The organism is Caballeronia arvi (assembly GCF_001544695.2).
Taxonomy (GTDB): domain Bacteria; phylum Pseudomonadota; class Gammaproteobacteria; order Burkholderiales; family Burkholderiaceae; genus Caballeronia; species Caballeronia arvi.
In genome coordinates this window covers 1-112,913 of sequence record NZ_FCOM02000003.1, presented here as the reverse complement: position 1 = coordinate 112,913, position 112,913 = coordinate 1, and the positions used below count along the sequence as shown (strand labels likewise).

The 112,913-nt window shown below is 62.6% G+C and carries 109 protein-coding genes (1 of these 109 running past the window's edge); 62 read left to right on the top strand and 47 right to left on the bottom strand.

Annotation, left to right across the window (positions count from 1 at the left end; genetic code table 11):
- The 11 genes from AWB74_RS05285 to AWB74_RS05235 form a co-directional block, all read left to right on the top strand.
- Positions 1-500: the 3' portion of an AAA family ATPase gene (locus tag AWB74_RS05285; RefSeq protein ID WP_061145728.1), read on the top strand. It extends 460 nt beyond the left edge of the window; the window shows 500 of its 960 coding nt (coding positions 461-960); its start codon lies off the left edge, out of view; its stop codon occupies positions 498-500.
- A gap of 18 nt (positions 501-518) precedes the next feature.
- Positions 519-1,481, top strand: coding sequence for a DUF58 domain-containing protein (locus tag AWB74_RS05280; protein WP_061145727.1), 963 nt, complete (start codon positions 519-521; stop codon positions 1,479-1,481).
- The gene (locus AWB74_RS05275; RefSeq protein WP_061145726.1) at positions 1,478-1,966 is read left to right on the top strand and encodes a DUF4381 domain-containing protein; all 489 of its coding nucleotides are present in this window, start codon (positions 1,478-1,480) and stop codon (positions 1,964-1,966) included. The genes AWB74_RS05280 and AWB74_RS05275 overlap by 4 nt, the downstream gene beginning before the upstream one ends.
- Positions 1,953-2,972 carry a vWA domain-containing protein gene (locus AWB74_RS05270; RefSeq protein ID WP_061145725.1) on the top strand — a complete coding sequence of 340 codons (1,020 nt, stop codon included), beginning with the start codon at positions 1,953-1,955 and terminating at the stop codon, positions 2,970-2,972. Before AWB74_RS05275 ends, AWB74_RS05270 begins: the two co-directional genes overlap by 14 nt.
- A gap of 1 nt (position 2,973) precedes the next feature.
- Positions 2,974-4,554, top strand: a complete 1,581-nt coding sequence (locus AWB74_RS05265; RefSeq protein WP_061145724.1) for a vWA domain-containing protein — start codon at positions 2,974-2,976, stop codon at positions 4,552-4,554.
- Complete coding sequence (locus tag AWB74_RS05260; RefSeq protein ID WP_061145723.1) at positions 4,551-5,864, top strand: BatD family protein; 1,314 nt, start codon at positions 4,551-4,553, stop codon at positions 5,862-5,864. The genes AWB74_RS05265 and AWB74_RS05260 overlap by 4 nt, the downstream gene beginning before the upstream one ends.
- 22 nt (positions 5,865-5,886) lie before the next feature.
- Positions 5,887-6,972, top strand: coding sequence for a linear amide C-N hydrolase (locus AWB74_RS05255; protein ID WP_061145722.1), 1,086 nt, complete (start codon positions 5,887-5,889; stop codon positions 6,970-6,972).
- 76 nt (positions 6,973-7,048) lie between these two features.
- A complete protein-coding gene (locus AWB74_RS05250) occupies positions 7,049-7,744 on the top strand; it encodes a DUF3348 domain-containing protein (protein WP_061145721.1) in 696 nt (231 codons plus the stop codon).
- A gap of 10 nt (positions 7,745-7,754) precedes the next feature.
- Positions 7,755-9,968 (top strand): DUF802 domain-containing protein, encoded by a 2,214-nt coding sequence (locus tag AWB74_RS05245; RefSeq protein ID WP_061145720.1) that lies wholly within the window; start codon positions 7,755-7,757, stop codon positions 9,966-9,968.
- On the top strand, positions 9,965-10,612 hold the full coding sequence (locus AWB74_RS05240) for an OmpA family protein (protein WP_061145719.1): 648 nt from the start codon (positions 9,965-9,967) through the stop codon (positions 10,610-10,612). The genes AWB74_RS05245 and AWB74_RS05240 overlap by 4 nt, the downstream gene beginning before the upstream one ends.
- The gene (locus tag AWB74_RS05235; RefSeq protein WP_061145718.1) at positions 10,605-11,171 is read left to right on the top strand and encodes a DUF2894 domain-containing protein; all 567 of its coding nucleotides are present in this window, start codon (positions 10,605-10,607) and stop codon (positions 11,169-11,171) included. The genes AWB74_RS05240 and AWB74_RS05235 overlap by 8 nt, the downstream gene beginning before the upstream one ends.
- A gap of 42 nt (positions 11,172-11,213) precedes the next feature.
- On the opposite strand, the gene AWB74_RS05230 is transcribed toward AWB74_RS05235, so the two are convergent.
- The 8 genes from AWB74_RS05230 to AWB74_RS05195 form a co-directional block, all read right to left on the bottom strand.
- Entirely contained in the window at positions 11,214-12,215 is a 1,002-nt protein-coding gene (locus tag AWB74_RS05230) for a transketolase family protein (RefSeq protein ID WP_061145717.1), read from the bottom strand.
- Positions 12,212-13,054, bottom strand: a complete 843-nt coding sequence (locus AWB74_RS05225; RefSeq protein ID WP_061145716.1) for a transketolase — start codon at positions 13,052-13,054, stop codon at positions 12,212-12,214. The genes AWB74_RS05230 and AWB74_RS05225 overlap by 4 nt, the downstream gene beginning before the upstream one ends.
- A gap of 26 nt (positions 13,055-13,080) precedes the next feature.
- Positions 13,081-14,409: an MFS transporter gene (locus AWB74_RS05220; protein WP_061145896.1), complete on the bottom strand. Its 1,329-nt coding sequence runs from the start codon at positions 14,407-14,409 to the stop codon at positions 13,081-13,083.
- Positions 14,410-14,465: 56 nt separating this feature from the next.
- The gene (locus AWB74_RS05215) at positions 14,466-15,215 is read right to left on the bottom strand and encodes an SDR family NAD(P)-dependent oxidoreductase (RefSeq protein WP_061145715.1); all 750 of its coding nucleotides are present in this window, start codon (positions 15,213-15,215) and stop codon (positions 14,466-14,468) included.
- A gap of 93 nt (positions 15,216-15,308) precedes the next feature.
- Positions 15,309-16,202, bottom strand: coding sequence for a LysR substrate-binding domain-containing protein (locus AWB74_RS05210; RefSeq protein WP_061145714.1), 894 nt, complete (start codon positions 16,200-16,202; stop codon positions 15,309-15,311).
- Positions 16,203-16,208: 6 nt separating this feature from the next.
- Positions 16,209-16,796, bottom strand: a complete 588-nt coding sequence (locus AWB74_RS05205; RefSeq protein ID WP_061145713.1) for a peroxidase-related enzyme — start codon at positions 16,794-16,796, stop codon at positions 16,209-16,211.
- Between the two features lie 64 nt (positions 16,797-16,860).
- Positions 16,861-19,470, bottom strand: coding sequence for a PAS domain-containing hybrid sensor histidine kinase/response regulator (locus AWB74_RS05200; RefSeq protein WP_061145712.1), 2,610 nt, complete (start codon positions 19,468-19,470; stop codon positions 16,861-16,863).
- Between the two features lie 194 nt (positions 19,471-19,664).
- Positions 19,665-19,850: a hypothetical protein gene (locus AWB74_RS05195; RefSeq protein ID WP_061145895.1), complete on the bottom strand. Its 186-nt coding sequence runs from the start codon at positions 19,848-19,850 to the stop codon at positions 19,665-19,667.
- Positions 19,851-19,963: 113 nt separating this feature from the next.
- Between AWB74_RS05195 and AWB74_RS05190 the strand changes: the two genes are divergently transcribed.
- Positions 19,964-21,118, top strand: coding sequence for an aldose epimerase family protein (locus tag AWB74_RS05190; RefSeq protein ID WP_061145711.1), 1,155 nt, complete (start codon positions 19,964-19,966; stop codon positions 21,116-21,118).
- Between the two features lie 259 nt (positions 21,119-21,377).
- On the opposite strand, the gene AWB74_RS05185 is transcribed toward AWB74_RS05190, so the two are convergent.
- Positions 21,378-21,677 (bottom strand): hypothetical protein, encoded by a 300-nt coding sequence (locus tag AWB74_RS05185; protein ID WP_061145710.1) that lies wholly within the window; start codon positions 21,675-21,677, stop codon positions 21,378-21,380.
- A 274-nt stretch (positions 21,678-21,951) separates the two neighbouring features.
- Here AWB74_RS05185 and AWB74_RS05180 point away from each other — a divergent pair, with 274 nt between their 5' ends.
- Entirely contained in the window at positions 21,952-23,004 is a 1,053-nt protein-coding gene (locus AWB74_RS05180; RefSeq protein ID WP_061145709.1) for a helix-turn-helix domain-containing protein, read from the top strand.
- Here AWB74_RS05180 and AWB74_RS05175 read toward each other — a convergent pair.
- Positions 22,955-24,244 (bottom strand): MFS transporter, encoded by a 1,290-nt coding sequence (locus AWB74_RS05175; RefSeq protein ID WP_061145708.1) that lies wholly within the window; start codon positions 24,242-24,244, stop codon positions 22,955-22,957. The two genes, AWB74_RS05180 and AWB74_RS05175, sit on opposite strands and share 50 nt — an antisense overlap.
- On the bottom strand, positions 24,231-24,434 hold the full coding sequence (locus AWB74_RS05170; RefSeq protein WP_061145707.1) for a hypothetical protein: 204 nt from the start codon (positions 24,432-24,434) through the stop codon (positions 24,231-24,233). The genes AWB74_RS05175 and AWB74_RS05170 overlap by 14 nt, the downstream gene beginning before the upstream one ends.
- Here AWB74_RS05170 and AWB74_RS05165 point away from each other — a divergent pair.
- The 6 genes from AWB74_RS05165 (at position 24,433) to AWB74_RS05140 (ending at position 28,875) form a co-directional block, all read left to right on the top strand.
- Positions 24,433-25,314, top strand: a complete 882-nt coding sequence (locus tag AWB74_RS05165) for an RNA polymerase sigma-70 factor (RefSeq protein WP_061145706.1) — start codon at positions 24,433-24,435, stop codon at positions 25,312-25,314. The genes AWB74_RS05170 and AWB74_RS05165 overlap by 2 nt on opposite strands.
- 122 nt (positions 25,315-25,436) lie before the next feature.
- A complete protein-coding gene (locus AWB74_RS05160) occupies positions 25,437-25,916 on the top strand; it encodes a carboxymuconolactone decarboxylase family protein (RefSeq protein WP_061145705.1) in 480 nt (159 codons plus the stop codon).
- Between the two features lie 39 nt (positions 25,917-25,955).
- A complete protein-coding gene (locus tag AWB74_RS05155; RefSeq protein WP_061145704.1) occupies positions 25,956-26,363 on the top strand; it encodes a cupin domain-containing protein in 408 nt (135 codons plus the stop codon).
- 99 nt (positions 26,364-26,462) lie between these two features.
- Positions 26,463-27,470, top strand: coding sequence for a LysR family transcriptional regulator (locus tag AWB74_RS05150; RefSeq protein WP_061145703.1), 1,008 nt, complete (start codon positions 26,463-26,465; stop codon positions 27,468-27,470).
- Between the two features lie 102 nt (positions 27,471-27,572).
- The gene (locus AWB74_RS05145; protein WP_061145702.1) at positions 27,573-28,340 is read left to right on the top strand and encodes an SDR family oxidoreductase; all 768 of its coding nucleotides are present in this window, start codon (positions 27,573-27,575) and stop codon (positions 28,338-28,340) included.
- Between the two features lie 37 nt (positions 28,341-28,377).
- Positions 28,378-28,875: an Ohr family peroxiredoxin gene (locus AWB74_RS05140; protein ID WP_061145701.1), complete on the top strand. Its 498-nt coding sequence runs from the start codon at positions 28,378-28,380 to the stop codon at positions 28,873-28,875.
- Here AWB74_RS05140 and AWB74_RS05135 read toward each other — a convergent pair whose 3' ends face one another.
- The 4 genes from AWB74_RS05135 to AWB74_RS05120 all read right to left on the bottom strand — a co-directional run bounded on the left by AWB74_RS05135 (position 28,876) and on the right by AWB74_RS05120 (position 33,302).
- A complete protein-coding gene (locus AWB74_RS05135) occupies positions 28,876-30,258 on the bottom strand; it encodes an MFS transporter (protein ID WP_061145700.1) in 1,383 nt (460 codons plus the stop codon). It lies immediately after the preceding gene.
- A 79-nt stretch (positions 30,259-30,337) separates the two neighbouring features.
- A complete protein-coding gene (locus tag AWB74_RS05130) occupies positions 30,338-30,673 on the bottom strand; it encodes an NIPSNAP family protein (protein WP_061122847.1) in 336 nt (111 codons plus the stop codon).
- Positions 30,670-32,415, bottom strand: a complete 1,746-nt coding sequence (locus AWB74_RS05125; RefSeq protein WP_061145699.1) for an FAD-dependent oxidoreductase — start codon at positions 32,413-32,415, stop codon at positions 30,670-30,672. Before AWB74_RS05125 ends, AWB74_RS05130 begins: the two co-directional genes overlap by 4 nt.
- Positions 32,416-32,462: 47 nt before the next feature.
- Positions 32,463-33,302: an SDR family NAD(P)-dependent oxidoreductase gene (locus AWB74_RS05120; protein ID WP_061145698.1), complete on the bottom strand. Its 840-nt coding sequence runs from the start codon at positions 33,300-33,302 to the stop codon at positions 32,463-32,465.
- Positions 33,303-33,438: 136 nt separating this feature from the next.
- On the opposite strand from AWB74_RS05120, the gene AWB74_RS05115 reads away from it, so the two are divergent.
- On the top strand, positions 33,439-34,332 hold the full coding sequence (locus AWB74_RS05115) for a helix-turn-helix domain-containing protein (protein ID WP_061145894.1): 894 nt from the start codon (positions 33,439-33,441) through the stop codon (positions 34,330-34,332).
- A 134-nt stretch (positions 34,333-34,466) separates the two neighbouring features.
- Positions 34,467-36,116, top strand: a complete 1,650-nt coding sequence (gene treA, locus AWB74_RS05110; RefSeq protein ID WP_061145697.1) for an alpha,alpha-trehalase TreA — start codon at positions 34,467-34,469, stop codon at positions 36,114-36,116.
- 67 nt (positions 36,117-36,183) lie between these two features.
- Here treA and AWB74_RS05105 read toward each other — a convergent pair whose 3' ends face one another.
- A complete protein-coding gene (locus AWB74_RS05105; RefSeq protein WP_061145696.1) occupies positions 36,184-36,420 on the bottom strand; it encodes a tautomerase family protein in 237 nt (78 codons plus the stop codon).
- Between the two features lie 69 nt (positions 36,421-36,489).
- Positions 36,490-37,200, bottom strand: a complete 711-nt coding sequence (locus AWB74_RS05100; protein ID WP_061145695.1) for an SDR family NAD(P)-dependent oxidoreductase — start codon at positions 37,198-37,200, stop codon at positions 36,490-36,492.
- A gap of 191 nt (positions 37,201-37,391) precedes the next feature.
- On the opposite strand from AWB74_RS05100, the gene AWB74_RS05095 reads away from it, so the two are divergent.
- The gene (locus AWB74_RS05095) at positions 37,392-38,114 is read left to right on the top strand and encodes a haloacid dehalogenase type II (protein WP_061145694.1); all 723 of its coding nucleotides are present in this window, start codon (positions 37,392-37,394) and stop codon (positions 38,112-38,114) included.
- A 37-nt stretch (positions 38,115-38,151) separates the two neighbouring features.
- Here the strand turns inward: AWB74_RS05095 and AWB74_RS05090 are convergent, their stop codons facing one another.
- Entirely contained in the window at positions 38,152-38,445 is a 294-nt protein-coding gene (locus AWB74_RS05090; RefSeq protein ID WP_061145893.1) for a DUF1330 domain-containing protein, read from the bottom strand.
- A 224-nt stretch (positions 38,446-38,669) separates the two neighbouring features.
- Between AWB74_RS05090 and AWB74_RS05085 the strand changes: the two genes are divergently transcribed.
- On the top strand, positions 38,670-38,969 hold the full coding sequence (locus AWB74_RS05085) for a DUF4148 domain-containing protein (RefSeq protein ID WP_061145693.1): 300 nt from the start codon (positions 38,670-38,672) through the stop codon (positions 38,967-38,969).
- Positions 38,970-38,976: 7 nt separating this feature from the next.
- Here AWB74_RS05085 and AWB74_RS05080 read toward each other — a convergent pair whose 3' ends face one another.
- Positions 38,977-39,858: an isocitrate lyase/PEP mutase family protein gene (locus AWB74_RS05080; protein ID WP_061145892.1), complete on the bottom strand. Its 882-nt coding sequence runs from the start codon at positions 39,856-39,858 to the stop codon at positions 38,977-38,979.
- Positions 39,859-40,010: 152 nt separating this feature from the next.
- Here AWB74_RS05080 and AWB74_RS05075 point away from each other — a divergent pair, with 152 nt between their 5' ends.
- Together AWB74_RS05075 and AWB74_RS05070 are read left to right on the top strand one after the other, a co-directional pair.
- Positions 40,011-41,186, top strand: coding sequence for an alpha/beta hydrolase (locus AWB74_RS05075; RefSeq protein ID WP_061145692.1), 1,176 nt, complete (start codon positions 40,011-40,013; stop codon positions 41,184-41,186).
- Between the two features lie 130 nt (positions 41,187-41,316).
- Complete coding sequence (locus AWB74_RS05070; protein WP_061145691.1) at positions 41,317-42,513, top strand: acyltransferase family protein; 1,197 nt, start codon at positions 41,317-41,319, stop codon at positions 42,511-42,513.
- Between the two features lie 2 nt (positions 42,514-42,515).
- Here AWB74_RS05070 and AWB74_RS05065 read toward each other — a convergent pair whose 3' ends face one another.
- Positions 42,516-43,817, bottom strand: a complete 1,302-nt coding sequence (locus AWB74_RS05065; RefSeq protein ID WP_235024485.1) for an MATE family efflux transporter — start codon at positions 43,815-43,817, stop codon at positions 42,516-42,518.
- Between the two features lie 412 nt (positions 43,818-44,229).
- On the bottom strand, positions 44,230-45,603 hold the full coding sequence (locus AWB74_RS05060; protein ID WP_061145689.1) for a sigma-54 dependent transcriptional regulator: 1,374 nt from the start codon (positions 45,601-45,603) through the stop codon (positions 44,230-44,232).
- Positions 45,604-45,993: 390 nt separating this feature from the next.
- Here AWB74_RS05060 and AWB74_RS05055 point away from each other — a divergent pair, with 390 nt between their 5' ends.
- A complete protein-coding gene (locus AWB74_RS05055; RefSeq protein WP_268811187.1) occupies positions 45,994-46,899 on the top strand; it encodes a response regulator in 906 nt (301 codons plus the stop codon).
- Between the two features lie 7 nt (positions 46,900-46,906).
- Here AWB74_RS05055 and AWB74_RS05050 read toward each other — a convergent pair whose 3' ends face one another.
- A complete protein-coding gene (locus tag AWB74_RS05050) occupies positions 46,907-50,872 on the bottom strand; it encodes a response regulator (protein ID WP_235024483.1) in 3,966 nt (1,321 codons plus the stop codon).
- Positions 50,873-51,325: 453 nt separating this feature from the next.
- Here AWB74_RS05050 and AWB74_RS05045 point away from each other — a divergent pair, with 453 nt between their 5' ends.
- Both AWB74_RS05045 and AWB74_RS05040 read left to right on the top strand, forming a co-directional pair.
- Positions 51,326-51,499 carry a DUF3563 family protein gene (locus AWB74_RS05045; protein ID WP_143749145.1) on the top strand — a complete coding sequence of 58 codons (174 nt, stop codon included), beginning with the start codon at positions 51,326-51,328 and terminating at the stop codon, positions 51,497-51,499.
- Positions 51,500-51,523: 24 nt separating this feature from the next.
- Positions 51,524-52,357, top strand: a complete 834-nt coding sequence (locus tag AWB74_RS05040) for an alpha/beta fold hydrolase (protein ID WP_061145686.1) — start codon at positions 51,524-51,526, stop codon at positions 52,355-52,357.
- Here AWB74_RS05040 and AWB74_RS05035 read toward each other — a convergent pair.
- Together AWB74_RS05035 and AWB74_RS05030 are read right to left on the bottom strand one after the other, a co-directional pair.
- Positions 52,346-52,993, bottom strand: coding sequence for a VC0807 family protein (locus AWB74_RS05035; protein ID WP_061145685.1), 648 nt, complete (start codon positions 52,991-52,993; stop codon positions 52,346-52,348). The genes AWB74_RS05040 and AWB74_RS05035 overlap by 12 nt on opposite strands.
- 162 nt (positions 52,994-53,155) lie before the next feature.
- Positions 53,156-53,512, bottom strand: coding sequence for a hypothetical protein (locus AWB74_RS05030; RefSeq protein WP_061145684.1), 357 nt, complete (start codon positions 53,510-53,512; stop codon positions 53,156-53,158).
- A 216-nt stretch (positions 53,513-53,728) separates the two neighbouring features.
- On the opposite strand from AWB74_RS05030, the gene AWB74_RS05025 reads away from it, so the two are divergent.
- Together AWB74_RS05025 and ppk2 are read left to right on the top strand one after the other, a co-directional pair.
- A complete protein-coding gene (locus AWB74_RS05025; RefSeq protein WP_061145683.1) occupies positions 53,729-53,950 on the top strand; it encodes a YdcH family protein in 222 nt (73 codons plus the stop codon).
- A 53-nt stretch (positions 53,951-54,003) separates the two neighbouring features.
- Positions 54,004-55,095, top strand: a complete 1,092-nt coding sequence (gene ppk2 / locus AWB74_RS05020) for a polyphosphate kinase 2 (protein ID WP_061145682.1) — start codon at positions 54,004-54,006, stop codon at positions 55,093-55,095.
- Here the strand turns inward: ppk2 and AWB74_RS05015 are convergent.
- Positions 55,092-55,982 (bottom strand): LysR substrate-binding domain-containing protein, encoded by an 891-nt coding sequence (locus AWB74_RS05015; protein ID WP_061145890.1) that lies wholly within the window; start codon positions 55,980-55,982, stop codon positions 55,092-55,094. The two genes, ppk2 and AWB74_RS05015, sit on opposite strands and share 4 nt — an antisense overlap.
- Positions 55,983-56,064: 82 nt before the next feature.
- On the opposite strand from AWB74_RS05015, the gene AWB74_RS05010 reads away from it, so the two are divergent.
- Entirely contained in the window at positions 56,065-56,832 is a 768-nt protein-coding gene (locus tag AWB74_RS05010; RefSeq protein WP_061145681.1) for a sulfite exporter TauE/SafE family protein, read from the top strand.
- A gap of 222 nt (positions 56,833-57,054) precedes the next feature.
- Here AWB74_RS05010 and AWB74_RS05005 read toward each other — a convergent pair whose 3' ends face one another.
- Complete coding sequence (locus tag AWB74_RS05005; protein WP_235024482.1) at positions 57,055-57,405, bottom strand: hypothetical protein; 351 nt, start codon at positions 57,403-57,405, stop codon at positions 57,055-57,057.
- A gap of 360 nt (positions 57,406-57,765) precedes the next feature.
- Positions 57,766-57,969: a cold-shock protein gene (locus tag AWB74_RS05000; RefSeq protein ID WP_008347993.1), complete on the bottom strand. Its 204-nt coding sequence runs from the start codon at positions 57,967-57,969 to the stop codon at positions 57,766-57,768.
- A 245-nt stretch (positions 57,970-58,214) separates the two neighbouring features.
- Between AWB74_RS05000 and AWB74_RS04995 the strand changes: the two genes are divergently transcribed.
- Positions 58,215-59,003, top strand: coding sequence for an aldolase (locus AWB74_RS04995; protein ID WP_061145679.1), 789 nt, complete (start codon positions 58,215-58,217; stop codon positions 59,001-59,003).
- Here AWB74_RS04995 and AWB74_RS04990 read toward each other — a convergent pair whose 3' ends face one another.
- From AWB74_RS04990 to AWB74_RS04970, 5 genes are all read right to left on the bottom strand, one after another.
- Positions 59,004-60,278 carry an ABC transporter permease gene (locus AWB74_RS04990; RefSeq protein WP_061145678.1) on the bottom strand — a complete coding sequence of 425 codons (1,275 nt, stop codon included), beginning with the start codon at positions 60,276-60,278 and terminating at the stop codon, positions 59,004-59,006.
- Between the two features lie 23 nt (positions 60,279-60,301).
- Positions 60,302-61,819, bottom strand: coding sequence for a sugar ABC transporter ATP-binding protein (locus AWB74_RS04985; RefSeq protein WP_061145677.1), 1,518 nt, complete (start codon positions 61,817-61,819; stop codon positions 60,302-60,304).
- Positions 61,819-62,793 (bottom strand): substrate-binding domain-containing protein, encoded by a 975-nt coding sequence (locus AWB74_RS04980; RefSeq protein ID WP_061145676.1) that lies wholly within the window; start codon positions 62,791-62,793, stop codon positions 61,819-61,821. Before AWB74_RS04980 ends, AWB74_RS04985 begins: the two co-directional genes overlap by 1 nt.
- 68 nt (positions 62,794-62,861) lie before the next feature.
- The gene (locus AWB74_RS04975; RefSeq protein ID WP_061145675.1) at positions 62,862-63,971 is read right to left on the bottom strand and encodes a LacI family DNA-binding transcriptional regulator; all 1,110 of its coding nucleotides are present in this window, start codon (positions 63,969-63,971) and stop codon (positions 62,862-62,864) included.
- Between the two features lie 96 nt (positions 63,972-64,067).
- Entirely contained in the window at positions 64,068-64,652 is a 585-nt protein-coding gene (locus tag AWB74_RS04970) for a DUF1349 domain-containing protein (protein WP_061145674.1), read from the bottom strand.
- Positions 64,653-64,779: 127 nt separating this feature from the next.
- Between AWB74_RS04970 and AWB74_RS04965 the strand changes: the two genes are divergently transcribed.
- On the top strand, positions 64,780-66,192 hold the full coding sequence (locus AWB74_RS04965; protein WP_061145673.1) for an HdeD family acid-resistance protein: 1,413 nt from the start codon (positions 64,780-64,782) through the stop codon (positions 66,190-66,192).
- A 15-nt stretch (positions 66,193-66,207) separates the two neighbouring features.
- Here the strand turns inward: AWB74_RS04965 and AWB74_RS04960 are convergent, their stop codons facing one another.
- Together AWB74_RS04960 and AWB74_RS04955 are read right to left on the bottom strand one after the other, a co-directional pair.
- Entirely contained in the window at positions 66,208-66,465 is a 258-nt protein-coding gene (locus tag AWB74_RS04960) for a hypothetical protein (RefSeq protein WP_061122822.1), read from the bottom strand.
- Between the two features lie 41 nt (positions 66,466-66,506).
- On the bottom strand, positions 66,507-67,346 hold the full coding sequence (locus AWB74_RS04955) for an NAD(P)H-binding protein (RefSeq protein WP_061145672.1): 840 nt from the start codon (positions 67,344-67,346) through the stop codon (positions 66,507-66,509).
- A 113-nt stretch (positions 67,347-67,459) separates the two neighbouring features.
- On the opposite strand from AWB74_RS04955, the gene AWB74_RS04950 reads away from it, so the two are divergent.
- Positions 67,460-68,095, top strand: coding sequence for a TetR/AcrR family transcriptional regulator (locus tag AWB74_RS04950; RefSeq protein ID WP_061145671.1), 636 nt, complete (start codon positions 67,460-67,462; stop codon positions 68,093-68,095).
- 13 nt (positions 68,096-68,108) lie between these two features.
- Here the strand turns inward: AWB74_RS04950 and AWB74_RS04945 are convergent, their stop codons facing one another.
- The 3 genes from AWB74_RS04945 to AWB74_RS04935 all read right to left on the bottom strand — a co-directional run bounded on the left by AWB74_RS04945 (position 68,109) and on the right by AWB74_RS04935 (position 70,889).
- Positions 68,109-69,191 (bottom strand): glycosyltransferase family 2 protein, encoded by a 1,083-nt coding sequence (locus tag AWB74_RS04945; protein WP_061145670.1) that lies wholly within the window; start codon positions 69,189-69,191, stop codon positions 68,109-68,111.
- Positions 69,192-69,522: 331 nt separating this feature from the next.
- A complete protein-coding gene (locus AWB74_RS04940) occupies positions 69,523-69,756 on the bottom strand; it encodes a hypothetical protein (RefSeq protein ID WP_061145669.1) in 234 nt (77 codons plus the stop codon).
- 80 nt (positions 69,757-69,836) lie between these two features.
- Entirely contained in the window at positions 69,837-70,889 is a 1,053-nt protein-coding gene (locus AWB74_RS04935) for a LacI family DNA-binding transcriptional regulator (RefSeq protein ID WP_061145668.1), read from the bottom strand.
- A gap of 148 nt (positions 70,890-71,037) precedes the next feature.
- Here AWB74_RS04935 and AWB74_RS04930 point away from each other — a divergent pair, with 148 nt between their 5' ends.
- Positions 71,038-72,114 (top strand): fatty acid desaturase family protein, encoded by a 1,077-nt coding sequence (locus AWB74_RS04930; protein ID WP_061145667.1) that lies wholly within the window; start codon positions 71,038-71,040, stop codon positions 72,112-72,114.
- A 10-nt stretch (positions 72,115-72,124) separates the two neighbouring features.
- Positions 72,125-72,433, top strand: a complete 309-nt coding sequence (locus AWB74_RS04925) for a non-heme iron oxygenase ferredoxin subunit (protein ID WP_061145666.1) — start codon at positions 72,125-72,127, stop codon at positions 72,431-72,433.
- 16 nt (positions 72,434-72,449) lie between these two features.
- Here AWB74_RS04925 and AWB74_RS04920 read toward each other — a convergent pair whose 3' ends face one another.
- A complete protein-coding gene (locus AWB74_RS04920; RefSeq protein WP_061145665.1) occupies positions 72,450-74,405 on the bottom strand; it encodes a methyl-accepting chemotaxis protein in 1,956 nt (651 codons plus the stop codon).
- 85 nt (positions 74,406-74,490) lie between these two features.
- On the bottom strand, positions 74,491-75,363 hold the full coding sequence (locus AWB74_RS04915; protein WP_061145889.1) for a DMT family transporter: 873 nt from the start codon (positions 75,361-75,363) through the stop codon (positions 74,491-74,493).
- Positions 75,364-75,785: 422 nt separating this feature from the next.
- Here AWB74_RS04915 and AWB74_RS04910 point away from each other — a divergent pair, with 422 nt between their 5' ends.
- Positions 75,786-77,075: an MFS transporter gene (locus tag AWB74_RS04910; RefSeq protein ID WP_061145664.1), complete on the top strand. Its 1,290-nt coding sequence runs from the start codon at positions 75,786-75,788 to the stop codon at positions 77,073-77,075.
- Positions 77,076-77,147: 72 nt separating this feature from the next.
- On the opposite strand, the gene AWB74_RS04905 is transcribed toward AWB74_RS04910, so the two are convergent.
- Positions 77,148-78,137 (bottom strand): LacI family DNA-binding transcriptional regulator, encoded by a 990-nt coding sequence (locus AWB74_RS04905; RefSeq protein WP_061145663.1) that lies wholly within the window; start codon positions 78,135-78,137, stop codon positions 77,148-77,150.
- Between the two features lie 200 nt (positions 78,138-78,337).
- Here AWB74_RS04905 and AWB74_RS04900 point away from each other — a divergent pair, with 200 nt between their 5' ends.
- From AWB74_RS04900 to AWB74_RS04890, 3 genes are all read left to right on the top strand, one after another.
- Positions 78,338-79,168 (top strand): NAD-dependent epimerase/dehydratase family protein, encoded by an 831-nt coding sequence (locus tag AWB74_RS04900; RefSeq protein ID WP_061145662.1) that lies wholly within the window; start codon positions 78,338-78,340, stop codon positions 79,166-79,168.
- Complete coding sequence (locus AWB74_RS04895; protein ID WP_061145661.1) at positions 79,165-80,073, top strand: SMP-30/gluconolactonase/LRE family protein; 909 nt, start codon at positions 79,165-79,167, stop codon at positions 80,071-80,073. The genes AWB74_RS04900 and AWB74_RS04895 overlap by 4 nt, the downstream gene beginning before the upstream one ends.
- Before the next feature lie 223 nt (positions 80,074-80,296).
- Positions 80,297-81,646 carry an MFS transporter gene (locus tag AWB74_RS04890; protein WP_061145660.1) on the top strand — a complete coding sequence of 450 codons (1,350 nt, stop codon included), beginning with the start codon at positions 80,297-80,299 and terminating at the stop codon, positions 81,644-81,646.
- 39 nt (positions 81,647-81,685) lie between these two features.
- Here the strand turns inward: AWB74_RS04890 and AWB74_RS04885 are convergent, their stop codons facing one another.
- On the bottom strand, positions 81,686-82,438 hold the full coding sequence (locus tag AWB74_RS04885; RefSeq protein ID WP_061145659.1) for a FadR/GntR family transcriptional regulator: 753 nt from the start codon (positions 82,436-82,438) through the stop codon (positions 81,686-81,688).
- A 149-nt stretch (positions 82,439-82,587) separates the two neighbouring features.
- Here AWB74_RS04885 and AWB74_RS04880 point away from each other — a divergent pair, with 149 nt between their 5' ends.
- The 6 genes from AWB74_RS04880 (at position 82,588) to poxB (ending at position 88,543) form a co-directional block, all read left to right on the top strand.
- Positions 82,588-83,433, top strand: a complete 846-nt coding sequence (locus tag AWB74_RS04880; protein ID WP_061145658.1) for an NAD-dependent epimerase/dehydratase family protein — start codon at positions 82,588-82,590, stop codon at positions 83,431-83,433.
- 103 nt (positions 83,434-83,536) lie between these two features.
- Positions 83,537-84,283 (top strand): amino acid ABC transporter permease, encoded by a 747-nt coding sequence (locus AWB74_RS04875; RefSeq protein WP_061145657.1) that lies wholly within the window; start codon positions 83,537-83,539, stop codon positions 84,281-84,283.
- Complete coding sequence (locus AWB74_RS04870) at positions 84,280-84,933, top strand: amino acid ABC transporter permease (protein WP_061145656.1); 654 nt, start codon at positions 84,280-84,282, stop codon at positions 84,931-84,933. The genes AWB74_RS04875 and AWB74_RS04870 overlap by 4 nt, the downstream gene beginning before the upstream one ends.
- Positions 84,917-85,645: an amino acid ABC transporter ATP-binding protein gene (locus AWB74_RS04865; RefSeq protein WP_061145655.1), complete on the top strand. Its 729-nt coding sequence runs from the start codon at positions 84,917-84,919 to the stop codon at positions 85,643-85,645. The genes AWB74_RS04870 and AWB74_RS04865 overlap by 17 nt, the downstream gene beginning before the upstream one ends.
- 38 nt (positions 85,646-85,683) lie before the next feature.
- The gene (locus tag AWB74_RS04860; RefSeq protein WP_061145654.1) at positions 85,684-86,481 is read left to right on the top strand and encodes a transporter substrate-binding domain-containing protein; all 798 of its coding nucleotides are present in this window, start codon (positions 85,684-85,686) and stop codon (positions 86,479-86,481) included.
- A gap of 340 nt (positions 86,482-86,821) precedes the next feature.
- The gene (poxB, locus tag AWB74_RS04855) at positions 86,822-88,543 is read left to right on the top strand and encodes a ubiquinone-dependent pyruvate dehydrogenase (RefSeq protein WP_061145653.1); all 1,722 of its coding nucleotides are present in this window, start codon (positions 86,822-86,824) and stop codon (positions 88,541-88,543) included.
- 35 nt (positions 88,544-88,578) lie between these two features.
- Here the strand turns inward: poxB and AWB74_RS04850 are convergent, their stop codons facing one another.
- Positions 88,579-89,091, bottom strand: coding sequence for an SRPBCC family protein (locus AWB74_RS04850; protein ID WP_061145652.1), 513 nt, complete (start codon positions 89,089-89,091; stop codon positions 88,579-88,581).
- Positions 89,078-89,440 carry an ArsR/SmtB family transcription factor gene (locus AWB74_RS04845; RefSeq protein ID WP_061145651.1) on the bottom strand — a complete coding sequence of 121 codons (363 nt, stop codon included), beginning with the start codon at positions 89,438-89,440 and terminating at the stop codon, positions 89,078-89,080. Before AWB74_RS04845 ends, AWB74_RS04850 begins: the two co-directional genes overlap by 14 nt.
- Positions 89,441-89,562: 122 nt before the next feature.
- On the opposite strand from AWB74_RS04845, the gene AWB74_RS04840 reads away from it, so the two are divergent.
- Positions 89,563-90,426 (top strand): alpha/beta fold hydrolase, encoded by an 864-nt coding sequence (locus AWB74_RS04840; RefSeq protein ID WP_061145650.1) that lies wholly within the window; start codon positions 89,563-89,565, stop codon positions 90,424-90,426.
- Positions 90,427-90,474: 48 nt separating this feature from the next.
- On the opposite strand, the gene AWB74_RS04835 is transcribed toward AWB74_RS04840, so the two are convergent.
- Both AWB74_RS04835 and AWB74_RS04830 read right to left on the bottom strand, forming a co-directional pair.
- Positions 90,475-91,269, bottom strand: coding sequence for a DUF899 domain-containing protein (locus AWB74_RS04835; RefSeq protein WP_061145649.1), 795 nt, complete (start codon positions 91,267-91,269; stop codon positions 90,475-90,477).
- Positions 91,270-91,389: 120 nt separating this feature from the next.
- Complete coding sequence (locus AWB74_RS04830; protein ID WP_061145888.1) at positions 91,390-91,899, bottom strand: DUF6622 family protein; 510 nt, start codon at positions 91,897-91,899, stop codon at positions 91,390-91,392.
- Positions 91,900-92,223: 324 nt separating this feature from the next.
- Between AWB74_RS04830 and panS the strand changes: the two genes are divergently transcribed.
- The gene (gene panS, locus AWB74_RS04825; protein WP_061145648.1) at positions 92,224-93,183 is read left to right on the top strand and encodes a ketopantoate/pantoate/pantothenate transporter PanS; all 960 of its coding nucleotides are present in this window, start codon (positions 92,224-92,226) and stop codon (positions 93,181-93,183) included.
- Between the two features lie 71 nt (positions 93,184-93,254).
- On the opposite strand, the gene AWB74_RS04820 is transcribed toward panS, so the two are convergent.
- Positions 93,255-93,830 carry a thioredoxin family protein gene (locus AWB74_RS04820; protein WP_061145647.1) on the bottom strand — a complete coding sequence of 192 codons (576 nt, stop codon included), beginning with the start codon at positions 93,828-93,830 and terminating at the stop codon, positions 93,255-93,257.
- Positions 93,831-94,130: 300 nt separating this feature from the next.
- Here AWB74_RS04820 and AWB74_RS04815 point away from each other — a divergent pair, with 300 nt between their 5' ends.
- The 12 genes from AWB74_RS04815 to AWB74_RS04760 all read left to right on the top strand — a co-directional run bounded on the left by AWB74_RS04815 (position 94,131) and on the right by AWB74_RS04760 (position 108,706).
- Positions 94,131-95,885 (top strand): cytochrome c biogenesis protein DipZ, encoded by a 1,755-nt coding sequence (locus tag AWB74_RS04815; protein WP_061145646.1) that lies wholly within the window; start codon positions 94,131-94,133, stop codon positions 95,883-95,885.
- 414 nt (positions 95,886-96,299) lie between these two features.
- Positions 96,300-97,586, top strand: coding sequence for a quaternary amine ABC transporter ATP-binding protein (locus tag AWB74_RS04810; protein WP_061145645.1), 1,287 nt, complete (start codon positions 96,300-96,302; stop codon positions 97,584-97,586).
- Positions 97,583-98,470, top strand: coding sequence for an ABC transporter permease (locus AWB74_RS04805; protein ID WP_061145644.1), 888 nt, complete (start codon positions 97,583-97,585; stop codon positions 98,468-98,470). Before AWB74_RS04810 ends, AWB74_RS04805 begins: the two co-directional genes overlap by 4 nt.
- A 56-nt stretch (positions 98,471-98,526) precedes the next feature.
- A complete protein-coding gene (locus AWB74_RS04800) occupies positions 98,527-99,408 on the top strand; it encodes a glycine betaine ABC transporter substrate-binding protein (protein WP_061145643.1) in 882 nt (293 codons plus the stop codon).
- Positions 99,409-99,463: 55 nt separating this feature from the next.
- A complete protein-coding gene (glyA, locus tag AWB74_RS04795; protein WP_061145642.1) occupies positions 99,464-100,759 on the top strand; it encodes a serine hydroxymethyltransferase in 1,296 nt (431 codons plus the stop codon).
- A 48-nt stretch (positions 100,760-100,807) separates the two neighbouring features.
- Positions 100,808-101,695 (top strand): dihydrodipicolinate synthase family protein, encoded by an 888-nt coding sequence (locus tag AWB74_RS04790; RefSeq protein WP_061145641.1) that lies wholly within the window; start codon positions 100,808-100,810, stop codon positions 101,693-101,695.
- 9 nt (positions 101,696-101,704) lie between these two features.
- On the top strand, positions 101,705-103,036 hold the full coding sequence (locus AWB74_RS04785; RefSeq protein ID WP_061145640.1) for an NAD(P)/FAD-dependent oxidoreductase: 1,332 nt from the start codon (positions 101,705-101,707) through the stop codon (positions 103,034-103,036).
- 17 nt (positions 103,037-103,053) lie between these two features.
- Positions 103,054-104,547: an aldehyde dehydrogenase gene (locus tag AWB74_RS04780; protein WP_061145639.1), complete on the top strand. Its 1,494-nt coding sequence runs from the start codon at positions 103,054-103,056 to the stop codon at positions 104,545-104,547.
- A gap of 16 nt (positions 104,548-104,563) precedes the next feature.
- A complete protein-coding gene (locus AWB74_RS04775) occupies positions 104,564-105,334 on the top strand; it encodes a pyrroline-5-carboxylate reductase (RefSeq protein ID WP_061145638.1) in 771 nt (256 codons plus the stop codon).
- Positions 105,335-105,389: 55 nt separating this feature from the next.
- Positions 105,390-106,391: a LysR family transcriptional regulator gene (locus AWB74_RS04770; RefSeq protein WP_061145637.1), complete on the top strand. Its 1,002-nt coding sequence runs from the start codon at positions 105,390-105,392 to the stop codon at positions 106,389-106,391.
- 7 nt (positions 106,392-106,398) lie between these two features.
- Complete coding sequence (locus AWB74_RS04765) at positions 106,399-107,325, top strand: LysR substrate-binding domain-containing protein (RefSeq protein ID WP_061145636.1); 927 nt, start codon at positions 106,399-106,401, stop codon at positions 107,323-107,325.
- Between the two features lie 118 nt (positions 107,326-107,443).
- Complete coding sequence (locus tag AWB74_RS04760) at positions 107,444-108,706, top strand: aromatic ring-hydroxylating oxygenase subunit alpha (RefSeq protein WP_061145635.1); 1,263 nt, start codon at positions 107,444-107,446, stop codon at positions 108,704-108,706.
- 20 nt (positions 108,707-108,726) lie between these two features.
- Here AWB74_RS04760 and AWB74_RS04755 read toward each other — a convergent pair whose 3' ends face one another.
- Positions 108,727-109,431, bottom strand: coding sequence for a GntR family transcriptional regulator (locus AWB74_RS04755; protein WP_061145634.1), 705 nt, complete (start codon positions 109,429-109,431; stop codon positions 108,727-108,729).
- Between the two features lie 156 nt (positions 109,432-109,587).
- Between AWB74_RS04755 and AWB74_RS04750 the strand changes: the two genes are divergently transcribed.
- Complete coding sequence (locus AWB74_RS04750; RefSeq protein ID WP_061145633.1) at positions 109,588-110,862, top strand: glucarate dehydratase family protein; 1,275 nt, start codon at positions 109,588-109,590, stop codon at positions 110,860-110,862.
- A gap of 43 nt (positions 110,863-110,905) precedes the next feature.
- Positions 110,906-112,222 carry an MFS transporter gene (locus AWB74_RS04745; protein WP_061145632.1) on the top strand — a complete coding sequence of 439 codons (1,317 nt, stop codon included), beginning with the start codon at positions 110,906-110,908 and terminating at the stop codon, positions 112,220-112,222.
- Positions 112,223-112,913: the final 691 nt, after the last annotated feature.

Sequence of the window (112,913 nt, the reverse complement as noted above, 5' to 3'; positions counted from 1 at the left end):
CGTATCCGTTGCCCGAGGCGCAAATGGACCGCTTTCTGCTGAAGGTGCTGATCACGTATCCGTCGCCGCAAAGCGAGTGCGAGATGTTGCGTCTGTTGCGGCGTGAGAACGAAGGCGAGAAGGCGCACTTCGACACGCTCTCGCAGGAAGATATCTTTGCCGCGCGCGAGGCGGCGCGTCGCGTGAGCGTGGCGCCCGCCATCGACGAATACATCGTGTCGATCGTCGATGCCACGCGGCATGGTGCCGGCATCGATGCCGATCTCGGCAAATGGATCGAAGTGGGTGCGAGTCCGCGCGGCGCGATCGGGCTGGATCGCGCGAGCCGCGTGCATGCGTGGCTCGACGAGCGCGAATTCGTTACGCCCGATGACGTGCGCGCGGTGATTCATCCCGTGCTGCGTCATCGTCTGCTGCTGTCGTATGAGGCGAACGCGGACAACATCGGCGCGGACGAAGTGATCGACCGGCTGGTCGAGAAGGTGGCCGTGCCTGCGTAGACCCAGAGGAACGTTTCGATGGCGACGAACGCGGAGGACCCGATCGGAAGCGTCTATGTCGATGCCGCGCATCTAGCGCGGCTCGAATTCCGCGCGCGCGGTCTGAGCTTTCTCGCCCCCGCACCGGTGTCGAGCATTCTGTCGGGCCGGCACGCGTCACGCATGCGCGGGCGCGGACTGAACTTCGAGGAATTGCGCGGCTATCTGCCAGGCGACGATATCCGTCATCTCGACTGGCGCGTGAGCCTGCGCACCGGCAAGCCGCATGTGCGCGTGTACACCGAGGAACGCGATCGCCCGTTGCTCGTGGTGGTCGATCAACGCATGAGCATGTTCTTCGGATCGAGCCGCGCATTCAAGTCGGTCGTCGCGGCTGAAGCGGCCGCGCTTGCGATATGGATGGGCTTCGCGGCAGGCGATCGCGTCGGCGGCGTGGTGTTCGGAGACGATGACATCGTGCGCGTGCGGCCCTTGCGCAGCAGAACGCGCATCGAATCCTTGTTCGGCGCGATCGGCAGAATGAATCGCGCGCTTGCCGCCGACAGTCCCGCGCGCACGAACTACGGACAACTGAACGCTGCGCTGGAAGGCGTGTTGCAGATCGCGGGACATGATTTCCTCGTGTGCATCATGAGCGATTTCGCGGGTGCCGATGAACGTACGCGCCAGCTTCTTCGGCAACTCGCGGCGCATAACGACGTGATCGCCGCGCTCGTCTTCGATCCGATGTGGCAGCGCATGCCCGAGCATCGCGCGCTCGTCGTGAGCGAAGGGCGCTTGCAGGTGGAATTGCGCATCGATAACGAGCGCGTGCGTGCGCCGCTCGCGAGCCTCTTCAAGGGCCGTGCCGCCGAGATCGCGGAACTGCTGCGCGCGAGCGGCGTGCCGTTGATGGCTCTATCGACGGCCGAGCCTGTCGTGGATCAGGTGCGCAAGCTGATCGGCGCGCGGCCGCGTCATGCGTTGGGAGGCGGCATATGAACGGCGCGCTGCAATCGCTGCGTGAATTGCCGTTGCCCGCGCCCGTTTCGTATGCGCCGCAGACCATCGGCTGGTTGATCGTTGCGTTGTTGATCGTCGTGATTGCGCTCGCTGTGATGTGGTTTGCGTGGAAGCGTCATGAGAAGTCACGTTATCGGCGGGAGGCGTTGGCCGAGCTCGCATGCATCGAAATGAAATTGCGCGATGAAGCCACGCGCGCGATGGCGCTTGCGGAAATCGCGCCGCTCATCAAACGCACCGCACTGGCAGCCGCGCCGCGTTCTGAAGTGGCATCGTTGAGCGGCGCTTCGTGGCTCGCGTATCTGAAGAAGACGCACGGCGCGTTCGACGACGAAAGCGGCGCGCTGATGTATTCGGCAAGCTATGCGCCGCACGATCGGCTTGCCGGCGTCACACCGCAGCAGGCGCAGCGTCTCGTGCAAGCGGCGCGCGACTGGATCGGCCATCATCATGTGGAAGTTTGAGTTTCCGTGGATGTTCCTGCTCTTGCCGCTGCCCGCGCTCGTGTGGTGGCTCGCGCCCGCGTATCGCACGACGGCGTCCGCGGTGCGCATGCCGTTCTTCCGCGAAATGGCCGAAGCCGCAGGAGAGAAACCCGCGCCCGGCGGCGTGCGCCTGCGCAGCAACTGGCTGCAACGCGTGCTGATGCCCTTGCTCTGGATACTGCTGCTGATTGCGGCCGCACGGCCCGTATTCGTCGAAGCGCCTGTCACGCGCGACATGGCCGCACGCGATCTGCTGCTGGCTATCGACCTGTCGCAGTCGATGAGCGAGCGCGATTTCATCGACACCGTCACGAACGAACGCATGGACCGCCTGAGCGCGGTGAAGCGCGTGGTCGCGGACTTCATCGCGAAGCGCAAGGGCGATCGCATCGGGCTCGTCGTGTTCGGCGATGCCGCGTATCCGCAAGCGCCGCTCACGCTCGATCACGACAGCGTGCTGATGCTGCTCGACGCAATGCGCATCGGCATGGCGGGGCCGCGCACGGCGATCGGCGATGCGATCGGTCTCGCCGTCAAGCTGATGGAGAACACACCCGCGCAGGAGAAAGTGCTCGTGCTGCTCACCGACGGTAACGACACCGCGAGCGCGATCCCGCCCGAGCAGGCGGCGCGCATCGCGAAGCGGCATGGCATCGTCGTGCATACCATCGGCATCGGCGATCCGGGCACGCAAGGCGAAGACAAGGTCGATCTCGACGCGCTCGCGCGCATCGCGAAGACGACGGGCGGCAGCGCTTTTCATGCGCTCGGCCGCGAGCAGGACCTTGCCGCCGTCTATTCGGCGATCGACAAGTTGACGCCGGAAAAGATCAGGCGTGCGATCTATCGACCGCAGCGCGAGTTCTACTGGGTGCCGCTTGCGCTGGCCGTATCGATACTCACGCTGTATCACGTGCTCGCGTATCTCGTCGCGTTGCTGCGCGCGCCGCGCCGCGTCGTGCCGATGGACGAGGCAGAGGCCTGACATGGCCATCGATCTCACCGCGTTTCATTTTCTGCGGCCGATATGGCTGCTGTTGCTGATTCCCGCCGCGGTGCTGCCTTTCGTGTGGCTGCGGCGCAACGACGTGCGCGCGCGCTGGCGCAATCTCATCGCGCCGCAGTTGCTGGATTATCTGATCGTCGGTGAGAAGACGCGGCGTTGTGTGCAGCCGGTGCATACGCTGTCCGCGCTAATCGCGCTCGGTGCAATTGCCGTCGCGGGGCCGACATGGCAGCAGGAACGTCCGCCGTTCGATCAGGACAAGGCGCCGCTCGTCGTCGTGCTCGAGCTCGCGCGTTCGATGGATGCCAGCGATATCGCGCCGACGCGCATCGAACGCGCGAAGCAGAAAGTGCTCGATCTCGCGGCGGCGAGAAAGGGCGCGCGCACGGGGCTCGTCGTGTTCGCATCGAGCGCGCATCTCGTCGTGCCGCCGACGGAAGACCCGGCCATGCTCGAACTCTATGTGCCCGCGCTCGCGCCCGAGCTCATGCCGCGCGACGGCAGGAACGCGGCGGCGGGTCTCGCCATTGCCGAGCGCATGCTGCAAAAGGATGAAGCGGCGGGCACGATCGTCTTCATGAGCGATGGCTTCGACGAAAGCCGCACCGACGAGTTCGTGCGCATCGCGAAGGCATCGAAACATCAGTTGCTATGGCTCGCGGTGGGCACGGAGAACGGCGGCGCGATACGCAAGCCGAACGGCGAACTGGCGACGGATGAGGCAGGCCGTCCGGTCACCGGCGTGTTCGATGCGGCGGCGATCCGCAAGATCACGCAGGCGGCGTCAATACCGCTCGCGAGCATGCGTGCCGATGATGAGGATGTCGAATGGATTCAGCGTCGCGCGCAGGTCTATCTGGAAGCGGCGCAGGAAGAGAAGATCGTGCCGCGCTGGAAGGAAACGGGTTACTGGCTGATCGTGCCAATTCTCGTCATCGTGCTGGTTTGTTTCAGGCGTGGATGGACGGTGAAATGGTTGCCCGTCGTTTTGATGACATTCGCAACGCTATGCGTACCGAATCATGCGCGCGCTGCATCGTTCGAATGGCTCGATCTGTTCGCCACACACGATCAGCAAGGCCGATGGCGCTTCGAGCACGGCGATTACAAAGGCGCCGCGCAGCGCTTTGATGATCCGATGTGGAAAGGCCGCGCGCAATATCTCGCGGGCGACTATGCGGACGCGCTCGATACTTTCTCGCGCATGGATTCGGCGGAGGCGTACTTTTATATCGGCAACACGCTCGCGCATCTGAAGGACTATGAAGGCGCGCTGAAGGCGTACGACAACGCGCTCGCCCGTCGCGCCGATTTCGCCGATGCGCGCGCGAACCGTGAACTGGTGCAGAAACTCATCAAGGATCAGAAGGACGAAGGCGATGAATCGACCACGCTGAAGCCCGATCAGATCGACGTTCAAAAGAAGAAGAGCAAGGAGGGCAAGCAAGTGCTCGTGCAGGGGCAGCGTCCATCGGAAGAGGCGTGGATGCGCAATCTGAACACGTCGCCGGCTGCGTTTTTGCATCAGCGTTTCGCGCAGGAAGCAGGAGGCGGGCCATGATGCGCCGCTGCTTCGCGATGCTCCTTCTGTGGCTCGCATGCTCGATCGCCTGCGCCGACGACACGCCGCGCACGATGCTGCGCGCGCATCTCGAACCATCGGGTCCGGTCGTCGCGGGCAGCGCGGTCAAGCTCGTCGTCGATGCACTGACGACGACGTGGTTCACCGCCGCACCCGACTGGCCGCTCTTCGAGATACGCGACGCATTCGTCACGCTGCCCGACGAAAACGCATTGAATCTCAATGAGACGATCGATGGCGTGCGATGGTTCGGCGTGAGCCGTGTTTATCGCATCGTGCCGCGCGCATCGGGCGCGTTCGACGTGCCCGCGTTCAGCATCACACTGCATCCGGGCGGCATGGATACGCCTGTGAAACTCGACACGCCGCCGCTGCGATTCACCGCGACGCTGCCGCCGGGCGCGGAAGGCATGACGTCGTTCTTTCCCGCGCCGAATGTCGTGGCGACGCAGCGCATCGAGCCGAATGGCGGCGGCACGCTGGAGGTCGGCGGCACGGTAACGCGCATCGTCACGCAGCGCGCCGATGCGACCGAGTCGATGCTGATCGCGCCGGTTCTTTTCGGCGACGTCGAAGGCTTGCGGCGTTATCCGAAGCCGCCCGCGACGCGCAACATTGCCGACGATCGCACGGGCCTCGTGGCGGGCGAGCGCACCGATACCGTGACCTATGTCGTGAACAAACGCGGGCGATACGAACTGCCGCCGATCGATATCGAATGGTGGAACACGGCGGCGCATCGACGTGAAAGCATTCATCTGCCCGCGATACGCTTCACGGCGCGCGCGGCACGCGAGAAGCCGCTATGGGAAATCCCCGCCGATGCGCTCGCAGGCGCTGCGCGCCATACGGTGATCTTCCTGAACGCACGCGATATCGTGATCGCGTGTATCGTGCTGGCTTGCATCATAACGGGCGTGTGGTTCTATCCGCGCATGCGCGTGTGGCTCGAACGGTTGTCGCGCTGGTGGATCGCGGAGCGCAGAAGGCGCGCGGAAGGCGAGTTCGCCGCATGGCGCGCGTTGAAACAAGCCGTGGATTCGGGCGTCATGCGGCGCGTGATTCCGGCGCTTTATCGATGGATGGATGTGAACCCGCGTTTCAGACGTCCTGCGTTGCTCGACCAGCTCTCGGAGCCCGATTTGAAAGACCTGGCGAAGGCCGTCGAAACACATTATGAAAACGCGACGGAGTCCGGCGCGCGCGTAAAGCTGCATCGGCGGATGCGATGGAAGCATTCGCGCTACGCGAGAGGTCCGGCGCTGCCGCCGCTCAATGAAGGTCATTGACTATCGATGAGGAAATACGGCCATGACTCGTCTGACTCAAAAGCTCGCGTGCATCGTTGCGCTCGCATTGCTCTCGACGTCGCTCGCGCTCGCGTGTACGCGCGCGCTGTATGTCGGCGACAAGGGGCTCGTGATCACGGGCCGCACGATGGACTGGTCCGAAGACATGCGCTCGAATCTCTGGGTGATGCCCGGGGGCATCGAACGTGATGGCAACGCGGGCCCGAAGTCGATCAAGTGGAAATCGAAGTATGGGAGCGTGGTGGTATCGGGCTATGAGATCGGCACGGTCGATGGCATGAACGAACGGGGGCTCGTCGCCAACGCGCTCTATCTCGCGGAGACCGACTACGGCAAGCCCGATCCCAAACGCGATCCGATGTCGATCAGCCTGTGGGCGCAATACGCGCTCGATAACTTTGCGACCGTGGGGCAAGCCGTCTATGTGATGTCGCGCGAGCCGTTTCAGATCATCGCGCCGCCGCTGCCGAACGGCAAACCGCTGACGATACATCTTTCCCTTTCCGATGCGCGCGGCGATTCCGCGATCTTCGAATACATCAACGGCAAGCTCATCATTCATCAGGGCAAGAAGTACAAGATCATGACGAACTCGCCGATTTACGACGAGCAACTCGCGATCGATACGTACTGGAAGAGCGTCGGCGGCGCGGGCTTTTTGCCGGGCACGAACCGCGCGGCGGACCGCTTCGTGCGCGCGTCCTTTTTGCTCGATGCCATTCCGAAGCAGGCCGATCCGAACTATATGGCGGGCGTGCCGCAAAAGTCGTATCCATTTCAGGCGGTGGCGAGCGTGATGAGCCTGATGCGTTCGGTGAGCGTGCCGCTCGGCATCAGCACGGCGGAGCAGCCGAATCTTTCATCGACGATATGGCGCACCGTGTCGGATCAGCAGAACATGATTTACTACTTCGATTCGGCGACGCGGCCCGATACGTTCTGGGTGTCGTTGAAGAAGCTCATCCTGAATCCTGGCGCGCCGGTGATGAAGCTCACGATCGATTCGGGACAGGTTTTTTCGGGCGAGACGGCGGGGAGTTTCGTCGCGGCGCCCGCGTTCGCGTTCATGCCGGCGAAGGCGCCTTGAAAAGCGTCGGCAACAAAACGAGGCATCGATTTCCCCCGCGCAGGTAAAATAGCGAGCTTTTGCCCCCGGTGATCCTGTGCAAGGCTCCAAGCGCACGGCATTCAGCGGCCCGGCGCTCGTTCGCCTGCTGGCACATTTTGCCGATCTCGACGTTCACGAACCCGCTCAATCGCTTGCGGACCGTCTGAGCCAATGGCTCGGCTGGACCGATGCGATCGCGCTCTCGACCGCGCTCGCGACCGATCCGCCCGCCGTCTCCGGCGCGCGATCCGCCGCGCGCAACGTGGAAGAGGAGTGCGCGCGCGTGCGGACATCGCTCGCCGGCGCACTGGCGCGCGAGGACGCGGCCGCGCACCGCAGGCATCGGACCGCGGCGCAACCGGTGACGGATCAGCCGGCGCCCGATTACGCGGACTTCCGCCAGCGTTACCTGTCCTTGCAGCAGGCGATGGACACCGATATCGGCGCGCTGCGCACCCGTCTCAGATCGACGCTCGCGGCCAGGTCGCCGGACATGGCGCGCCTTGCGGTCGTCGATGCCGTGATGGAACAGGCGCTGAGCGCGCGCGAGCGCAGTTTGCTCGCGCATGTGCCCGCCTTGCTCGGCAAGCACTTCGAGCGCCTCAAGCGCGCGCACGCTGCGGCGGAAGCATCGCCGCCCAACGCGTGGCTCGACGTCTTCCGCAAGGATCTGCAAAGCGTATTGCTCGCCGAACTGGATGTTCGTTTTCAACCGATCGAAGGCTTGCTCGCGGCTCTTCGCACCCGCTAACTGGCTCGCTATGCCCCGAAATCTATTGAACATCGCCGTCTTTTCGATTGGCCTCGCCGCGGTCTGCGGCATCGGTATCGCCTATGTCGGCTCGAATGCGCTCGCGTTCGCCGTCATCGTCGTGATCGCCGGATGCTATCTCGCGGGCGCGGCCGAACTGCGCCGCTTTCAGCAGACCACCAGCACGCTGGAGCAGGCCGTCACGCAGCTCACGAGCGCGCCGCGCAGCCTGTCCGTATGGCTCGACACGCTTCATCCGAGTCTGCGCAATGCAGTGCGGTTGCGAATCGAAGGCGAGCGCGCCGCATTGCCCGGCCCGGCGCTCGCACCTTATCTCGTCGGCTTGCTGGTGTTGCTCGGCATGCTCGGCACGCTGCTCGGCATGGTCGCGACGTTGCGCGGCACGGGCACGGCGCTGCAGAGCGCATCGGATCTGACGGCGATCCGCGCGTCGCTCGCCGCGCCCGTGACGGGACTCGGCTTCGCGTTCGGCACGTCGATCGCGGGTGTCGCGGGCTCCGCGATGCTCGGCCTCTTGTCCACGCTGTGCCGGCGTGAACGTCTGCATGTCACGCAGCAGCTCGACATGAAAATCGCGGGCGCGCTGCGTGTCTTCACGCAGGCGCATCAGCGCGAAGAGACGTTCAAGCTGTTGCGGATGCAGACGGAGCTGATGCCGAAGCTCGTCGATCGCCTTCAGTCGATGACACTCGCGATCGAGCAGCAGAGCCTTGCCGCGAACGAGCGGCAGAGCGCGAGTCAGGAGGCGTTCCACGCAAAGACGGAGACTGCATATCGGCGGCTCGCGACATCGGTGGAATTGTCGTTGAAGCAGAGCGTCGCGGACAGCGCGCGCGCCGCGAGCGCCGCGTTGCAGCCGATCATGCAGACGACGATGGACGGCATCGCGCGCGAAGTCAGCGCATTGCACGGCAGCGTCGAACAGGCGGTCGCGCGTCAGCTTGAAGGATTGTCCAGCGGATTCGAGGCGTCGTCGGAAAAGGTCGCGGAGATCTGGAACGCGTCGATCTCGAAGCATGCGCAGTCGAACGCGGCGCTCGTCGGCGAAATGGGCGTATCGCTCGATCGCTTCGCGCAAGCCTTCGATCAACGCGCGGCAAGTCTCGTCGATGGCGTGTCGTTGCAAATGGACCGTGTGTCGGGCGCGCTGGAGTCGTCGGTGGCGAAGCACGGGCAATCGAGCGATGCGCTCGTTGCGCGCATGGACGCATCGCTGGATCGTTTTGCACAGACGTTCGATACGCGTTCTTCCGGCTTGATCGATGGCGTTTCGACACGCCTCGAAACCGCGATGAGCAACCTGTCGCAAGCATGGACCAACGCGCTCGCAGAGCATGCGCGCTTCAACGAACAAGCAGCCGGGCAGAACCAGAACGCATTGACGGCCGCCGCGGCTAGTTTCGAGGAACACGCGGCGTCGCTCGTGCAATCTGTCGATCAGCGAAGCGAAGAACGTCTTGCTACATGGAGCGGCACGCTCGATACGATGGCCGCGTCGTTGCGCGAGCAATGGCAGGCAACGAGCGCAGTGGCAGCGAATCGTCAGCAGGACATCTGCGATGCGCTCGCGCAAACCGCGCAGGATATGTCCGCACAATCGCAAGCCCATGCGAATGCGACGATCGCCGAAATCGAGCGTCTCGTGCAGGCCGCATCGGAAGCGCCGAAGGCCGCGGCCGAAGTGGTCGCGGAGATGCGTCAGAAGCTCTCCGATTCGATGGTGCGCGATACCGCGATGCTCGACGAGCGCAGCCGTTTGCTCGCGACGGTCGAGACCCTGCTCGATGCCGTGAATCTCGCATCGAACGAGCAACGCGCCGCCATCGACGCACTGGTCGATACCTCGGCGACATTGCTCGAACGTGTCGGCACGCAGTTCACCGGCACGGTCGAAGCTGAAGGCGGCAAGCTCGGCGCGATGGCCGCGCAAGTGACGACGAGCGCGGTCGAAATGGCCAGCATGTCGGATGCGTTCGGCGCGGCGGTGCAGTCGTTCGGCGCATCGAACGACAAGCTCGTCGCGCATCTGGAACGCATCGAAAGCGCGCTCGACAAATCACTCGCACGCAGCGATGAGCAGCTCGCGTATTACGTCGCGCAGGCGAAGGAAGTCATCGATCTGAGCATGCGGTCGCAAAAGCAGATCGTCGAGGACTTGCAGCATATCGCGGGCCATCGCGTGGCCGGAGCGCGCGCGGCATGAACGAGGACATCGACGGCGGCACGGAATACGCCGCGCCGATCTGGGCCGCATTCGCCGATCTGATGTCGGTGCTGCTGGGTGCGTTCGTGCTGATACTCGTCGGCGTGATCGGCGTGCAGTTGCAACTCGAAAACAAGCTCGACGAAGAAGTGAAGCATCGGCAGGAAGAAACGCAGCGTCGCCTGACGCTGGAGCAGGCGCTCGCGGGGCCGCTCGCATCGGGGCGCGTGACGCTCGTGAACGGGCGCATCGGCATCAGCGGAAGCGTGCTCTTCGCGCTCAATTCGGATCAGTTGCAGCCGCAGGGCCGCGACGTGCTGAAGAGCCTGGCCGGGCCGCTGTCCGCGTATCTTCGTGCGCATGAAGAGATTCTCATGGTGAGCGGTTTCGCCGACGATCAGCAGGTCCACGAAAACAACCGCCGCTTCGCGGATAACTGGGAGCTGTCCGCGAAGCGCGCGTTGACGGTGACGCGCGCATTGATCGATGCAGGCGTGCCATCGCCTTCGGTGTTCGCGGCGGCGTTCGGCTCGGAGCAGCCCGTCAGTTCCAACGCCGATGCGGAAGGGCGCGCGAAGAACCGGCGCGTCGAGATTTCGGCCGTGCCGCGGCCGACCAACGGCGACGCGAAGGCGCATGAATAACGCGGCATCGGCACGCGCGATGCTCGACGCATGGCGTGCGAACGGCGACGACCGCGCGAATCCCGTGCGCTTTCATCTCATCGATGCACTGGACCGGCGCGCGGGCGCGTATGAAGGCGAGGCGCGCCGCATGCTCGATGAACGGCTCGCGCAATTGCTCGATGCGTATCGGCGCGATATCGATTCGATGAATGTGGCTGCTGCGAAGAACGATGCGGCACGCGGTCCGCTGGCCGCGCTCGTCGATGACATCGAGAAAGCGTCTTCGATGAACGAGACATCGCACGCGGAATTGCTCGATTACTTTCGCGCGGTGTGGTCGAAGGTCAGCGCGGAAAAGCAGTTGCGCGATTCGTTCGCGCAAGTGCCGAAGAATGCGGGACCGCTCAATTCGAGCAGTCTGGTGCATCGGTCGCTGTCGCTGATGCGCGAGTTATCGCCGGAATACCTTCAGCAGTTTCTCGCGTACATCGATGCGCTTTCGTGGATGGAAGCGATGAACGGTCCTGTATCGACCGAAGTAGCGGGCGCAAAGAAAAGCGCACGCAAGAAGAAATAAAAAAACGCCGCGCGATTCATGCAACCGCGCGGCGCAATGGCATTACGCCAGCCAGCCTTTGATCGTGCTCGTCATCACGTTCGTGGAGATGCCATAGCGATCGTGCAGGGTGGGCAGCGCGCCTGCATCGAGGAACGCATCGGGCAGTGCGATCTGACGGAACGCCGGCGTCACGCCCGCCGTCAGCAGCGTGGTCGCCACCGCTTCACCCAGTCCGCCGATCACCGTATGATTTTCCGCGACCACGACGAGACGTCCCGAACGCTTCGCCTCGCGGATGATCGTGTCCGTATCGAGCGGCTTGATCGTCGGCACGTGCAGCACGGCGACATCGACGTTATCGGCTTGCAGCGCCTTGGCGGTCTCGAGTGCGCGCATCGTCAGGATGCCAGAAGAAATGATGAGCACGTCGCGGCCATCGCGCAGCAGCTTCGCCTTGCCGAGCTCGAACGTATAGTCGTATTCGTCGAGCACGGCGGGCACGTTGCCGCGCAACAGACGCGCATACACAGGACCCTTGTGCGCGGCGATCGCGGGCACCATCTGCTCGATATCGAGCGCGTCGCACGGATCGATGACGGTCATGTTGGGCATCGCGCGCATCAACGCGAGGTCTTCCGCGGCCTGATGGCTCGGGCCGTAGCCCGTTGTGAGTCCCGGCAGCGCGGCGACGATCTTCACATCGAGGTTATCTTCGGCGATCGTCTGATGGATGAAGTCATATGCGCGGCGCGTCGCGAATACCGCATAGGTCGTGACGAACGGCTGCGCGCCTTCATGTGCGAAGCCCGACGCCGCGCCCATCAGCAATTGCTCGGCCATGCCCATCTGATAGTAACGCTCGGGAAATTCCTTCGCGAGGATATGCAGGTCCGTGTACTTGCCGAGATCGGCCGTCATGCCGATGACGTTGCTCTTCGCGCGAGCCAGTTCCACGAGCGCATGGCCGAACGGAGCGGAACGCGTGACCTGTCCTTCGTTCGCGATGGAGGCGATCATCGCGGAGGTCTTCAAACGCGGCTTCTTGTCGATGACTTGACTCATGCTTGTCTCCCTGCTTCGAGTGCTTCGAGCGCCAGTTGCCATTCGTGGGCATCGACGCGGATAAAGTGGTTTTTCTCGCGCTGTTCGAGGAACGGCACGCCGCAGCCCATCTTCGTATCGCACACGATGATGCGCGGCTTCGCGTCCTTCAGATTGCGCGCGTTGTCGAAGGCCTCTTTCACGGCGTCGATATCGTTGCCGTTCACGCGCTGCACGTACCAGCCGAACGCTTCGAGCTTCTCGACGAGCGGCTCGAACGCCATGATCTGCGTCGAAGGGCCATCGGCTTGCTGGTTGTTCACATCGACCATCGCGATGAGGTTATCGAGCTTCCAGTGCGCCGCCGACATCAGGCCTTCCCAGACCGAGCCTTCGTCGAGCTCGCCATCGGAGAAGAGCGTGTAGACGAAGGACTTCGAGCCCTTACGCTTGAGGCCGAGGCCGCGGCCCACCGCGATCGTGAGACCTTGCCCCAGCGAGCCGCCGGACATTTCCATGCCGGGCGTATAGCTCGCCATGCCGGACATGGGCAGGCGGCTGTCGTCGCTGCCGTAGGTTTCGAGTTCCTCTTGCGGCAGGATGCCCGCTTCGAACAGCGCGGCGTACAGCGCGATCGCATAGTGACCGTTCGACAGCAGGAAGCGGTCGCGATCTTCCCATTGCGGATCTTCGGGGCGGTAGTTCATCGCGCCGAAGTAGGCGACGGCCAGCACGTCGGCGATATCGAGTGCCTGGCCGATATAACCCTGGCCTTGCACTTCGCCCATCAGCAGGGCGTTGCGGCGAATACGGTAGGCGCGCTCGGCGAGCGTCACCTCCTCGATAACGGGAGTACTCATGTGTTGTCTCCTTGAGTGAATTGGATTTAGCGATTGACCGTCTTGGCCGGCACGAAGAACACGAGCACCGCGCCCAGCACGACAGCCAACGAGATGAAGATCAGGCCCGCGGTCGATTTGCCCGTGAAGTCATTGAGCCAGCCGACGATCGCCGGGGAGAAGAAGCCCGCGAGATTGGCGAAGCAGTTGACCGCCGCGATGCCCGCCGCCGCCGACATGCCGCCGAGGACCGCGGTAGGCAGCGACCAGAACTGGGATGATGACGCGAGAATGCCTGCTGCCGCGACGCTCACACAGACGATCGAGGCGCCCACGCTGCCGAGCATCGGCAAGGTGGCGAAGCCGGCTGCGGAGATGAGCATCGGGATCGCGAGATGCAGGCGGCGTTCGCGGCGCTTGTCCGCGCTCGCACCGATCAGCGGCAGTGCAACGATGGCGCAGAGATACGGAATCGCGGTGAGAATGCCGACCCACAGCGGGTCTGCTACACCGGTGCGGCGGATGATCGTCGGCAGCCAGAACGTGAGACCGTATTGACCCAGCACGACGCAGAAGTAGATCGCGGCCATCAGCCACAGACGACGATCGCCGATGAACGAACGGATCGATACGTGCTGGACGGTCTGCGCGTTGTCCTTCTCGACGTTGCGGGCGAGCAGGGCTTTTTCCGCATCCGTGAGCCACTTCGCGCCGGCGATGCCGTTGTCGAGATAGAACAGGATCGCGACGCCGAGGAACAGCGAAGGCAGGGCTTCGAGCATGAAGAGCCACTTCCATCCGGCGAGTCCGTGCACGTTCTGGAACGCATGCATGATGTAGCCGGAAAGCGGCCCGCCGACGATGCCCGCGAGCGGAATCGCCATGAAGAACAGCGAGAGCGCTTTGGCGCGGCGCGCAGCGGGAAACCAGTACGTGAGATAGAGAATCACGCCGGGCGCGAAGCCCGCTTCGGCGACCCCGAGCAGAAAGCGCAGGACATAGAACATCGTGGGTGACTTGACGAACACGAAGCTCGCGGAAATCACGGCCCACGTCAGCATGATGCGAGCGAGCCAGTTGCGCGCGCCCACTTTATGCAGGATCACGTTGCTGGGCACTTCGAAGAGGAAGTAGCCGAGAAAGAAGATGCCCGCGCCGATGCCGTAGATGGTTTCGGAGAAGCGCAGATCGTTGAGCATCTGCAGCTTGGCGAAGCCGACGTTGACGCGATCGAGATACGCGCCGAGATAACACAGCATCAGAAAGGGGATGAGGCGGCGTCCGACCTTGGCATAGGTCTTGGCCTCGAAGCTCTTTGCATCATCGGATGATGCGAACTGGGCGCTTGCCGTCGATGCGGCGAGTTTGGATTTCATGAGTTTGTCTCCAGCCATGTCAGGCGCCCTGGTTATCCAGATGCGCCTGTGTGCGATCAGTGAATCAACATGCCGCCATTGACATCGAGCGTGATACCCGTGAGATACGAGGACAGATCGCTCGAAAGAAAGAGGCATGCATTGGCGATATCAGCGGCATCACCGAGACGGCCGAGCGGAATGCCTTTGATGATGTCCGTGCGCATCTCGGGCGTGAGCTTGTCGCCGGTGATATCGGTCTGAATCAGGCCCGGCGTGATCGAATTGACGCGGATGCCGTCGCCGCCGAACTCACGCGCCATCGCTTTCGCGAGACCCAGCACGCCGGCCTTGGCCGCGCTGTAATGCGGTCCGCCGAAGATGCCGCCGCCGCGCTGCGCCGACACCGACGACATGCACACGATGCTGCCGCGCTTCTGCTTCTTCATCTGCGGAATGACGGCCTGCGACATATACAGGGTGCCGAGCAGATTCACGCCGATGACCGCGTCGAAGTTATCCGCGCCGATTTCCAGCGTCTTGATGGGCTGCGTAATGCCCGCGTTGTTGATGAGCGCATCGATGCGCCCGTACTTTTCGATCGTTGCGCTGGCGGCGGCGACGCACGCGGCTTTATCGGTGACATCGCAGGCGAGGCCGAGATGGCCTTCGCCCAGATCGTTCGCGGCGCTTTGCGCGTCCGCTTCCTTCAGGTCCAGCACGACGATGCGCGCGCCCTGTGCCGCAAGCGCCTTTGCCGTCGCCTTGCCGATGCCGCGTGCCGAAGCCGCGCCTGTAACGATCACTACCTGATTCTCGAGCAACATCGTTGTCTCCGCTGGTTGTCTGGTGTAGACGCAGTGTCTTCGCCTTCGACCTGAGGATCAACGCAGTTTGCCTCAACTATTGCTGAGAAATTTTCAGGTATCGGCGCGGCGCTCGATTTGCTGATCCATCCACGCGAGAAACTTCGCGACGCGCGGCAATCCGGCGTTTTGACTGGGGTAAACCAGATGATGTGCGCCGACTTCGACCGCAAACTCCCTGCCGAATACAGGTACAAGCGAGCCGCGTTCCAGATGGACGGAGGCGAGCATCGTGCTTTCGAGCGCGATGCCGTGACCGAGCGCGGCCGCTTCGAGCGACATGTACGAGCGGTCGAATGAAAAATCGAACGCCTTGCGCTTCACGGCCACGCCGAATTTGCCGAACCACTGCTGCCATTGCACGAGCGGCGATTCGGAAAAGATCAGGCGTCGTTCGAGAAGATCATCGGGGGACGAGACGGGAAAGCGCTCCAGATAGGCGCGCGACGCGAGCGGCGCGATAGTTTCATGGCGCAGGGTCTTGATTTCGACGTCGGTCCAGTGTGCATAGCCGTGACGCACGTCGATGTCGAAATAGCCCGATGTGAACGACACGTTTTCATAAGAGCACGCGAGGTTCATCTGAATGTCGCCGTTTGCTTCCTGAAACGCGGCGAGACGCGGCAGCAGCCACATGAGACCGAAGCTCGGGCTCGAATGAATGCGCAGTATTTCGACCGATGTTTCGCTCGATGCACGCTCGGTCGCGCGATTCAGTTCGGCGAGCGCGCCGGTCACATCGGAGAGATATTGCGTGCCGGTGGGCGTGAGGACGAGACCGCGGCCGAGCCGCGTGAACAACGGACGGCCGACGATGTTTTCCAGATTCGCCAGTTGATGGCTGACGGCGGACGGAGTGAGGCCGAGCTCGTCGGCAGCGCGGTTGACGCTTTTGGTGCGCGCGACGCTCTCGAACGCGATGATTGATTTCAGCGGGGGGAGGCGCATGGGTGGTTACTTCGGCTCCTTCGGCACACGCCCCATCAAAAAGAACTCGTCGTTCGGCCGCATCGACATCACATTCGCCATGCGGTTCGATAGCCCGAAGAACGCGGTGATCGCCGCGATATCCCACGCGTCTTCATCGCTGAAACCATGCGCGTGCAGAGCAGCGAAATCGTCATCGCTGACGGTACCGGCCGCGCGGCACACCTTCAGCGCGAAATCGAGCATGGCCTTCTGACGCGGCGTGATATCCGCCTTGCGATGATTCACTGCCACCTGATCCGCGACGAGCGCGTTCTTCTCGTAGATCCGCAAGATGGCCCCATGCGCGACGACGCAATAGAGGCAATCGTTCACCGCGCTCGTCGCGACGACGATCATCTCGCGCTCGCCTTTAGTAAGGCCGCCATCCTTCAGCATCAGCGCATCGTGATAGGCGAAGAACGCGCGAAACTCATCGGGCCGATGCGCGAGCGTGAGAAACACATTCGGCACGAAGCCCGCCTTGTCCTGCACTTCGAGAATGCGCGCGCGGATATCGTCGGGCCAGTCTTGCGGTTCGGGAACGGGATAGCGGCTGATGGGCGGTTGCGTCATGACGTCCTCGAAGGCGTTGATCGAAGGCCCATTGTAGAGCGGTAGAGCGGTAGCGCGGCGAGGTTCAGCGCGTGACCGTCAGCGACGACAACAGCTTGAGCAGGCTGTCCACATTCACGGGCTTCACGAAGTGATAATCGAAGCCCGCCGATTGCGCGCGCAAGCGGTCTTCGGCTTGCCCGTACCCCGTGATCGCGATCAAGAGCGGCATCGTATCGCCCTTGCGGCGCAGGCGTCGCGCGAGTTCATAGCCGTCGACATCGGGCAGGCCGATATCGAGCAGCGCCACATCGGGTTGCAGCAACGGCGCGGACTCCAGTGCTTCGGCCGACGAATACGCGACGCGCGCAACGTGTCCTTCCGACTCGCACAGCATCGCGAGCGAATCCGCGGCATCGCGGTTGTCGTCGACGACGAGAATACGCAGCGCCGTGCGCGCCTCGCGCAGGCTCGTCTCCGAGAGCGCGAGCGCCGAATGCCGTTCATGATGATGCAGACGCGGCAAGCGCACGGTCACGGTCGTGCCGAGACCGGGTCCAGGGCTTTGCACGGTGATCGTGCCTTTGTGCATTTCGACGAGCTTCTTCACGAGCGAAAGCCCGATGCCGAGGCCGCCGTTCGAGCGGTCGAGCGTGCGCTCGCCTTGCGAAAAGAGCTCGAATACCTTCGGCAACAGGTCCGCTGAAATGCCGGTGCCCGTATCGGCAATGACGATCGACACCGACCCGTCATCCGCCTGCACGCTCACGGTGATGCGGCCTTCCTCCGGCGTGTACTTGCTCGCATTGTTCAGCACGTTCACGAGGATCTGCGAGAGCCGCGTGGGATCGCCGCACACCCACGTGGTCGCGTCGGATACATCTACCTGTATGTTCTGCGAGCGCGATTCGATCATGCCCGCGATCGCTTCCACTGCGTGATACACCGCCGTGCCGACGAGTATCGGTTCGAGTTGCAGCGCGATGCGTCCCTGCGTGATACGCGAGACTTCGAGCAGGTCATCGACGATGCGCGTCATATGCTCCACCTGCCTGCGCATCAGGTCGATCAGCTCGTGCAACTGCGTCTCGTCGTCCTTGTTCTTTTGCAGGAGCGCGATGGCCGTGCGCAAAGGCGCGAGCGGATTGCGCAACTCGTGCGCGAGCATCGCGAGGAATTCATCTTTGCGGCGTCCCGCTTCGCGCAACATGAGCTCCATGTGCTTTCGCTCGGTGATATCGATCACGCTGCCGATGATGCGCAACGGCTCGCCTTCCTTGTTGCGTTGAAGCAGGGCGCTGCCCTGCATCCATTGCTCGCCGTGCTTGTTGCGCACGCGGAATTCGAAGTGTCCTTGAGGATTTTCCCCGTTCGCGAGGCTGCGCACGTAGCGATCGAGCGTCGCGCTGTCGTCGGGATGCACCCGCGCGAGCGCCGCTTCATAGCTGAGCGTCTCGGTGATCTGACGCTCGCCGCCGGTTTCGAGCGACAGCGTCCATGTAGCGAGTTCGAGCGATGCGATATGAATGTTCGCGGCCTGCATCGCCACCGTGAGACGCAGGCTGCGCGCTTCGATCGCGGCCTGGGCTTCATAGCGCGGAGTGACATCGGTCGTCGTGCCGAACCATTCCTGCAGGCGGCCCTTATCGTCATAGAGCGGCGCGGCATGCGCCTCCACCATGCGATACGCGCCATCGTGCCGATACATCCGGAAGGTCAGCGTGCGCGCGGCGCCTTCGCGCAATGCTTCGAGCCACGCGTGATGCGTGCGCTCGCGATCGTCGGGATGGATGTAGTCGAGCCAGCCCCAGCCCGACAACGTTTCGGGCGGCGTGCCTGTGAACTGCTCCCATTCGCCGCCGGAAGGAAGGATCTCGCCGTTCGCATCGGCGGACCAGACGAGCGCGCCTGTGGTCTCGACCAGCGCGCGATAGCGACGCTCGGAAAGGCTCAGGCGTTCTTCGTCGGCCCGTTGCGCGCTGATATCGAAGCTCACGCCATAGACGCGCGTGAGCACGCCATGACGGTCGAACTCGGGATGCCCGCGCATGCGCAGCCAGCGGCGTGTTCCCTGATCGCCTTCGAGCACGAAGTCGAATTCGAACGGTCCGCCATCGCGCAATGCCTCGGTGAGCTTGCGCTGAAACGGCTCGCGATATTCCGGTGCGACGCGGTCCCATAGTTCCGAAAGCAGCACGGCTTCGGTGCCCGATGGAAAGGAATACAGTGCAGCGTTTTGCGCGGTCATGCGCACGACGCGCGTTTTCATGTCCCATTCCCACGCGCCCATGCGCGCGCCGGCGAACGCGGCCTGCAGACGCCGCTCGCTCGCCTCGTACATCTCCCATGCGTGACGGCACTCGTGTATGTCGATGGCGACGCCGACCGTATCGGCGATGTGGCCTTCTTCGTCGCGGCGTGCCTGAAGGTGCAGGGTATGCCAGCGAAACGCGGCATCGGCGCGCAAGAGGCGCACGTCGACGTTGCGCAAAAGCGTGCCGTCGCGCATCTGACGCAGTGCATCGAGAACGGGCGGGATATCGTCCGGGTGAACAAAAGCTTGCCAATGCCGGCCGACCAACTCCGGAAAGGGAACGCCGAGATAGCGGCATGCCCAGGGATTCGCATACTGGATCACCCCGTCGCGCGCCGCGCGCCATACGAATGACGGCAGGAAATGGGCAGGATCGTGCATGAGCGTCCTTGCTTCCTCATGCGGGCGAGACGCGTCGCCCGGCGCGGAATCGTCGGCTGCGATAACTTAGGGATACCATACAACAAAAGCGAATGGACCAAGCCGGTTTGCGATCCGCACTTCATCGATTGCGCGATTCCTCTAATGAATCACGCGTGATGCCCGGGACCACAAAGCTTCACGCGCAGTAGCAATCAACCTGCTTCACCGACTTCCTTCGGGTCCGGCAGCTTGCTGTCCTTTCCCTGGTTCTGGCGCGTCGGGGGCGCGGGCTCGTTCGTCATTGCGCGCTTTTGCTCGTCGGACAGACGGCGGTCCGCTGTGTTCGGGTCCTCGGGCGTCTGTTTGGGCGGGGTTGCACGATCGGTTTGCTCGGTCATGACAGGCTCCTTGTCGTCGTCATCGATGAGCGATGACTTCGCATCGCGCGTGCCCGGCCTCGATATCAGGCATAGCCGATGCTCAGCCATCTGCCGATGTTTTCGAATCGATTATGCAAAACGCAAAGAACACGCTCATCGTTTCCGCTGCTCTCGCATGCGCGGTTTCAGCGCCGCTGCGCGTATCGGCGGCGACGATCGCGTCCGCACCTTATGGCGCGACGCAACAAGGGCAGGCCGTCGTCCAATACACGCTCTCGAACGCGCGCGGCGTCTCGATGAGCTGCATCACGTATGGGGGCATCGTCACGCGGCTCGATGTGCCGGACCGGCGCGGGCGTCGCGCCGATATCGTGCTCGGCTTCGGCTCGCTCAACGACTATGAGAAGTACAACGGCAAGATTCATTTCGGCGGTTTGATCGGCCGCTATGCGAATCGCATCGCCGATGGACGCTTCGAGCTCGACGGACACACCTACAAGCTGCCCGTCAACGAGCCGCCGAACACGTTGCACGGCGGCCCGCACGGTTTCGACGAGAAAGTCTGGACCGTGGTCAAAACATTTCAGGGCGCGCAGGGCGCGGGTGTCCAGCTTCGTTACGTGAGCAACGATGGCGAGAACGGCTTTCCCGGCACGCTGACCGTCGATGTCACGTACACGCTCACGGACGATAACGACGTGCGCATCGACTATCGCGCGAAGACGGACAAGCCCACGGTCCTGAACCTCACGAATCACAGTTACTTCAATCTCGCGGGCGAGGGCAGCGGCAGCGTCGAAGGGCAGCTCGTCATGATCGCGGGATCGGCCTATACGCCGACCCGTCCCGATTCCATTCCGACGGGCGAAATCGCGAGCGTCGAGAACACGCCGCTGGATTTGCGCGCGCTGACGCCGATCAGCGCGCGGCTGCGATCGGCAAATCAGCAGATGCGTTTCGCGCGCGGCTATGACCAGAACTGGAAGCTCAACAAGAACGGGCAGCACAACGCCGAAGCGACGTTCGCGGCGCGCGCCTACGATCCGGCGAGCGGACGCGTGCTCGATGTCTACACGACGCAACCGGGCCTGCAGTTCTACACAGGCAATGGTCTGGACGGCAGTGTCATCGGCGTGTCGGGCACGGCGTACCGGCAGACCGACGGCTTCGCGCTCGAAACGCAGCATTTTCCGGACTCGCCGAATCATCCCGCGTTCCCGTCGACGGAGCTCAAACCCGGCGACGAGTTTCACGAAATCACAGTCTGGAAGATCGGTGTGCGTTGAACGTCGAGGGTTAATCCAAGCCCCTCTGGCGGGAAGCTTTCGCGTCCCGCACATGGCCTCGCGCATCGTCGGCGAAGCAGGTGCGGGACGCGAAGCCCCGTCGTCATAGCACTTTCGACGCGGCGGTCAGAAAACCGCACGGTCGATCGCGCTCTCTCAGGCCGCCCTCGTAATGGATTGACTATCCAGCGGTTGGAATTGCGTTTTGCATGCGAAATGCGTTGTTGTATTTTGCATTCCGCATGCAACCGTATCGTGACTACGCGGCAGCCTTGTCCGGACCGGCGCCGGCGTGTTCCTGAGCGAGAAGATCGAGAAGCCGCAGCACGCGCGCACGTTGTGTCGACACGAGATCGCTTTCGTCGCCGAGCGCGGCAACCCGCCTCTTCCAGTACCCGCGATCCAGACACGCGAACGCTTTTGCGTTACCCGACAGCGCGAGCGAGCGGATCATATGCTCGAGATGATCCAGCTGCGCGTCGGCCATGCGCGCCGGCATGAGCGCCACTGACGCGGCACGCGCCGTGCGCGTGACCGGCAAAACTTTCGACTTTCCCATTTTTTTGACGCCCCGACGTCTTGTTTTCGTGTTGCCTGTGGCTGTGCTCTTTATATGAAGCGGCCGTAAACCACAGTGAAGCAAGGAGGCAACGACGTGACAGCAGCACGACGGCAGGAATCGCCGACCTGGACGTCCGCAACGAGGCACTCGCTGCTCCTTGCCCTGCACGATATACCGGCATTTCGAAAAGGCTTTACCATGCGTCTCATTTGCCCGCGCACTTCGCGTAGTTGCGATCCATCCAGGGACGATTCGACCCATCGCTGATTTCATGCCCGCCGATTCCGACCCACCGATCCTGTCCACGCGTTTTTCGACGCAAGCGTTTGCGCGCGAGCGGCAATTGCTCGCATGGCGCGATCGCGTCGGGCATGTCGTCGATGTCCTGCCGGCGAAGGATCAGATCGAGCGCGGCTTTTCGGGCAACATCGATCTGCATGCGGCGGGCGGGCTCGTGTTCACGGAGGCGCGCACCGAAGCGCTCGTGCTCGAACGCTCGATAGCACGCGTATCGACCGATACGCGCCGCGATTTCGCGTTTCACGTCTACGCGGAAGGCGAGACCGGCAACGTCAGCGGCCTGAGCGTGAAGCGCAGCGCGCGGGGTTCGGTGCGCGGCATCGCCGCGTTCGATCCGAATCAGCGTTTTCGCATCGAGCGCCCGGCGTGCCGCGTGTTGACGATGTTCGTGCCGCGCGCGATCGTCGCCGCGCATGTCGGCGATTGCGATGCGTTGCACGGGCGCGTCGTGCCTGACGACGCGCCGCTCGCGCGGGTCCTGTTCGAGCATTTCGATGCGACCGCGCGCGGATTGCCGGCGCTCGATCGCCCGGATGCCATCGATGCGCTCGATGCCGGCGCCCGATTGCTGCTCGCCGCATTCGCGGACAAGCCGCACGCCTTGCACGATGCACGCGCGGCGTTGCAAATGGCGGTGAAGGAGCAGGTGAAGCGTTATGTCGATACGCATCTGCACGAAGCCGATCTCACGCCGACGAAAATCGTCGAAGCGCTCGCCCTGAAGCGCGCGACGATCTATCGATGGTTCGAGCAGGAGGGCGGTCTTGCCGCCTACATCCGGCATCGACGCCTGCGTGAAGCCGCCGATGAGATCGCGCGCTTTCCGAACCTTCAGATCGCCGATATCGCGTTCGGTCTCGGCTTCAAGAGCGCATCGGATTTCACGCGCGCATTTCGCCGCGCGTTCGACGTGAGTCCGCTGGAAATGCGCTTGCGCGCGCTCGAATTGCTGCGCGCGGCGCAGGACGATCCGGTCATGCGCTCGCGCGCCGCGCACTCGCGGGGCGCTCGGGAAAGCGGCTGAGCGCGAACAGCGTGACGCAGTTCGCGGCCAGCAGATACCAGGCGGGCGTCATCGCGTTGCCGGTCGCGCCGATGAGCCATGCGACCGCGAGCGGCGAGAATCCCCCGAAGATCACCACGCCGAACGTGTAGATCACCGCGAGGCTCGCCGCGCGCCGATGCTTCGGAAAGGCTTCGAGCATGAGCACCGAACCGGCGCCCGCGTTGTTCAGCGCGAGCGCGACATAGAGCAGGATGATCGCGAGCGCGAGCTCATCGGGCGCGCCGTGCGTGAGCGCGTGAAACGCGGGATAAACCGTCGCGAGCGCCGCTGCGAGCGATGCGTATTGCAGCGTCTTGCGGCTTCTCAGCCGGTCCGCCGCAAGGGCGACGAGCGGCGTGACGACGAGTATCACGAGGCCGGAGAGCGACGCGATCGCGAGGCTGATCGTCGCGGGCCGATGCAGCGTGTGCGTCAGATAGCTCGGCATGTAGAGCACGGCGATATAGATGCTCGCGGAAGGCGCGGCCATCATCAGCATGCCGCAGACAAGCGGGCGCGCGTGTTCGCGAAGCACGATGGCAAGTGGCGTGCGCGCGGGCCGCGCTTGTGAAGCCGCCGGTGCGCCGGGCACGCGCCGCAGAAACCAGCCGAGCGGTGCGATCAACCCGCCGATGACGAACGGCACGCGCCATCCCCATTGCGCGAGTTCGTCGGGCGAGAGCAGCGCCGACGTGCATGCGCCGACCAGCGCCGCCACGCATGCGGCCGCGCCCTGACTTGCGCCGCGCCAACTGACGATGAAGCAGCGCCGCTCGTACGCTACCGACTCCATCAGCAGCGCGGACGCCGGACCGATCTCGCCGCCCGCTGCAAGCCCTTGCAGCAGCCGCGCGAATACGATCAGCACGGTCGCGCTCGCGCCGATCGCGGCATGCGTGGGCAGACACGCGATCAGCCAGGTGCCCGCGGCCATCAGAACGATCGAGAGCCGCATGCCGGCCTCACGCCCGCGGCGGTCCGCGTAGCGGCCGATCAGCACTGCGCCGATCGGCCGCATCACGAAGCCCGCGCCGAACGTCGCAAGCGAAAGCAGCAGCGACGAAGCGGCGTCGTGCGCGGGGAAAAACAGCCGGCCGATGATCGCCGCGGAAAAGCCATACACCGTGAAGTCGTAGGCAACGAAGCCGTTGCAGATGACCGTCGCCACGATGATGCGCGTCAGATTCGGCGATGCGTTGCGGGTATCAGTGTTTGTCATGAATGAAGGATTGATGCGTATGAGCCTGGCCATCGAGGTTAACGGCCGCATTTTTCAGATCTTTCGATGCATCGTCGCGATCATCCACTAATACGCGCGTGTGCGCGCACGCGTAATATACGTTCACCTTTTGTGCAGCTTTCGAATCGATGTCTTCTGAACCCGCAAACGAACGAGGATTCGCTTTCATGGATGACGCCACGCGCGAATTCGACCGCTTGCGCCCGCGCTTGCAGGGCATCGCGTATCGGATGCTCGGCTCGGTCGCGGAAGCCGAAGACATCGTGCAGGATGTGTGGCTTCGCTGGCACGCGGCGGCGCGCGATGCGATCGACAATGCGGAAGCCTGGCTCGTCTCCGTGACCACGCGCCATTCGATCGACCGCCTGCGCGCGGCGAAAGTGCAGCGCGAGCATTACCTGGGCATCTGGCTGCCCGAGCCGCAGATCACCGAGCCGCCCGCGACGCCCGAAGAGGTCACGGAGCACGCGGACGACGTGTCCGTCGCGTTTCTGATATTGCTCGAACGTCTGACGCCCGAGGCGCGCGCGGCGTTTCTGCTGCGCGAAGTCTTCGATGCGGATTACCCGGAAGTCGCGAATATCATCGGCAAGACGGAGGCCGCGTGCCGTCAGCTCGTGAGCCGCGCGAAAGCGCAATTGCGCGAGGCGCGTCCACGCCGTTCGGTGCCGCGCGAGATTCATCGGCGTGTGCTGCATACCTTCGCGCGTGCGATCGAACTCGGCGATTTCGCTGCGATTCACGCGATGCTCGCGGAAGACGCGTCGCTCGTCGGCGATGGCGGCGGCCGCGTGCCGAGCTTCCCGAAGCCGCTTCTGGGCGGCAAGCGCATCGCGCAGCTTTTCTATGCGGCGCATATGCGTTATGGCAAGGGCGCGCGTTTCGAGCTCGTCATGCTCAATGAACAATGGGCGCTTTTGCGCTTCATCGAGGGCAAGCTCGAATCCGCGCAGACGTATGAGATCGAAGACGAGCGCATCGTGCGCATCCAGGTGCAGCGCAATCCTGAGAAGCTGAAGCGCATCGCGGCGCTCTACGGCAGCGTGTAACGAATCGCAGGCGATTGATGCGTGCGAGGCAACAGCGTGCGCACGTGCGCGCGTCTACCGGGAGACGGTATTCGACCCTACGATGACAGCCATGCCGAACACCCACCACGCATGGAGTCATCATGACGCAACGAATCAACTACATTCAACAATCGCCGGAACTGTTCAAGAAGTTCTATGAGTTCAGCCAGGCGGTGAAGGAGTGCTCGATCGAGCAGTCGACGCGCGATCTCGTGACGCTGCGCGCGTCGCAGATGAATGGCTGCGCTTTCTGCGTCGATATGCACGTGAAGGAAGCGAAGATTCACGGCGAGCGCGAGCTGCGCACGCATCACGTCGCGATCTGGCGTGAATCGACGCTGTTCTCGTCGCGCGAACGCGCCGCGCTGGCGTGGACCGAAGTGCTGACGCGCTTGCCCGAGCATGGCGTGCCCGACGAACTCTTTGCACGCGTGCGCGAGCAGTTTTCGGAGAAGGAGCTGTCGGACCTGACTTACATCATCATCGAAATCAACGGATGGAATCGCGCGAATGTCGCGTTCCAGACGGTGCCGGGCTCGTCCGACAAGGTGTTCGGGCTCGACAAGGCGAACCTGTCGTAAGCGCTTTGGCGCCGTCATTCGCTCAACGGAGGACCGATCATGCACAGCATCAAACGCGTGGGACTGGCGCTCGCCGTCGGATGTGCGGCGCTCGCCGCGAACACGGCGCAGGCCGCGCCGGAGGCCATCGTCAAGGAACTCATGACGAAGCCGCTTCCCGAATATCCCGGCAAGGAAGCGCTGATGATCAGCGTGGAATATCCGCCGGGCGCGGTCGATCCGGTGCATCGTCACGATGCGCACGCCTACCTCTATGTGATCGAAGGCTCGATCGTCATGCAGGTCAAGGGCGGCAAGGCCGTGACGCTCAAGCCTGGCGACACCTTCTATGAAGGCCCCGACGATATCCACACGGTGGGCCGCAACGCAAGCAACACGAAGCGCGCGAAGTTCATCGTGCTGCTTCTGAAGGACAAGGGCAAACCGGTTCTGACGCCGGTGCAATGAGCGAAAGCGTGACGCGCAGAAAATTTTTTTGCATTGGCGCGTCACAAACGCCGCGGCACGAACGTCTAGTGAGATAGAGCCACTACGCTTCGTGCCGCCATGCCATCAGACCTTGCGTTCCATTCCGACGACTCGCTCGCTTATAGCTTCGCGACGAGCTATGCGGGCGTCGTTTCGTTTCTGGCCGTCGCCAATGAGGGCAGCTTCGCGAAAGCGAGCGATCGCCTCGGCATCGGCCGTTCCGCCGTCAGCCGCAACGTGCAGAAGCTCGAAGCACAGCTCGATGCGCGTCTCTTTCTGCGCACGACGCGCAGCACGTCGCTTACGCGCGAGGGCGAGCTCTTCTACAAGAACTGCCAGCCGGGCGTGGAGCGCATCGTGCAGGCGCTCGAAGACATGCGCGAGCTACGCAACGGGCCGCCGCGCGGACACTTGCGCATCGCATCGACGCCGGGCTTCGGCCGCAAGGTCGTCGCGCCGCTTCTGGCCGGCTTCAATGCGCGCTATCCCGACATCGCGCTCGAACTCCTGCTCAATGACCGTCCATGCGATTTCACGGCGGAGCGCGTCGATGTCGCGTTTCGCGACGGTCATATGGAAGACAGCGAAGTCGTCGCGAAGCAGTTGATCCCGATGCAGATGATCGTGTGCGCGTCGCCGCACTATGCGTGCGAGCATGGCCTGCCTCGCCGTATCGACGATCTGGGCAAGCATCGCTGCATCAATCTGCGCACATCGAGCGGGCGCATCGCCGACTGGGAATTCAAGGTCGATGGCGTCGCGCAGAAGCGCGCGCCCGCCGCGCGGCAAACGTTTAACGATATCGATCTGATGCTGCAAGCGGTGCTCGACGGGCAGGGCATTGCGCAACTGCCCGCGTATCTCGTGTGCGATGCAGTGAAGGCCGGGCGGCTGCTCATGTGTCTCGCTCAACATGCGCCCGACGATGGCGGCCACTATCTCTGTTATCTCAGCCGCAAGCATTTGCCCGCGCGCGTGCGCGTCTTCGTCGATTACATGACGGAGCACGCGCGTGCGCTCGATTTGCATTGCCTGAACACGACGATCACGAACAAGAGCGCGGCGGCGCTGATGCCCGTCGATTGATTGATGCCTGGAAGGCAACACGGCGCATCCGGTAACGGCGCTACCGGATGCGTACGCGCACACCTACGATACGTTCAGGCGTATCGCTCAAAGGAGAAAACCATGAAGATCGTAGTGATCGGCGGCAGCGGACTTATCGGCAGCAAGGTCGTGAGCAATTTGCGGGCACGCGGACATGAAGTGATCGCGGCATCGCCGGCATTGGGCGTCGATACGATAACGGGCAAAGGCCTGAAAGAAGCGCTGCAAGACGCGCGCGTGGTCGTCGACGTAGCGAATTCACCTTCGTTCGAAGACCAGGCGGTGCTCGAATTCTTCGAGACGTCGGGGCGCAATCTGTTTGCAGCGGAGAAGGCAGCGGGCGTCGCGCATCATGTGGCGCTGTCGGTCGTCGGCACGGATCGTCTCGCGCAAAGCGGCTATTTCCGCGGCAAGATCGCGCAAGAGAAGCTGATCCGCGCATCGGGCGTGCCGTACACGATCGTTCAATCGACGCAGTTCTTCGAGTTTCTCGGCGGCATCGCGAAAGCGAGCGCCAACGAGAACGCAGTGCATCTGTCGGGCGCGTATATCCAGCCGATCGCATCCGATGATGTCGCCATCGCTGTCGCCGACCATGCCGTGAATGCGCCGGTGAACGGCATCGTCGAAATCGCGGGTCCGGAGAAGTCGCGACTTTCCGATCTGATGCAGCGTTATTTCAGTGCGACGGGCGATGCACGCACGGTCGTCGCCGACGATGACGCGCTCTACTTCGGCGCACGGCTCGCGGCCGATACGCTGCTTCCCGGCGCACAGGCACATCTCGGCGCAGTGGACTTCGATGCTTGGTTCAGGCAAAGCCAGAGCCAGCCACAAGCGGCGCACTGAGCGATCATCGTCGTCATCGCTTGCAGAGGAGGCCAATATGGAGCCGCTCGTTCCGCCGCCCGTCAGCCTGCTCGACAAGTATCGAGGCAACGACGTCAAACCGCTGTATGCGACGACCGTCACCGTCACCGGCGGCGATGCGGGTCATGGCCGCGCCTCGGGCGTGGCCCGCTCCGACGACGGCAATCTCGACATCGACCTGCGCATGCCCGAAGCGCTCGGCGGCCCCGGCGGCGGCACGAATCCGGAGCAGTTGTTCGCCGCGGGCTATGCGGCGTGCTTTCATGGCGCGCTGGTTTTGCTGGCGGAACGCGCGGGCATCGCGGTGAAGGGCGCGAGCGTCGCTGTCACGATCGAATTCGCCCGCGATCCAATGGATGGCCTCTTCCTTCTCACCGCGCGCACGCGCGTGCAGATGCCTGGCGTCGAACGCGCGGTGGCAGAAGAACTCGTGCGCAACACGGAACGCTTCTGCCCGTACACGAAGATGATGCGCAAGGGCATTGCGAACAGCGTTTCGCTCGACATGCCGTGATCATTCGACAGGCACGCGCGCAGCCTGATCGAGTTCGTTTGCTTCAGCCGATGTATCGCGCCGGCTCAACGCGCCCAGCGCGAACGCGGCAATGAACGCGGGAAGCGAGAGCAGCGTGAAGACTGCGCCGAATTGCAGGCCCATGCTCATCAGGAGACCGCCCGTCATCGCGCCCGCGACCGCGCCCATGCGCCCGATGCCGAGCATCCATGCGACGCCCGTTGCGCGGCTTCGCGTCGGATAGAACGATGCTGCGAGCGCCGACATCGACGTGACCGCGCTCGTCACCGCGGTGCCGGTCAGGAAGATCAGCACGGCGAGCCAGAGCTGATCCGATACGCCGCGTCCGATCGTGAGCACGAGCGCCGCCGCGAGCACGTAGGCGCACGCGTTGACGCGCCGCGGGTTGGCCTTGTCCATCACCCAGCCGAGACACAGGTTGCCGAGAATGCCGCCGAGCGGAAAGAGCGATGTCGTGAGCGCCGCGCGTTCGGCGGAGAAGCCCGCGTCCCTGAAGAGCGTCGGCAGCCAGTTGGTCAGCAGATAGAAGATCATCAGGCCCATGAAGTAGGCGAGCCACAGCATCGACGTGCCGAAGCGATAGGGCCGCGAAACGATGAGTCCGAGCGAAGACTTGCCGGCGTTGCCCGTGCGGGTATCGGCGGAGGTGAACGTGATCGGCGATCCTTCTGCGAGACGCGCATCGTTCGAGATGCGCCGCAAGACACGCGCGATCTTTTCGGCGGGGCGCTTTCTCACGACCATGAACTGCGCGGACTCGGGCAGCATGCAGAGCAGCAGCACCGTGAGCACGATCGGGCCGATGCCGCCGGCGACGAGCACGCTCTGCCAGCCGAAATGCGGAATGAGCCATGCGGCGCACAGTCCGCCGAGCGAGAGGCCCACGGAGAAGCCGCAGAACATCGTGTTGACGGCGACCGCGCGGCTGCGTGCCGGTGCGTACTCGGACATCAGCGTGACCGCATTGGGCATTGCCGCGCCCAGGCCGAGGCCGGTGAGAAAGCGCCACGCGGTCAGCGCTTCGACCGATGTCGCATGCGCCGATGCGAGGCTCCATACGCCGAAGAAGAACACCGAAAGCGTAAGCACGGCCTTGCGCCCGATGCGGTCAGCGATCGGTCCCGCCGCGAGCGCGCCGATGCCGAGACCGACGAGCGCCGCGCTCATCACCGGTCCCAATGCGGCGCGTGTGATGCCCCAGTCACCGATCAGCGATGGCGCGATGAAGCCGATCGCGGCGGTATCGAAGCCATCGGCTGCCACCACGAGAAAGCACAGGATCAGGATGATCCACTGATACGGCGAGAAGCGCTCGCCGTCGATGTAGCTCTGGACCTCGATGGTCCCGAAGTTCTTTTCCATGCCGGTATGTCTCCATTGAATCATGTATGAGCAATCGCGCGTCGCGGCCTTCGTTGTGCCGCTGTATGTGCCGCGCGCTTCAGCGTACGGCGGGCGAAAGGCTCCTGAACTCCACGCGCCTGATGATGCGGCTCTCCTGCGCGACGATGAGATGCGCCGACGCCTGCAGATAAGCGGGCCATTCGGGATCGTTGTCGCGTGCGGTACGCCGCTGGTCGTAATCCGCGATGCTTTCATAGCCCCACAGATGCACGACCTGATTCAACGCGCCGATATCGCTCATATAAAAGCCCACGGGCGCGCCGAGGTACTTGAGCTGAATCGGCATGGCGAGACGGTCGAATACATCGATGAATTCGGCCATGCCGCGCGGCTTGATCGTGTAGATGCGATGATCGATGAAAGGCTTGCTCATGCTGCGCTCCTCAGTTCGCTGGTTTTCGCGCGTGTGTCGATGCGGCCCGCGAGATGCAATCCGGTGAGATAACCGAATGTCATGATCGGGCCGAGCGTGATGCCTGCGCCGGGATAGTTGCCGCCCATGACGCTCGCGCGATCGTTGCCCACGGCATAGAGTCCCGGAATCGGCTCGCTGCCATCGAGTACCTGGCCTTGGGGATTCGTTGCGATGCCGTCGAACGTGCCGAGATCGCCCATCACGACCTTGAGCGCGTAATACGGGCCATCGCCGATTGGCGCGACGCAGGGATTCGGCTTGTGCGCGGGATCGCCGAGATAGCGGTTGAACGACGTCGTGCCGCGGCCGAATGCGGCGTCCTTGCCTTGCGCGGCATCGCGGTTGTAATCGCGCACGGTGGCTTCCAGCGCGGCGGCGTCGATGCCCGCGCGCGTCGCGAGTTCCGTCAGCGTGCGGCCTTTGACGAGATAGCCGCTTTTCACATGAGCGCCGAGCGGTATCGGCGCGGGCTTCGCGAAGCCGAGGCCATACTTGCGGATCGTCGCGTGATCGCAGATCAGCCACATCGCCGTTTCTTTTTCATCGCGGCAAGCTTCGATCATCGCTGCGCCGACATCGTGATACGAGTTCGATTCGTTGGTGAAGCGCACGCCGCCGCGCGTCACCCCGATCACGCCCGGCTTGTAGCGATCGAGCAGATGCGGAAACACGCCGTATTTGCCGTCTTTGAGCGGCACGCGCGAGACCGGCATCCATGCGGCGGGCTGCGGATAGCGGATATCGACGCGTCCGCCCACGCGCTCGGCCATGCGTGCGCCGTCGCCAGTATTGCCTGCGGGCACCGGCGATACGTGTTCGCCGCCGCGCCGCACATGCGGATAAGCCTTCGCGATGCGCGCGACATCGTGCGAGAAACCGCCGCAAGCCAGCACGACACCGCGCCGCGCGGTGATGCGCGTCTCGCGTCCATCGCCGACGACAATGGCGCCGGTCACGCGGCCTTTCACCGTGACGAGTTCTTTCGCTCCGGTGCGCGTATGAATCGGAATGCCGAGATCGAGTGCAGACTTGGCGAGACGCGCGGCAAGTGCATTGCCGCTCGTGATCTGCACGCCGCGTCTATAAAGCGCGAGTTCCCTGATATGACTCGCGAGGCGCTTCGCGACATACCACGCCGACGCAAGCGATTTCGTCGCGTTGAAGAAATGCTTGAGATCGGCGCTCGACGAATTGAACATCATGCCGATGAACGTGATCGTCTTGAGCGGCGGACGCAGGCGCGCGATGTCACGACCCAGCTCGCGCGCATCGAAAGGCTTTGCTACGACGGAGCGTCCCACGTCGACACCGCCCGCTGCATCGGGATGATAGTCGGGATAGAGCGTCGGCAAGAACTTCACCGAAGTCTCGCGCTCGAAGAAATCGATCATGCGCGGACCGTTGTCGAGGAAGGCATCGACAGCGGCTTCGTCGTACATCGCGCCGGTTTCGCCGCGCAGATAGCGCACGGCCGCATCGCGCGTATCGTGAATGCCCGCATCTTTCGCGTGACGATTGCCGGGGATCCACAGCACGCCGCCCGAGAACGCGGTCGTGCCGCCGAAGTATTCCTCTTTCTCGACGACGATCACGTCGAGCCCTTGCTTCTTCGCTGTAATGGCCGTCGAAAGGCCGCCGGCGCCCGAGCCGATCACGAGCACGTCGCAAGCGAGATCGGACGACCGCGTTACGGTAGTCATGATGTTGTCCTTTGATGGGAGCAGGGCGCATGGCGCGCCCGAAAGATTCAGGCAGTGCGCGCCGCTTCGAAGCCCGGACGCGGAACGAGATCCATCAGCATGCATTCGAGGCCGCCGTCGACGGCAAGCTCCGCGCCGTTCACATAAGCGGCGCGACGGCTTGCAAGGAACGCGACGACCTCCGCGATATCGCCCGGTTCGCCGATGCGCCGGCTCGCGGTCATCGCGCTGCGGCGCGCTTCGACATCGCCTTGCTCGTAGAACGCCTTCGAGAGCGGCGTGCGGATCATGCCAGGGCATATCGTGTTGCTGCGCACGCCGCGTGCGCCCCATTCGGCGGCGATCTGCCGCGACAGCATGGCGATGCCTGCCTTGCTCGGGCTGTACGCGCCGCTCCATGTCTGCGGATGATGCGCCGCGACCGATGCGATATGCACGATGCTGCCCGCGCCGCGAGCAAGCATGCCGCGCCCGAATGCCTGCGCGCACAACATATAGCCCGTGAGATTGACGGCGAGCATCGCGTTCCATGCATCGAGTCCGATATCTTCGATACCGCCCGCTCTCAGCAGGCCCGCGTTATTGACGAGCACATCGGCGTGACCGAATTTGCGTTCGACGTGATCGCGTGCGCGATTCACGCTTGCTGCATCGGCGATATCGCAGGCGAGGGCTATCGCATCCACGCCTTTTGCGCGCAGCGCTTCGGCCGCTTCATGACAACCTGCCTCATCACGATCCAGCAATGCGAGGCGTGCGCCCGCATCGGCGAAAGTGTTTGCAATGGCACGGCCGATGCCGCCCGCCGCACCCGTCACTACACAGATGCTCGATTCGAGGCCGAGCCAATGCGGCGCGGTGTGATCCCGCGCGACCTGATTAGTCATCCTTGTCTCCTGAGTCCATTCGATGCGAAGGCGCGATAAGCTTTCGCCGTGAAAAAAGTATATTCACGGCCGCGCACGAAAGATTGGACAAAGGCGGCAGACGACAGGACAATTTGTGCATCAGGAGATGCACGACATGAGGAAAATCCCTAACTACAACTTGTACGGAGAATCGGCGCGTCCGCCGTGGTATGACGCGTTCAACTTCGAATGGATCGTCGAGCGCAGTGCGCCGAACGACTGGCATATCGACGCACATCGGCATGACGCGCTCTTGCAATTTCTGTACATTCGCGGCGGCGGCGGAGAAGTGCTGATCGAGAACAGCATGATCGAGATCGTGCCGCCGTGCGTCATCATGTTGCCCGCGCAAACGGTGCATGGATTCAACTTCGCGCCGGACGTCGATGGTCTCGTCGTGACCGTCGCGCAAAGATCCATCGAAGCGCTTGCGTCGATCGCAGCGCCGGGACTCATCCCCGTTCTGCAGCGTGCGGGCGTGTCCCGCGTCAGCGCGCAGTCCGTGAAGGAAAGCGCGTTCATGCCGATCCTCGAATTGCTGGAGAAAGAGTTTCGCGCAACGGATCGAGGTCACATGGCGGCGGGCATGTCTTTGTTGATTGCACTTTTCGTGCAGGTGGCGCGCATGTGCGAGAGCGCGTCGGCGCCGAGCGTTGCATCGACGGAAAGACGCGCGCAGCAGATCAAGCGCTTCAGGCAACTCGTGGCCGCGCATTTTCGCGAGCATCGACCGGTCGAGTTTTATGCGGACAAGCTCGGCATGACCGTCACGCAGCTCGGACGCATTTGCCGCGAGGAACTATCGAGCTCGCCACTCGCGCTGATCAACGAACATCTCGTGCGCGAAGCGCAGCGCGATCTCGTCTATTCGACGATGTCGGTCAAGCAGATCGCGCATGGACTCGGCTTCGCCGATATCGCCTATTTCAGCCGCTATTTCCGCAAGCAGACCGGCGTGACGCCGACGCAATTCCAGGCCGAGGCGCACAAGGCGCTGGCCATCCAGTAGCACACGCGCGCTCACGTTTGAGGGTTGCCACGCGCTTGCAAGCGTGCGAAGCTTCGCCGTGCTCTGAAAACAAAAAGACTAAACGCGGCCCGAGCGAGACCAGTCCGGTTCAATCACCCTTCCGAGGAGGAAGCATGATCGCACTGTCATCGCATCGCGCGGCGCATGAGGCGTCGCGGCGTTTCCAGTTCAAGGCGCACCGATTGCTGAGCGCCTGGCTCGTGTTGAGCGCGGCCGCCACGCTGGCCCACGCCGACGCGCAAACGGGTTATACGCTGCCGCCTCCGCCCAGCGAGTTATACGGCGATCTCTTCGTGGCCGTGCAGACGGGAGGCGTATATCCCGATCAGAAGACGTTCGTCGATGCGGTGCCCAAGATCGATCCCGCGCAGATCGTGCAGGCTTATCAACAGCAGAAGCTGGCGCCGGGCTTCGTGCTCAAGGATTTCGTCGCGCAATACTTCACGCCGCCGACGGACCAGGTCATCACGCCGCCGAAGAATCAGACCTTGCGTGAACATATCGACTGGCTATGGCCCGAACTCACGCGTTTGACGACGACCGGAAACGTGCCGCTCAACAGCTCGCTGATTCCGATGCCGAAGCAATACGTCGTTCCGGGCGGACGCTTTCGCGAAGGTTACTACTGGGACACCTATTTCACGATGCTGGGTCTTCAGGAAGCGGGCCGCGAAGATCTCGTCGATGACATGCTCGATAACTTCGCGTATCTGATCGATACCATCGGGCATATTCCAAACGGCAATCGCACGTATTACATGAGCCGGTCGCAGCCGCCTTTCTTCTCCTACATGGTCGAACTTGCCGCGCACAAGGAAGGCGGGCGCGTCTATCAGAAGTATTTGCCGCAATTGCGTCGCGAACACGACTACTGGATGCAGGGCGCGAATACGCTGCAACCGGGCGACGCGGTCCGCAATGTCGTGATGCTGCCGGACAAGACGGTGCTCAACCGCTATTGGGACGAGCGCGACACGCCGCGCGACGAGTCGTATATGGAAGACGTGAACACGGCGAAGCAGGTGACGAATCGTCCGGCCAACGAGGTTTATCGCGATCTGCGCGCGGCGGCCGAAAGCGGCTGGGATTTCAGCTCGCGCTGGTTCGGCGACAACATGACGCTCGCGACCATACGCACGACATCGATTATTCCCGTCGATCTGAATAGCCTGATGTTCCACCTCGAAACGACCATCGCGATCGGCTGCGGCGAGGCGCGCGATTTTCGTTGTGTCGGCGAGTTCGTCGGACGCGCGGCGAAGCGGGCCATCGGCATCAATCGATATCTGTGGAACAAGAACGGCTATTACGGCGATTACGACTGGAAGCTCGGGCAGCCGCGCAACAATCCATCGGCGGCGATGCTGTATCCACTCTTTGCGAACGCGGCGTGGCCTGAGCGCGCGCACAAGACCGCGGAGACCGTCGAGACGTTGTTGCTGAAGCCGGGTGGCCTCACGACGACCACGTACAACACGACGCAGCAATGGGACGCGCCGAATGGCTGGGCGCCGTTGCACTGGATCGCGGTGCAGGGCTTGCGTCGCTATGGGCGCAGCGATCTTGCTCAGCAGATCGGCACGCGTTTTCTTGCTGACGTGAACAACGTCTACAAGACGCAGCAAAAGCTCGTGGAGAAATACATCGTGGAAGGCACGGGAACCGGCGGCGGAGGCGGCGGCGAGTATCCGTTGCAGGATGGCTTCGGATGGACAAACGGCGTGACGCTGAGACTGCTCGATCTCTATGCGCCGGGGCAATGACGTTTCTATATGACTGACATCGCCGCGTTTCATCATGCGGCGATGTCATTGCCGGTGCTGCGTTGCGCTAACTTTCCTTTGCCTGCTTTTGCCGCCGATACTCGGGCACCGGCAAGCCGCCCCAGCCCCAGTTCTCCAGTTCCACTTCCTGAATGACGACGAACGTGGATTCGAGCGGCTTGTTCAATACATCACGCAACAGCTCGCTGACGCCTTTGATGAGTTGCGCTTTTTCATCGGCGGTGACGGCGTTTGTCCCCGGTTTGTTGCCTTCGCGTGTCACTTGAATGGTAACGATCGGCATGGCGTTCTCCTTGACGTGGAAACTACGAAGCGCCCCGCGAAGGGCGCATTCGCAAGCAGCAAAGCAATATTAATGTCCGGCGCTTTGGCCGCCATCGACGTGCAGGATTTCGCCCGTCACGAACGGCGCGGAATCGAGATACAGCACCGCGTTGGCGATGTCGCTCATTTCGCCCATATGGCCCACCGGATGCAGGGCGCCGAGTGCTTCATGCGTTTCGGGCGCGTGCATCGGCGACTTGATGATGCCGGGCGACACGGCATTCGCGCGAATGCCCGCCTTCGCATATTCGATCGCCAGCGACTTCGTCGCGGCATTCAAGCCGCCCTTCGTCAGCGAGGCCAGCACCGAAGGCACGCCGCTTACCGCATGATCCACGAGACTCGTCGTGATACTGACGATATGCCCGCTCTTGTTCTTTTCCATCTGCTCGATGGCGAGTTGCGTGATATGGAAGAAGCCGTTCACATTCACGTTGAGGATCGCGTTGTAGTCTTCCTGCGTGTATTGCGTGAAGGGCTTGGCGATGAAAATGCCTGCATTGTTGACGAGCGTATCGATGCGCCCGAAGTTTGCGATCGCGGCTTCCACGACGCGCTGCGCGGTGGTGCGATCACCGATATCCCCGGCGACGGCGATGACGTTCGGATCGTCGGCTTGCTGAATCGAACGGGCGACTGCGACGACGCGGTAACCTTGCGCGCGAAATGCACTGACGATTGCTGCGCCGATGCCTTGCGATGCACCGGTAACGATAGCGACTTTGTTTGCGTTGCTCATGATGAACCTCGATAGATGATGTGTTGGGCCTGTTGCGGATCGGACCGAAGGCTCCGATGGGTCGTAATCTAGGCCTTTCGAGGTTCGTTGCGTACACCCGCGGTGGACAATCAGTCTTGCGCGCGAGGAACAAATGCGCGCCGTGCATTACGATCAGACGAATTGCAGCTCATCGAAAAAGGAGAAAACTCGTGCCCTTGTCTCAAGTGAAAGCATTCGTATTCGACGTATTCGGCACCGTAGTCGACTGGCGCGGCGGCGTCGCGCGCGAGGCCGCACCGTTCCTGCAGCGGCATGGCGCAGCCAACGCACGGCCGGAGGCCTTCGCCGATGCATGGCGCGGCCGCTATGTACCTGCGATGCGCAAGGTCATCAGCGGCGAGCGCTCGTTCGTGCGGCTCGATGTGCTGCACCGCGAGAATCTCGTGGATGTGCTGCCCGAGTTCGGCATCGATTCGAACGGCATTCCCACGGAAGAACTCGACGAATTGAATCTCGCGTGGCATCGGCTCGATCCGTGGCCGGATTCGGTATCGGGTCTGCAACGGCTGAAGGCCCGCCATATCATCGCGCCGCTTTCAAACGGTAATGTCCGCCTGATGGTGGATATGGCCAAACGCGCGGGTCTGCCCTGGGATGCGATTCTCGGCGCGGAAATCGCGCGGATATACAAGCCCGATCCTCAGGCGTATCTGCGCGCTGCCGATGTATTGATGCTGGAACCGGAAGAGGTGTGTCTCGTCGCCGCGCATAACGACGATCTCGCCGCCGCAAGAAAATGCGGCTTGCGCACGGCATTCGTCGCGCGTCCGTACGAGCGTGGTCCCGGTCAGACGGTCGATCTGAAAGCCGACAGCGACTGGGATGTCGTCGCGAACGACATGAACGAACTGGCCGATGCCGTGGGCGCCTGAGTGCCTGAGCGCCGCCAGCATCGGCCGATAAAAAGCCTTAAGCGACGCCTTCGACGATGCGGAAGTCGCGTACCACGGAATCGCCCAGCACTTCCAGCGCGTGCTGATAGGTCGCGCTGTTATAGGCAGCGACGGCCGCATCGAGCGAATCGAATTCGATCACGACCGTGCGCTCGATGACGCCTTCGCCCTGCGTCATCGACGCGACGCCGCGAACGAGAGGACGTCCGCCGCCCTCCGCAATGGCCTGCGTCGCGATCTTTGCGTATTCCGCGGTCTGCTCCGGCTTCATGATCGTTTTGTACACGCTGACCCAATAACCCTTTGCCATCTTTATCTCCAGTGTTTGACGGGCGCTTCGCGCCATGAGGTGTCCGGCGGCCAGCATAGCAAATTCTTTTGCTCGAAGAATGCGCGACGATTCTGCGCGTTTTCGTGAAAGGTGCTTTCCGGCGCTCGGGGTTAACCCGGAAGGATCAGCGTCATAGACTTCTGTCGCTGCTTCGAACAACACCGTGTTCGAAACCAGGCACCTCATAACACTGGAGTTTCATCATGAAGTCGATCATCCGCGCCGCAGTCGTCGCGACCGCTCTCGTCATTCCCGTCGCTTCGTTCGCTCAAAGCCAGATCACGCGCGCTCAGGTGCGTGCGGAACTCGCCGAACTGGCCAGTGTGGGTTATCACGTTGGCGACGGCGATCAGGCGCACTATCCCGAGGCGATCCAGGCGGCCGAAACGAAGCTCGCTGCACGCAATGGCGCGACGGCTTATGGCGGCGCGGTGAACGGCACGTCGCAGTCGGGAGCGGCGCGCGTGCCGCAATCCGACTGGAACGCGATGTACTCGCGCTAAACCGTTTTTAATCGGCTGCGTATTTACGGTCGAGTTCGTCGAAGAGCGGCTTGTTGACGAGCCGTTGACGCTCGGCGAACGGTGCGACCACGGCGGGATCTTCATCGAGCCGTCCTTGCGACTTCAAAGCGCCGAGCGCCGTCTGCATGCCGCGCACGGCGCTTTGCAATGCCGCATTCGCATACAGCACGAGACTGAAGCCCAGACGCGCGAGATCCGCCTGATCCGTGACCGGCGTCTTGCCGCCTATCACGATGTTGATGAGCTGCGGCGCATCGAGCAACTTCGGCAGCGATGCGATCTGCTCCGGCGTTTCGATCGCTTCGACGAAGAGAATGTCCGCACCGGCATCGACGAATGCACGCGCGCGCTCGATCGCCGCATCGAAGCCTTCCACCGCGCATGCATCGGTACGCGCGATGATCTGGAAGTTCTCGTCTTCGCGCGCATCCACGGCCGCGCGAATCTTCCCCACCATTTCGTTGGTCGAGATCACGGCTTTGCCCGCGAAATGGCCGCATTTCTTCGGCATCACCTGATCTTCGAGCTGAATCGCATCGGCGCCCGCGCGCTCGAGCGTGCGTACCGTATGACGGACGTTGAGCGCACTGCCGAAACCCGTATCCGCATCGACGACGAGCGGCAGGTCCACGGCATCGCGAATGCGCGACGTATGTTCCGCGATTTCCGCAAGGCCCATGAACCCGAGATCCGGCATGCCGAGCGACATGTTCGTCACGCCCGCACCGGTGATATAGATCGCTTCGAAACCCAGGTCGGCGACGATGCGCGCGCTCATCGCGTTGAAGGCGCCGGGCAATAGCAGGCCACGCCGCGCGTTGACCCTTTCGCGAAAGGCGGCGCGGCGGCGGGAGGAAGGAGTGGTCATGGCTCGGTTCCGGAGAAGGAGTTCGTGTTCGGGGGCGATGTCCGCAATGTTATCGCGTGCGGCTATCGGATGCTCATGCGCCAATCGCGTCGCGCTTGCTCGAAGGACGAACGCATCGCAAGATGCGATCATTGCCCGATCGGAGACAAAACATGAATGAACCGCTGAACGATCTGCCTTTACCCGAAGGCATCCGCTCGCGCATGATCGACAATGGCAATGGCCTTTCGATGCATGTGCTCGAAGCCGGGTTCGATGCGCCCGGCCGGCCCTGCATCGTGCTTCTGCACGGCTTTCCCGAACTCGCCTATAGCTGGCGCAAGATCATGAAGCCGCTTGCGGATGCGGGTTTTCATGTCATTGCGCCGGACCAGCGCGGTTATGGACGAACCCTCGGCGGCACGGCTTTATTCGACACCGATCTGAACGAATTCACCTTTCCGAATCTCGTGCGCGACGTGCTGGGTCTGGTGTCGGCCCTGGGTTATCGCAGGGTTGCATCGGTGATCGGTCACGACTTCGGTTCGCCCGTCGCTGGGTGGTGCGCATTGATTCGTCCCGATGTATTCGCGTCCGTCGTGATGATGAGCGCGCCCTTCGCGGGGCCGCCCGCGTTCCCGTACAACACCGCGAAGAACGATGCGAAGCTATCGCGCGTCGAAACGGCGCCGTCCGCGATGGCTGAAGCAGTGGCGGCGCTTGCAGCGCTCGATCCGCCGCGCAAGCACTATCAATGGTATTACTCGGGTGCGGAGGCCAACGACGAGATGTGGCATGCGCCGCAAGGAATCGCCGCGTTCCTGCGTGCGTACTATCACGTCAAGAGTGCGGACTGGGCAGGCAATCATCCGCATCCGCTCGAATCGGTGACGGCCGATCAGCTCGCGTTATTGCCGACGTACTACGTGATGAACGCAGACGCGACGATGCCGCAGACCGTCGCCGAACACATGCCGGATGCGGAACAGATCGCGGCATGCGCGTGGCTGTCCGATCACGACTTGAATATCTATGGGGGCGAATACGCGCGCACCGGCTTTCAGGGCGGATTGAACTGGTATCGCTGCGGCACCGACCCGCGTTACGCGGACGCATTGCGCCTCTGGTCGGGACGCACGATCGACGTGCCGTCATGCTTCATTGCGGGTGCGAGCGATTGGGGCTATTACCAGCGTCCCGGCGATTTCGAAGCGATGCGCGTGCTGACCTGTACCGACTTTCGCGCGACGCATCTGATCGAAGGGGCGGGGCATTGGGTGCAGCAGGAGCAGCCGCGCACGGTCGCGAGCCGCATTCTGCGCTTTCTGCGGCAGGACGCACCGGCGTAAATGTATCCATACGTTTCCTGATGTAAGAGTTGCCGCGATAACGCCCGTCTGACGGAACTTCGCGGAAAGCCTGCTTGTCCACGAGCCTCGCGGCCTTCGAAGGTCGGCATCAACCGCGAGGAGAGTATCGATGGAAAAAGGACGTGTTGCCGCGCTCGACGCAGGCCGGGCGCTCGCGATCGTCGGGGTGGTCGCAGTACACCTGTCGTTTCAGTTTCCCAATCTGCCCGGCGCCGTGACGCTCGTGGCGCGCATGGGCCAATATGGGGTGCAGTTATTCTTCGTGATCAGCGCGATCACGATTTTCATGACGCTCGAAATGGATCATGCGCGCTGCGCCGATGCCCGTCATGTCACGTTGCGCTTCTATATCAAACGGTTTTTTCGCATAGCGCCGATGTACTACGCGGCGATCGCGATCTATGGCCTCATCAGCTTTGGGGCGATGCGCTCGGGCGTCGAGCGTGCATGGGTTCTCGGTGCGCACGGACCGATGGACATCCTGCTCAACATGGTCTTCCTGCACGCGCTTTCGCCGACGGCGATCAATAACGTCGTGCCGGGAGGATGGTCGATCGGCGTGGAAATGCTCTTCTACATGATCGCGCCGCTGCTGTTCTTTCTGGCGATGAACCGCGTGCGTCTGCTGCTCGCGACCGTGCTGCTTCTCGGCATATCGTTCGCCGTGATGTCGATGAGCGATTGCAACGGCACGCTCGAATGCAACGTCGCCAACAACACGTTCAGCTATTTCTGGCCGCCCGTGCAAGGGCCATGCTTCATCGTCGGCATGTGGGCGTGGTATGCATTCCGCTCGCATTTACTGGGCGCGTCGGATGTGACGAAGCGCGTATCGTTGCTCTATCTTTCGCTCGCATTGGGTTTCGCGCTCTTGACCGGCGCGCTGGGCGTATGGCTCGACAAGGCGCATGCGCTCGCGCCGGTGTTCGCTGCCTGCAGCGCCGTCGCGTTTCTGTTGTTCGTCTGTTCACAACATGCCCGCAAGCATCGCGACGATGCGCGTACAGCGCCGCGCAACACGTTCATGCGCCGCTGCGCCGCCGCGCTCGGCCGCGAAAGTTATGGCATTTATCTTTGGCACTTCATCTGCGTCTATGCGACGTTTCATTTCTTCGATCGCTCATTCGGCGAGAAGAATGGCGAAACGTCGCTGGCGCTATTCGGCGCGACGCTGATCGCCGTGCTCATCGTCTCTTATGGACTGTCGCGCGTATCCGACCGGCTGATTCAGGGACGCGCGACGCGCCTGTCGCGGCGCCTGCTTGCGTCGGTGGATCGTCGTTTTCATCTGACGCGCGACGCTTAGCGTCAAGTTGCATTCGGCGTCGCGGGGAACGACAGATGCACACGCCGGCCCCGCGTGCGATACAACACGATGCTCGCGACGAGCGTCGCCACCTCCGTTACGGCGACGGTCATCCAGATGCCGCGCGGCCCGAGCCATTCGGTCAGGAGCCATAGCATCATCAACAGCAATAACCAGCTGCGCAGCAGGGCGACGATCATCGATGCAAGCGGCGCTTCGATGGCGGTGAGATATCCGCTGATCGCGACATTGATCGCGGCGGGCAGGAACGCCAGCGCGCACCACGGCAACGCGTCACGCAGCAACGCCTGGACTGCGGGACTATCGGGTAAGAATAGCGCGCCGAGGGGTTGCGCGAGCGTGAGAATCGCGAAGGCGGCAGCAAGCGCGAAGCCGGCCGTCACCGTCATGCCGATGAAAAATGCGCGCGTCACCGCGTGCTCGTTGCTCGCGCCACGCTCGAAGCTCACGATCGGCTGCATGCTTTGCACGAGCGCGACCATCGTGACGGATGCGATCATCGTCATGTATTCGACGACGGCGAACGCAACGAGTCCCGTATCGCCGAGCCAGCGCAGCACTGCGTGATTGAACGCGAAGAGCGTCACGCTCGGCGCGATCTCGCCCAGAAATTCCGATACGCCGTTATACGCCATGCGCCACGCGTGATCGAGCCGCGCGAATGCACGCGCAACGGGACGAACGCGTTGCGCCTTGACGAAGTGATAAGCCAGCATCGGCACGCACGCGAGCGCCTGACTGATGCCCGATGCGATCGCCGCGCCGCGCATGCCCCATTGCATGTGGCTCACCATCCACCATGTCAGCGCGACATCGGCGATACCGCCCGCGATCAGACAGGCGAGCCCGAACTTCGCCGCGCCTTCGATGCGCAAGAAGAGTTCGAGCGCATAGCATGCGGTAGGAAACAGGAGGAACGGCGCATAAGCATGCAGGAAGGTCTTTGCGAGCAATGCCAGTTCGCCACGCGCGCCGGTCCAATGCACGAAGGTGTCGGCATAAAAATAGATCGCCAGCGTGAATGTCACGCCACACAAGGCGAGCAGCCATAGCGCCTGCGTGAATGCTTCCGCGGCATCGCGTTCACGCCGCTCGCCGAGCAGGCGCGAGACGAGCGTCGATCCGCCGACACCGATCATCACGCTGAACGCATAAGGCAGATACAGCAACGGGACGAGCAGATTCAATGCGGCGAGCGCATCGGCGCCGACATGGCGTCCGATGAAGATGCCGCTGATGACGGAATGCATGCAGTAGACCCATGCGGCAAGCACGGTGGGCACTGCGTAGTTCGAGAACCGACGAACGAGGGAAGTGTTGTTGTTGTTGGAGACCATGACTGACAACCCGACATTACTCGCTGGACACGCCAGAACGCAGCACGCGACATCTTCGATGTGCGAGTAAAGCTATGGCATGGCGCAAAAGCGCGGTATGGGCGCACCGAAAGAAACTCGGCGAGCCGCATATGAATGAAACGAGACTGCGTAGCGCGCGGTCTGGCGGCGCGAGAATACGCCAGCGGGCTACGAGAGGAAACGCGTGACGAGGCTATGGGCGCGAGACGCGCGAATGCCGCTTCATGCTTTCACGATGCATCCGATTGCGATGCGGAGGTTGGAGTGACGAACGCGAATGAAGGTTCCTCGCCGCGCTTTTAAGCGAATCATGATTCGCGCGGCATGCAACGAAACGTCAGGCGCCCGACGCCTCCAGCGGTCTGTCCGCTTTCGCTCGCAGACCATACGCGGTCAGCATGCGATATAACGTGACGCGCGACACGCCCAACTCTTCCGCGGCTTCACCGAGACGTCCGCGATGGCGCAGCAGCGCGACTTCGATAGCCTGCCGTTCGGCCGCTTCGCGCGCTTGTGCGAGCGTCATCGGTGCGGCTTCCGCATATTCGCCGAGTTCGAGATCGGCTGCGAGAATCTGCCGTCCTTCCGACATCACGATGGCGCGGCGCACGCGATTGATCAGCTCACGAACATTGCCGGGCCAGCCGTAGTTATGAATCGCCGCGATGGCACAAGGCGCAAAGCCGCGCAGCCGCCGGCTTGCATCCTTTCTGAAGCGCTCGAGCATGTGATTCGCAAGCAGTTCGATATCCTTGCCGCGCACGCGCAGCGGCGGCTCGTCGATCTGCAATACGCACAGACGATGGTACAAGTCCGCGCGGAAGCGTCCTTCGAGCATCGCCGTTTGCATGTCGACGTGCGTCGCCGAGATGATGCGCACATCCACAGGTGTCGAGCCTTGTCCGCCGAGTCGTTCGATCTTGCGTTCCTGCAGGAAGCGCAGAAGGCTCGCCTGGCTTTCGAGCGGCAAGTCGCCGATTTCATCGAGAAAGAGCGTGCCACCGTCGGCTGCTTCCACGCGGCCGATCTTGCGTTGATTCGCGCCGGTGAACGCGCCGCGCTCATAACCGAAGAGTTCCGATTGCAGCAGATGCGGGGGAATCGCCCCGCAGTTGATCGCGACGAACGGATGGTCGCGCCGCACCGAACGCTCATGGATCGCAACTGCGGTGAGTTCCTTGCCCGTGCCCGATTCGCCCGAGATGAACACGGGTGCATCGGTCATCGCGACCTTGCGGATCGAGCGATACAGCGCCTGCATCGCATCGCAGGAGCCGACCATGCCGCCTTCCTTGCAGTCGTCCTTGCGCGGGTCGTTGCTGGCGGCATCGTGCAGCGAGACCATGCCGTATGCATGCCCGACTGCATCGACGAGTCGATCCGCGGAAGCGGGCACCGTCACATAATCGAAACAGAAGTCGCGGATAAGACGGCAAATGTCGGGACTATCGACATGCTCGGCATCGACCGCTGCGACCCAGCCGATCTGAGAGCTTGCGAGCATTCCGGTGAGGGTGGCCGCCTCCTTCGCAAAGCCTCGGTTCGTCAGGTCGATGATGCCCGCGGCAGCACGCTTGCCATTCTTGGCGGATTTGAGTGGCTTGGTCGGATCGATACGCTCGATAGTCCAGCCGCGCGCATGCAAGCGCTCGGACAGATCCTCGGAAACCGCCCGCCCAGCGAAATAGAGTGTCCTGGCTTCCCCGTACATGGCTCTTTTCCCGGCTTTTTTAGATGTAGCGCCAAGTATGCTCCCGCTTCTGTCAGTGCTGAAAGCCTCGCAAACGATAAGCCGATTTTGAATGTTTACATTGATCGGCGGAATCGATTAAAAACGTCATAGCATTTTTTGCGGGACGATCGTGCAGAAATCGGTTGAGCCTTCGTGCTTTAACCGCAGCGCGTTATGCTGCCTGGGTTGGCGATCATCGAAGCGTCGGAACTAATTACTTATCCGCTGATGAATACTTGCTTTGCCAGAGAAAATTATCTGCATGAACAAAATTGGAACGCGCTGAAATATCAGATAATAAATACCTGTAATTACTGAATTGCGACGCACGCGCGGCAAGCGTAAAGTTTGTGGCTGCGTCATCGTCTGATGAATACCCGTTCGAACATGGATAAAGCAGAGAACTCCACTTCAACGTATCAGCCGCGGTTGCTTCTCGTCGATGACGATCCGGCCATGATCCGCATCATCGGCGAAATGCTGGCGGAATTTCCGGACCAGCGTTTTGCCACCACCGGCGAGGCTGCGCTCGCGCTGGCGCGTGAAGCAACCCCCGACCTCATTCTTCTCGATGCCAACTTGCCCAATATGACGGGCTTCGATGTCTGCGAGATCCTCAAGAGGGATGCAAAGCTCGCGCGCGTGCCGGTGATCTTCGTCACGAGTCACGACGCGCCCGCGCTCGAAGTCGATGCGTTTCGCATGGGCGCGGCCGATTACGTCATCAAACCGCTCGTCGCGCCACGCCTGCAAGCGCGGGTGCGCGCACAGCTTCGCTTGCGGCGTCGTGTGATGGAAGCACAGGCGCGCTTGCACCGCGAAGGCGCGAAGCCCGTGTCCAAACCCACCGGCGTGCGCGTGCTCAGCATCCTCGCAAGCGATACCGCGCAGGCGCATCGTCATGCGCTCGAAGCAATCGGTGCGGTCGACTTGGTGACGGATTGCGAAGCCGCACTGAGTGTCGCCGAACGCAAGGAGCCGGACGCTATCGTGCTGGACACCGCCTGCTGCAATGACCCGTGCGCAGCCGTGCGTTCATTGCTGGCGCAGTATGGTCATGTGCCCATCGTCGTGCTCGCCGACGCGCGCGATGCCGCAACCGAGCAATGCACGCTCGATGCCGGTGCGGCCGATGTCATCGCGAAACCGGCCAAATCCGCCGTGCTGGAGGCGCGTTTGCAGGCCGCCCTCGATTCCGCGCGCAAGGCGCGAGAGGAAGTGCGCGCATGGGTGGAATCGTCGGGCGGGGCCAACGTTCATCCGTTTCCGGTGTAACTTCTTTTCAGGCCTGTTCCAGCATGTCGCGCGCGATCTTCGAAGCGCGCGCGAAATCGAGCGCACGCACGCGCGCGAGGAAATGCTGGAAGTCCTCGCGATATCCATTCGGCGCGTGCGGCGAAAGGCTCTCGGATAGCGCGATGGCCTGCAGGTTCGACGCATCGAGCAACTCGACGATCGCGGCAAGACGCGCGCACCAGTCTTCGTTTCGAAGAGGTGGCGCGCTCGTATCGACATTCGCAGAGGAGTGCGGCGGCCCGAACGTATCGATGAGCTGATCGGCGCTCGATGCAAGCAACTGCTCCATGCGCGGCAATTGTGCACGCGTGGCATCGAGCGCATGCGCGTCATCGCCGTTATCGAGCAGCTTGCGTTCGAGAGCGCTTGCGAGTTCCGCGAGCCCCGCCGCGCCGACCGTGCCCGCGCTGCCCTTGATTGCATGCAGCGCCGACGCGGCGCCTTGCGCGTCCTGCGCCGCGAGTGTTTCGACGAGACGATTCATGTGCTTGCGGCCTTGCGCGCCGAAGCCGCTGGCCGCGCTTCGAATCAGATCGATGTTGCCGCCGAAACGCGCAACGATCGACTCGCGTGGCTCGATGATCAACGCGATGTCCATATTCAGTGCTTGCGCTTCGATCGGCGCACGCTCCACTTGCGCGCGCAACACGGCAACGAGTCGTTCGACGTCGATCGGCTTGCCGACATGATCGTTCATGCCGGCCTGCAAACACGCGTCGCGATCTGCGCCCGACGCATTGGCCGTCATCGCGATGATCGGCAGCGCGGCGAAACGGCCATCCGCGCGAATGAGGCGCGTTGCTTCGAGGCCGTCGAGATCGGGCATCTGCACGTCCATCAGCACTGCATCGAACGAGTCATCGGCAGCGACGACGCGATCCACACCTTCACGTCCGCTTTCAGCGAGCGTCACGTTCGCGCCTTCCGCACGGAGCACGCCTTCAGCGACCTGCCGGTTGAGCGCGTTGTCCTCGACGACGAGCAGCGCGAGTCCTTCGAGGCGGCGCGCTTTTGCTACAGGCGGCTGCGTCCGATGAGCCGCGCGGTCGATAGCGGCAGGCAGCGCGGCACGGATCGCCGCGGCGAGCTGCTTCGGCGTCACGGGCTTCGTCAGAAATCCGGCGAAGGGCGCGGCGCCAGTTTTCTGCGACTCTCTCAACACTTCGCGGCCGAACGCCGTGACGAGCAGCACGAGCGGCGGCGCGACGCGCCCGTTCATCGCGACGACCTGCTTCGCGGTATCGAGCCCGTCGAGGCCGGGCATGCGCCAGTCGAGCAGGGCGATATCGTACGGCGCATCGCTTCGTGCAGCGTCGGCGATGCGCGCGACCGCCGCGGTCCCGCTCGTGACGACATCGGCGTGCCAGCCGAGCGAACGCACGGTGCGCGACAGGATTTCGCCCGCGATCGCGTTGTCGTCGGCGATGAGAATGCGCGCATCATGATCGAAGAACGCGCCTTGGTCATGCACCGGCGCGTGCGCTGCGTCCACGCCGAGCGTGATGTCGAACCAGAAGCGGCTTCCTTCGCCCAGGCGGCTTTCGACTTCGAGCTGGCCGCCCATCATCGCGACGAGCCGCTTGCTGATCACGAGTCCGAGGCCGGAGCCGCCATAGCGCCGCGACGTCGATGTTTCGGCTTGCGTGAAGCCCTCGAAGATGCGCTCGATCTGTTCCTCGCTGATGCCGATGCCGCTGTCGCTCACCGCGATGCGCACGCGCACCGCTTCGCCCGCTGCATCGCTCGGGCTGTCGAGCCGGTGCACGCTCACGACGATCTGGCCCGCCGCCGTGAACTTGAGCGCGTTGCCCGCGAGGTTGATGAGCACCTGCTGAAGGCGGAAGCCATCGCCGACGAGCACGGCGGGCAGGGAAGGATCGAGATCGAACAACACTTCGACGTCCTTCGTGCCCTGATTGCCCGAGAGCACGATGCCGAGCTCCTCCATCATCTTTTCCGGCTCGAAAGGATGGCTGTCGAGTTCGAGCTTGCCTGCCTCGATCTTCGAATAATCGAGGATGTCGTTGAGCAGGTTCAGCAGAGACTTCGCAGCGGTTTCGGCTTTGCTCACGTAGTCGTGCTGGCGGTCGTCGAGCGTAGTCAGTTGCACGAGATGCAGCATGCCGAGCACGGCGTTCATCGGCGTGCGGATTTCATGGCTCATGTTCGCGAGAAACGACGACTTCGCCGCGCTCGCTGCATCCGCCTGCTCCTTCGCGTTGCGCAGATGGTATTCGAGCTCATACTCGTCGGTGATGTCGTAATTCACGCCGGTCATCGCGACGGGCGTGCCCTGTGCATTGCGCTGCGTGCGCTGGCCGCTCTGGATGCGCCGCGTCGTGCCGTCCGGCAGGACGATACGAAACGGCGGTAGTTCTTCGGTTTCTCCCGCAATCACGGCACGCAGGCACGCCATGATTTCGTCGTGATCGTCGGGATGGATGCGCAGACGCCAGTGCTCGAATTGCAGGCCGTTGTCGAGCAACGCGGGCGGGTACTGATAGATCTCGAACATGCGCGCGTTCCAGTGCAGCTTGCCCGTGGCGAGATCCCACGACCAGATGCCCAGTTCGGCGATGTCCGCCGCGAGCAGCAATTGGTCGCGCGCGTGCGCCAGCTCGCTGCGCTCCTTCCTTTGGCGCGAAATATCCGTAATGACAGATACAAAATGCAAAGCGCCATCCAGACGCATTGCGCCGGTCGTGACGTGCGCGGGAAATGACGTGCCGTCCTTGCGCTGCCCCGCAAGCTCGCAGTCCGCGGTCGCGACGCCCGTCGGTCCTTTGAACTGCATGATGTATTCGTTATACGAATCCAGAAACGGCGGCGGCACCAGCATCCGGAGGTTCTGGCCGATGACTTCGCTCGCCTTGTAGCCGAACACTTTCTCGCCCGCCGAGTTGAACGAGCGGATCGCGCCGCGCTCGTCCACGGTGATGATCGGGCTGATGGCGGTGTCGAGCACGGTTTGCGTCGTGGCGAGACTGCGCTCGAGTTCCTGCTCGATCTGGTTGCGCGCGTTGATCTGGCGCACGATCGTCGAGCCGAACATCGCCAGCACGAACGCAAGCATGGCCGTGACGCAGGCGTGCCAGAGCGTATCGCGCCACCACGGTGCGAGGATTTCATCGCGCGCCAGCGCCGCAGCGACGAAAAGCGGATAGTCCTGCAGTTCGCGCAGGCTGTTGAGGCGCGTGACGCCGTCCTGCGACGAGCTCGTAGTGAACACGCCCGCGCTGCGCTGTTCGAGATGCGCGCGGTAAAGCGCCGTGTCGATCACGTTCTTGCCGACGAAGCGGTCTTCGAACGGGCGGCGCACGACCATCACGCCCGAGTTCAGCACGAGCACCGCCGCGCCCGATTGCCCGAGGTCGAGGCTGTCGTAGAAACGCGAGAAAAAATCGACGTCGATGGTCGCGAGCGCGACGCCCGCAAAACTGCCATCGGGCGCGTCGATGCGGCGCGATACCGGCACGATCCATTTGCCCGTCGAGCGGCTCTGCACGGGCGGCCCGATGTGCGTGCCCTGATCGGTATGCGTGCGGTGATATTCGAAATACTCGCGGTCGGAGTTATTGAAGCGCGAGTCGAGTTTCGGCTGCGAGTTGACGACCCACGCGCCGTTCTTGTCGTAGATGAAAAGCCCGTTCAACTGCGGCAATTGCCGGACGCGCGACACCAGCGAGCGATGAATGCGCGCGAGCGATTCCGGCGACATGCCGTCCTCTTCGACGCGCTCCACCATGCCGATGAGCGTCGTGTCGGCTTCCTTGAACGTGTCGTTCGCGTGCTGCGCCATCGCGCGCGCGAGGTTGTACGTCGCCGTCGTCATTTCGTCGAGCTGGGCGCGGCGAGCGGCGAGGCTGCGCCACACGTCGGTGCCGACCAGGAGCACGCAGACGGCGACGATGAACACCGTCATCCTGAAGGTGAGCGAATGGCGACTGAGCACGCCGTGGTCTCCGAATGAGCGATTGCAAGGTGGGGAATCGAACGCTGCCGTATCTTATCGTGCCCTTCGGAGAAGGCCGTTCGACGGGCAGGCGAGGGCCATCAGACCCGTTTACGGCGCGCAAGCGCGCAAGCTTGAGCCCGCGAGACGGGAATATTTTCGAGCTTTCCGGCGTTAAGAGAGCATGGATTCACCCGTGGCGAATCGCGCGCGTGTGTTTGCATCGCCCCATCTTTCAGAAGTGAAAGCGTTGGTTCGTGCCCGACAGACCTGTCGCCCGGCGCGCGGCTGAATTCGCGCCTTGCCTTGCTGCACAAGGGATTCGGAGAACTGGCACGGTGGCTGCATTAGATGCCGACACCCGCCGCCTCAGCGAACCCCGATTGATCCGCGTTGCACGATCGCTCAGCCGGCATGTCATTGAACGACCCGTTGGTGCAGAAGGAGCGAATCATGTTGGGATACCTAATCAATATCGCGAGAGACATCGTGCTGCCGATCCTGATCGACCGGACCGAGACGCTGCTGAACCGCGCGGAGCATGGCCGTCGCGATACTTATCTCGCATCGTCCGTCGATCTCGGCGAGCTCGAGCGCCGCATGCGCGAGTGCGAAACCGACGCCTGATTCTCAACGAAACGAGAACGAAAGATGATCACCCTGAACGACGAACACGCCGACGCGCCGGTCATCGCGCTGCATTGCTCGGGCGCGGGCGCGAATCAATGGCGCTCGCTCGGCGAAACACTCGATGCGCTCACGGCGCCGAAGACGCGCTACACGCTGATCGCGCCGGAACATTATGGTTGCGACAGCGTCGGGCCCTGGAGCGGCGAGCACGCGTTCACGCTCGCGGACGAGGCGGCGCGCACGGTCGAGATCATCGATCGTCAGCGCGGCAAGGTGCACCTCGTCGGGCATTCGTATGGCGGCGGCGTCGCGTTGCGCGCGGCGCTCGAACGGCCGCATGGCATCGCGAGCATCACGCTCTATGAGCCGTCGGCGTTTCATCTGCTGGAGCGCATAGGGGACCGCGGCGCCGCGGAATTCGCCGAGATTCTCGCGATTGCGGCGCGCACGGCGGAGGGCGTCGTCGCGGGCGATCTGCGCGGCGCGGCGAGCTCGTTCGTCGATTACTGGAGCGGGCAAGGTGCGTGGTCCGCGCTGCGGCCGTCCGTGCAGGCGATGCTCACGCGCTGGGTGCCGAAAGCGCCGCTCGATTTTCGCGCGCTGATTCACGAGCCTACGCCGATGAGCGCTTACGCGAACCTGCGCGTTCCGACGCTCGTGATGCGCGGCGAGCACGCGCCCGCGCCGACGCGCCTGATCGCCGAAACATTGCCCGATCTGATGCCGGCGGCGCAACTGATCGTCGTGCCGGATGCGGGGCACATGGGCCCGCTCACGCACGCGCAGGCGGTGAATGCCGCGATTGCGCGTCATATCGCCCGGTGCGATGCGCACCCGGCGTGCTTATCCGAGTAGGCCGTCGCGCGACGGCGCGCTTTCGCCCTGACGCTCGATGAGGCGCGCGCGAAACCAGAACGTCCACGCGAGCAAGCCGCCATAGATCACGTAGCTCACGACCGGCGACAGGACGAGATAGCGCTCCACCGGCCAGGTCCACGCGAACCAGAAGCGCAGCATCGTTTCGAGCGATAGCCCGACGCCCCACACGAACGTCATGAGGCGCAACGATGCACGCAGCATCGCGCTTTCGCTCCAGTAGGCCTCGAAGCGCTCGGCGCCGTTTTCCTGCTCGCGCGTGACGGTCGCGCGCGCGAGATAAAAAATGAGCGGGCGCTCGAAGAACAGCGAAACCAGGAAGACGATGCCCGTCGCGCCCGCCGCGAGCGATTCGCGCACGAGCAGGATGCGCGGGCTGCCGCCCATCGCGAGCATCACGATGGAAAGCGCGATGCCGAACAGCACGAGCGCGGAAAGCGCGTCGACACGCCGCGAGCGCGCGAACTCGGCGATGCTCCACACGAGTGGCGGCGCGGCCGACGCGTAGAGTGCGCCGACATCGCCCCAATAGGGCAACGCCAGCCGATACGCGAGCCACGGAAGCAGCAGATTCGCGGCGAGTTCGAGCACGAGACCGGGCTTGATCTTTTTCATGGACTCAGGAGTGTGCGTTTGGGCGCGATACCTCGAGCCAAGTATAAAAGATCGGACGTGCGCGAATGTGCGTGCGCGCGCGGTGAATCAGCGGAAAAGTCAGTAAGGAAGTGCCTCCGCCGCCCGTTGTTTCGGGCGGCGGTTCAAAGGCGCGGATCGGCGTTACTGCTTGGGAGGCGGCGCGCCGGGGATCGCGTTGACGCGCGCGGCATTCGCGGCGTTGGCGGCATTTGCCGCGTTGATCGCGTTCGTGTTGTAGGTCGGGGCGGCGTTGTAGTTCGGACTGACGCCCGGGTTCGGCATCGTGCCGTTCGGCGTATTCGAATTATTGACGGGTGCCGCGGGGTTCGGCTTCAGCGGTTTCGGCTGAAGCGTCTGATTGATGACGCCCATTTGCCCGAGCTTCTTCGCCGCCTGACTGTCCGCGCTGGCCGCCGTGGCGAAGCACAGTCCGGCAGCGCCGGCGATCAACGCAATATGCGTGGCGCGAAGCTGCGCGCGATTGCGGTTTTTCTTCATGACGGCCTCCTTGTTCGAGCCCGCCGCGCGGATGCGCAGCCGACAGTCCTATTGTGTGCAAGGACGATGCCCGCGTGGAGAAGGGTTTTGCCTAGGTTCTTCATCCGATCTGCGACGTACCGCCTCACCAAACTTTGATATTGGTCTAACAAAAGGGTCGCTTCGGCCGGTAACATGTATTTCGATGTACCAAATAAACCAACCGGAGTCCACCGCATGTTTCCCGAATACCGAGACCTGATCTCGAGCCTGAAGACCGAAGACGGCCATTTTTCGCGTCTCTTCCAGCGCCATAACGAACTCGATCATCAGATCAGCAACATGGAGACGGGCGTGACGCCCGCCGACTCGTTCGCCATCGAATCGCTCAAGAAGGAAAAGCTGATGTTGAAAGACAAGTTGTACGCGGTCTTGAGAAAGGCGCACGAAGCCGCCTGAAAGAGAGACTAACGCAGAGACAGAGACGCCAGAGCAACAACGAAGAGGAATGGATGAAGTTGATATTGCCGGGTGAAACCACCGAATCGAAGGATGGCGACCTCGCCGTCCGAACGGCGACGGACTGCATCGAACGCGAAGAGACCGGCCGCGCGGTCGAGGCGGCGCACGGCCTGCTGACGAACAGCGTCGACGACATACTGAGGAGGCTCATCGCGCGGGAGCAGGAAGGCACGGAATCGCTCGTCGATACCGTGAGGACGCTGAGCGGCGGCATGTCGCCCGACGAAATCGCCACGCTGCGCGCGCATCTCTTCGATGTCGAGACCGTGCTGCGATCGGTTAGCGGCACGCCGGATCCCGACGACGAGTTGTCGCCGGCGTGGCGCGAAGGCGGCTATCCGTATCGGCATCTGATGTCGCGGCGCGCGTACGAGAAGCAGAAATACCGTCTCCAGGTCGAGTTGCTGAAGTTGCAGGCGTGGGTGAGGGAAACCGGCCAGCGCGTCGTGATTCTTTTCGAAGGCCGGGACGCAGCAGGCAAGGGCGGCACCATCAAGCGCTTTATGGAGCATCTGAATCCGCGCGGCGCGCGCGTGGTTGCTCTCGAAAAGCCGTCGGAGCGTGAGCGCGGCCAGTGGTATTTCCAGCGCTACGTCGAACATTTCCCCACGGCGGGCGAAATCGTTCTCTTCGATCGCTCGTGGTACAACCGCGCGGGCGTGGAGCGCGTGATGGGCTTTTGCACGCCGGGCGAATACGACCAGTTCATGCAGCAGGTGCCCGCGTTCGAGCGGCATCTGTCGCAAAGCGGCACGCACGTGATCAAACTATGGTTTTCGGTGAGCCGCGCCGAACAGCGCCGCCGCTTCAAGGAGCGCGAGATTCATCCGCTCAAGCAGTGGAAGCTGAGTCCGGTCGATCTGGCGTCGCTCGACAAGTGGGACGCATACACCGAGGCCAAGGAAGCGATGTTCGCGCATACCGACAGCGCCGAAACACCCTGGACCGTCGTGCGCTCCGATTGCAAGAAACGCGCGCGGCTCAACGCCATGCGCTACGTGTTGCACAAGCTGCCGTATGCGAATCGCGACTTGAAATCGATCGGCGCGATCGATCCGTTCATCGTCGGACGGCCGTCCTAGGCGGCGCTCACGCCTTCCAGCAGAGCGTGAGAGAGCAGGCGCGCGTGCGGCGTGAGGGCATCGAAATCGCGTGCGCACAGATGCAGCCGGCGCGTCGCCCACGGCTCGGAGAGCGGCAGGATCGAAAGTTCCGGCCGCTCCAGCATGCGCGCCGACGCCTCCGACAAAATGACCAATCCGATGCCCGCTTCGACGAGCATGCCGACATTGTCGATGCTGCGCATACGAATGCGATAGCCAATCTGCCGGCCGAGCCGCGACGCGCGCTCGGCCAGATGCATTTCGAGCGCGGCATCCGATAACCCGACGAACGCCTCCCCCACGATATCCGCGAACGCCACCGCGCTTTGCTCCGCGATGCGATGTGCGCGGTTCGCGACGACCACCAGTTGATCCTGCGTCAGCAGATGCGTCTGAAGCCGTCCGAGATCCGCCGTATCGGAGACGACGCCCAGATCGGCCCGGCCTTCGGCGATCGCCTGCACGATCTCGACGCTCGGGCGTTCGTCGAGATCGATCGAAAGATCCGGATACGTCGCGAGAAACCGCGTGAGGCGCGGCGGCAGGAAGGCGGCAAGCGCGGCCGTGTTTGACATCAAACGGACACGGCCTTTGAGGCCGGTCGCGAATGAACGCAGCTCGCCGCGCATCTGCTCGACCTGGCCGAGTATCGCGCGCGCGTGGCGCACGAACGCGTCACCGGCGGCGGTCGCCTGCACGCCGCGGCGGTTGCGCTCGAGCAGCGGCGCGCCGAGCGCAGCTTCCATTCCCGCGATGCGCTCGCTCGCCGACGCCAGCGCCAGATGCATCGCCTGCGCGCCCGCCGTGATGCTGCCGCGCTCGATCACGGTCAGGAATAGCCGCATGTCGGTGAGATCGAAACGCATGCCGGCGCCTTCGGTTTTGCCGAAGCCTCGCATTGGAAATGCCAGATTGTAAGCGGCAGACGGCGTCGTTAGCATCTGTCGCATGGAACCCCTAATTCTCGTGACCGGCGCCGGTTTTCTTGCGGGCGCGATGAACGCGCTGGCGGGCGGTGGCTCGTTCGTGAGCCTGCCCGCGATGATCGCCGCCGGCTTGCCACCGGTTCAGGCGAACGCTTCGAGCACCGTCGCGCTGTTTCCCGGCGGTGTGGTGAGCGCGTGGGCGTATCGCGACGGGCTCGGCCCGGTCGGCTCGGTATCGATCCGCAAGATGCTCGTCACGACGCTCATTGGCGGGTTTGTCGGCGCCGCGCTGCTGCTCTCCACGTCATCGAAAACGTTTTCCTTCGTGCTGCCTTGGCTGCTGCTGTGCGCGAGTTTCACGCTCGCGTTCGGCCGAAAGCTGGGCGAAGTGCTGCGGCGGCGCTGGCATATCGGCGCCGGCGCGGTCCTGTCGATCCAGTTCGCGCTCGGGGTGTATGGCGGTTATTTCGGCGGCGCGGTGGGCATCATGATGATGGCCGTCTGGGGACTGCTGGATGCGCGTGACCTGAAGAGCCTGAACGCGCCGCGCACGCTGCTCGTGAGCGCGGCCAACTCCGTCGCGGTTTTGACATTCGCGGCGGCGCAAGCGGTGCGCTGGCCGGAAACGATCGCGATGCTCGTCGCGGCGATCGCAGGCGGCTATGGCGGGGCGCAAATCGGCCGGCGCGCGCCGCCGCAATGGATACGCGCGGGCACCTTGCTCGTCAGCGCCGGCATCACGATCGCATTTTTCGTGAAGACGTATGGGCCGATGCTCCAGCATCGGTGACGCGCACGTCGACGTTCAGGGAGACCATCATGATTCCCGCCTTGCTCGAAACTTTGGGTGCGCTATCGCTGCTCGCGAGCGTCGCGGCGAAGATCATGCTGCTGCGCGATTCGCACGAGGACGAGGCGGCGGATGCGCCCAAATCTTCGGCAGTCGTTGCGCACGAGTGCACGCCGTGTTGCCGGTGCGCGGCTCATCGCGCGCGCCGCGTGCGTTCGGCGTTCAGTGCGCGTTGCGCTCGAGTGGCGGCAGGCCGAGCGGTGTTCTCGCGGACTCGTAAGCACGGATGAAGCGCGGATCGTCGTCGATTTCGCGCGCCATCCACTTCGACAGATCCTGACCGCAAGCCGGATCGGCGATATCGCGGAAGCACGGGGAACTTGCGGGCATCATGCTCGCGGCCCAATAGAAACCGAAGAGAACCTGCTTTTCGGCGGCCTCCATGACGAGGGCCTGCGGATCAGTTCCGGAAAACCAGCGGCCGAGCTTGCTCGAAAGCGACGCTTCGGTTTCGTGGCTGTCGTACGAGAACACATAACCGCCGCCTGCCTGCGCCGTGTGAAAGTCGTTCATGACGACGTCCGTGACGAAGCGCGCCGCTTTTGCATTGGCCGCGAACGTTTGCGCGTGCGCGTCGCAAGTCAGAAACCAGAGGAAGACGAGCAATGCGTTCGTTTTGTGCCGAACGAGCGCACGGCATTTTTTCCGATCGCCAGCCGGGTTGACTCGAATAAGAGGAAATATTTGCGCGCGCACTTAAACCGGCATTGAAAAATAAGCTATGGATTCTACCGATTAATCGAATAGCGGGCGCAGAAACCGGTTATCGGACAGATGAATCAATGTTCTGCCTGAATGAATGCACCAAAGTGGGCGCACCAATGCAAAACGGCCCATTCGGGCCGTTCCGTGCCTGAGGCGAGTGCGCTTGACTTACAGCGGCTGGATCGTCGAAGCTTGCTTGCCCTTGGGGCCTTGCTTGACTTCGAAGCTCACCTTCTGGTTCTCCTGAAGCGACTTGAAACCCTTGGACTGGATTTCGGAGAAATGTGCAAACAGGTCTTCACCGCCGTCGTCCGGCGTGATGAAACCAAAACCCTTTGCATCGTTGAACCACTTGACCGTACCTGTTGCCATTTTTTTCCAAACCCTTTGAGACGAATTTCGTTGAGGTTGCGCTTCGAATTGTCGAGCGGCATAGAGTTTTACCATGCCGAAACGCCGAGTTCAAATAAGCGTTTTTGCTAAGAGACGCGACATAAGCACGTCATACTCGCCGCCAAATGCCGACCGCGCGGAATGTTTTTGACCGGACTTTTTTTGTCCGCTCGATAGATTATCCTCGACGACTCGGTCAGGCAAACGACAGAGGGCATCCTATCATGGCACATACGCTTTCCAGCGCCGGACAACGCATAGCGCCCGGGACCGTGCGGCTCGACTCGCCGGAAATCGCGCAAGCGCGCGGCGAACTTGCGGCGTGTTTTCGGCTCGCGGCGCTTCATGGTTATGAAGAGGGCGTCTGCAATCACTTTTCGGCCGTGGTGCCCGGCCATGACGATCTGTTTCTCGTGAATCCCTATGGATATGCATTCAGCGAGATCACGGCGTCGCGACTTCTGATCTGTGATTTCGAAGGCCATGTTATCGATGGCGAGGGAGAGCCCGAAGCGACTGCATTCTTCATTCACGCGCGCCTGCATAAGCAGATGCCTCGCGTGAAGGCGGCATTTCATACGCATATGCCGAACGCGACCGCGCTGTGTCTGCTCGAAGGTCCGCCGCTTCTATGGCTCGGACAGACCGCGTTGAAGTTCTATGGCCGCACGGCCGTCGATGAACACTACAACGGCCTTGCGCTCGACAATGCCGAAGGTGATCGCATCGCCGATGCGATGGGCGATGCCGATATCCTCTTTCTCAAGAATCACGGCGTGATGGTCGCGGGCGCGACGATCGCCGAAGCGTGGGACGATCTCTACTATCTGGAGCGCGCGGCGGAAGTGCAGTTGCGCGCGATGAGCGCGAACCGGCCGCTCAAGCCGGTGCCGCATGAGATCGCTCAGCTCACTTACGAGCAGATGCGCACGGGCGATGCGGAAAGTGCGCGGGCGCATCTTGCTAGCGGGATGCGGGAGTTGCGTGCGCGAGGGATCGATTTCGAGGCGTGATCATTTGCGGTTGCGCAAGCGGCCGAACCACCTCCGCTTCCCCATATCCGTCTGCTGCAGGAAAACCGCAATCACGATGATCAATCCTTTCATCACGAGCTGCGTATTACTGTCGATATCATTGAGCAAAAGGATATTGCTCAAGAAGCCAAAGATCAGCACACCCGCTACGGTTCCCGACACACGCCCGAGGCCGCCCGCGAGACTCGTGCCGCCGATGACCACCGCGGCGATCGCATCGAGTTCCCAGCCCATGCCCGCATCGGCCTTGCCTTGCCGATACTGCGCCGCATAAAGCACGCCGACGAGCGCCGACAGCAGCCCCGAAATCGCATACGCGGCCATCTTGTGACGCGCGACATCGAGTCCCGACACGACCGCGCATTTTTCATTGCCTCCGATCGCATAAAGATATTTGCCGAACACCGTGCGATTCATCACGAAGCCGACAACCACGGCAATCACGAGAAAGAAGAGGGCAGGCACCGGCACGACATTGAAGAGCAGCGCGCGCAACGCCTCGATATCCGTCGTTGCGTTGGTTCCGCTGTAGATCGAATAGACGGCCGTGTCCTGGCCCGCGATGAGTCGCGCGGCGCCGAGCACGCCGACCATCGCGGCGAGCGTCACGATGAAAGGCTGCATGCGCCCGCGCGTGATGATCCAGCCGTTGAGTGCGCCGAGCGTGCAGCCCGCGAGCGGCACGATCCACATCACGGCGAGCAAAGGCATGCGATGCCCGCCGTGCAACGCGATATACGCACAGGCCAGGGCCGCCACGATCGACGCGATGACCGCATGCATCGCAACCGGCGAGCGGTCCGCGACGCGCACGGTCTGCGCATCGCGGGCGCGCATGAAGCCGCGCACGACGGACAGCGCGGCGAACACGATTGCGAACACGGCAATCGCATCGAGCACGATCGACGCATAGACCGCGCGATTCCAGCCATCGGTGGTGAGCAGCATCGCAGTGAGCACGCTGCCGAGCCCCATGATCGCGCCGACCGACAAATCGATGCCCGCGGTGATGATCACTAGCGTCATGCCGATGGAAATCACGCCGACGTTCGCCACTTGCCGGAACACGTCGGAGATATTGGCGCTCGACAGAAAGATGTTGCCGCCGTCCGCCGCGTGCGGCGATGTCAATGCACCCACCATGAGCAGCACGATAAGCCCGAGATAATACTTCAGATACCTAAGCAATGTGCTCAGATGCCGCTGACGTGCATTGGCCGCGGGCTCCGCGAGCTGATCCTGCGCATGCAGCATGATTCGAGTCTCCGTCTATATCTTCATGGCGATGCCATCTGGATGAGCACGTCGCCCGAGAATTGCTCGCGCGTCAGCACGCCGCGCGCGCGGCCCTCGCACATCACGAGGATGCGGTCGGAGAGCAGCATCAGCTCGTCGATCTCCGAGCTCGCGACGATCACCGTCACGCCTTCGCTTGCGGCCGCGAGGATTTGCCGATAGATCTCGGCCTTCGCCGCGACATCGACGCCGCGTGTCGGCTCATCGAGCAAAAGAATGCGCGGCTTCGTCATCAGCCATTTGCCGATGATGAGCTTCTGCTGATTGCCGCCCGACAACGTACTCGCGTCCTGCGCGAGACTGCGATGCTTGACGTTCGACGAGCGCGCCTGCGATGCCGCCAACATCTGCATGCGTGCGCGTCGATAAAACGGAAAGCCCGGCAAGCGTGACAGCGATGGCAACAGCAGATTCGCTTCGAGCGATTGATCGAGCACGAGCCCGTCTTTCTTGCGGTCTTCGGTCACGAACGCGAGCCCCGCGGCGGCCGCGCGATCCGGCGAGTCGATCGCACGCGTATGACCTGCGATGCGTATCTCGCCCTCGCGACGATACTGCGACACACCGAAGATCGCTTCGAGTATCTCCGTTTTTCCCGCGCCGAGCAGGCCCGAGATGCCGAACACTTCGCCCTGCTGCACGGCGAACGATACCTCCGTCACGAGCGCGCGCGCCGGTCCCCATAACGTGAGGCTGCGCACGTCGACCGCGAGCGGACGTTCCCGCGGCGCTTCGGCTTCGGTGCGCTCGGGCGGCGCGAAGTCTTTGCCGATCATCATCGAGACGAGCGCCGATGACGATTCCACTTGCCGCATCTGCAAGGTCGCGATGCGCCTTCCATCACGCAATACGGTCACGCGATCGGCGACCGCGAATACTTCGCCCAGCCTATGACTGATGAGCACGATGCCCATGCCGCGCTCGCGCAAGTCTTTCGTGAGCGTGAGCAGCGCGTGCGTTTCGGTATCGGAGAGCGCGGACGTCGGCTCGTCCATGATGAGCACGCGCGCATCGGCGAGCAGCGCCTTCGCGATCTCGACGAGTTGCTTCTCGCCGACGCGCAAGGTGCCGACGAGCGTATTGGGCGGCGCGCGAAAACCGAGTTGCGCGAGCACTTTGGCGGCCGCCGCATGCATCGCGCGGCGATCGGGAAAGCCGAAACGCGTGCGCAGTTCCTTGCCGAGAAAAATGTTATCGACGGCAGAAAGCGTATCGACGAGATTGAGCTCCTGATGAATGATCGCGACGCCCGCGCGCGTCGCGTCGTTCACGTTCGTCATGCGCGTGGTCTCGCCGCGCACGCGAATGCTGCCGGCATCGGGCGAATAGAGTCCGCCCAGCATCTTCATCAGGCTCGACTTTCCCGCGCCGTTCTCGCCGACGAGCGCATGAATCTCGCCCGATGCCACATCGAAGTCGACGCCCGAAAGCGCGGCGCTGCCGTTGAACGATATCGACAGGCCCGCGGCTTCGATGAGCGGCGCGGCGGCGCTTGCCATCAGTGACTCGCGATGTACTGCTTCGCGTTGTCGGGGAAGATGCCTTGTGTCGGCAGCGTGACTTTCTTCGGCACCTTGTCGCCATGCAATACCTTGAGCGACTCGCGAATGCCTTCCGCGCCCGGCGTCGGATACATGAAGGTGCCCGCGAGCAGGCCTTGTTCGACCCACGTCGCGCCTTCCTGCGGCAGGCCATCGATGCCCACGAACTTGATGCTCTTCTCGCGGCCCGCATCCTTCGCAGCGAGATACGCGCCGTAAGCCATCGGATCGTTATGCGCGTAGACCACGTCGATTTTAGGCTGCACGCGCAGCACGGTCTTCATATAGTCATAGGCCTTGTCCTGCTTCCAGTCGCAATCGACGCGCTCGCCTACGCGCTTGATGCCTTTCTCCTTGCCGATAGCCTTGTCCGCGCCATCGTGACGATCATGCGCGGGCTGTGCGCCGAAGCCGCCCCAGATCTCGACGAGATTGCCTTGTGCCTTACCCGGTCCGCCCATCAGCTTGACGATGAAGTTGCCTGCTTCCTGCCCGATCTGCACGTTATCCCCGCCGATGAACTGCGTGAACTGATCGCCGTTCACTTCGCGATCGAGAACGAACACGGGAATGCCTGCCTTGAAGGCCTTTTCGACGACACCGGTGAGACCCGCGGACTCCTTGGGCGAGATGAAGATCGCGTCCATCTTCTGCGTGATGAAGTTCTCCATGTCCGCGTTCTGCTTGTCGGTGCGGTCTCCCGCGTCGGCGATGATCAGCTCGACTTCGAGATGCTTCGCGGCCTCGGCCTTCATGTCCTTGTTGAACTGCACGCGCCACGGCTCGACGGTCGTGACCTGCGAGAACCCGAAGCGATACTTCTTCTGCTGCGCGAACGCCGGTTGCGCGACGAGCGCGGAGAAGGTGCCGATCGCGCCCGCCAGCGGCACGGCGACGAGACTCGCGGTGATGATGCGTCGTTTGCTGTCCATTGCGTCTCTCCTGATGGATATGCCAGCTTCGGGCCCGAATTGCAAAAATAAAACGTTATAGCGCGCCGCTAACGTTCCGCGAGCGCGGCGCGCTTGCGGGTGCGCCCGGCGTTCTGCTGCGCCGCTGTGTTCGCCTTGGTGTTGTCCTTTGCCGCGGCCTTGTGCGGCGGCGCGGTGCTTTCACGAACGCGCAAATCCGCCTTCATGCGCAGATGCACCGGCTCCGACGATTCGCCCTGCAACTGCTTGTGCAGCAACTGCCAGATTGCACGGCCTACGGCTTCCACCGGCTGATGGATCGAACTGATGCGAGGATGCAGCACCGACATCCACGGCGCATCGTCGAAAGAGAGCAGCGAGATATCTTCGGGCAGGCGCAGTTCGGCATCGCGTATCGCGCGCAATGCGCCGAGCGTCGCGACGTTCGCGCCTGTAAAGAGCGCAGTAGGGCGCTCGCGTTCCGACAGCAGCCCGAGCGTGGCCGCATGGCTCTCCGTGTCCGTCATGCCGCATACGACGACGCGTGCGTGACGCGCGAGTCCCGCGCGCTTCATCGCGTCGAGGTAGCCGTCCGCGCGCTCGCGGCTGTTCACGAGATCGAGCGCATTGACGATGAACGTGATGCGCTTGTGCCCGAGCGCGATCAGATGATCGGTGCCGTCGCTCGCGGCACGCCGACTATCGGTCGTGACGGTATTGGCGGGAAAGCTTTGGTCGACACGATCGGCCATCACGAGCGGCACATCGCATTCGCGCAGTTCTTCTATCGCATGCTCATAGCCATGACAGGGAATGATGATCATGCCCGCGACTTGCCGCGACAATACGAAGCGTATGCGTTCGGCCTCGCGTTCGGGATCTTCCTGCGCATGCGCGAGCAGGAGCCGATAGCCGCTTGCCAGCGCATGATCCTCGACCACGCATAGCAATTCGATAAAGAACGAATTCGTCAGATCGGGCACGACGAAACCGATCGACGTCGAACGGCTGCTGCGCAATTCGGCTGCGAGGCTGTTGCGCCGATAACCCAGTTGTCGCGCTGCGTCCCACACTTGTTGACGGCGTGCGGGGCTCACGCCTTGCGCGCCCGCCATGACTTTCGACGCGGTGCCAAGCGATACGCCCGCCGCGTTGGCGACATCTTTCAGCGTACGGGCCGGTTTTTTTCTCGAGTCCAAGGCACGATGCCGTCGATATTCTGAAACGTTTCAAAATATTAGAAAGCGTCGACGGAAGCGGCAAGTCAGTGTTTTTACCGAGCCGGATGCACAGCCTTACATTGAGGTGTCGTGCAAGTCCTTCACGATGGGCGGGCCGATCCTGAAGTCCGGGAAACGCACGGTAAGACCGCCGCGCTCGGGTGTGCAGCACATCGGGCCGACCAGCCAATGTGCGTCGGTGCTGCTGGCGGGAAAGGGCGCGAGGCGCATGAGCGTCCAGCCATGTTCATCGGCGCTGCATTGCACTTTCAGCACGCCCTGTGCGATCGTCATGCGCACGCGGAAGCGATTCGTTGCGGCGCGCGATCCGAGCGACCAGTCGGAGAGATCGTTCGTCATGACCGTGCTGAAGGTCAGCGCGCCGTCGTTGTATTCGGCGCCGGCCTTGATCCAGCGCTCAGGGCTCTCCCGCACCATCAGGCCGGCCTGATCGTAGAGCGCGGAGAAGTCGCCAGCGACGGCGACCTCGGCGGTGAAATCGCCCTGCACGCTCGCCGCGAAGACATGACCGTTATCGCGCACGAAGCCGTAGTGCGTCTTGCGCCAGAAGTCGGTGTTCGTGTCGGTGGTGACGAAGAGCGTGTCGTTTTCGACGCGCCATTGCGCGGGTTCGTTGATCCATCGGCATTGATCGAACATGGCGTCTCCGTCGCTTGATAGCTGGGCAAGTATGTCACATTGCAAACTGGAGGCGAATGATCGTACAAAAAAGCTTCATGCCGCGAGTGCACTAACATGTATCGTCCTTTTGCGAAAAGGAAGAACGATGGTCAAGCTGATGATGATCCTGCTGGGCGTGGACTACTTGCGCAATCGCTCGCGCAGTCTGACGGTGACGGGCTGGCTGCTGCTGATCATCGGCATCGGTGTATTCGTCGATGCGCTCGATGGCGCGCTTGGCTCTCCCATCGCATTCGTCGGCTGGCTGCTGCTGATCGAAGGCGCGCTTACGCTTGCAGTTGCGTGGGCAGGCGTCGGCGGACAGCGCAAGCTGCGCTATGCGAAAGGCGTCGCGTTCGTGCTCACGGCGGCGCTCATCTTCGAAGGCAATCATCACGGCCACTTCGTTCTTTCGATCCTGATCGGACTCGCGTTCCTGTTCGATGGTCTTCTGCAGGCGACCTCGGCGCTCGTCGTGCGTTATCGGCGCTATCGTGTCGCGCTCGGCTTTGCAATCTTCGAAGTGCTGCTCGGCATCTTCATGATTCAGCCTTATCCCACGCACTATAAAGGCACGGTGCCTTATTGCATCGGCGCATTCTTCATCTTTGCGGGCTGGAATCTGATCCTGATCGCGATGCGCGTGCGCAAGCTGACGAGCAATCCTGCCGTGTGGGTCGATAGCAGTGCGGAAGCCGCGAGCGAAACCGGCAAGACGAACGATGCCGCGCGCCCGGCGCTGCAGGCGCGTGAATGGGACGGCCCGCCCGCCGACGATGAACCCGCCCTCACCGTGCATGTATGGACGCCGGTGGGATCGTCGAAGGCGGAAACGCAGTGGCATCCGATCGTCGATCGATATATCGCGGCCGTCGATCGTAATGGCGTGATCTCGACGGGACACGCGGCGCTCGAATCGCCCGAAGGCATCTATGTGAGCCTCTATCCGGCAGTCGAGATCGACCGCTCACCCGATGATTTCGCGCGGCTCTTGCGCGCCACGCGCGAGAACGACGTGCCCGGCATGTTTCAACAAAGTTATGCGGTCGAATCGAAAGCGTGGTGTCCGTCGACGACGCGCGTGCGCATCCGCAATTACGACCCGAATCGTCTGGATAGCTTCTGGCGCGACTATCGCGAAGATACGACATATAACCTCACGCATCGCAATTGTTCGAGCAGCGTGTCGCGCGCGCTCGATGCCGCACTGGAAGGCGCGGCGGGGCGTCTTTACGGCGCACGCGCGGGCTGGGGCGCACTGTTTCGAATGATCGCGACGCCGGAGTTATGGGTCGCCGCGCAGGTGCGCAAGCGCGCGGTGACGATGGCCTGGACGCCCGGCCTCACGCTCGACTATGCGCGGGCGCTCAGCATGGTCGCCGATCCGCGGCCTTATGGCTGGTTGAAGGTGACGCGCATGGCGCTCGCAAAAATGCGTGAATCGCGGCGCGCATGGCGCGAGGAAGGCACGCATGCATCTGACGGAAGATCGAATATCGATCCACCAGCGCGCGTCTGATGCGACGTTTCAAGCTTATAGATCGAGCTCGTCTTCGGCCTTGCGCGCGCGACGCTCTTCGTTCGCACGGCGCGCGCGCAACCGCTGACGCGATAACTGGGCGATAACTTCGCCCGTTGATGCGCCCGGCGGAATTTCATTGCGAATGACCTTGGGCACCATCGGCAGTCCCATGCGCTGTCTGCGCAGCGCGCGGGCAATGTGGGTGCGGCATTCCTGACCGTGACAATCCCATTCGTCACGGATTCGCTCACAGTAGGGACATTGTTCCATCCTTACAGTTTATCGCGAAACGACGACGGCTCTCGCACCTGTCAGACATCCCAGACGCCGCTTTGCGCGGTTCGCCTTGCATAGTCTTCGAACGAGCGCGCTTCGCGATGCAAGGCGAGGCGCACGCCATCGGCGGGCTTTTCATTGCGGCCGTCGAGCACGGTCGTGAACAGATAAAGTATCAGATCCGTTTCCGGCTTCGATACCCCCGCTTCGATGAGACCCGCGCGAAATGCATCGGCGGGCACGGGCGCGAGATGCAGATCGCGCCGCGACGCTCGTGCGATGTATGCCAGTGCTTCGGCGAAAGAGATCGCGTGAGGGCCGGTCAGTTCATATAGCTTGTTTTCATGGCCCGGTTGCGTGAGTGCCGCGACGGCTGCATCGGCGATATCTTCCGCGTCGATAAAGGGCTCCTTGATATCGCCAACGGGCAAAGCGAGCGTGCCTTCGCGAATCGGATCGAGCAGGAAGCTCTCGCTGAAGTTCTGCATGAACCAACTGCAACGCAGGATCGTCCAGATTGCGCCCGAGCGTTGGAGCGCGTCTTCGGCGGCTTGCGCTTCTTCTTCACCGCGCCCCGAAAGCAGCACGATCCGCTTCGTGCCGTTTGCAAGTGCCGTGTCGATGAATGCGCTGACCGTATCCAGCGCGCCGGGAATCGCGAGATCGGGCTGATAGGTGACATAAACGCGCTTCACGCCCGCGAGCGCTTCGCCCCATGTCGCGCGATCGTTCCAGTCGAAACGTGGTTGCGTGGAACGCGAGCAAGCGCGAACGCCGAATCCCTGCGCGCGAAGCCTTTCCGCCACACGCCGCCCTGTCTTGCCGTGCGCGCCCAGAACGAGGATGGGCGCAGCGTCGAAGTCCAAATGAGCCATGACTGCCTCCTGAGTTTAAAACGTGAGCGTTGCTCACGTTTTAAACATGATAGATACTCACGTTTTGCTGTCAAGTTTTTTCGAGCCCGCAATCGCGCGGCAAAGGAGTCGACATGCAGGAGAAGCCGCCGCGCATGAAGGGAGCAACGAGCGTTGCCCGCAGGCAGCCCGCGCAGCAGCGCAGCCGCGAGCGCCTCGATCGCATTCTGGAGGCCGCGCAGCAATTGATTGCGGAAAAGGGCAGCGAGCACGTCAAGATGAGCGAGATCGCCGAACTCGCGGAGATATCAATCGGCTCGCTTTATCAGTATTTCCCCGACAAGCGCGCCATCGTGCGCACGCTCGCCGAGCTATATGCGGCCGAGAGCCGCCGTTGCGTGCGCGAAGCGCTCGAAGCCGTGCAGAACAAGGCGCAATTGCTCGACGCGTTCGCGTCGCTCGTCGACCAGTACTATGAGATCGTGCTGGACAAGCCGGTGATGCGCGACATCTCGTCGGCGCTGCGTTCGGACAAGGAGCTGATGAGCATCGAGATTGCGGAGAGCAAAGCGTGCGGCACGCTGCTCGCAGCAGCGATCCGGCGCGTGACGCCGCGCGCGGACAGCAAGCGCGTCAATGCACTCGCGTTCCTGATCTGGCAGATGGGCGAGGAGACGATGCGCCTCGCCGTCGCGCATAAGCGAGGCGAGGGCGCGCTACTCGTCGACGCTTATAAGCAGATGAGCCTGCGAGCGATCGAAGAGAGCTGAAGACGATACGCGCTCATCCGCTCAGTTGATTCGACGTGCTCGGGCGCCGCTCGCGCTGATGATGATCGAGGCGGCGCCTCAACACCTTCTTGACGAGCCCTTTGAGGAAATGGATCGAGCGGTCCGCGCGCACATTCAGATCGAACGGCGCGAGCGCGACGACTTCGCGCCCGCCGCGCCCGGCGATCCTCTCGCGCGTCTCGCGATGATCGACGGCCATCGCCTCGAGCGTCTCGGACGCCTCTTTGAAGGACGCGCGGTTCACTCGGGCGCAGACAAAGCACGCGCGGCCGAACGTCTTGTCGAAAATGGTGAGCCAGAAATCGTCCATCTCGTTGCCTTCGCAACGCGCGAGCGCTTCCTGGCCGTTGGCGCGCAGATCGCGAACGTCGCGCAGCGAAGCCAACTGCGTGATGCTGCCGAAGCGCCTGCGATAACCGATCAACGGCGTCGCGAGGCGATAGATGTTGCTTGCACGAAGATAGGTCGAAGGCACGACGGCCGCGTCCTCGTAATGTCGTCCCACGGGAAAGGGAGCGGCGTCGAAAAGATCGGTGCGATACACGCGCGCCCACGCAAAGCTATGGAACTTGTCGGCGAACTGCTGCAGCGTTTCGCGATTCATCGGATATCCGCCGTTTTCGCCCTGTCCAACGAGTTCGATTTGTTCGAGCTCGCGTCCGTCGTCGTCGATGATCCTGACGTTGTACTCGACCACGTCCCACTTGCGCTCGGCGAGGAGGGGGATGACCGCTTCGGTGAAGCCCTTCAGATAGATGTCGTCGCCATCGAGAAAGCCGACATAAGGCGTGCGCACCGCTGCCAGACCGGTATTGCGCGCGGCGCTCAGGCCGGCGTTTTCCTGCTGCAGCAACTCGATATGCACGCCTCGATCACGTTCGACGATCGCGCGCGCGGCCGCATAGGTTTCGTCGCGGGAGCCGTCGTCGACCACGATGATCTTTATCGCGTCGATATGAGGCTGCGACAGAAGGGACTCGAGCGCTTCCTCGATGTATCCCTCGATGTTGTATGCCGCCACGACGATGCTGAGCAGCGGGCTCGTGTCTCGCAAGGAGTCACTCTCATACGGCATGGATGACGCTCCGTCGGTGATGGGATCTCTCTCTTCACATGCTGGATGCGAAGAGCCGTCGAGTCATGCAATTGGTCTGACGGATGCGGCCGGCTCGAACACCGTGAGCACGCGTACAACCATGAAAGTTGCCGCGCCGCTTATTGTTGAGCATGTCAGGTCATAGGGCCGGCCCCGGACGCCCGGCCTGACGTGAATGTCGATGGATCAACCGCTAAGAGCAGATTCTGCGGCTTCGGTTCCCCAACTGCACGCATGTTAGCGATCGAATGAAACGAAGCGATGACACCTGCATGTTACCGGAAATGCCATGCTTCACCCCCGCGCGCGGTCAATGGTGCTTGAAGAGCGACTGTCCCAGCGCTTGCGGCGAGGGTTGTGTCGTCCATCCGCTTTGTACGTTGCCGTCGGCACTCGCTCCATACTCTCGATCGTACACGTGATCATAACTGTGGCTCTCGGGCCGATTCGCGGTACCCCCGCGTTGAGGTTGTGCGGACTGAGCATGGGAAAGCATCGGCAACATGACGGCCGATGCGAGCAGGGCGGCAATGAGCTTCTTCATGATCGTTCTCCTTTGAACGAGAGTGGAACTCGATAGGAGACTAGGCCCGAAGAATTAGACGATCGTTAGCCTATCCGCGCTCACACATTTTCTGGCGTATAGAGTTGTGCGGGCAGCGGATACTGGCTCGCTTGCGCGGCTTCGCCCGGCAGCGCTTGCAACGCGCGCAGCATCGCCTGAATGGCCGTTTCGGCAATGCGTTGAAGCGGCGTATCGATCACGAGATCGATGACGCCTTCGACCAGCGCTTCGTAGCGATCAGGCATCAGATCGCTGCATACGGTGACGATGCGTCGCCCCGCAGCTTCCTCGCGCAATGCGCGAATGACGCCGCCCACGCCGCCGCCGGGAATATAGAGCCCCGCCAGATCCGCATGACGCGCGAGCATGGCGAGTGTCGCTTCATAGGCAAGCTGTTTGTCCTCGAGATTGATTTGCGTGTCGAGCACGCGGAGCCCGGGCGCGTGCTCTCGCAGATACGAGCGAAAGCTGATCTCGCAGCTTTCCTGCCCGAGATAGCGAGGCGTGCCGACGAACACGCCGACCGTGCCCTCGTCGCGATGCGCGAGGCGGCTCACGGCCCATGCTGCCGTGCGCCCGCTCTTGCGCGGGTCCACACCGATATATCCCGCGCGCAACGGCGCGCTCAGATCCGACAGCAATGTGACGGTTGGTTTGCCTTGTATATGCAGCGTTTCGATCGCGGCCGTGACATGAGGATGATCCACCGCGACGACACCGAGCGCGTCGGCTTGCTCGCCCAGCGTGAGCAGCGTGCGCGCGATGGAAGCCGGATCGAGCTCGTCCATGTATTCGATGACGGCGATGCAGCGCTCGGGTTCATGACGCGCGGCCGCGTCCGTGAGAATGCGCGCAAACGCCTGATAGAACGGATCGGCGCGTTTCTGCAAACAGAATCCCAATGTGTGCCGCTCGTGGCGTTCGCCGCGTTGCGCGCGCAGGCGCTCGCGCATCAACGCAGCGCCGTGATAGCCGATACGTTCCGCCGCTTCGATCACGCGCAGCGCGGTGCCTTCGCGCACGCTGATTCGTCCGTTGAACACGCGATCGACGGTCGCGGGACTGACACCCGCAGCCTCAGCCACGGATTGAAGTGTGGGACGCTTGCTCATCTTTGATGTAAATGATGGGTTTTTAAAGCGCGCGTTGATGCTTAAAGATAGCAAATGCAGCGTAATGTTGCGCGGCTAGAGCGGCGCTCCTATCATCGATCCAGCGATAAGCAATGATGTAATTCCAATCATCGGATGAGGTGAAAAGATGGAATCCGGGCAATGCGAAAGCGCGGGCGCGCGGGACCGCCATCGTGAATACGGGTTGATCGGCGGCGCGGGGGAGCGGGCGAAAGCAGCGGGTCTCGTGAATGCGGACTGGTATAAGTGCGCGGTGCCGCGTCCCGTCATGAAGAGCCTGATGCAGCGGAGCGACGCGCGCGCCATCCGCGATACGCTGCTTTGGTACGCAGCGATCATCGCGGCCGGCGTGCTTGCCTGGTTCGCATGGCGAGCGCATTCGCTCTGTGCCATTCCCGCATTTCTTCTCTACGGCACGCTCTATTGCAGCCCCGCGGATTCGCGCTGGCACGAGAGCGGACACGGCACGGCATTCAAGACATCGTGGATGAACAAGGCGCTTTATCAGGTGGCGTCGTTTCAGGTGTTTCGCCGCCCGACGATCTGGCGCTGGAGTCACGCGCGTCATCACACGGATACGCTCGTGGTCGGGCGCGACAGGGAAATCGCCGTGCCGTTGCCCACCGACTGGCTGGGCATCGCGCTGAACGTCTTTGCATTGAAGCATGCGGCGGGCGAGGTGCCGAAGATCATTTCATCGGCGTTCGGGCATATCGGCAAAGAAGAAAAGACCTACGTGCCCGAGTCCGAATGGCCGAAAGTGATTCTGGAAGCGCGTGCGTGGCTTGCGATTTATGCAGCGGTGATCGCTTTATGCCTCGTGTTCCATTCGATCCTGCCGCTGCTCTATATCGGCTTGCCGAGCCTGTACGGCGCGTGGCTCTACTTGTTCTTCGGCCTTACGCAGCACGCGGGCATGCCCGAGAACGTGCTCGATCATCGCAAGAACTGCCGCACCGTGATGATGAATCCCGTGTTCCGCTTTCTCTATCTGAACATGAACTATCACGTCGAGCACCATATGTTTCCGATGGTCCCTTATCACGCGTTGCCGCGCCTTCACGAAACGGTGAAGCACGACATGCCGCCGCCCTATGCGAGCACGATCGCGGCCTATGCGGAGATCATTCCGGCGCTCGTGCGGCAGACGCGAGATCCGTCGTATCACGTCGAGCGGCCCACGCCTGCCGCGACCCAAGCCTGAAAGGAATGCCATGACGCAATGGATCGACGCAGCCGCGTTCAACGACATCGAAGACGAAGACGTGATGCGCTTCGATCACGATGGCCGCACGTTCGCGATCTACCGGATGAACGATGCCGTGTACGCGAGCGACGGCCTGTGCACGCACGAGCACGTTCATCTGAGCGACGGCTTCGTGATGGACTACGTGATCGAATGTCCGAAGCACAACGGACGCTTCGATATCCGCGACGGCCGCCCGCTATGCGCGCCCGTATGCGAAAAGCTGACGACTTATCCCGCGAAAGTGGAGGGCGGGCGCATCTTCATCGAAGTCTGAAGGCGCGGTCGATGCGTTACACACGGAACATGCTGACGGCACGCGCCAGACGCTCGGCCTGATCGCGCAATTCGGCAGTGGAGTGTTCCGCCTCACCGACGAGCGCCGCGTTCTGCTGTGTCGCTTCGCCGATCAGCATGACCGCGCTGTTCACCTGTTCGATGCCGCTCGCCTGCTCGCGTGACGCGACACCGATCTCGCCGACGATCGCATTCACGCGCGACACCCGCTCGACGATGCCGTTCATCGTGCCGCTCGCTTCCTCGGCGATCTTGTAGCCGTGCGAGACTTTCGACGCCGATTCCGCGATCAATGCTTCGATTTCCTTCACGGCGCTCGCGCTGCGCTGCGCGAGCGCGCGCACTTCCGATGCGACCACGGCAAAGCCCTTGCCATGCTCGCCGGCGCGCGCCGCTTCGACGGCCGCGTTCAGCGCGAGAATGTTGGTCTGGAACGCAATGCTTTCGATGGTCGCGGTGATATCGGCGATACGTCGTGCCGATGCATCGATCTCGCCCATCGTTTCGACGACGCGTCCCACCGCTTCGCCTCCCGCGCGTGCCGCATCCGATGCCGACGCGACGAGCGTGCCCGCCTGCGCCGTATTCGCCGCGTTCTGCTGCACCGTGGAGGTGATTTCTTCCATGCTTGCCGCGGTTTCCTCGACACTCGCCGCCTGCGTGGCGATGCGCGTCGCGATATCGCTGCTGCCCGACGCGATGCGCGCGGTGCCTTCGTTCATGTCGGCCGATGCGCTGCGCACCTGCGCGACGATCTCGGCGAGCCCGCGCGCGATGCCGTCGATGGCACGCATCAGGCGGCCGATATCGTCTTCACGCGCGCTGTCGATACGCACGGTGAGATCGCCCGCTGCGATGCGTTCGGACGCACGCGTCACATCGTCGATGGGACGGCCGACGAGCTTCGTGACGGCATACAGCAACACACCGACTAGCAGCGCCACGACGACGAGCCCGAGCATCAGAAAGTGGTTGCGGCTTTCGTGCATGTCGGCGAGCAGCTCGTCGCGATACGCAATGCCGCCGATCATCCATTGCCATTGCGGCACCGCCATATAAACGATCTCCTTCGTGCCGCCATGCACGCGCGCATCCGCGCCCGCGATATCGGCGCCGTCGAACGCGAGCTTGCCTTCGCGCGATTCGAGCATCTGTTTGAAGGGCGCGACGCGTTCATCGGCGAGTTCGCCTTTCGATCCGGGATGCACCAGCAGCTTGCCGCGATTCGCACCATTCGATGCATCGACGACGAAGTGATAACCGCTCGCGCCGATCACGAGCTTCGCGATGCCGTCTTGCAGCGCGGCGAATTCGGACGTGACGTCCACGCCCACGAAAAGCGCGCCGATCACGCGGCCCGAGGCATCCGTAACAGGCCTGTACTCGGTGATGTACTGCTTGCCGAACAACGCCGCGATGCCGATATAAGGCTTGCCCGCCATCATCGGCGCATACGCGGGGCCCTTGCGATCGAGCAGCGTGCCGATCGCGCGTGTGCCGTCCTGCTTCTTGAGCGATGTCGTCACACGCACGAAGTCGTCGCCGGTGCGCGCAAAGATCGTGGCGATGGCGCCGCTTTCTTCGAGGAACGCATCGGGGATCGCGAAGTCGTTGTTCAGCGGCTTGTCGCCGGCGAGGAAGGTCGGCGTCGCCACGCCGCCGACATCGACGGTGCGCGTCTCGTCGAGCGCGAAGGTCGAGGGCAGGCGATGCGCGAAGATCGTCGTGAAGCGCGTGACCTCGGCGCTCACGGACTTGTCGAACAGGCCGATCATCGTCGCGATCGAGCGATTCTCGCTTTCGACGCGCGCGATCGCGTGCGCGTCCACTTGCTCGCCCGCGCTTCCCGTGACGGCGATGGTGAAAAAGGCAACGACGACGGCCGTGAGCGCACAGGCGAGCACGGCGAATTTGGTCCCGACATTCATGCGGGCCAGAGTAATACGAGACATGGGGAGTGACTGAACGACAAGAGTAGTTATATCGACCCTTATCGGCAGAAATTGCGTTGCGCTTTAATTTTTTTGCTTGGCGATGTCAGCGGCGCTGTCTCATCGCCAGCGCGACGCCCGAAAGCGTCAGCCCCATTGCGATCGCTTCGCGCGCGCCGAGCGGCTCGCCGAGCGCGAGCGCCGCCGCGACGATACCCATGATCGGCACGAGCAACATGCCGATGGACGCCACATCGGCGGGCAGGTGGCGCAGCGTCGCGAACCATGCGAGATAGCACACGGCCATCGGCACCAGGCTCATGTAGATGAGCACGGCCCAGCCGTCCAGCCCGAGCGCGGACACGACCGGATGCTCGATGAAAAGGCCAAGCGCGATCATCGGCGCGCAGCCGATGCCGACCTGCCACGCCACGAGCGTGATCGGCGGAATGGGCATGGGCCCGTGCGAAATCACCGTGCCGAGCGCGAACAACATCGCAGCCGAGAGCGCGAACGCGATGCCGGCGATCTTGCCGCCGTCGAAGGAAAGTCCGTGCGCAGAGAGCAGCACGACGACGCCCGCAAGACCCAGCGCGAGCGCGCAAAAGCCCGCGACCGAAGGCTTGCGCTTCGCGATGGGCCACGCGAGCAGCATCGCCCAGATGGGCATGGTGTAGACGAGCAGCGCGCCTTCGCTGACCGAAAGCCATTTCATCGAGAGGGTGGAGAAGCCCATCCACGCGAAGACATTGATCGCCGATGCAAGCAGAAGCCGGCGCACGAGCGTGGCGGGCACGCGGAGGTTCTCCCCAACGAGTTTCGCGATGACGCCGAGCAGCACGGCGGCTGCGATACCCGCGACGCCGCGCGAGAACAGCGGCGGCCATTCGCGCAAGAGGACCTTCATGGCGGGCCAGTTCAGCGCCCAGCCGGTGGCGGTGACGAGCAGATAGATGAACCCCGTGAAGCGAGCAGGCATGGAAGACAGGATTTGCAGTTCGTTGTTGTCGTTCGTCGGGGTTCGATCATACAGGCGCTGCTTTCGGTTCGAAGGGCGACGCCGGCATTTTGCATGCATGAGGCTGCATGCAAAGTGCCAAATGGGGGGCAACGGCGCGGCGCACGGAAACTTTGAGAAAAACGATTAACTTTCTGCGTCTTGAATTGAAGAGCGCGGACCGCGCCTCGACAACGGCCAGACAGCGACGCTTCGGGCCAGATTAGGGCAAATACTAGGATAGCCAGTCGGCAACAAACCCACTATTCTTCGAAAAAACGTTTTCCAAGACAGGCCGGCTTTGTGGCTTCATTGCCCGCACAAAGCCACGTCCACGGCGCTCGTCGCCGTTCCACGCAACAAAGAACGCGGCACGACGAGCGCCGCCGCGTCCGGAGACTTTCATGAACACTGTCGTTGCCGGCGTCGTGCGAACCGCCAGCCGTTACCGCTGGACCGTGTGCGCGCTGCTTTTCTTCGCCACGGTCATCAACTATATGGACCGGCAGATCCTCGGTCTGCTCGCCCCGATGCTGCAGCACGACATCGGCTGGACGCAGGTGCAGTACGGCCGCATCGTGATCGCATTCTCGGCGTTCTATGCAATCGGGCTGCTGTGCTTTGGACGCATCGTCGACTGGCTCGGCACGCGCATCTCCTACGCGCTCGCGATGTTCGTCTGGAGCATCGCCGCGATGCTGCATGCGGCTGTCGGCTCGGTGACGGGCTTCGCGATGGTCCGCGCGCTGCTCGGCATCGGCGAGGGCGGCAACTTCCCGGCCGCCATCAAGACGACCGCAGAATGGTTCCCGCGCCGTGAACGCGCACTCGCGACCGGCATCTTCAACTCCGGCGCGAACATCGGCGCGGTGTTCGCACCGGCGATCATTCCGACGCTCGCCGTGGCCTTCGGCTGGCGCTCGGCGTTCGTGATGGTCGGCGCGATCGGTCTGATTTGGCTCGCGGTGTGGTTCGTGATGTATCGCCAGCCGGACGGCCGCGCGCATGACGACGAAATCGCCGACGAAGGCGACGACACCAATGCCGCCGATGCTGCCAACGCAAAAGCGCGCTCACCGGGCTTCAAGGAGCTCATCAAGAAGCGCGAAACGTGGGCGTTCATCGTCGGCAAGTTCCTGACCGATCCGGTGTGGTGGTTCTACCTGTTCTGGCTGCCGAAGTGGCTCAACGAATCGCGCGGCATGGACATGCAGCACATCGGATTGCCGCTCGTCGTGATCTACGCGATCACCACCATCGGCAGCATCGGCGGCGGCTGGATTTCGTCGGCGCTGCTGCGTGCGGGCTGGACCGTGAATGCGGCGCGCAAGACCGCGATGCTGATCTGCGCCTGCGCCGTGCTGCCGATCGCGTTCGTCTCGCAAGCCGAGAATCTGTGGGTCGCGGTGGCGATCGTCGGTCTCGCGGCAGCGGCGCATCAGGGCTGGTCCGCGAACCTGTTCACGACGGCATCGGATCTGTTCCCGCGACGTGCCATCGGCGCGGTGGTCGGCATCGGCGGCATGGCCGGTTCGATCGGCGGCGTGCTGTTCTCGGAAGTGATCGGCCAGGTGCTGCAACGCACGGGCCACTACTGGGTGCTGTTCGCGATCGGCGCATCGGCGTATCTCATCGCCTTCGCGATCATGCACGTGCTCACGCCGAAGATGACGCCGGCGAAGCTCTCGGCGTAATCGCTAATTTTTATTAATAAAGCAATGCGCCGCGCCGCCAGCATTCGCAACACGCAGGCGGCGCGGCGCGCGTCATGTCACCGCGGCAGTCGATTCACGCACGATGAGCCGCGGCTCGAACATGGAGTTGCCGGGGTCGGGATGACCGGCGAGGGCGTCGATGAGCTTCTGCATCGCCAGTTCGCCCATCTTCTCGCTTTGAATGTCGACGGTCGTGAGACCGGGCGCGGCGTAGGCGCCGTAAGGCACGTTGTCGATGCCGGTCACCGACACGTCCTGCGGCACGCGAATGCCGAGCGTCGCGGCTTCCTTCATGAAGCCGAGCGCGATCAGATCGTTGTAGCAGATCACGGCTTGCGGGCGCTTCGGGCCGAGCATCACGCGCGAGCAGGCTTGTTCGCCGGCGAGCGAAGTGGGCGCATGGGCTTCGTAGATGTCGAGCTCGAGCCCTGCTTCGGCGAGACAGTCGCGCGCGCCGCGAATCCGTTCATCGTTGATGCGCGCATGCTCGAAACCGAGATACGCGATGCGGCGATGCCCGAGATCGAGCAGATGACGCGCGAGCATGTAAGTGGCGAGACGGCTGTTGATGCCGACGCTCGGAATCGGCAGTTCGGCGTTGCGCAGCAGCACGACGGGCTTGTCGAGATCGAGCATCCATTGCGCGTTTTCATCGGCGAGACGCGAACTGACGAGCAGGCCGTCCACGCGCTGCGCAAGCGCTTCGATGAGCGGCCGTTCGCGCGCCTGGTTTTCGTCGATATCGACGAGCAGCAGCGTGTAGTCGTGCCTCAGCGCGATGCGGTTCGCGCCCTTCACGACATGCGTGAAGTGCGGATTGCTGATGTCGAGGATCGTGATGCCGATAGTGCGCGTCTTGCCCGTGATCATCGAGCGCGCGAGCGGGTTCGAGCGATAGCCGAGTGATTCGATGGCTTCCTTGAGCTTGGCCTCGACGGGCGCGGAGAAGCGCTGTGCGCCGTTGATGTACTTCGACACGGTCGCGACGGAGACGCCCGCGGCGGCGGCGACGTCGCGAATGGTCGGGGAAATTTTTTTCATTCGGAGGGTAACGTTTTCGCAGTGTTAACGGATTGTCGCAGAAATTCGGGAAACGATGACATCGCATCTTGCATTTTGCATGCGTCGTATTTGCATGCAAAACGTCGATTGACCGTTCCTCGAGGCGATCGCTATAGTCCCGAAAACGTTTTCTTCCTTTTTGCTTTCAACGCATCACCACGTATTCGACAGGAGTCTCGATGAATCAGCCAAACGCAGCGGACAAACCGTTCAAGCGCCTGCTTCTGACCGGCGCGGCCGGCAATCTCGGCCGCCAGTTGCGCGGCGCGCTCGCGCAATGGGCCGACGTCGTGCGGCTCTCCGACATCGCCCCGCTCGACGATGCGGCGAGTCACGAAGAAGTCAGCGCCGTCGATCTCGCGGATCGCGACAAGGTGATGCAACTGGTCGAAGGCGTCGATGCGATCGTGCATCTCGGCGGCATCTCGATCGACGCACCCTTCGACGATCTGATCGAAGCGAACATCCGCGGCACGTACAACCTCTACGAAGCGGCGCGCCGTTACGGCGTGAAGCGCATCGTGTTCGCGAGCTCGAACCATGCAATCGGCTTTCATCCCGTCACTGAAGTGCTCGACGCGGATTCGCCGATGCGCCCGGACAGCCTCTACGGCGTGACCAAGTGCTTCGGCGAGTCGCTGTCGCGTTATTACTTCGATCGCTTCGGCATCGAGACCGTGTGCCTGCGCATCGGCTCGTCGTTCGAGGAGCCGAAGAATCCGCGCATGCTCGTCACGTATCTGAGCTACCGCGATTTCATCGAACTCGTACGCTGCTCGCTGTTCACGAATCGCGTCGGGCATGCGGTCGTGTATGGCGCGTCGGACAATCCGGTGAAGTGGTGGGACAACGCGAAGGCAGGCTTCATCGGCTTCAATCCGCAAGACAGTTCGACGCAGTTCAACGGCCTCTTCCCAGTCACCGCGCCGAGCGCCGAGCGCGACGATCCCGCGCAGCGCTTCCAGGGCGGCGCGTTCGTGCTCGGCGAACCGATGGAGCGCAAACGATGAGCGCCGCGGTGCGCGTCGAGCGGCTGGACGCGGGCGGGCGCGCAACGGTCGGCGAGTGTCCGGTGTGGCGGGGCGAAGAAAACGCGCTGTACTGGGTCGATATTCCGGCGCGGCGCATCGTCCGGTTCGACGTCGGAAGCGCGCGCCGTACGGAATGGGCGTTCGACGAACAGGTCGCGTGTTTCGCGTTCGATGCAACCGGGCGTGTCGTCGCGGGCATGGAGAGCGGCGTCTTCGCCGTGACGCTTTCGGATGCGAACGAAGCGCGTGCAGTCAAGCTGGCCGCGCCGGAGTTTCCCGCGTCCGGCATGCGCTTCAACGATGGCCGTTGCGACAGGCAAGGGCGTTTCTGGGCCGGAACGATGGTGCAGGACATGTCGCTCGCGAGCACCGCGGGCGCGCTGTATCGCTTCGATGAGAAGGGCAGGCTGTCCGCACCCGTTGTCGAGGGTTTGATCACGCAAAACGGTCTCGCATGGTCGCCCGATGGCAGAACGATGTATCTGTCCGACTCGCACCCGCAACGCCGTCTCGTCTGGGCATTCGACTTCGATCCCGATACGGGCACGCCAGGCGCGCAGCGCGTGTTCGCCGATCTTCACGATTACGCAGGTCGCCCGGATGGCGCGGCCGTCGATGCGGACGGCTGCTACTGGACCTGCGCCAACGATGCGGGCCGGCTGCTGCGCTTCACGCCGCAAGGCAGGCTCGATCGCGAGATTGCGTTACCGGCGAGCAAGCCGTCGATGTGCGCGTTCGGCGGCACCGACCTGAAAACGCTGTTTGTCACGACGATTCGTCCGGCAACGAATGCCACTGAAGACGATGGTTATGTGTTCGCGTTAAACCCTGGCGTGCAAGGCTTACCGGAGCCGAATTACGCCGGAGTGTTACCGGTCGCATAAATTGCAGGAAGCGGGGCGGATTATTCGCTCCGCGCGCAATTTTTTCGCACATTTTGGGACGCGAGGCAGTTGGTGCACCGCGTTGGCGCGCATCGAAATGTGCGACACGTCCCGCTCCGGAACCGATACCAAGGTCAAACACCAATGCTGTAGTTCCTTCTGAAAGAGTAGTCTCCGCAGGTATCTCAAAAACCTGCCGATTCTCTATCCGGAGGAGACATAGATGGACCTTGAAGCTCGCACCATGAAGCGCGTGATGGTTCGCCTCGTGCCGTTCCTGATCTTGTGTTACTTCATCGCGTATCTGGACCGTGTCAACGTCGGCTTTGCGGCGTTGCAAATGAACAAGGCGCTCGGCTTCACCGCGAGCATGTTCGGCTTTGGCGCCGGCATTTTCTTCATCGCCTATTTCTTTTTCGAAGTGCCGTCCAACTTGCTGCTCGAACGATTCGGCGCACGCCGCTGGATCGCGCGCATCATGTTCACGTGGGGCATTCTTGCGGCGGCGATGGCCTACATTCCGCACATCGCGCAGGCGACGGGTCTGTCGAATGCCTATGTGTTCTACGGCTTGCGCATTCTGCTCGGCGTGGCTGAAGCGGGCTTCTTTCCAGGCATCATCTTTTTGCTGACGTTGTGGTTTCCGGCGAAGTATCGCGGACGCGTCGTCGGGTACTTCATGGCGGCGATTCCGCTGTCGACCGTGATCGGCGGCCCCATCTCAGGCGCGCTGCTGCAGATGGACGGCATCAACGGCATGCAGGGCTGGCAATGGCTCTATCTGATCGAGGCGATTCCCGCGCTGCTGCTTGCGTTCGTCGTGTACTTCTATCTGACCGACAGACCCGCTGACGCGCACTGGCTCGCGAAGGAAGAGCGCGACTGGCTCGTCGACCGGCAGGCGCATGAGCGGGCGCATCGCGAGGCCGTGCATGCGTTCAGCGTGAAGGAAGCCATCTTCAATCCGCGTGTGCTGGCCATCGCGTTGATCTACTTCGGCGCGAACGCGACCAACTATGGCCTGAGCTTCTTCCTGCCGCAGATCGTGAAGGCGTTCGGCCTGACCAATGTGCAGACGGGCTTCGTCACGTCGCTGCCGTATGTGGTCGGCGTGATCAGCATGGTGCTGTGGGGACGTCATTCGGATCGCAAGATGGAGCGTCGCTGGCACGTCGCGATTGCGCTGATGGTGGCAGCGGGCGGTATCGCCGCTTCGGCGGGGCTCGATAACCCGGTGATGAAGATGATCGCACTGTCGATCGCGGGCTTCGGCATCTTCGGCTGCCTGCCGGTGATCTGGACGCTGCCGGCATCGTTCCTGTCGGGTGCGGCGGCGGCTGGCGGCATCGCTGCGATCAATTCGCTCGGCAATCTCGCGGGCTTCTTCGGTCCTTATGCGATGGGCTGGATCAAGGACAGCACGGGCGGCTTCGGCGCGGGTCTGTTGTGTCTCGCGGGCGCGGGGATGGTCGGTGTCGCGGCGGTGCTGCTGCTGCATCACGATTCCGCGCTGGAGACGATTTCGCATCCGGATGACGTGGAGGATGGCGAGCCGCAAGTGGCGGCCCGCTGAGCGTTGCATCGGCGCAAGGACCGTGCGGTCCTTGCGCATTCAGTTGGAAGACGCCTGCGCGCGGCGCAACCGCTCCCGGCTGTTGATCAGATGCAGGCGCATCGCCGTGCGCGCCGAATCGGCATCACCGCGTTCGATGGCATCCGCGATCTGCTCGTGCTCGCGATTCACGCGCATCAGATACTCCGCGTATTGATCGCGCGGAATCGGCGTCGCGGTGATGCGCGTGCGTGGAATCATGCGCGTGCCGAGATGCTCCATGATCTCGACGAAATAGCGATTGTTCGTCGCATGCGCGATCTCCATGTGAAAGCGCAGATCCGGCGCGATGGTGTCGGTCGCCTTGCCGACGCTCTGCGCGAAATCGGCGAGGGCGGAGCGCATCGTCGCGAGCCGCGCGGCATCGCAACGCGTGGCCGCGAGGCCCGCACATTCGGTCTCCAGACTGATGCGTAGTTCGAGAATCGCGAGCGCATCGATGGAGCCCGCCACATCGGCGGGATCGAGCGTCAGGAGCGGCGACGCGCCCGCTTCGCAGACGAACGTGCCGATGCCATGCCGCGTCTCCACGAGCCCGGCGGCTTGCAATCGCGATAGCGCCTCGCGCACCACCGTACGGCTCACGCCGAAACGCTGCACCATCTCCGCTTCGGTCGCGAGGCGGCTGCCCGGCTTCATCTCCTTCGAATCGATCTGCGCGCGCAGCGCATCCACCAGTTGCGCAGTGAGGCTGCGTCGCGTGCCAAGTGAGGCGATGGCGGCATCGTTGGAAGGATCGGGCGATAGCGTCACGGCGTTCTCGTTGGAATGGGTTTTACACACATTGACAAATCGGTTGGCAAATGATGATATGCGTCATGCAGTGATATGACAACGTACAAGAAGTTGCGTGCAGGGTTAATCCCTAGCCATGACAAGTTGCATGCCGGAGACAAAATTCGATGGAACAACAACAAAGCGCATCGTCTGCCGATGACACCGCGCAATTCGATCGCTTGCTGCTGACGGGCGCCGCGGGTGGAATCGGGCAGGCGATCCGGCATCGCGTCGCGGAATTCGCGCGGCATGTGCGCATCTCCGATCTGCCCGGCGTCCTTGCGAGCGATGCGGCGCCTCACGAAGAAATCATTCCGTGCGATCTGGCCGACCGACAGGCCGTCGATGCGCTCGCCAAGGATTGCGATGCGATCGTTCATCTCGGCGGCGTATCGGTGGAGCGCCCGTTCGAGGAGATTCTCGAAGCCAACATCAAGGGCGTGTTCAACCTCTATGAAGCGGCGCGTCGTCAGGGCGTGAAGCGCATCGTGTTCGCGAGCTCGAACCACGTAACGGGTTTCTATCGGCAGGACGAACGAATCGACGCCACCGCGCGCAAACGTCCCGATGGCTACTACGGCTTGTCGAAGTCGTTCGGTGAAGACACCGCGCAGCTCTATTTCGACCGCTATGGCATCGAGACCGTGAGCATCCGCATCGGCTCGGTGTTCCCGGAGCCGAAAGACCGCCGCATGATGGCGAGCTGGATGAGCTACGACGATTTTCACGAGCTATTGCGCCGCAGCCTCTTCACGCCGGACGTCGGGCACACGATCGTCTTCGGCATGTCCGCGAACGCGCACACCTGGTGGGACAACCGCTGCGCGGCGCATCTGGGTTTCGTTCCGCGCGACTCGTCCGAGCCATTCCGCGACAAGGTGGAAGGAACGCCGCCGCCCGCGCCCACCGATCCGGTGGCCGTGCTGCAAGGCGGCACGTTCACGACGACTGGTCCGTTCGACCCGGTTTAATGCATGCAACATGCAATATCACGGCATTTGTAGTATGTCGTCATACATCCCGCGCCGGCCGCATTGAATAGAGCGCCCCAACATCACAGGGACTTTTGCCGCCATGTTTTCTCTCGATTTTTCACCGCTGTTGCCGTACTGGCCGACGTTCGTGCTGGGCGCGTGGCTCACGCTCAAGATGACGTGCGTCGCCGTGTTCTTCGGTCTGATCCTCGGCATGCTGGTCGCGTTCGCCAAGCGCGCGAAGGTGCCGGTCCTCACGCGTCTTTGCATCATCTATATCGAGGCGGTGCGCAACACGCCGTTCCTCGTGCAGATCTTTCTGCTGTACTTCGGTCTTGCAAGCATCGGCTTGCGTATGCCGACCTTCGCGGCCGCCGCGCTCGCGATGACGATCAATATCGGCGCTTATGCGGCCGAGATCATTCGCGCCGGTCTGGAATCGGTGCCACGCGGCCAGATCGAAGCGGCCGAGTGCCTGGGGCTTCCGAAGTGGCGCATCGGCTGGCACGTCATGCTCCAGCCGTCGATCGAAAAGGTGTATCCCGCGCTGACGAGCCAGTTCCTGCTGATGATGCAGGCCTCGGCCATCGCCTCGCAGATCTCCGCGGAAGAACTCACGGCGGTCGCCAACACCGTGCAATCCGATACGTTCCGCTCGCTCGAAACGTACATCGTGGTCGCAGCGCTGTATCTCGTGTTGTCGCTGATCATCAAGCTCGTTGCGTGGCAGGTCGGCGAGCATCTCTTCAAGCGGCGCCGCGCGATCCGTCTGGCCGCGAAGCGCGCAGGCAAGGCGTCGCCCGACTCGCAGCGCATCGATACGGTCATTCCCGGAGGTGCGGCATGAGCGGCGGATTCACGGCATCGCACCTCGTCTATCTGGTGCAATCGATCGGCTGGACGCTGGCGCTGTCCGCGCTCGCTTTCGTGCTCGGCGGCATCGGCGGCTTCGTCGTGATGCTCGCGCGCATCTCGCCGCGCGCCTGGCTTGCACGCACGGCGCTCGTGTACATCGAAGCGATTCAGGGCATTCCGCTGCTGATCCTGCTCTTCATCGTGTACTTCGGCTTGTCGGTCTATGGCTATCAGGTGCCGGCGCTCGTCGCGGCCGGCCTCGCGCTGATGGTCTATTCGAGCGCGTATCTCGGCGATATCTGGCGCGGCTGCATCGAAGCGATGCCCAAGCCGCAGTGGGAAGCGTCGGAGTGCCTGTCGCTCACGCGCTGGCAGACGCTGCGTCTCGTAATCATCCCGCAGGCAATGCGGCTCGCGTTGCCGCCGACGGTCGGTTTTCTCGTGCAACTCATCAAGATGACGTCGCTCGCTTCGGTGATCGGTTTCATCGAACTGACGCGTGCGGGCCAGATCATCAACAACTCGATCTTCCAGCCGTTCCTCATCTTCGGACTGGTCGGCGCTTTCTATTTCGTCCTGTGCTATCCGCTTTCGCGCTGGAGCCAATCGATGGAGAACAAGCTCAATGTCAGCAATCGTTAAGGTCGGCGAGATTCACAAGAGCTTCGGCTCCAATCATGTTCTCAAAGGCGTGTCCTTCGAAGTCAACAAGGGCGAGATGATCGCCGTGATCGGCGCTAGCGGCTCGGGCAAGAGCACGGCGTTGCGCTGCATCGATCGGCTCGAAACCATCGACGAAGGCCAGATCGAAGTGTGCGGCATTCGCGTCGACGATCCCAAGGTCGATCTGCATCTGTTGCGCCGCGAAGTGGGCATCGTGTTTCAGAGCTATAACCTCTTTCCGCATCTGACGGTGGAAGAGAACATCATGCTCGCGCTGCGTCACGTGAAAAAGATGTCGCGCGATGAAGCGAAACGCATCGCAATGAACGTGCTGGAGCAGGTCGGTCTTGGCCAGAAAGCCGATGCCTATCCCGAACAATTGTCGGGCGGACAGCAACAGCGCGTGGCGATTGCGCGCTCGCTCGCGATGTCGCCGAAAGTGATGCTGTTCGACGAAGTGACATCCGCGCTCGATCCGCAACTCACGGGTGAAGTGCTGCGTGTGATGGAAGACCTCGCGGCGGACGGCATGACGATGCTGCTCGTCACGCACGAGATGGCCTTCGCGAAGCGCGTTGCGGATCGCATCATCTACATGCATCACGGCAAGGTATGGGAGGTGGGTGACGGCAGCATGCTCGATGCGCCGCGCACGCCTGAGTTACGTGCATTCTTGGATAACGGACTTTGATTTGACTAACGCAACATCGATAACAACGGAGACTTGACTTGAAAGCAAAGACAATCATTGCACGCGCCGCACTCGCAACGTTGATGATGGCAGGCGCAATGCACAGCGCGATGGCCGATCAACTCGACGACATCAAGAAAGCGGGCGTCGTGCGCGTCGCGATCGCGATGGGCACGCCGCTCTTCAGCTACGCCGACGCGAACCTCAAACCCGCGGGCTCCGATGTCGATACGGCCGCTGCGCTCGCGAAGGATCTCGGCGTGAAGCTCGAACTCGTGCAGATCACGAATGCCGCGCGCATTCCGACGCTGCAGGCCAAGCGCGCGGATCTCGTGATCGCCGATCTGTCGATCACGCCCGAGCGCGCGAAAGTAGTCGATTTCTCGGTGCCGTATGCGGTCATCACGATCATCGTCGGCGGCGTGAAGACGATCAAGGTGAAGGACTATGCGGACCTCGATGGCAAGACCATCGGCCTCACACGCGCAACCGTGAACGACACGCTCACGACGCAGCAGGCGAAGGGCGCGCAGATCCAGCGCTATGAGGACGATGCGACGCTCATCACGTCGATGGTCACGGGTCAGATCGATGTCTTCTCGAGCACGCCGTCGAACCTGCAGGAAATGCAGCATCGCGCACCGCAACGCAACATCGAAATGAAGTTCGAGCAAAAGAACTTCGATCTCGGCATCGCGCTCAACAAGGATCAGCCGCGCCTGAAGGAATGGGTGAACAACTGGGTCAGCACGAACCAGAAGAACGGCAATCTGAACACGATCTACAAGAAATATCACGGACGCGATCTGCCGGATAGCGTGCGCAAGGGCGCTTGATTTCATGACGTGGCGCACGCGAAACTCTCTTCGCGTGCGCCGCGCGCATTGCAACGCGAGCATATTGTCGCGTTTGTCATTTAATGCCGCATCTCGAAATTTAGTGCACGAGCGGTGCTTTAGAATGCCCCCGCTGCATCGCCCGCACGTCTTGCGCTGACGCGCCGACCGGGCCATGCGGGTTCGGCATGGTTCGAGACAAGTCGCAGCTCACGGGCGTACACTCCCTCTGCATTCATGATCCTGCAAGCATCGAGCCATCAGGCGCGCATGCGCGTGTTGTGCCTTGTCCGCGAATCCGCCATTCATAGGACTCCATTCTTTTTTTCGAGGAACCATCATGGCTAAAAGCACGGTTGCCGATTATCTGGCGAAGACACTTGCCGCAGCGGGCGTGGAACGTATCTGGGGCGTGACGGGCGACAGCCTGAACGGACTCGCCTTCAGCCTCGATCGTGTCGGCTCGATCCGCTGGATGCATACGCGCCATGAAGAGGCGGCCGCTTTCGCCGCGGGCGCGGACGCTGCCGCGACAGGCAAGCTCGCCGTCTGCGCGGGCAGTTGCGGGCCGGGCAACCTGCACCTGATCAATGGTCTTTACGATTGCCATCGCAATCATCAGCCGGTGCTCGCCATCGCCGCGCATATTCCGTCGACGGAAATCGGCCTCGGGTATTTCCAGGAAACGCACCCGCAGGAGTTGTTCAAGGAGTGCAGTCACTTCGTGGAGCTCGTGTCGAATGCGTCGCAATTTCCGCGCGTGCTCGAACGTGCGATGCGCGCAGCGATCGATCAGCGCGGCGTCGCAGTGATCGTGCTGCCGGGCGATATCGCATTGAGCGAAGGCCCGGACGTCGAGCCTCGCTGGACCGCGAGCGCGCCCGGCGCGATCCTGCCCGCTGACGCGGATCTCGACAAGCTCGCGGACCTGCTGAACGGCTGCGAAGCGGTGACGATCATGTGCGGCAGCGGCGTCGCGGGGTCGCACGACGAAGTGGTCGCGCTCGCCGATACGCTCGGCGCACCCATCGTGCATGCGTTGCGCGGCAAGCCGTTCATCGAATACGACAATCCGTTCGATGTCGGCATGACCGGGCTCATCGGTTTCAGTTCGGGCTATCACGCGATGATGTCGTGCGACACGCTGCTTCTGCTCGGCTGCGATTTTCCGTATCGCCCGTTCTATCCACCGAAAGCGAAGATCGTACAGATCGACTGGCGCGGCTCGCAACTCGGGCGGCGCGCGCCGCTGGAGATGGGACTCGTCGGCACGATCAGGGAGACGGTCGCGGCGCTCTTGCCGAAGCTTCAGCGCAAGAACGAACGCCGTTTCCTCGCGAACGCGCTGAAGCACTATGCGACCGCGCGCAAGGATCTCGATGATCTCGCGACGCCGTCCGCGCCGGGCCGTCCGATTCATCCGCAATATCTGACGAAGCTGGTCGATGAACTCGCGGCCGAGGATGCGATCTTCACCGTGGACGTCGGCACGCCCACGCTCTGGGCCGCGCGCTATCTGACGATGAACGGCAAGCGTCAGCTGCACGGCTCGTTCAATCACGGCTCGATGGCCAACGCGATGCCGCAAGCGCTCGGCGCGCAGGCCGCGCAACCGCAACGGCAAGTGGTGTCGCTATCGGGCGATGGCGGCCTGTCGATGTTGCTCGGCGATCTTCTCTCGGCCGTGCAACTCGATCTGCCGATCAAGGTCGTCGTGTTCAACAACAGCCTGCTCGGCTTCGTGTCGATGGAACTGAAGGCGGGCGGCTATCTCGACACCAATGTCGATCTGAGCAAGACCGACTTCGCGCAGATCGCGAAGGGCGCCGGTATCTGGTCGGTGCGCGTGGAAGAGTCGGAGCAGCTCGAGAACGCGTTGCGCGAAGCATTCGCGCACAAGGGGCCGGCGGTCGTGGATGTGGTCACGTCGAAGCACGAACTCGCGATGCCGCCGACCATCGAGTTGTCGCAGGCTAAGGGCTTCAGCCTCTATATGCTGCGCGCGATTCTGAGCGGGCGCGGCGATGAGATCGTCGAGCTCGCGCGCACGAACCTGCGTTGAGTATGCAAGCGCGGCCCTTGGGGGCCGCGCGCTTGTCAGCCGCGCAGGAAGTCGGCCAGTTGATCCAGCGTGCCGCCATAGCCTTGTTCGAGCGAAGGCCGCAAGTTATCGAAATAACGCTGCTCCTGCTCGATCGCGCCGAACGGCTTCGCGCGCAGCGCCACTAGCGTCTTGCCATCGACATCGCTGAACGTCACGACATTTTCGATTTCCAGCGGACAATCTTCACTGAACGGCGCGCGCGCGATGCCGCAATTCTCGTTCGCGAACGAGTTGAGCCACACGATACGCTCGCGCGCCACGATCTCGCGATAGTTGAAGCGGCCCCACATTGCGGGTGCGCCAGCGAATTTCATCGCGTAGTGGAAGAAGCCGCCCGGATGGAACTCGAAGCGGCGCAAGTCCAGCGCGCATCCTTTCGGGCCCCACCAGCGCGCGATCTGATCCGCGTCGCTCCATGCTTGCCAGACGCGTTCGCGCGGCGCGTCGAATACGCGGTTCATTTCGAAAGCCACGCTTTGTGCTGCGGTGTCGTTACTTTGCGGCATGTTTTGTTCCTTTTAATGTCGATGATTTTTTCGGCTTCGCTTTCAACAACGCGTCGAGCTTGTCGAAGCTGTCTTCCCAGATCGACCGATATGCGTCGATCCAGCTCGCGACGTCACTGAGTGCGGCAGGCTCCAGCCGGCACGGGCGGGTCTGCGCGGCGCGCGAACGCGAGATCAGCCCCGCGCGCTCCAGCACCTTGAGATGCTTGGAAATGGACGGCTGCGACATCTCGAACGGCTCCGCGAGTTCATTCACGGTGGCCTCGCCGCTCGCGAGACGTGCGACGATCGCGCGGCGCGTCGGGTCCGCGAGTGCCGCGAAAACCTGATTCAAGTTCTCTTCGCGCATGCGTTTCGATGGCCGATTGGTTATATAGCTGATCGGTAATATACGAACACGGATCGCCGGCGTCAAGTGCGGCATTCCGAAGTGTGTTTTATGCTCGTGGATCGAAATCCGTGGGAGGCGTCATGAGCGAAACGAATCGGCCATCGGGCGATGCATTGCCGCTCGATCATGTTTTCGACTTCGAGGGACAAGCCGTGCGCTACGGCGTGATCGGCGCGGGCACGCCGCTGGTGATGGTGCATGGCACGCCGTTCTCATCGCAGGTATGGCGGCGCATCGCACCGATCGCGGCACGTTCGCGGCGTGTGCACTATTTCGATTTGCTGGGTTACGGCGCGTCGGAGATGCACGACGGACAGGACGTGTCGCTCGGCGTGCAGAATCGCGTGCTCGCGGCATTGCTCGAACACTGGCAAGCCAACTGGGACGGCGCATTGCCCGATGTGCTCGCGCACGACTTCGGCGGCGCGACATCGCTCAGGGCCGCGCTGCTGAATGGCTGTGCGTATCGTTCGCTGATGCTCGTCGATCCGGTCGCCGTCGCGCCGTGGGGGTCGCCCTTCGTGCGCCATGTGCGGCAGCATGAAGCCGCATTCGCGGACATGCCCCCGTACATGCATCAGGCGATGCTCGATGCCTATCTGCAAGGCGCGGCGCATCGGCGTCTGGACAGCGAGACGCTGCGCATCTACACGCGTCCGTGGACCGGAGAGCAGGGGCAGGCCGCGTTTTATCGGCAGATTGCACAAATGGATCAGCGTTACACGGATGAGGTTCAGTCGCGCTACGGCGAACTGAAGTGCCCGGTGTCGATACTCTGGGGCGAAGAGGACGAATGGATACCGGTGGAGCGGGGTGTCGAACTGGCGTCGCGCATTGCACAGGGGCGCTTCACGCGCGTGCCCGGATCGGGACATCTGATGCAGGAAGACGCGCCCGAGGCGATCGTCGGCGAATGGCTGACGTTCATGGGCGCGATCGAATGACGAGCGATATTCCGTTTATCGAAAACCTGCGTCGAAAAATTTGCAATCTCACGTTTTCTTTTTCGCGCTCTCGGCGCGAAACGCCGCTTCGCCCGCGTCCGATATCTCGACCCATTTCTTGTCCGGAGCCGCATCGTCGACATAACTGTCGTGCCAGTTCCACCACTTGTAGGTCGTCGTTTGCGGATAACCTTCGGGCGAGTCTTCCCACAACTCCTGACGGCCCAGCGGCGTGATGTCGAGATAGTTCCACGTATTGCCCATCTGCTCGTCGCCGCGATTATTGAGGAAGTAGGTGCGAAACACCCGATCGCCGTCGCGGAAGAACACGTTGGTGCCGTGCCATTCGTCGACGCTGAAGTCGGCATCGAAGGAATCGGTCAGCGTGAACCAGGGGATATCCCAGCCCATGCGTTGTTTGAGCCGGGCGATATCCTGCTGCGGCGCGCGCGATACGAAAACGAGCGTCGTGTCGCGGGCGTTCAGATGCGCGACGTGCGCCACCTGATCGGCGACCAGCGAGCAGCCGCGGCACGCATGCTCGGGCCAGCCGAATACGCCCGGCTCGTAGAAAGCGCGATAGACGATCAGCTGGCGCCTGCCATCGAACAGATCGAGAAAGCCGATCTTGCCGTCCGGGCCTTCGAACATGTAGTTGGTTTTCACGGCCATCCACGGCATGCGGCGGCGCTCGGCGGCGAGCGCGTCGCGTGCGCGCGTGTGCGCTTTTTCCTTGACGAGCAACTTCTCGCGCGCCGCTTCCCATTCGTCTTTCGATACGACCGGCGGCGTGCGCATGTCGGTCTTTGCGGCTGTCGTTCCTTTTTCGTCTGATGTAGTCATGGCGTTGGCAACCTCCTGAGTTGGGCGTTGTGTGCCGTGAGTTAGTCTGAACTCGAAATCGGATGCGGGGGAGTAACAAGTGTGACGCACATCGAAATGCCGCCGATGCGCGTCACGCTATCAGGCCCACGACGCACGCAGCGCATGCACCGCCTTCCAGTAAGTGTAGAAACGGCCGGCGAACATGCCCGCGACGACGCCCGACACGCCGGCATCGATCACCACATAATTCGCGAGCGCCGCGACGTTCGTCACCGTCGCCAGTTCGAAGCCGAGCCAGAACTTCGTCGCGAACGTGGCGAGGATCAACAAAAGCGGAACGACCGAACCCGGCGACATCACCGTCAGCGCAATCGGATCGACGATGTAACGCGTCCGGCTCGCGTTGAACACGCCGCCGACGAACCCGACGCCCAGCGCGATGACCCACGCAGCGACAGCGGCCACGCCCGCGAGCGGCGCGGAAATCAGATGCGCGATGCCCATGCCCGCAAAAATAAGCGGAATGATCGCGAGTTTCGAAAGCGGCGTCGTTTGCGTCTGCAACGCCTTGACCCCGCGATAGACGAGGAACGCAAGCAGCACCCAGACCCAGGTCGGCGTGCCTTGAATGATGGCGAATAGCGACATGATCATCTCCTTCTCAGCGGTTGTTTGACGCGGATGATGCCGCCCGAGAATTAGCCGCAAATGATGACGACACGCCGCGCGCCCGCATCGCGCAATCGCATGAATTAAGCGTATTCCGAAAAACTGCCGCCCGCCGGGTAAAATGCGGCGCCTGCCCGCCGTCCGGCCCGACACGCGCGTGACCCGCGCGCACCGGCATCGAGGGTCGGCATACGCCTCACGAAGGCTCGTTTTCGTCCGTTCTGCGACTGTCCGGTCATCCCGCGCGCCGCCGCTTTCCCGCTTACCCATACGACACGCCACGCCATTCGAGGATTGCTTTTCATGCTTGCCCGCATCACCCGCCTTTTTCCGCTCTGGGCCGTGCCGGCCTCCGTCGTCGCCTATAGCGCGCCTTCATCCGTGACGGGCATCGCGCCCCACGTCACGACGCTTCTCACGATCATCATGCTGTCGATGGGCGTCACGCTCTCCATCGACGATTTCAAACGCGTCTTCACGCGACCTGCACCCGTGGTGGCGGGCATCGTCCTGCATTACCTCGTGATGCCGCTCGCCGCGTGGGTCATCGCCAAAGCGCTGCGCATGCCGCCCGATCTGATGGCGGGCATGGTGCTCGTCGGCAGCGTCGCGAGCGGCACGGCGTCGAACGTGATGATCTATCTCGCGCGCGGCGATGTCGCGCTGTCCGTGACGATCAGCGCGCTGTCGACGCTCGTCGGCGTGTTCGCGACACCGCTGCTCACGCGCCTTTACGTCGATGCGTCGATCGCCGTCGACGTGCACGGCATGCTGATGAGCATCGTGCAGATCGTCGCGCTGCCGATCGTCATCGGCCTCGTCGTGAATCATCTCTTCGGCAAGTTCGTGCGCAAGATCGAATGGGCGTTGCCGCTCGTGTCGATGGTGTCGATCCTGCTCATCATCGCCGCGGTCGTCGGCGGCACGCAGAAGAGCATTGCGTCGGTCGGGCTCGTCGTCGCGGTGGGCGTGGTGCTGCACAACGGCATCGGCTTGTTGGGCGGCTATTGGGGCGGCAAGCTGCTCGGTTTCGACGAAGCTGTCTGCCGCACGCTCGCGATCGAAGTCGGCATGCAGAACTCGGGGCTCGCGGCGACGCTCGGCAAGCTGTATTTCACGCCGATCGCGGCATTGCCCGGCGCGCTGTTCTCGGTGTGGCACAACCTGTCCGGATCGATGCTCGCGGGCTACTGGGCCGGACGCCCGGCGCAGGGCGCGACGCGCGATCGGGAAGCACCCGAAGCCGTCGTCCGCCAAGGATGAATCGTTCCGGAAAATAACTGAACGCAAAAGCGCGCTCGACACGAGCGCGCTTTTTTTTCGGAACGCGTCGTTCAGCCTTTCTTCTCGTTCAACCCGAGCAGACCGCGAATCGCGTCTTCGGTCTGCGCGTATCGCCCTTCGCCGAAGTGGCTATAGACGATCTTGCCGTTCTGATCGATCAGATACAGCGCCGGCCAGTACTGGTTGTTGTACGCGTTCCAGGTCGCGTACCGGTTGTCCTGCGCGACTGGATACTCGATTCCATATTTTTTGACGGCGTTCCGAAGATTGCCGAGATCGCGCTCGAACGTGTACTCGGGCGTGTGCACACCGACCACGACGAGCCCCTTGTCGCGATAGCGCGAATAAAGCTCCTTGACGTGCGGCAGCGTATGCGCGCAGTTGATGCAGTCGAAGGTCCAGAAATCGACGAGCACGACCTTGCCGCGCAACTGCTTGAGATCGAGCGGCGCGCTGTTGATCCAGTTGTCGATGCCGACGAAGTCGGGCGCCTGCGCGCCGGTCTGCTGCGTCGTTTGCACGCCGGCCGCGACGCCGGTCGATGAAATTGCAGCGAGCGCGGCGACAGCGCCGAGCGCGGCGACCATCGCAGTGGCGACGGCCGCGATCTTGAGACGATCGAACATGACGGTTCTCCTTGTGTATCGACGATGAAGCGTATTGAAGCGCGCGGATGTATCGCGTCTGCGGGCGAATTGCATCGCCGTGTGTCGATGAGGCTGTCAGACACAGTGAGATACAAAGCATCGCGCGTTTGTATCGGCATGTATCCGGCGGCGCGGCCGATACACGCCGTTGCATCGCGCGCCCTTTCTGAAATCCCCGCGATACATGAAGGCGCTGAAATACGTCACATGGCCTGATGTGCCGTTTTCCCGGCGTTCGATGCCGGTCCGTCCAACCGCTTTCCATGGAAGACCGATCTCATGTCCCTCATCGTCATTGCGTTTCTCGGCGGCGTGTTCACCGTGCTGAGCCCGTGCATCCTGCCGGTCGTGCCGTTCGTGTTCGCGCGCTCGGACAAGCCCTTCGTCACCGATCGGCTGCCGCTTCTCGTCGGGCTTGCGGGCACGTTCGCGCTCGTGACGGGACTCGGCGTCGCCGGTCTCGCGGGCGCCGCGCAACTGAGCCAGTACGGCCGCTGGATCGCGCTCGCGACGCTCGCCCTGTTCGGCGCGGCGCTTCTGTTTCCATCCGTCGCCGACCGGCTCACACGTCCGCTTTCGGCGCTCGCGGACCGCATCGTCGCGCGTTCGGAAACGCAGGGCACGACGCGCCGCATCGCTTCATCGATGCTGCTGGGCGCCGCGACCGGCCTGCTGTGGGCGCCGTGCGCCGGGCCGATCCTCGGCGTCATCCTCACGGGCGCGGCCCTGCATGGCGCGAACTGGCATACCGCTGCCGCGCTCCTCGCGTATGCCGCTGGCGCGGCGAGCTCGCTCGCGGTCGCGTCGAGCCTCGGCAAGCGCGCGATGGATGCGCTCAAACGATCGCTCGGCATCGGCGAGCATGTGCGCCGCGCGACGGGCGCGCTCGTGCTCGTGACGGTCGCCGCCATCGCGACAGGTCTCGACACGCGCGTGCTCGCGCTCATCCCCGGCGCGCCGACGAACGGTATCGAGAGCAAGCTCGTCGGCACATTGAAGACGAAGCAGGCTGCGCCCGTTCAATCGCAGAGGGCGCGCATCATGCGCGTATCGACACAGTCCGCGCTTCCGGTGCAAGGCAGGCTGCCGTCGCTCGATGGCGCGACGACGTGGCTCAACTCCGCGCCGCTGTCCGCGAACGAATTGCGCGGCAAGGTCGTCGTCGTCAACTTCTGGACGTACTCATGCATCAACTGCCTGCGCACGCTGCCGTATCTCAAGACGTGGGCGCAGCGTTATGGCGATGACGGGCTCGTCGTGATCGGCGTGCATACGCCGGAATTCGGCTTCGAACACGATACGGGCAACGTGAAGCGCGCGCTCGCGAACCTGAACATTAAGTATCCCGTAGCGATCGACAACGACTACGGCATCTGGCGCGCATTCGGCAATCAGTACTGGCCAGCGTTCTATATCGTCGATGCACAAGGGCGCGTGCGCTTCCATCATTTCGGCGAAGGCGGCTATCGCGAGGCCGAGAATGCGATTCGACAACTGCTCGCCGATAACGGCAAGTCGATGCCCGTGCACGATGCCCAGGCGGTTCAGGCAAGCGGCGCACAGGCGGCGGCCGATCCGGCGAACATCGGCTCGGGCGAGACCTATGTGGGCTACAGACAGGCGCAAGGCTTCACGTCACCGCAGCGCGTGCGGCCCGATGCCATCGAAGATTATTCCTTGCCGACGCAGCTCCCGCTCAACGACTGGGCGCTTGCAGGAAAGTGGAACGTTGGCGGAGAGGCCGCGGTAGCGGCGGGGGCGCAGTCGCGCATCGCGTATCGCTTTCATGCGCGCGATTTGCATCTCGTGCTCGGGCCTTTGGCGGACGGCAAGCCGGTGCGCTTTCGCGTGACGATCGATGGCGCCGCGCCGGGCGCATCGCATGGCGCCGATGTGGCCGCCGATGGCAGCGGTGTCGTAACGAGCGCGCGTCTTTATCAACTCGTGCGGCAGAGCGGAGCCGTTGAAGACCGCACCTTCGAGATCGAGTTTCTCGATCCGGGCGCGCAGGCATTCAGCTTCACTTTCGGGTAATTTCGTAATCGTTTGTCCCAATCGACGCCGCGCCAAATAGCGCGGCGTCGACGCGTTTACCACATGAAAAGTGATTCAGTTGGCCCCGCCTAGGTGCATTCCCTAGCTTCTTCCTGTGATTGCTTATAGAAGCTGCACCGGAAATGCGACCCGCGCATCACGCTGTCGCCCGCAGAGGCCCGTCCCTATTGGCGCTGCGGCATCGGCATTTCAAATCCCGATTTTTAAGCATCGGCTGCACCGCGCGGTTGCATTACCAGAAGTATTGAAAAGCGCTCAGAAAATGTCGGTGGGCGATCGAAATTGGCCATGTACGCTTCATTCAACGCAATGAACGCCGGAATGCAACGACAGCGTCCCATCCAAAGCGTCATTGCAACCGTTTCCCTTTTTCGAACTAGGTGGAATGACCCGATGATTCCCAACCTAACTCTCGCACCCGACGACGTCACGAATCAGGTTTCCTCGCAGTCAGGAACCGAATCGCTGGCGCGCTCGGTTGCGGCGTCCAAGACCGAGATCCTTACGGTCAAAAACCTTTCCAAGATCTTCGGCGCGAAGCCGGAGCGTGCTCAGGAGCTCCTGAATCAAGGCCTCGGCCGCAATGAAATCTTCGCCCAAACCGGCAACATGGTTGCGGTCGACGATGTCAGCCTGTCGGTCAATGCGGGCGAAATCTTCGTCATCATGGGCCTGTCGGGCTCGGGCAAATCGACGCTCGTGCGTCTGCTCAACCGTCTCATCGAGCCGACCTCCGGCCAGGTGATTCTCGAAGGCCGCGACATCGCGCCGATGAGCGTGCCCCAGCTGCGCGCCGTGCGCCGCGAAAAAATGGCGATGGTGTTCCAGTCGTTCGCGCTGCTGCCGAACCGCAGCGTCATCGACAACATTGCTTACGGTCTCGAAGTCGCTGGCAAGAAAAAAGCGGAACGTTACGAAGTGGCCCGCGCCGCGTTGACGCGCGTCGGTCTCGCTTCGTACGAAAAGCTCTTGCCGAGCGAGCTTTCCGGCGGCATGCAGCAGCGCGTCGGCCTGGCTCGCGCGCTGGCGGTGAATCCTTCGGTGCTGCTGATGGACGAAGCGTTCTCCGCGCTCGATCCGCTCATCCGCTTCGAAATGCAGAACGAACTGCTGCGTCTGCAGAAGGAAGAGCAGCGCACGATCGTGTTCATCTCGCACGATATCGAAGAGGCGGTGAAGATCGGCGGTCGCATCGGCATCATGAAGGACGGCCGCCTGATTCAGGTCGGCACGCCGGCCGAGCTGATCCAGTCGCCCGCCGACGACTATGTGCGCGACTTCTTCCGTAATGTCGACGTCTCGCGCTTCCTCGAAGCATCGAGCCTGATGACAAAGGTGGAGCGCGGTCTCATCGCGTGCAATACGAGCGCGCCGTCCGAGCGTTATCTCAACAGCCTGATCGACAGCGGCGCGGAGTGCGGCTATGTCTGCGATGAAAGCGGCCGCTATCAGGGCTGCGTGACGCCCGCATCGCTGCACAAGACCGGCACGCGCCCGATCAGCGACGCATTGCTGCACGACGTCGCGGCCGTGCCGCTCAATACCGATTTGCATGAACTCGCGGCCATCGCGCTCAATCAGGAGCACGACGTGCCGGTTACCGACGAACAGGGCAGACTCGCGGGCGTGGTGTCCTGCCGCACGATTCTCAAGCAGGTCATGGAGCGGAGGGCAGCATGAATTCAGGGATCTTTGGAAAGTTCGCCGAAGACATCGTCAACTTTCTCTTCTCGCACTTTCGCGGCGGTTTCGACGCGTTTTCCGCTGGGCTGGGCGCGGTCATCAAAGTGCTGGAGGATGGACTCGGCGCAGTGCCGTTCATCGCGATGCTCGTGATTCTCATGGGCCTCGCGCTGTGGAGAAAGGGCGTCGTGTTCGCGGTGTTCGTCGGCCTCGCGCTGTATGCGATCAATTACATGGGCCTCTGGGCGCAGACGGTTTCGACGCTCGCGCTCGTCATCGCGGCGACCTTCTTCAGTCTCGTGATCGGCGTGCCGCTCGGAATCTGGGGCGCGCGCAACAAGCGTGTCGAAGTGATCTTGCGCTCGCTGCTCGACTTCATGCAGACCATGCCCGCGTTCGTGTATCTGATTCCCGCGGTGATTCTGTTCGGTCTCGGCCGGGTGCCCGCAGTGATCGCGACGATCGTCTTCGCGATGCCGCCCGTCGTGCGTCTCACCACGCTCGGCATCCGGCAAGTGCGTGAGGAATTGCTCGAAGCAGGCCGTTCGTTCGGCAGCACGGATACGCAACTGCTCTGGAAGATTCAGTTGCCCAATGCACTGCCTTCGATCATGGCAGGCGTGAACCAGACCATCATGATGGCGCTGTCGATGGTGGTGGTCGCTTCGATGATCGGCGCAGGCGGCCTCGGCGAATACGTGCTGAGCGGCATTCAGCGGCTCGATATCGGCATCGGCTTCGAAGGCGGGCTCGGCGTCGTGCTGCTCGCAATCATTCTCGATCGCCTGACGGAAAGCTTCGGCGTGAAGTCGAAGAAGAAAAAGAAGGTCGTGTCCACGCCGGTCAAGCCGACGGCGACGGGCAAGGCCGCGCAAACCTGAAAGTCGATTCACGTCGCCAATCTCTACACACCGAATAGCCAGATACGGAGTCCGAAATGAACAAGAACCTTATTAAATCAATGATCGTCAAGATCGCGACGCCGGCCATCATGGCATTCGGGGTCGCCGCAAGCCCGGCGATCGCCGCGGATCAACTCAAGATCGCCGTGACGAACTGGGCCGACGTGCTCGCCGTGGCCAATGTCGCGAAGTACGTGCTCGAAACGCAGTTGAAGCAGCCGGTGCAGTTCGTTCAGGCGGATATCGGCATCCAGTATCAGGGCGTGGCGCGCGGCGATCTCGACATCATGGTCGGCGGCTGGCTGCCCGTGACGCACGGACAGTATGTCGCGCGTTACAAGGACCAGCTCGACGATGTCGGCATCATCTACACCGGCGGCAAGAACGGCTGGGCCGTGCCCGCGTATGTGCCCGAGTCGCAGCTTTCGTCGATCGAAGACCTGAAGAAGCCCGAAGTGCAGAAGCAACTGAACGGCACGATTCAGGGTATCGAGCCGGGCGGCGGTCTCATGCAGGCATCGGAGAAAACGATCAAGGCGTATGACCTGTCGGGCTACAAGCTGCAATCTGCGAGCGAGGCGGGCATGCTCGCGTCGATCCAGCGTGCCTACGGTTCGAAGCAGTGGATCGTCGCGACCGTGTGGAGCCCGCACTGGCTGTTCCAGAAGTGGCAGATGCGCTATCTGAAGGACCCGAAGGGCACGCTCGGCGGCGAAGAGCAGGTTCACGCGTTCGCGTCGAAGCAGTTCGCGACGAAGTTCCCGCGCGCGGATGTCTTCTTCAAGCACTTCAAGTTGACGCTGGCGGATGTCGAAGCGATCGAGTTCGAAGGCAATTCGACCAACGACTATGCGACGGCCGCGAAGAAGTTCGTCGACGCGCACCCGGACAAGGTGAAGGCGTGGCTGCAGCAGTAAGCTGGTTTTAGACATATCGTAGAGCTGTAAGCCAGGATATCCCCGGAGTTTTGCCGTGAACGAGTATTCGCGCTTCTTTGGCGAAAGCCTGCAGAGCCATGATCCCGTGATCGCATCGGAGATCGCTTTGGAGTTGCGCCGTCAGCAGACACAGATCGAGCTGATCGCTTCCGAAAACATCGTGTCGTCGGCGGTGATGGAAGCGCAGGGCACGGTGCTGACGAACAAGTATGCGGAGGGGTATCCGTCGCGTCGCTATTACGGCGGCTGCGAGCATGTCGATCGCATCGAGGCGCTGGCGATCGACCGCGTGAGCGCATTGTTCGACGCCCAGTTCGCCAACGTGCAGCCGCATTCGGGCGCACAGGCGAACGGCGCGGTCATGCTCGCGCTGCTCAAGCCGGGCGACACCGTGATGGGCATGTCGCTCGATGCGGGCGGCCATCTCACGCACGGCGCGCGTCCGGCGCTGTCGGGCAAGTGGTTCAACGCGGTGCAATACGGCGTGAACCCGGACACGCTGCAAATCGACTACGACGAAGTCCGGCGGCTCGCGGAGCAGCATCGTCCGAAGCTGATCATCGCCGGCTATTCGGCGTATCCGCGCGCGCTCGATTTCGCCGCGTTCCGCGAGATCGCCGATAGCGTCGGCGCATTGCTAATGGTGGACATGGCGCATATCGCGGGCATCGTCGCGGCGGGGCGGCATCAGAATCCCGTCCCGTTCGCCGATGTCGTCACGTCCACGACGCATAAAACGCTGCGCGGGCCGCGCGGCGGCTTCATCCTCACCAACCACGGCGACATCGCCAAAAAGATCAACTCCGCGGTCTTTCCCGGCTTGCAAGGCGGTCCGCTGATGCATGTGATCGCCGGCAAGGCCGTCGCGTTCGGCGAAGCGCTGCGTCCGGAATTCGCCGCATATATCGATCGCGTGCTGCGCAATGCGCAGGCGCTCGGCAAGGTATTGCAGTCAGGGGACTTGAGCCTCGTGACGGGCGGCACGGACAACCATCTGCTGCTCGTCGATCTGCGCGGCAAGGGTCTCACCGGCATGCAGGCGGAAAAGGCGCTGGAACGCGCGGGCATCACGTGCAACAAGAACGGCATTCCGTTCGACACCGAAAACCCGACCGTGACCTCCGGCATCCGTCTCGGCACGCCTGCCGCGACGACGCGCGGCTTCGGCACTGCGCAGTTCGAGCAGGTCGGCGAGATGATCCTCGAAGTGCTGTCCGCGCTCGAACGCGAACCGAATGGCGACGCGCACGTCGAGCGTGCTGTGCGGGCGCGCGTGCGTGATCTGTGCAGCCTGTACCCGATCTATTCACATGCGGAAGCGCTCGTCTGACGAGCGATACGCATGACCCCACACGATTCACTCAGCAGAGAGTCAACCATGAGCTTCGAAGGCGTACATACCCCGCTGGTCACACCGTTCAAGGCCGACGGCGAAATCGATCACGAGATGCTCGGCAAGCATGCCGCCAGTCTGGTCGGCCGCGTCGCCGGCCTGGGCGTCGGTGGCACCACGGGCGAATACTATGCGCTCAGCTTCGAAGAGCGCGTGAAGACGCTGGACACGGTGGCATCGGCGGTCGGCGGCAAGACGTATCTCACCGCGGGCATCAACGCGACGACGACGACCGAAGTCCTTCGCCTCGGCAAGGAAGCGAAGCGCGCGGGCTATGACGCGTTGCTGGTCGCCGCGCCCTACTATGCGCAGCCGACGCAGGACGAACTGCTGGCGCACCTGCTGAAGGTCGACGACGCGCTCGACATGCCCGTCATGCTGTACAACTTTCCGGCGCGCACCGGCACGGCCATCGGCGATGAAATCCTCGACAAGCTGCTCGAGCGCCCGAACTTCGCCGCGATGAAAGAGAGCACCGGCGATATCGCGCATCTGCATCATCTCGCGACGCATCTGCCGGACCGCTTCGTCCTCTCCTGCGGCATGGACGACCAGGCGCTCGAGTTCTTCGCGTGGGGCGTGCGAAGCTGGGTCGCGGGCGCATCGAACTTCCTGCCGGAAGCGCATACGGCGCTGCTCGAAGCCTGCGTGAAGCGGGGCGATTTCGCCACCGGCCGCAAGCTGATGACGCAACTCCTGCCGGTGCTCGAACTGCTGGAACGCAGCGGCAAATTCATCCAGTATGTGCGTTATGGCTGCGAGCTCGCGGGCACGCGCGTGGGCAATGCGCGCGCGCCGCTCGGCACGCTCAATGACGAAGAGCGCAGCGCCTTCGCCAGGATCGTTCAACCCCTGCTGCGCAACGCTCAGTAAGTCACGAGCATGGCCTCGAAACTGGACTTCGTGCGGTTTCCCGCACCGGATGGTGTGAACGGCTGGTGGGAAACCTTGGCCGCAGCCGCGCCCGCGAAGGGCGTGACGGGTGAGCAGCGCTTCGACTACGTGGTGATCGGCGGCGGTATCACCGGTCTGTGCGCGGCGCGGCGGCTCGCCGAGCTGGCGCCGGAAGCGTCGATCGCGCTCGTCGAGGCCGATCGCATCGGGCGCTCCACGGCGGGCCGCAATTCCGGCTTTTTCGTGGATTTGCCGCATGACATCAGCAGCGAGAGTTACTCGCGCAGCGTCGAGGCGGACAAGGCCGATGTGCGGCTGCAACGCCACGGCATCGATTACGTGCGCAGCACGGTGAAGCAGTTCGGCATCGATTGCGACTGGCGTGACGACGGCAAGTATCACGCATCGGTGAACAAGAAAGGCCACGCGGCGCTGACGCATTTCGCCGATGGCCTCGCGCGCATCGACGAACCGTGCGAATGGCTCGACGAAGCGGCCATCGCGAAAGTAACAGGCACGAGTTTTTATCAGAGCGCGCTTTTCACGCCGGGATGCAGCACGGTCCAGCCGGCGGCGCTCATGCGCGGTCTCGCAGCGACGCTGCCTGCGAACGTGACGCTCTTCGAAATGAGCGCGGTGAAGGGCATGGAAACCCGCGGCCAGAGCAAGCTCCTGAGCTTCGCGAACGGCAAGATCGAGACGAAGCGCGTCGTGCTGTGCACCAACGCGTATGCGGCGACTTTCGGTGGCCATCCGAACGGCCTCTTGCCGGTCTACACGTTCGCGTCGATGTCGCGCGTGATGACCGATGAGGAAATCGCGCGGCTCGGCGGTATCAACTCGTGGGCGCTGATTCCAGCCGACCCGATGGGCACCACCGTGCGCCGTCTCGCAACGAACCGCATTTGCGTGCGCAATCACTTCGCGTTCCGGCCGAATCTTTCCGTATCGGAACACGATCTGGCGAAATCCAGGCATCTGCATCAGCGCTCGTTCGACCGGCGCTTTCCGATGTTGAAGGATGTCGAGCTGCAATACACGTGGGGCGGTGCGCTGTGCCTGTCGGCGAACAATGGCGCGCTCTTCGGCCAGCGCGACGACGGCGTGTACGAAGCCGTCGGCTGCAACGGGCTCGGCCTGAGCCGTGGTTCGGCGGCGGGCAAGCTCATCGCCGAACATATGCTGGGGCAATCGAACGATCTGATCAATCAGCTCCTTAAACAGCCGCATCCGCGCTCGCTGCCGATGCGGCCGATCGCGGACGTCGCGGTATCGGCGGCGATCTGGGTGAAGGAATTCTCGGCGGGCGCCGAACTTTGAATCTGTGAGGACATGACATGACGACGCTTAAGGAATGGCAGCGCAAGGCACAAGATCTGTCGCTCGACGGACGGGCCTTCATCGCGGGACAACGCTGCAATGCGGCATCGAACGAAACCTTCGGCACGCTGAATCCGTCGACGGGCAAGGTGCTCGCCGACGTCGCGAAGTGCGACGTCAAGGACATCGACCGCGCGGTCGTCGCGGCGCGCGATGCGTTCGAATCGGGCGTGTGGTCGAAGGCCGCGCCGTCGCATCGTAAAGCGGTGCTGCAACGCCTCGCGCAACTCATCGATGAAAACGCGGAAGAGCTCGCGCTGCTCGAAGCGCTCGAAGCGGGCAAGCCGATCAGCGAATGCATGGGCCTCGATATCCCCGAATCGGCGGCGTGCATCCGCTGGCACGCGGAAGTCACCGACAAGCGCTACGACGCGCTGTCGCCATCCGGCGCGAGCGTCGTGTCGATGATCACGCGCGAGCCCATCGGCGTCGTCGGCGCAGTGCTGCCGTGGAATTTTCCGGCGCTGATGCTTGCATGGAAGATCGGGCCGGCGCTGTCCGTCGGCAACAGCGTGATCGTGAAGCCGGCGGAACAGACGTCGCTGTCGACGCTGCGTATCGCCGATCTCGCGCACGAAGCCGGCGTGCCGGCGGGCGTGCTCAGCGTCGTCACCGGCTTCGGCGAAAGCGCTGGTCAGGCGCTCGGCGTGCATGCCGACGTCGATCTCATCGCCTTCACGGGCTCGACCGAAACCGGCAAGCGCTTCCTGCGCTATTCCGCCGATACGAACCTGAAGCGCGTCGTGCTCGAATGCGGCGGCAAGAATCCGCAAGTCGTGCTGCCGGATGTCGCGAATCTCGACGCCGTCGCGGAGCAGGCCGTCGCCGCAGCGTTCTGGAATATGGGCGAGAACTGCAGCGCAGGCTCGCGCATCCTGGTGCATACGAGCCAGAAGGCCGAACTGCTGCAAAAGATGCAGGCCGTGCTCGAAGGCTGGCGAACCGGCGATCCGCTCGATCCCGACGTCAAGCTCGGCTCGCTGATCGAGGAAAAGCATTACGAAAAGGTGCTGAGTCATATCGAGAAGGCGAAGGCAGAAGGCGCGCGCGTCGTCTGCGGCGGCAATGCGACATTGAAGGAAACGGGCGGCTGGTTCGTCGAGCCGACCATCTTCGACAACGTCACGCACGAAATGAGCATTGCGCGCGACGAGGTCTTCGGCCCGGTCGTGTGCGTTATCGAATATGCTGACATTGACGAGGCCGTGCGCATCGCGAACGATACGTGCTACGGACTCGCGGCATCGCTGTGGACCGATAACGTGAATCAGGCGCACAAAGTCGCGGCGCGCATCCGTGCGGGCACCGTGACCGTGAACTGCTTCGGCGAAGGCGATCTGTCGACACCCTTCGGCGGGTTCGGGCAGTCCGGCTTCGGCGGACGCGACAAATCGGTCTACGCGCACGACCAATACTGCGAGCTGAAGACGACCTGGCTGAAGCTCGACTGATTGCAGACGAGGCGCTATGCGCATTGGCTTCATCGGCGCCGGCACGATCACTCAGGCGATCGTGACCGGCATGATCCGTTTCGGCGTGCCTTTCGAACGCATTGCTTTGTCGCCGCGCAATGCGGACATCGCGGCTCATCTGGCCAGGCTGGATTCGCGCGTCGAGGTTTGCGAGAGCAATCAGGGCGTGCTCGATGCATCGGATGTCGTGTGTCTCGCGGTCGTGCCGCAGATTGCGCCCGAGGTGCTGAGCACGCTGACGTTCGATGCGCGGCATCACGTCATCAGTTTCATCGCGGGCATGTCGCTCGATCGGATTCGCGAACTCGTGCGCCGCTCGGCCAAAGTGGTGCGCGCGGTGCCGCTGCCGGCGGTCGCGGTGGGCAAGGGCAGCACGGCGATCTGCCCGCGCGACGAGATCGCGGCCGCGCTATTTTCTCCGCTCGGCGAAGCGGTCGAAGTCGACGACGAACCTCAGTTCGACGCGCTCTCCGCCGTCACCGCAACGATGGCGAGCTTCTTCGCGCTGCTGGAGGAGCAGGCGTCGTGGCTCGTCGCGCAAGGGCTGCCATACGCGTCGGCTCGTTCGTTTTTGGCGGGCTATCATGTAGGGCTTGCTCACGAAACGACGCAAGGCGACGCGCCTTTCTCTGCGATGATCGGGCACGCGAGCACACCCGGCGGCCTCAACGAGCAGCTTTGGCGCGAGTTGTCGGAGCGCGGCACGTTCGCGCATTATGCGGAGGCGCTCGACAGAATCATGCGCCGCGTCCAAGGGCGCGGATGAGCGGGCAAAAACACCTATAACGATCGATAAATCGCCAGCCCTGAAGGTGATTCACATGCAGAAGAAACAGCAGTTCGCGGACCGGCTTCTCGCCCAGATGCCCTCGCTGCGAGCGCTCCGGTGCTTCGTCACCGCGGCGCGATATGAAAGCTTCACACAGGCCGCCGAAGTGCTATGCGTCACGCAGGCCGCGGTGAGCCGGCAGATCAAGGAGCTCGAAGACACGCTCGAAGTCGCGCTGTTCGAGCGCACCGGAAGGCATATCGCGCTGACGGACGCGGGCCGCATTCTCTACAACGCGTCGTATCTGTCGATCATGAATATCGCGGAGGCGGCGCAGGCGGTCCGGCGCGTCGATCGCCACGCGCTCACGCTCTGCATCTCCCATACGTTTTCCGCGCTGTGGCTGTCGTTCAGATTGCCCGCATTCCGCCAGCGTTTCCCGAACATCCGCCTGCATGTGATGGTGACCGAGCACTTCATGGAGCTCGACGATCTCATGGAGCCCGATGTCATCATCACGAAGAATCCGCCGCGCGAGCAGGAATACGAAGTCGAGCCGCTCTTTCACGACATCGTTTATCCGGTATGCAGCGTTCCGTTTCATGAACGCTATTTTCATGGCCGCACGTTAAAGCCGCTCGATCTGCTCGCGCATCCCACGCTGAGCCTTTCGCTGCTCGGGCGCGCGCAAGTGTGCGAGCACGTCGACTGGCGCGTATGGAAGAACTGGTATCAGCAAGGCGACGGTTCCGAACGTCTCGATCAGCATGACGATCTGGAAAGCAACGACTATCGGCTGCTGGTCGCGCAGGCCGAGGCGGGCGAGGGCACCTTGCTCGGCTGGCACCATCTCGTGCATCGTCAGGTCGAACAAAAAAAACTGGTCCGTCCTGTCGACGATGCGCTCGTGTTCCACGACCGTCATCACTACATCATCACGCATCGCAATGCGAAAACGCGCCCGGAATATTTGCAATTCCGCCAATGGCTCGACGAAGAGATCGCCACGATGATGCAGGGATGGCCGGCGGCCGAAGCGAAGGCCGTCGTGTGAGCGCAGCATGAAAACGGCAATCGAAAAAACGAAGGGATACCGGCGCCTGATTCCGTCGGTGACGGCGCTCGTCGAGTTCGAAGCGGTCGCGCGGCTCGGCAGCTTCACGCTCGCGGCGCACGAACTGGGTGTCACGCAGGCCGCCGTGAGCCGGCAGGTCCGGTTTCTCGAAGAGACGCTCGGCCAGCGGCTCTTTCGCCGGCTACATCGCGCGATCGAACTGACCGATGAAGGCGAGGCGCTGTATCGCGTCGTCGCCGAATCGATGCAGAAGATCGCGAGCGTGTTCGACCGTCTCGCGCGCGGGCCGGTGCAGCAGGAACTCGTGCTCGCGGCGACCTCGGCGTTCTCGCATTTTCGTCTGCTGCCGCGCCTCGCATCGCTGAAGGCGGCGCATCCGGATCTGCAATTGCGCCTGTCCACGCAGATGTTCACGGCGGATTTGCGGCACAAGGAAATCGATGTCGCCGTGCGCTTCGGCAACGGCACCTGGCCGGACGGCACGGCGATGCTGCTCTTCGACGAGGAAGTGTTTCCGGTCTGCTCGCCGTCATGGCTTCAGACGCATTCCGAGCCGGCGACGCTGGAAGACGTCGCGAGCGCCGTGCTGGTCGAATCCGATTCGACCATCGAAGGCTGGATGGGCTGGGAAGAATGGTTCAACGCGGTCGGACACCGTCCGATGCGGCTGAATTTCCCGCTTCGCTGCAGCCTCTACACCGACGCGATTCAGGCCGCGCGCTTCGGTCAGGGCATCGCGCTCGGCTGGGGCCGGCTCGTGCACGATCTGCTCGACAGCGGCGAGCTCGTCAGGCTGCCGGTCGCATCGTTCAAACCGCCCGAATCGTACTTCGTCGTGGTGCCGCACGGCCGTACCATCACGCCCGCCATCGACGGTCTGATCAATTGGCTGCGCGAAGGCGCGGACGCATAACCCAAAGTAATTCCACGTCGAAAATAAAGCGCATTGACGCTGTTTTTCAGTGATCCAATACTCACGGTTATCCCGGGGCCATTCGAAGTCCCGCTTCCCTGAACGTTGGAGAACGACGATGTCCGAAGTGCAAATCCAATTCAAGTCTCATGGCGAATTGATCCGCAGCCGCGAACCCGGTCATGGCATGCCGGGCGAGCTTTTCGGGCGGCAGGACGTCTTTGAGAAAGACGTCGACATCTTTTTCCAGAAGCACTGGATTCTGGTCGGCGTGACCTCGGACGTGCCGGAGCCGGGCGACGTATCGACGGTCGATATCGGCCGCGCCTCGGTCATCATCGTTCGTGACGACGACGAGAACATCCGCACGTATCGCAACGTGTGCCGGCATCGCGGCGCGCGGCTGAAAGAAGCGGGCAAGTCGACGGTCGGCATGCTCGTGTGCCCGTATCACCAGTGGACCTACGATCTCGACGGCAGCCTGCGTCACGCCTCGCACATGGGCAAGGATTTCGATCCGACGTGCCGCAGCCTGATCCCTGTGCATACGCGCATCGTCGGCACGCATATTTTCGTGTGCCTCGCCGACGAAGCGCCCGCCGATATCTCCAGGCTCGAAGACGCGATGGCGCCGCGCTTCGCGCCCTACGATCTGACCAACACGAAGATCGCGTTCGAGTCGGAGATCATCGAGCAAGGCAACTGGAAGCTCGTGATCGAAAACAATCGCGAGTGCTATCACTGTGCGGCGACGCATCCCGAATTGACCGCATCGTTTCTGCCGGAAGATTTCGGTTTTTGCACCGACAATCTCAGCGAGGAATCGTTACGCGATTTCGAGGTGTACAAAGAACGGAACGCGGCGTGTCAGGCGAGCTGGGAGCGCGATGGGTTCACGAGCGCGACCGTCGAATGGCTGGAAGAAGACGCGGTGACGCAATTCCGGACGCAACAACTCGTGATCGCGGGTCACGGCGAATCGCAGACGATCAGCACGAAGGTCGCGTGCGAAAAGCTCTTCGGCAATCTGACGCGGCGCGATCTCGGCGACACGCATCTGTGGACGCACAACTCGTGGACGCACGTGATGAGCGATCACGCGGTGGTGTCGTACATCATTCCGCTCGCGCCGGACAAAACGCTCGTGCGTTCGAAATGGCTCGTGCACGCGGACGCCGTGGAAGGCGTCGATTACCAGATCAAGGATCTGACGGAAGTGTGGATGGCGACGAACGCGCAGGACAAGCATCTCGTCGAAATCACGCACGAAGGCACGCAAGACCCGGCGTATCGGCCGGGCGTGTTCTCGCAGTTCACGGAGAGCTATGTCGATCAGTTTTCGCGCTGGTACGCCGCGCGTCTGAGCGCGCACGGCGTTTGAATGGAGCTCAGTGATCAGGCTCAGTGATCGGTGACGAAAGTCGGGTGGCGGGTGCGAATCTCGTCCACCTGACTCAGCGTTCCGGAAAGATGCTTGCGCAACGCGGCATCGGCGGCTTCGATATCGCCTTTTTCGATCGCATCGACGATTTCGGTGTGATCGCGCACGACGGCCATCGTCTTGCCTTCGACCGGCAGATGCAGACGCCGCAGCCGGTCGATATGGCCGCTCAGCCTGCGCACCAGATCCCACAATTGCGGCACGCCCGCGGCCTCGTACATTTGCCGGTGAAACGCCTGATCGAGCGCTGAAAACTGTTCGACGTTTTCCGGATCGAGCCATTCCATTTGTTCAGCGATCGTCGCGCGCAACCGCGCGATCAGCGACGCCTTGTGCTCCCGCGCCAGCGTGCGCACGACTTCCAGTTCGATCGAGCGGCGCAGAAAGTGCGCCTGCAGCGCCGAGGCCACGCTGATCTGACTCACGACGGTGGCGTGCTGCGGAAAGATATCGACGAGGCCTTCCTCGCCCAGTTTCATCAGCGCGTCGCGCACGGGCGTCTGACTCAGGCCGTAGCGCGTCGCGAGTTCGGTGCGCGACAGCACCGTGCCCGGTTCCAGTTCGAGCGACAGAATCATTTCACGCAGCCGCTCGAACACTTGCGGCGCGGCGTGACGGGACCGGTCGAGGCGATGAACCAAGGCGGAGGAAGCGGCGTTATTCATGTTGAGCGCGGACGGATGGCGACTGAAACATTAGTACTATAGCCGCGCTATCGCCCAACGGGTAAGCCTGACACGAATCAGCGTTAACCCGACTGACGTACTAATGTATTAGTGCTTTACTATTCGACCACTTCTGTTAATTTCCGGAACGCCGACATGTCTCGCGATATCGCCATCACCCAGGTTCGAATCACGCCGATCGCCTTTCGCGACGGTCCGTTGCTCAACGCCGCGGGCATCCACGAGCCGTGGGCGCTGCGCGCGATCGTCGAGCTGGAAACGAGCGACGGGCGCGTCGGCATTTCGGAAACGTATGGCGACGAGCCGATGCTGCGCGTGCTCGATCAGGCGAAGGATCTCGTGATCGGCCTGTCGCCGTTCGATCTGAACCAGATGGAAGAGCGCGTGCGCGCGACGATCAAGGCGACGCCCGGCGCGGTCGAATTCGAACTGGCGCCCGGCTCGCATGCGGCAAAGAACGCGCCGAAGGTCATCAGCACGCTCGAAGTGGCGATGCTAGATCTGCAAGGCCAGATCATCGGCGCGCCGGTCGTCGATCTGCTGGGCGGCAAGGTCCGCGACGCGGTGCCGTACAGCGCGTATCTGTTCTTCAAGTACGCGGAACACATCGACAAGCCGTACGCGCCGGATGCGTGGGGCGAGGGCATCAGCCCGGAGCAGATCGTGGCTCAGGCGCAGCGCATGATCGACCTGTACGGTTTTCAGAGCATCAAGCTGAAGGGCGGCGTATTCGAGCCCGCGCATGAAATCGCGTGCATGAAGGCGCTTTCGAAGGCGTTCCCCGGCATGCCGCTGCGTCTCGATCCCAACGCGAACTGGACGCTCGAAACGAGCATCAAGGCCGCGCCCGAACTCGACGAAATCCTCGAATACTACGAAGACCCGTGCCCCGGCCTCGAAGGCATGGCCGAACTGCAGAAGCACACGAAGCTGCCGCTCGCGACCAACATGGTCATCACGACGATGGACGACTTCCGCCGCGGCTGCAACATGGGCTCGATCAAGGTGCTGCTTTCGGATCATCATTACTGGGGCGGCCTGCGCGCCACGCAGACGCTCGCGCGCATGGCGAGGCTGTGGGGCTTCGGCATGTCGATGCATTCGAACTCGCACCTGGGCATCAGCCTGATGGCGATGACGCACGTCGCGGCGAGCGTCCCGAACCTCACGTACGCGTGCGACACACATTACCCGTGGCAGGAAGAGGAAGTCATCAAGGGCGGGCGCGTGAAGTTCGACAACGGCGCGGTGCGCGTGCCGACGACGCCGGGTCTGGGCGTCGAGCTCGATCGCGAGAAGCTCGCCGAACTGCATGAGCAGTACAAGACGTGCGGCGTGCGCAATCGCGACGACCTCTCACAGATGCGCAAGTATCAGCCGGAGTTCACCGGCAAGAATCCGCGCTTCTGAGTCGAAAAAAAAGCGTTCGCAGCGCCCATCCAGGAGACACCTCATGAGCAGTTCCAGCGCGCTGTCGAGCGCCGTTCGCAAGATCAAGTGGCACGTGCTGCCGCTTTTCGTCGTGATGTTCATCGTCAATTACATCGACCGGGTGAACATCGGTTTCGTGCGTCAGCATCTGAGCGCCGATCTGGGCATCGGCGCCGCGGCCTACGGGCTCGGCGCGGGGCTCTTCTTCGTGAGCTACGCGGTGTTCGAAGTGCCGTCGAACATGCTGATGCAGCGCTTCGGCGCGAAGGCGTGGCTCACGCGCATCATGATCACGTGGGGCCTCGCCGCTACGGGCATGGCCTTCGTGCAGGGCGAAACCTCGTTCTACGCGATGCGTCTTCTGCTCGGCGCAGCCGAAGCGGGCTTCTTCCCCGGCGTCGTGTTTTATTTCACGCAATGGCTGCCGCGCGATGAACGCGGCAAGGCGATGGCTGTCTTCCTGAGCGGCTCGGCGCTCGCGTCGGTGTTCTCGGGTCCGATCTCGGGCGGGCTGATGCTGATTCAGGGCGGGGGCCTGCATGGCTGGCAGTGGATGTTCATCATCGAAGGTCTTGCGTCGGTCGTGCTTGCCGGTTTCGTGTGGTTCTGGCTCGATTCGAAGCCGCGCGATGCGAAGTGGCTCACGCGCGACGAGCAAGAAGCGATCGTTGGCGAGATCGAAGACGAGCAGCGCCGCCGCGATGCTGCGCATGTGAAGAAGCCGTCGTCGTGGAGTCTGTTGCGCGATCCGCAGATCCTGATCTTCTGCCTGATCTATTTCTCGGTCTCGCTGACGATCTACGGGGCGACGTTCTGGCTGCCTAGCATCATCCGCAAGATGGGGCATCTGAACGACTTTCAGGTCGGCCTCTTCAACTCGATTCCGTGGCTTATTTCCATCGTCGCGATGTATCTGTTCGCGGCGCTCGCGGCACGCTTCAAGTTCCAGCAGGCGTGGGTTGCATGCGTGCTGCTGATCGCGGCGGGCGGCATGTATGCGGCGGGGCTCGGCGGCCCGGTGTCCTCGTTCATCGCAATCTGTTTTGCGGCGATCGGCTTCAAGGCGGCGTCATCGCTGTTCTGGCCGATTCCGCAAGGCTATCTCGATGCGCGTATCGCGGCGCCCGTGCTCGCGCTCATCAACTCGATCGGCAATCTCGGCGGCTTCGTCGCGCCGGCGACGTTCGGCTTTCTCGAGCAGAAGACTGGTTCGATCACGGGCGGGCTGACCGGGCTCGCGGCGATGTCGGTGCTGGCGGCCGGTGTGGTGTTTCTTGCGCGCGTGGCGCCGAGGGAACGGCCTGGCGGGGCCGCGTTGCGGGCGGGGGTGCAGAAGTAAGCGCTCGATGCCTACGCGGCGTTGCCGTGAAGTCCTGTTTTCATGTCGGTTTATTAGCGTTGCCCCTCCCCGGGGCGGGGGTAACTTTCTTTGCTCGGGACCAGAGTAAGCGCTAAAGCGCCAACTCTGGTCGACGCAAAGAAAGTCACCAAAGAAAGCAGCTATCCCCAGCCTAAGCACTTCATGCCGGCCGCGGCACAGAACTACTCTCGTGGTCCGGCAGTAGCGAGTGCCCTCACAAAACTCACGCGGCTTGGATCGCGCACGGTCTGACACATCGCACCACAGAACAAACTGGTTCAGCACGAAATAGCTCCAGCCCGCTTTGCGGCCGATGGGTCAATCGGGTCTGCGTGAGCCCGCGTATTTGCTATGCCCACCGTTGGTTTCCCATTCAGACCCCGCGGCAGCGCGTAGCGCTGTGCCGGAACTCTTTCGTGCTGAACCAGTGTCCGAAGAGTAATGGCATGTCAGACCGTGCGCGGTCCACGCCCGATGAGACCTACGAGAACACTCGCTACTGCCGGGCCATTCGCCCAATCGCCTGTGCCGCGGCCGGCGTGAGGCACTTTGGATGGGAAAAGCTGCTTTCTTTGGTGACTTTCTTTGCAGCAGTGTATAGACCGGGGACATGGTTGACACTTTCGTCGGGGACATAGCTGACACATTCATCTTGGCGCATCGGGCTGGT

What these genes read in the sequence shown, in the direction of transcription:
- AWB74_RS04745 (WP_061145632.1), top strand. Translation starts at nt 110,906, where the DNA reads ATGAGCAGTTCCAGCGCGCTGTCGAGCGCCGTTCGCAAGATCAAGTGG.
- AWB74_RS04955 (WP_061145672.1), bottom strand. Translation starts at nt 67,346, where the DNA reads ATGGCTCATTTGGACTTCGACGCTGCGCCCATCCTCGTTCTGGGCGCG.
- AWB74_RS05140 (WP_061145701.1), top strand. Translation starts at nt 28,378, where the DNA reads ATGGAGCCGCTCGTTCCGCCGCCCGTCAGCCTGCTCGACAAGTATCGA.
- AWB74_RS05055 (WP_268811187.1), top strand. Translation starts at nt 45,994, where the DNA reads ATGAATACCCGTTCGAACATGGATAAAGCAGAGAACTCCACTTCAACG.
- AWB74_RS04865 (WP_061145655.1), top strand. Translation starts at nt 84,917, where the DNA reads ATGTCAGCAATCGTTAAGGTCGGCGAGATTCACAAGAGCTTCGGCTCC.
- AWB74_RS04935 (WP_061145668.1), bottom strand. Translation starts at nt 70,889, where the DNA reads ATGAGCAAGCGTCCCACACTTCAATCCGTGGCTGAGGCTGCGGGTGTC.
- AWB74_RS04990 (WP_061145678.1), bottom strand. Translation starts at nt 60,278, where the DNA reads ATGCTGCATGCGCAGGATCAGCTCGCGGAGCCCGCGGCCAATGCACGT.
- AWB74_RS04805 (WP_061145644.1), top strand. Translation starts at nt 97,583, where the DNA reads ATGAATTCAGGGATCTTTGGAAAGTTCGCCGAAGACATCGTCAACTTT.
- AWB74_RS04770 (WP_061145637.1), top strand. Translation starts at nt 105,390, where the DNA reads ATGCAGAAGAAACAGCAGTTCGCGGACCGGCTTCTCGCCCAGATGCCC.
- AWB74_RS04945 (WP_061145670.1), bottom strand. Translation starts at nt 69,191, where the DNA reads ATGCCGTATGAGAGTGACTCCTTGCGAGACACGAGCCCGCTGCTCAGC.
- AWB74_RS05000 (WP_008347993.1), bottom strand. Translation starts at nt 57,969, where the DNA reads ATGGCAACAGGTACGGTCAAGTGGTTCAACGATGCAAAGGGTTTTGGT.
- AWB74_RS04985 (WP_061145677.1), bottom strand. Translation starts at nt 61,819, where the DNA reads ATGGCAAGCGCCGCCGCGCCGCTCATCGAAGCCGCGGGCCTGTCGATA.
- AWB74_RS05260 (WP_061145723.1), top strand. Translation starts at nt 4,551, where the DNA reads ATGATGCGCCGCTGCTTCGCGATGCTCCTTCTGTGGCTCGCATGCTCG.
- AWB74_RS04785 (WP_061145640.1), top strand. Translation starts at nt 101,705, where the DNA reads ATGGCCTCGAAACTGGACTTCGTGCGGTTTCCCGCACCGGATGGTGTG.
- AWB74_RS04970 (WP_061145674.1), bottom strand. Translation starts at nt 64,652, where the DNA reads ATGTTCGATCAATGCCGATGGATCAACGAACCCGCGCAATGGCGCGTC.
- AWB74_RS04800 (WP_061145643.1), top strand. Translation starts at nt 98,527, where the DNA reads ATGAACAAGAACCTTATTAAATCAATGATCGTCAAGATCGCGACGCCG.
- AWB74_RS05150 (WP_061145703.1), top strand. Translation starts at nt 26,463, where the DNA reads ATGCCATCAGACCTTGCGTTCCATTCCGACGACTCGCTCGCTTATAGC.
- AWB74_RS04840 (WP_061145650.1), top strand. Translation starts at nt 89,563, where the DNA reads ATGAGCGAAACGAATCGGCCATCGGGCGATGCATTGCCGCTCGATCAT.
- AWB74_RS05010 (WP_061145681.1), top strand. Translation starts at nt 56,065, where the DNA reads ATGGAACCCCTAATTCTCGTGACCGGCGCCGGTTTTCTTGCGGGCGCG.
- AWB74_RS05085 (WP_061145693.1), top strand. Translation starts at nt 38,670, where the DNA reads ATGAAGTCGATCATCCGCGCCGCAGTCGTCGCGACCGCTCTCGTCATT.
- AWB74_RS05060 (WP_061145689.1), bottom strand. Translation starts at nt 45,603, where the DNA reads ATGTACGGGGAAGCCAGGACACTCTATTTCGCTGGGCGGGCGGTTTCC.
- AWB74_RS05275 (WP_061145726.1), top strand. Translation starts at nt 1,478, where the DNA reads ATGAACGGCGCGCTGCAATCGCTGCGTGAATTGCCGTTGCCCGCGCCC.
- AWB74_RS05120 (WP_061145698.1), bottom strand. Translation starts at nt 33,302, where the DNA reads ATGACTAATCAGGTCGCGCGGGATCACACCGCGCCGCATTGGCTCGGC.
- AWB74_RS05100 (WP_061145695.1), bottom strand. Translation starts at nt 37,200, where the DNA reads ATGAGCAACGCAAACAAAGTCGCTATCGTTACCGGTGCATCGCAAGGC.
- AWB74_RS04920 (WP_061145665.1), bottom strand. Translation starts at nt 74,405, where the DNA reads ATGTCTCGTATTACTCTGGCCCGCATGAATGTCGGGACCAAATTCGCC.
- AWB74_RS05130 (WP_061122847.1), bottom strand. Translation starts at nt 30,673, where the DNA reads ATGAGCAAGCCTTTCATCGATCATCGCATCTACACGATCAAGCCGCGC.
- AWB74_RS05195 (WP_061145895.1), bottom strand. Translation starts at nt 19,850, where the DNA reads ATGACCGAGCAAACCGATCGTGCAACCCCGCCCAAACAGACGCCCGAG.
- AWB74_RS05070 (WP_061145691.1), top strand. Translation starts at nt 41,317, where the DNA reads ATGGAAAAAGGACGTGTTGCCGCGCTCGACGCAGGCCGGGCGCTCGCG.
- AWB74_RS05205 (WP_061145713.1), bottom strand. Translation starts at nt 16,796, where the DNA reads ATGACGCAACCGCCCATCAGCCGCTATCCCGTTCCCGAACCGCAAGAC.
- AWB74_RS05015 (WP_061145890.1), bottom strand. Translation starts at nt 55,982, where the DNA reads ATGCGTTTCGATCTCACCGACATGCGGCTATTCCTGACCGTGATCGAG.
- AWB74_RS05030 (WP_061145684.1), bottom strand. Translation starts at nt 53,512, where the DNA reads ATGAAGAAAAACCGCAATCGCGCGCAGCTTCGCGCCACGCATATTGCG.
- AWB74_RS04965 (WP_061145673.1), top strand. Translation starts at nt 64,780, where the DNA reads ATGGTCAAGCTGATGATGATCCTGCTGGGCGTGGACTACTTGCGCAAT.
- treA (WP_061145697.1), top strand. Translation starts at nt 34,467, where the DNA reads ATGATCGCACTGTCATCGCATCGCGCGGCGCATGAGGCGTCGCGGCGT.
- AWB74_RS05125 (WP_061145699.1), bottom strand. Translation starts at nt 32,415, where the DNA reads ATGACTACCGTAACGCGGTCGTCCGATCTCGCTTGCGACGTGCTCGTG.
- AWB74_RS05160 (WP_061145705.1), top strand. Translation starts at nt 25,437, where the DNA reads ATGACGCAACGAATCAACTACATTCAACAATCGCCGGAACTGTTCAAG.
- AWB74_RS05255 (WP_061145722.1), top strand. Translation starts at nt 5,887, where the DNA reads ATGACTCGTCTGACTCAAAAGCTCGCGTGCATCGTTGCGCTCGCATTG.
- AWB74_RS04780 (WP_061145639.1), top strand. Translation starts at nt 103,054, where the DNA reads ATGACGACGCTTAAGGAATGGCAGCGCAAGGCACAAGATCTGTCGCTC.
- AWB74_RS04880 (WP_061145658.1), top strand. Translation starts at nt 82,588, where the DNA reads ATGGAACAACAACAAAGCGCATCGTCTGCCGATGACACCGCGCAATTC.
- AWB74_RS05075 (WP_061145692.1), top strand. Translation starts at nt 40,011, where the DNA reads ATGAATGAACCGCTGAACGATCTGCCTTTACCCGAAGGCATCCGCTCG.
- AWB74_RS04845 (WP_061145651.1), bottom strand. Translation starts at nt 89,440, where the DNA reads ATGCGCGAAGAGAACTTGAATCAGGTTTTCGCGGCACTCGCGGACCCG.
- AWB74_RS04755 (WP_061145634.1), bottom strand. Translation starts at nt 109,431, where the DNA reads ATGAATAACGCCGCTTCCTCCGCCTTGGTTCATCGCCTCGACCGGTCC.
- AWB74_RS04925 (WP_061145666.1), top strand. Translation starts at nt 72,125, where the DNA reads ATGACGCAATGGATCGACGCAGCCGCGTTCAACGACATCGAAGACGAA.
- AWB74_RS04960 (WP_061122822.1), bottom strand. Translation starts at nt 66,465, where the DNA reads ATGGAACAATGTCCCTACTGTGAGCGAATCCGTGACGAATGGGATTGT.
- AWB74_RS04910 (WP_061145664.1), top strand. Translation starts at nt 75,786, where the DNA reads ATGAACACTGTCGTTGCCGGCGTCGTGCGAACCGCCAGCCGTTACCGC.
- AWB74_RS05135 (WP_061145700.1), bottom strand. Translation starts at nt 30,258, where the DNA reads ATGGAAAAGAACTTCGGGACCATCGAGGTCCAGAGCTACATCGACGGC.
- AWB74_RS05235 (WP_061145718.1), top strand. Translation starts at nt 10,605, where the DNA reads ATGAATAACGCGGCATCGGCACGCGCGATGCTCGACGCATGGCGTGCG.
- AWB74_RS05220 (WP_061145896.1), bottom strand. Translation starts at nt 14,409, where the DNA reads ATGAAATCCAAACTCGCCGCATCGACGGCAAGCGCCCAGTTCGCATCA.
- AWB74_RS05040 (WP_061145686.1), top strand. Translation starts at nt 51,524, where the DNA reads ATGATCACCCTGAACGACGAACACGCCGACGCGCCGGTCATCGCGCTG.
- AWB74_RS05165 (WP_061145706.1), top strand. Translation starts at nt 24,433, where the DNA reads ATGGATGACGCCACGCGCGAATTCGACCGCTTGCGCCCGCGCTTGCAG.
- AWB74_RS04820 (WP_061145647.1), bottom strand. Translation starts at nt 93,830, where the DNA reads ATGTTCGATCGTCTCAAGATCGCGGCCGTCGCCACTGCGATGGTCGCC.
- AWB74_RS04750 (WP_061145633.1), top strand. Translation starts at nt 109,588, where the DNA reads ATGTCTCGCGATATCGCCATCACCCAGGTTCGAATCACGCCGATCGCC.
- AWB74_RS05105 (WP_061145696.1), bottom strand. Translation starts at nt 36,420, where the DNA reads ATGCCGATCGTTACCATTCAAGTGACACGCGAAGGCAACAAACCGGGG.
- AWB74_RS04950 (WP_061145671.1), top strand. Translation starts at nt 67,460, where the DNA reads ATGCAGGAGAAGCCGCCGCGCATGAAGGGAGCAACGAGCGTTGCCCGC.
- AWB74_RS04775 (WP_061145638.1), top strand. Translation starts at nt 104,564, where the DNA reads ATGCGCATTGGCTTCATCGGCGCCGGCACGATCACTCAGGCGATCGTG.
- AWB74_RS05115 (WP_061145894.1), top strand. Translation starts at nt 33,439, where the DNA reads ATGAGGAAAATCCCTAACTACAACTTGTACGGAGAATCGGCGCGTCCG.
- AWB74_RS04980 (WP_061145676.1), bottom strand. Translation starts at nt 62,793, where the DNA reads ATGGACAGCAAACGACGCATCATCACCGCGAGTCTCGTCGCCGTGCCG.
- AWB74_RS05225 (WP_061145716.1), bottom strand. Translation starts at nt 13,054, where the DNA reads ATGAGTACTCCCGTTATCGAGGAGGTGACGCTCGCCGAGCGCGCCTAC.
- AWB74_RS04995 (WP_061145679.1), top strand. Translation starts at nt 58,215, where the DNA reads ATGGCACATACGCTTTCCAGCGCCGGACAACGCATAGCGCCCGGGACC.
- AWB74_RS05155 (WP_061145704.1), top strand. Translation starts at nt 25,956, where the DNA reads ATGCACAGCATCAAACGCGTGGGACTGGCGCTCGCCGTCGGATGTGCG.
- AWB74_RS05145 (WP_061145702.1), top strand. Translation starts at nt 27,573, where the DNA reads ATGAAGATCGTAGTGATCGGCGGCAGCGGACTTATCGGCAGCAAGGTC.
- AWB74_RS05215 (WP_061145715.1), bottom strand. Translation starts at nt 15,215, where the DNA reads ATGTTGCTCGAGAATCAGGTAGTGATCGTTACAGGCGCGGCTTCGGCA.
- poxB (WP_061145653.1), top strand. Translation starts at nt 86,822, where the DNA reads ATGGCTAAAAGCACGGTTGCCGATTATCTGGCGAAGACACTTGCCGCA.
- AWB74_RS05200 (WP_061145712.1), bottom strand. Translation starts at nt 19,470, where the DNA reads ATGCACGATCCTGCCCATTTCCTGCCGTCATTCGTATGGCGCGCGGCG.
- AWB74_RS04905 (WP_061145663.1), bottom strand. Translation starts at nt 78,137, where the DNA reads ATGAAAAAAATTTCCCCGACCATTCGCGACGTCGCCGCCGCCGCGGGC.
- AWB74_RS04930 (WP_061145667.1), top strand. Translation starts at nt 71,038, where the DNA reads ATGGAATCCGGGCAATGCGAAAGCGCGGGCGCGCGGGACCGCCATCGT.
- AWB74_RS04900 (WP_061145662.1), top strand. Translation starts at nt 78,338, where the DNA reads ATGAATCAGCCAAACGCAGCGGACAAACCGTTCAAGCGCCTGCTTCTG.
- AWB74_RS05190 (WP_061145711.1), top strand. Translation starts at nt 19,964, where the DNA reads ATGCAAAACGCAAAGAACACGCTCATCGTTTCCGCTGCTCTCGCATGC.
- AWB74_RS05240 (WP_061145719.1), top strand. Translation starts at nt 9,965, where the DNA reads ATGAACGAGGACATCGACGGCGGCACGGAATACGCCGCGCCGATCTGG.
- AWB74_RS04915 (WP_061145889.1), bottom strand. Translation starts at nt 75,363, where the DNA reads ATGCCTGCTCGCTTCACGGGGTTCATCTATCTGCTCGTCACCGCCACC.
- panS (WP_061145648.1), top strand. Translation starts at nt 92,224, where the DNA reads ATGCTTGCCCGCATCACCCGCCTTTTTCCGCTCTGGGCCGTGCCGGCC.
- AWB74_RS05035 (WP_061145685.1), bottom strand. Translation starts at nt 52,993, where the DNA reads ATGAAAAAGATCAAGCCCGGTCTCGTGCTCGAACTCGCCGCGAATCTG.
- AWB74_RS04850 (WP_061145652.1), bottom strand. Translation starts at nt 89,091, where the DNA reads ATGCCGCAAAGTAACGACACCGCAGCACAAAGCGTGGCTTTCGAAATG.
- AWB74_RS05090 (WP_061145893.1), bottom strand. Translation starts at nt 38,445, where the DNA reads ATGGCAAAGGGTTATTGGGTCAGCGTGTACAAAACGATCATGAAGCCG.
- AWB74_RS04835 (WP_061145649.1), bottom strand. Translation starts at nt 91,269, where the DNA reads ATGACTACATCAGACGAAAAAGGAACGACAGCCGCAAAGACCGACATG.
- AWB74_RS05175 (WP_061145708.1), bottom strand. Translation starts at nt 24,244, where the DNA reads ATGACAAACACTGATACCCGCAACGCATCGCCGAATCTGACGCGCATC.
- AWB74_RS04940 (WP_061145669.1), bottom strand. Translation starts at nt 69,756, where the DNA reads ATGAAGAAGCTCATTGCCGCCCTGCTCGCATCGGCCGTCATGTTGCCG.
- AWB74_RS05005 (WP_235024482.1), bottom strand. Translation starts at nt 57,405, where the DNA reads ATGAACGACTTTCACACGGCGCAGGCAGGCGGCGGTTATGTGTTCTCG.
- AWB74_RS05270 (WP_061145725.1), top strand. Translation starts at nt 1,953, where the DNA reads ATGTGGAAGTTTGAGTTTCCGTGGATGTTCCTGCTCTTGCCGCTGCCC.
- AWB74_RS04870 (WP_061145656.1), top strand. Translation starts at nt 84,280, where the DNA reads ATGAGCGGCGGATTCACGGCATCGCACCTCGTCTATCTGGTGCAATCG.
- AWB74_RS05230 (WP_061145717.1), bottom strand. Translation starts at nt 12,215, where the DNA reads ATGAGTCAAGTCATCGACAAGAAGCCGCGTTTGAAGACCTCCGCGATG.
- AWB74_RS05170 (WP_061145707.1), bottom strand. Translation starts at nt 24,434, where the DNA reads ATGAAAGCGAATCCTCGTTCGTTTGCGGGTTCAGAAGACATCGATTCG.
- AWB74_RS04760 (WP_061145635.1), top strand. Translation starts at nt 107,444, where the DNA reads ATGTCCGAAGTGCAAATCCAATTCAAGTCTCATGGCGAATTGATCCGC.
- AWB74_RS04830 (WP_061145888.1), bottom strand. Translation starts at nt 91,899, where the DNA reads ATGTCGCTATTCGCCATCATTCAAGGCACGCCGACCTGGGTCTGGGTG.
- AWB74_RS05180 (WP_061145709.1), top strand. Translation starts at nt 21,952, where the DNA reads ATGCCCGCCGATTCCGACCCACCGATCCTGTCCACGCGTTTTTCGACG.
- AWB74_RS05210 (WP_061145714.1), bottom strand. Translation starts at nt 16,202, where the DNA reads ATGCGCCTCCCCCCGCTGAAATCAATCATCGCGTTCGAGAGCGTCGCG.
- AWB74_RS04890 (WP_061145660.1), top strand. Translation starts at nt 80,297, where the DNA reads ATGGACCTTGAAGCTCGCACCATGAAGCGCGTGATGGTTCGCCTCGTG.
- AWB74_RS04790 (WP_061145641.1), top strand. Translation starts at nt 100,808, where the DNA reads ATGAGCTTCGAAGGCGTACATACCCCGCTGGTCACACCGTTCAAGGCC.
- ppk2 (WP_061145682.1), top strand. Translation starts at nt 54,004, where the DNA reads ATGAAGTTGATATTGCCGGGTGAAACCACCGAATCGAAGGATGGCGAC.
- AWB74_RS04875 (WP_061145657.1), top strand. Translation starts at nt 83,537, where the DNA reads ATGTTTTCTCTCGATTTTTCACCGCTGTTGCCGTACTGGCCGACGTTC.
- AWB74_RS05245 (WP_061145720.1), top strand. Translation starts at nt 7,755, where the DNA reads ATGCCCCGAAATCTATTGAACATCGCCGTCTTTTCGATTGGCCTCGCC.
- AWB74_RS05265 (WP_061145724.1), top strand. Translation starts at nt 2,974, where the DNA reads ATGGCCATCGATCTCACCGCGTTTCATTTTCTGCGGCCGATATGGCTG.
- AWB74_RS04810 (WP_061145645.1), top strand. Translation starts at nt 96,300, where the DNA reads ATGATTCCCAACCTAACTCTCGCACCCGACGACGTCACGAATCAGGTT.
- AWB74_RS04815 (WP_061145646.1), top strand. Translation starts at nt 94,131, where the DNA reads ATGTCCCTCATCGTCATTGCGTTTCTCGGCGGCGTGTTCACCGTGCTG.
- AWB74_RS04765 (WP_061145636.1), top strand. Translation starts at nt 106,399, where the DNA reads ATGAAAACGGCAATCGAAAAAACGAAGGGATACCGGCGCCTGATTCCG.
- AWB74_RS04895 (WP_061145661.1), top strand. Translation starts at nt 79,165, where the DNA reads ATGAGCGCCGCGGTGCGCGTCGAGCGGCTGGACGCGGGCGGGCGCGCA.
- AWB74_RS05185 (WP_061145710.1), bottom strand. Translation starts at nt 21,677, where the DNA reads ATGGGAAAGTCGAAAGTTTTGCCGGTCACGCGCACGGCGCGTGCCGCG.
- AWB74_RS05045 (WP_143749145.1), top strand. Translation starts at nt 51,326, where the DNA reads ATGTTGGGATACCTAATCAATATCGCGAGAGACATCGTGCTGCCGATC.
- AWB74_RS05280 (WP_061145727.1), top strand. Translation starts at nt 519, where the DNA reads ATGGCGACGAACGCGGAGGACCCGATCGGAAGCGTCTATGTCGATGCC.
- AWB74_RS05080 (WP_061145892.1), bottom strand. Translation starts at nt 39,858, where the DNA reads ATGACCACTCCTTCCTCCCGCCGCCGCGCCGCCTTTCGCGAAAGGGTC.
- AWB74_RS05025 (WP_061145683.1), top strand. Translation starts at nt 53,729, where the DNA reads ATGTTTCCCGAATACCGAGACCTGATCTCGAGCCTGAAGACCGAAGAC.